General features: G+C 57.1%; 111 protein-coding genes, 3 tRNA genes and 1 pseudogene (2 of these 115 cut by a window edge). 45 read left to right on the forward strand and 70 right to left on the reverse strand.

The features are described from left to right. The 4 genes from KO498_RS12575 to KO498_RS12590 all read left to right on the forward strand — a co-directional run. On the forward strand, positions 1–69 hold the end of the coding sequence (locus tag KO498_RS12575; RefSeq protein ID WP_215960230.1) for a carbohydrate ABC transporter permease. Its footprint begins 765 nt before the window's first position; only the last 69 of its 834 coding nucleotides appear in the window; its start codon lies beyond the left edge, outside the window; it ends in the stop codon at positions 67–69. 9 nt (positions 70–78) lie between these two features. Then, positions 79–1,083 carry an ABC transporter ATP-binding protein gene (locus KO498_RS12580; RefSeq protein WP_215960231.1) on the forward strand — a complete coding sequence of 335 codons (1,005 nt, stop codon included), beginning with the start codon at positions 79–81 and terminating at the stop codon, positions 1,081–1,083. Between the two features lie 78 nt (positions 1,084–1,161). Further along, positions 1,162–2,628 carry a mannitol dehydrogenase family protein gene (locus KO498_RS12585; RefSeq protein WP_252731400.1) on the forward strand — a complete coding sequence of 489 codons (1,467 nt, stop codon included), beginning with the start codon at positions 1,162–1,164 and terminating at the stop codon, positions 2,626–2,628. A 70-nt stretch (positions 2,629–2,698) separates the two neighbouring features. Further along, positions 2,699–3,625 (forward strand): carbohydrate kinase family protein, encoded by a 927-nt coding sequence (locus KO498_RS12590; RefSeq protein ID WP_215960233.1) that lies wholly within the window; start codon positions 2,699–2,701, stop codon positions 3,623–3,625. A 171-nt stretch (positions 3,626–3,796) separates the two neighbouring features. On the opposite strand, the gene KO498_RS12595 is transcribed toward KO498_RS12590, so the two are convergent. Together KO498_RS12595 and rpiB are read right to left on the reverse strand one after the other, a co-directional pair. Beyond that, positions 3,797–4,639 (reverse strand): HalD/BesD family halogenase, encoded by an 843-nt coding sequence (locus KO498_RS12595; protein WP_215960234.1) that lies wholly within the window; start codon positions 4,637–4,639, stop codon positions 3,797–3,799. Between the two features lie 91 nt (positions 4,640–4,730). After that, positions 4,731–5,180 (reverse strand): ribose 5-phosphate isomerase B, encoded by a 450-nt coding sequence (gene rpiB / locus KO498_RS12600; protein ID WP_215960235.1) that lies wholly within the window; start codon positions 5,178–5,180, stop codon positions 4,731–4,733. A gap of 112 nt (positions 5,181–5,292) precedes the next feature. Between rpiB and KO498_RS12605 the strand changes: the two genes are divergently transcribed. Together KO498_RS12605 and KO498_RS12610 are read left to right on the forward strand one after the other, a co-directional pair. Next, a complete protein-coding gene (locus tag KO498_RS12605) occupies positions 5,293–6,147 on the forward strand; it encodes a TPM domain-containing protein (RefSeq protein ID WP_215960236.1) in 855 nt (284 codons plus the stop codon). A gap of 217 nt (positions 6,148–6,364) precedes the next feature. Continuing rightward, entirely contained in the window at positions 6,365–7,912 is a 1,548-nt protein-coding gene (locus KO498_RS12610; RefSeq protein WP_215960237.1) for a trimethylamine methyltransferase family protein, read from the forward strand. 251 nt (positions 7,913–8,163) lie between these two features. Here KO498_RS12610 and KO498_RS12615 read toward each other — a convergent pair whose 3' ends face one another. The 3 genes from KO498_RS12615 to KO498_RS12625 form a co-directional block, all read right to left on the reverse strand. Continuing rightward, positions 8,164–9,126, reverse strand: coding sequence for a DUF3179 domain-containing protein (locus KO498_RS12615; RefSeq protein ID WP_215960238.1), 963 nt, complete (start codon positions 9,124–9,126; stop codon positions 8,164–8,166). A 75-nt stretch (positions 9,127–9,201) separates the two neighbouring features. After that, the gene (locus tag KO498_RS12620; protein WP_215960239.1) at positions 9,202–9,750 is read right to left on the reverse strand and encodes a peptidylprolyl isomerase; all 549 of its coding nucleotides are present in this window, start codon (positions 9,748–9,750) and stop codon (positions 9,202–9,204) included. Then, positions 9,743–10,249 carry a peptidylprolyl isomerase gene (locus KO498_RS12625; protein ID WP_215960240.1) on the reverse strand — a complete coding sequence of 169 codons (507 nt, stop codon included), beginning with the start codon at positions 10,247–10,249 and terminating at the stop codon, positions 9,743–9,745. The genes KO498_RS12620 and KO498_RS12625 overlap by 8 nt, the downstream gene beginning before the upstream one ends. Positions 10,250–10,405: 156 nt before the next feature. Here KO498_RS12625 and KO498_RS12630 point away from each other — a divergent pair, with 156 nt between their 5' ends. After that, complete coding sequence (locus tag KO498_RS12630; RefSeq protein ID WP_215960241.1) at positions 10,406–11,596, forward strand: phosphoglycerate kinase; 1,191 nt, start codon at positions 10,406–10,408, stop codon at positions 11,594–11,596. A 12-nt stretch (positions 11,597–11,608) separates the two neighbouring features. On the opposite strand, the gene KO498_RS12635 is transcribed toward KO498_RS12630, so the two are convergent. Both KO498_RS12635 and KO498_RS12640 read right to left on the reverse strand, forming a co-directional pair. Continuing rightward, positions 11,609–12,046, reverse strand: coding sequence for a PaaI family thioesterase (locus tag KO498_RS12635; protein ID WP_215960242.1), 438 nt, complete (start codon positions 12,044–12,046; stop codon positions 11,609–11,611). Then, positions 12,043–13,650 carry an acyl-CoA dehydrogenase family protein gene (locus KO498_RS12640; protein WP_215960243.1) on the reverse strand — a complete coding sequence of 536 codons (1,608 nt, stop codon included), beginning with the start codon at positions 13,648–13,650 and terminating at the stop codon, positions 12,043–12,045. Before KO498_RS12640 ends, KO498_RS12635 begins: the two co-directional genes overlap by 4 nt. A 157-nt stretch (positions 13,651–13,807) precedes the next feature. On the opposite strand from KO498_RS12640, the gene KO498_RS12645 reads away from it, so the two are divergent. The 5 genes from KO498_RS12645 to KO498_RS12665 all read left to right on the forward strand — a co-directional run bounded on the left by KO498_RS12645 (position 13,808) and on the right by KO498_RS12665 (position 19,091). Next, positions 13,808–14,119 (forward strand): FtsB family cell division protein, encoded by a 312-nt coding sequence (locus KO498_RS12645; RefSeq protein ID WP_215960508.1) that lies wholly within the window; start codon positions 13,808–13,810, stop codon positions 14,117–14,119. Positions 14,120–14,311: 192 nt separating this feature from the next. Then, positions 14,312–14,944 (forward strand): DUF4339 domain-containing protein, encoded by a 633-nt coding sequence (locus KO498_RS12650; RefSeq protein WP_215960244.1) that lies wholly within the window; start codon positions 14,312–14,314, stop codon positions 14,942–14,944. A 464-nt stretch (positions 14,945–15,408) separates the two neighbouring features. Continuing rightward, positions 15,409–16,404 (forward strand): pyruvate dehydrogenase (acetyl-transferring) E1 component subunit alpha, encoded by a 996-nt coding sequence (gene pdhA, locus KO498_RS12655; RefSeq protein ID WP_215960245.1) that lies wholly within the window; start codon positions 15,409–15,411, stop codon positions 16,402–16,404. Positions 16,405–16,418: 14 nt separating this feature from the next. Then, complete coding sequence (locus tag KO498_RS12660; protein ID WP_215960246.1) at positions 16,419–17,786, forward strand: pyruvate dehydrogenase complex E1 component subunit beta; 1,368 nt, start codon at positions 16,419–16,421, stop codon at positions 17,784–17,786. Positions 17,787–17,798: 12 nt separating this feature from the next. Further along, positions 17,799–19,091: a pyruvate dehydrogenase complex dihydrolipoamide acetyltransferase gene (locus KO498_RS12665; protein WP_215960247.1), complete on the forward strand. Its 1,293-nt coding sequence runs from the start codon at positions 17,799–17,801 to the stop codon at positions 19,089–19,091. A gap of 150 nt (positions 19,092–19,241) precedes the next feature. Here KO498_RS12665 and KO498_RS12670 read toward each other — a convergent pair whose 3' ends face one another. The 3 genes from KO498_RS12670 to KO498_RS12680 form a co-directional block, all read right to left on the reverse strand. Continuing rightward, positions 19,242–20,129 carry a glycosyltransferase family 2 protein gene (locus tag KO498_RS12670; RefSeq protein WP_215960248.1) on the reverse strand — a complete coding sequence of 296 codons (888 nt, stop codon included), beginning with the start codon at positions 20,127–20,129 and terminating at the stop codon, positions 19,242–19,244. 108 nt (positions 20,130–20,237) lie between these two features. Next, positions 20,238–20,314 (reverse strand) — tRNA-Asp (locus KO498_RS12675). A 30-nt stretch (positions 20,315–20,344) separates the two neighbouring features. Next, a tRNA-Asp gene (locus KO498_RS12680) sits at positions 20,345–20,421 on the reverse strand. Between the two features lie 367 nt (positions 20,422–20,788). Between KO498_RS12680 and KO498_RS12685 the strand changes: the two genes are divergently transcribed. Continuing rightward, positions 20,789–21,133, forward strand: coding sequence for a TfoX/Sxy family DNA transformation protein (locus KO498_RS12685; protein ID WP_215960249.1), 345 nt, complete (start codon positions 20,789–20,791; stop codon positions 21,131–21,133). Positions 21,134–21,135: 2 nt separating this feature from the next. Here the strand turns inward: KO498_RS12685 and ndk are convergent, their stop codons facing one another. Both ndk and KO498_RS12695 read right to left on the reverse strand, forming a co-directional pair. Continuing rightward, entirely contained in the window at positions 21,136–21,558 is a 423-nt protein-coding gene (ndk, locus tag KO498_RS12690) for a nucleoside-diphosphate kinase (RefSeq protein ID WP_215960250.1), read from the reverse strand. Between the two features lie 73 nt (positions 21,559–21,631). Continuing rightward, entirely contained in the window at positions 21,632–22,789 is a 1,158-nt protein-coding gene (locus KO498_RS12695) for an MFS transporter (RefSeq protein ID WP_252731401.1), read from the reverse strand. A gap of 157 nt (positions 22,790–22,946) precedes the next feature. On the opposite strand from KO498_RS12695, the gene KO498_RS12700 reads away from it, so the two are divergent. From KO498_RS12700 to KO498_RS12740, 9 genes are all read left to right on the forward strand, one after another. Next, positions 22,947–24,806: an ABC-F family ATP-binding cassette domain-containing protein gene (locus KO498_RS12700; protein WP_215960252.1), complete on the forward strand. Its 1,860-nt coding sequence runs from the start codon at positions 22,947–22,949 to the stop codon at positions 24,804–24,806. Next, on the forward strand, positions 24,803–25,432 hold the full coding sequence (locus tag KO498_RS12705; protein ID WP_215960253.1) for a MarC family protein: 630 nt from the start codon (positions 24,803–24,805) through the stop codon (positions 25,430–25,432). Before KO498_RS12700 ends, KO498_RS12705 begins: the two co-directional genes overlap by 4 nt. Before the next feature lie 35 nt (positions 25,433–25,467). Further along, on the forward strand, positions 25,468–26,043 hold the full coding sequence (locus KO498_RS12710) for a retropepsin-like aspartic protease family protein (protein WP_215960254.1): 576 nt from the start codon (positions 25,468–25,470) through the stop codon (positions 26,041–26,043). Positions 26,044–26,059: 16 nt separating this feature from the next. Beyond that, positions 26,060–26,851 carry a tRNA (guanosine(37)-N1)-methyltransferase TrmD gene (trmD, locus tag KO498_RS12715; protein WP_215960255.1) on the forward strand — a complete coding sequence of 264 codons (792 nt, stop codon included), beginning with the start codon at positions 26,060–26,062 and terminating at the stop codon, positions 26,849–26,851. Positions 26,852–27,074: 223 nt separating this feature from the next. Then, positions 27,075–27,452, forward strand: coding sequence for a 50S ribosomal protein L19 (gene rplS, locus KO498_RS12720; protein WP_215960256.1), 378 nt, complete (start codon positions 27,075–27,077; stop codon positions 27,450–27,452). Between the two features lie 14 nt (positions 27,453–27,466). Beyond that, the gene (rpmE, locus tag KO498_RS12725; protein WP_215960257.1) at positions 27,467–27,688 is read left to right on the forward strand and encodes a 50S ribosomal protein L31; all 222 of its coding nucleotides are present in this window, start codon (positions 27,467–27,469) and stop codon (positions 27,686–27,688) included. 93 nt (positions 27,689–27,781) lie between these two features. After that, positions 27,782–28,216: a hypothetical protein gene (locus KO498_RS12730; protein ID WP_215960258.1), complete on the forward strand. Its 435-nt coding sequence runs from the start codon at positions 27,782–27,784 to the stop codon at positions 28,214–28,216. 622 nt (positions 28,217–28,838) lie between these two features. Further along, positions 28,839–29,537, forward strand: coding sequence for a sugar transferase (locus tag KO498_RS12735; protein WP_215960259.1), 699 nt, complete (start codon positions 28,839–28,841; stop codon positions 29,535–29,537). Between the two features lie 72 nt (positions 29,538–29,609). Further along, entirely contained in the window at positions 29,610–30,875 is a 1,266-nt protein-coding gene (locus KO498_RS12740; RefSeq protein WP_215960260.1) for a hypothetical protein, read from the forward strand. A gap of 14 nt (positions 30,876–30,889) precedes the next feature. Here KO498_RS12740 and KO498_RS12745 read toward each other — a convergent pair whose 3' ends face one another. Together KO498_RS12745 and KO498_RS12750 are read right to left on the reverse strand one after the other, a co-directional pair. Next, the gene (locus KO498_RS12745) at positions 30,890–31,681 is read right to left on the reverse strand and encodes a CpsD/CapB family tyrosine-protein kinase (protein WP_215960261.1); all 792 of its coding nucleotides are present in this window, start codon (positions 31,679–31,681) and stop codon (positions 30,890–30,892) included. Between the two features lie 190 nt (positions 31,682–31,871). After that, positions 31,872–31,956, reverse strand: a tRNA-Leu gene (locus KO498_RS12750). A gap of 140 nt (positions 31,957–32,096) precedes the next feature. On the opposite strand from KO498_RS12750, the gene KO498_RS12755 reads away from it, so the two are divergent. Continuing rightward, positions 32,097–32,582 carry a Hint domain-containing protein gene (locus KO498_RS12755; protein ID WP_252731402.1) on the forward strand — a complete coding sequence of 162 codons (486 nt, stop codon included), beginning with the start codon at positions 32,097–32,099 and terminating at the stop codon, positions 32,580–32,582. Here KO498_RS12755 and KO498_RS12760 read toward each other — a convergent pair. Then, a complete protein-coding gene (locus KO498_RS12760; protein ID WP_215960262.1) occupies positions 32,579–34,156 on the reverse strand; it encodes an NAD(P)H-hydrate dehydratase in 1,578 nt (525 codons plus the stop codon). The two genes, KO498_RS12755 and KO498_RS12760, sit on opposite strands and share 4 nt — an antisense overlap. Before the next feature lie 169 nt (positions 34,157–34,325). Between KO498_RS12760 and KO498_RS12765 the strand changes: the two genes are divergently transcribed. The 6 genes from KO498_RS12765 (at position 34,326) to KO498_RS12790 (ending at position 41,055) form a co-directional block, all read left to right on the forward strand. Continuing rightward, positions 34,326–34,664: a P-II family nitrogen regulator gene (locus KO498_RS12765; RefSeq protein ID WP_215960263.1), complete on the forward strand. Its 339-nt coding sequence runs from the start codon at positions 34,326–34,328 to the stop codon at positions 34,662–34,664. Between the two features lie 35 nt (positions 34,665–34,699). Further along, positions 34,700–36,106, forward strand: a complete 1,407-nt coding sequence (glnA, locus tag KO498_RS12770; protein ID WP_215960264.1) for a type I glutamate--ammonia ligase — start codon at positions 34,700–34,702, stop codon at positions 36,104–36,106. 126 nt (positions 36,107–36,232) lie between these two features. Then, positions 36,233–37,459: an Hsp70 family protein gene (locus KO498_RS12775; RefSeq protein ID WP_215960265.1), complete on the forward strand. Its 1,227-nt coding sequence runs from the start codon at positions 36,233–36,235 to the stop codon at positions 37,457–37,459. Between the two features lie 65 nt (positions 37,460–37,524). Next, on the forward strand, positions 37,525–38,319 hold the full coding sequence (locus KO498_RS12780) for a lytic murein transglycosylase (protein WP_215960266.1): 795 nt from the start codon (positions 37,525–37,527) through the stop codon (positions 38,317–38,319). A gap of 76 nt (positions 38,320–38,395) precedes the next feature. After that, on the forward strand, positions 38,396–39,739 hold the full coding sequence (gene dddP / locus KO498_RS12785; RefSeq protein WP_215960267.1) for a dimethylsulfonioproprionate lyase DddP: 1,344 nt from the start codon (positions 38,396–38,398) through the stop codon (positions 39,737–39,739). Positions 39,740–39,825: 86 nt separating this feature from the next. Then, positions 39,826–41,055 (forward strand): bifunctional alpha/beta hydrolase/OsmC family protein, encoded by a 1,230-nt coding sequence (locus KO498_RS12790; RefSeq protein WP_215960268.1) that lies wholly within the window; start codon positions 39,826–39,828, stop codon positions 41,053–41,055. Here the strand turns inward: KO498_RS12790 and KO498_RS12795 are convergent. The 10 genes from KO498_RS12795 to yajC all read right to left on the reverse strand — a co-directional run bounded on the left by KO498_RS12795 (position 41,052) and on the right by yajC (position 47,939). Then, the gene (locus tag KO498_RS12795) at positions 41,052–41,591 is read right to left on the reverse strand and encodes a DsbE family thiol:disulfide interchange protein (protein WP_215960269.1); all 540 of its coding nucleotides are present in this window, start codon (positions 41,589–41,591) and stop codon (positions 41,052–41,054) included. The two genes, KO498_RS12790 and KO498_RS12795, sit on opposite strands and share 4 nt — an antisense overlap. Beyond that, a complete protein-coding gene (ccmD, locus tag KO498_RS12800; protein ID WP_252731403.1) occupies positions 41,591–41,782 on the reverse strand; it encodes a heme exporter protein CcmD in 192 nt (63 codons plus the stop codon). The genes KO498_RS12795 and ccmD overlap by 1 nt, the downstream gene beginning before the upstream one ends. Then, positions 41,782–42,513, reverse strand: a complete 732-nt coding sequence (locus KO498_RS12805) for a heme ABC transporter permease (RefSeq protein ID WP_215960270.1) — start codon at positions 42,511–42,513, stop codon at positions 41,782–41,784. Before KO498_RS12805 ends, ccmD begins: the two co-directional genes overlap by 1 nt. Positions 42,514–42,582: 69 nt before the next feature. Then, on the reverse strand, positions 42,583–43,239 hold the full coding sequence (ccmB, locus tag KO498_RS12810; RefSeq protein WP_215960271.1) for a heme exporter protein CcmB: 657 nt from the start codon (positions 43,237–43,239) through the stop codon (positions 42,583–42,585). Next, positions 43,236–43,853 carry a heme ABC exporter ATP-binding protein CcmA gene (gene ccmA / locus KO498_RS12815; RefSeq protein WP_215960272.1) on the reverse strand — a complete coding sequence of 206 codons (618 nt, stop codon included), beginning with the start codon at positions 43,851–43,853 and terminating at the stop codon, positions 43,236–43,238. Before ccmA ends, ccmB begins: the two co-directional genes overlap by 4 nt. Before the next feature lie 5 nt (positions 43,854–43,858). Beyond that, complete coding sequence (locus KO498_RS12820) at positions 43,859–44,212, reverse strand: Mth938-like domain-containing protein (RefSeq protein ID WP_215960273.1); 354 nt, start codon at positions 44,210–44,212, stop codon at positions 43,859–43,861. 1 nt (position 44,213) lies between these two features. Continuing rightward, positions 44,214–44,981, reverse strand: coding sequence for a sulfite exporter TauE/SafE family protein (locus KO498_RS12825; RefSeq protein WP_252731404.1), 768 nt, complete (start codon positions 44,979–44,981; stop codon positions 44,214–44,216). Further along, positions 44,962–45,930 (reverse strand): protein translocase subunit SecF, encoded by a 969-nt coding sequence (secF, locus tag KO498_RS12830; protein WP_215960274.1) that lies wholly within the window; start codon positions 45,928–45,930, stop codon positions 44,962–44,964. The genes KO498_RS12825 and secF overlap by 20 nt, the downstream gene beginning before the upstream one ends. Before the next feature lie 2 nt (positions 45,931–45,932). Further along, on the reverse strand, positions 45,933–47,594 hold the full coding sequence (secD, locus tag KO498_RS12835) for a protein translocase subunit SecD (protein ID WP_215960275.1): 1,662 nt from the start codon (positions 47,592–47,594) through the stop codon (positions 45,933–45,935). A 66-nt stretch (positions 47,595–47,660) separates the two neighbouring features. Next, entirely contained in the window at positions 47,661–47,939 is a 279-nt protein-coding gene (gene yajC / locus KO498_RS12840; protein ID WP_215960276.1) for a preprotein translocase subunit YajC, read from the reverse strand. 199 nt (positions 47,940–48,138) lie between these two features. Between yajC and serS the strand changes: the two genes are divergently transcribed. Continuing rightward, a complete protein-coding gene (serS, locus tag KO498_RS12845) occupies positions 48,139–49,431 on the forward strand; it encodes a serine--tRNA ligase (RefSeq protein ID WP_215960277.1) in 1,293 nt (430 codons plus the stop codon). A gap of 9 nt (positions 49,432–49,440) precedes the next feature. On the opposite strand, the gene KO498_RS12850 is transcribed toward serS, so the two are convergent. The 4 genes from KO498_RS12850 to KO498_RS12865 form a co-directional block, all read right to left on the reverse strand. Beyond that, the gene (locus KO498_RS12850; protein WP_215960278.1) at positions 49,441–50,298 is read right to left on the reverse strand and encodes a DUF4238 domain-containing protein; all 858 of its coding nucleotides are present in this window, start codon (positions 50,296–50,298) and stop codon (positions 49,441–49,443) included. Positions 50,299–50,390: 92 nt separating this feature from the next. Continuing rightward, positions 50,391–51,845 (reverse strand): ribosome biogenesis GTPase Der, encoded by a 1,455-nt coding sequence (gene der, locus KO498_RS12855; protein ID WP_215960279.1) that lies wholly within the window; start codon positions 51,843–51,845, stop codon positions 50,391–50,393. A gap of 56 nt (positions 51,846–51,901) precedes the next feature. Next, the gene (locus KO498_RS12860) at positions 51,902–53,254 is read right to left on the reverse strand and encodes a PQQ-like beta-propeller repeat protein (protein ID WP_215960280.1); all 1,353 of its coding nucleotides are present in this window, start codon (positions 53,252–53,254) and stop codon (positions 51,902–51,904) included. Between the two features lie 73 nt (positions 53,255–53,327). After that, the gene (locus KO498_RS12865) at positions 53,328–54,014 is read right to left on the reverse strand and encodes a tetratricopeptide repeat protein (protein ID WP_215960281.1); all 687 of its coding nucleotides are present in this window, start codon (positions 54,012–54,014) and stop codon (positions 53,328–53,330) included. 185 nt (positions 54,015–54,199) lie between these two features. On the opposite strand from KO498_RS12865, the gene KO498_RS12870 reads away from it, so the two are divergent. After that, positions 54,200–55,480, forward strand: coding sequence for an efflux RND transporter periplasmic adaptor subunit (locus tag KO498_RS12870; RefSeq protein ID WP_215960282.1), 1,281 nt, complete (start codon positions 54,200–54,202; stop codon positions 55,478–55,480). After that, complete coding sequence (locus KO498_RS12875; protein WP_215960283.1) at positions 55,477–59,190, forward strand: efflux RND transporter permease subunit; 3,714 nt, start codon at positions 55,477–55,479, stop codon at positions 59,188–59,190. Before KO498_RS12870 ends, KO498_RS12875 begins: the two co-directional genes overlap by 4 nt. A gap of 43 nt (positions 59,191–59,233) precedes the next feature. Here KO498_RS12875 and KO498_RS12880 read toward each other — a convergent pair whose 3' ends face one another. Both KO498_RS12880 and KO498_RS12885 read right to left on the reverse strand, forming a co-directional pair. Then, the gene (locus tag KO498_RS12880; RefSeq protein WP_215960284.1) at positions 59,234–61,033 is read right to left on the reverse strand and encodes an ABCB family ABC transporter ATP-binding protein/permease; all 1,800 of its coding nucleotides are present in this window, start codon (positions 61,031–61,033) and stop codon (positions 59,234–59,236) included. Positions 61,034–61,104: 71 nt separating this feature from the next. Continuing rightward, positions 61,105–62,199 (reverse strand): LysM peptidoglycan-binding domain-containing protein, encoded by a 1,095-nt coding sequence (locus KO498_RS12885; RefSeq protein WP_252731406.1) that lies wholly within the window; start codon positions 62,197–62,199, stop codon positions 61,105–61,107. Positions 62,200–62,300: 101 nt separating this feature from the next. Here KO498_RS12885 and KO498_RS12890 point away from each other — a divergent pair, with 101 nt between their 5' ends. After that, the gene (locus KO498_RS12890) at positions 62,301–62,852 is read left to right on the forward strand and encodes a TIGR00730 family Rossman fold protein (protein WP_215960285.1); all 552 of its coding nucleotides are present in this window, start codon (positions 62,301–62,303) and stop codon (positions 62,850–62,852) included. Here the strand turns inward: KO498_RS12890 and rarD are convergent. After that, on the reverse strand, positions 62,828–63,712 hold the full coding sequence (gene rarD, locus KO498_RS12895; RefSeq protein ID WP_354667661.1) for an EamA family transporter RarD: 885 nt from the start codon (positions 63,710–63,712) through the stop codon (positions 62,828–62,830). The two genes, KO498_RS12890 and rarD, sit on opposite strands and share 25 nt — an antisense overlap. Positions 63,713–63,828: 116 nt before the next feature. On the opposite strand from rarD, the gene KO498_RS12900 reads away from it, so the two are divergent. Then, positions 63,829–64,653: an arginyltransferase gene (locus KO498_RS12900; protein WP_215960514.1), complete on the forward strand. Its 825-nt coding sequence runs from the start codon at positions 63,829–63,831 to the stop codon at positions 64,651–64,653. Positions 64,654–64,697: 44 nt separating this feature from the next. Here the strand turns inward: KO498_RS12900 and KO498_RS12905 are convergent, their stop codons facing one another. Together KO498_RS12905 and KO498_RS12910 are read right to left on the reverse strand one after the other, a co-directional pair. Further along, positions 64,698–65,144 carry a glyoxalase superfamily protein gene (locus tag KO498_RS12905; protein WP_215960286.1) on the reverse strand — a complete coding sequence of 149 codons (447 nt, stop codon included), beginning with the start codon at positions 65,142–65,144 and terminating at the stop codon, positions 64,698–64,700. Then, entirely contained in the window at positions 65,141–66,532 is a 1,392-nt protein-coding gene (locus KO498_RS12910; protein WP_215960287.1) for an MATE family efflux transporter, read from the reverse strand. Before KO498_RS12910 ends, KO498_RS12905 begins: the two co-directional genes overlap by 4 nt. A 686-nt stretch (positions 66,533–67,218) precedes the next feature. Between KO498_RS12910 and KO498_RS12915 the strand changes: the two genes are divergently transcribed. Together KO498_RS12915 and ilvN are read left to right on the forward strand one after the other, a co-directional pair. Beyond that, positions 67,219–68,973, forward strand: a complete 1,755-nt coding sequence (locus KO498_RS12915) for an acetolactate synthase 3 large subunit (protein WP_215960288.1) — start codon at positions 67,219–67,221, stop codon at positions 68,971–68,973. A 48-nt stretch (positions 68,974–69,021) separates the two neighbouring features. After that, positions 69,022–69,585, forward strand: coding sequence for an acetolactate synthase small subunit (gene ilvN / locus KO498_RS12920; RefSeq protein WP_215960289.1), 564 nt, complete (start codon positions 69,022–69,024; stop codon positions 69,583–69,585). A gap of 64 nt (positions 69,586–69,649) precedes the next feature. Here ilvN and KO498_RS12925 read toward each other — a convergent pair whose 3' ends face one another. Then, a complete protein-coding gene (locus tag KO498_RS12925; RefSeq protein ID WP_215960290.1) occupies positions 69,650–69,988 on the reverse strand; it encodes a hypothetical protein in 339 nt (112 codons plus the stop codon). A 293-nt stretch (positions 69,989–70,281) separates the two neighbouring features. On the opposite strand from KO498_RS12925, the pseudogene KO498_RS18415 reads away from it, so the two are divergent. Next, positions 70,282–70,482, forward strand: a pseudogene (locus KO498_RS18415) (XRE family transcriptional regulator); the annotation flags it as partial. Positions 70,483–70,500: 18 nt separating this feature from the next. Then, positions 70,501–71,091 carry an XRE family transcriptional regulator gene (locus KO498_RS12930; protein WP_354667667.1) on the forward strand — a complete coding sequence of 197 codons (591 nt, stop codon included), beginning with the start codon at positions 70,501–70,503 and terminating at the stop codon, positions 71,089–71,091. A 1-nt stretch (position 71,092) separates the two neighbouring features. Here KO498_RS12930 and KO498_RS12935 read toward each other — a convergent pair whose 3' ends face one another. From KO498_RS12935 to KO498_RS12960, 6 genes are all read right to left on the reverse strand, one after another. Continuing rightward, positions 71,093–71,872, reverse strand: a complete 780-nt coding sequence (locus KO498_RS12935) for a DUF2189 domain-containing protein (protein ID WP_215960292.1) — start codon at positions 71,870–71,872, stop codon at positions 71,093–71,095. 136 nt (positions 71,873–72,008) lie between these two features. After that, entirely contained in the window at positions 72,009–73,418 is a 1,410-nt protein-coding gene (locus tag KO498_RS12940; RefSeq protein WP_215960293.1) for an amidase, read from the reverse strand. Positions 73,419–73,488: 70 nt separating this feature from the next. After that, positions 73,489–74,616: a peptide chain release factor 2 gene (gene prfB, locus KO498_RS12945; RefSeq protein WP_215960294.1), complete on the reverse strand. Its 1,128-nt coding sequence runs from the start codon at positions 74,614–74,616 to the stop codon at positions 73,489–73,491. Between the two features lie 60 nt (positions 74,617–74,676). Next, on the reverse strand, positions 74,677–77,193 hold the full coding sequence (locus KO498_RS12950) for a penicillin-binding protein 1A (protein WP_354667662.1): 2,517 nt from the start codon (positions 77,191–77,193) through the stop codon (positions 74,677–74,679). 115 nt (positions 77,194–77,308) lie between these two features. Continuing rightward, positions 77,309–78,514 carry an N-acetylmuramoyl-L-alanine amidase gene (locus KO498_RS12955; protein ID WP_215960295.1) on the reverse strand — a complete coding sequence of 402 codons (1,206 nt, stop codon included), beginning with the start codon at positions 78,512–78,514 and terminating at the stop codon, positions 77,309–77,311. Between the two features lie 102 nt (positions 78,515–78,616). After that, positions 78,617–79,759 (reverse strand): pyridoxal phosphate-dependent aminotransferase, encoded by a 1,143-nt coding sequence (locus KO498_RS12960; RefSeq protein ID WP_215960296.1) that lies wholly within the window; start codon positions 79,757–79,759, stop codon positions 78,617–78,619. Positions 79,760–79,811: 52 nt separating this feature from the next. Here KO498_RS12960 and KO498_RS12965 point away from each other — a divergent pair, with 52 nt between their 5' ends. Together KO498_RS12965 and KO498_RS12970 are read left to right on the forward strand one after the other, a co-directional pair. Then, complete coding sequence (locus KO498_RS12965; protein ID WP_215960297.1) at positions 79,812–81,143, forward strand: M48 family metalloprotease; 1,332 nt, start codon at positions 79,812–79,814, stop codon at positions 81,141–81,143. Next, the gene (locus tag KO498_RS12970) at positions 81,140–81,904 is read left to right on the forward strand and encodes a DsbA family protein (protein ID WP_215960298.1); all 765 of its coding nucleotides are present in this window, start codon (positions 81,140–81,142) and stop codon (positions 81,902–81,904) included. The genes KO498_RS12965 and KO498_RS12970 overlap by 4 nt, the downstream gene beginning before the upstream one ends. Positions 81,905–81,910: 6 nt before the next feature. Here KO498_RS12970 and ispG read toward each other — a convergent pair whose 3' ends face one another. The 3 genes from ispG to hemA form a co-directional block, all read right to left on the reverse strand. Next, positions 81,911–83,050, reverse strand: coding sequence for a flavodoxin-dependent (E)-4-hydroxy-3-methylbut-2-enyl-diphosphate synthase (gene ispG / locus KO498_RS12975; protein ID WP_215960299.1), 1,140 nt, complete (start codon positions 83,048–83,050; stop codon positions 81,911–81,913). A 67-nt stretch (positions 83,051–83,117) separates the two neighbouring features. Next, on the reverse strand, positions 83,118–84,698 hold the full coding sequence (locus tag KO498_RS12980) for a helix-turn-helix domain-containing protein (RefSeq protein WP_252731407.1): 1,581 nt from the start codon (positions 84,696–84,698) through the stop codon (positions 83,118–83,120). A gap of 111 nt (positions 84,699–84,809) precedes the next feature. Continuing rightward, positions 84,810–86,033 (reverse strand): 5-aminolevulinate synthase, encoded by a 1,224-nt coding sequence (gene hemA, locus KO498_RS12985; RefSeq protein WP_215960300.1) that lies wholly within the window; start codon positions 86,031–86,033, stop codon positions 84,810–84,812. A 238-nt stretch (positions 86,034–86,271) separates the two neighbouring features. Here hemA and KO498_RS12990 point away from each other — a divergent pair, with 238 nt between their 5' ends. Then, positions 86,272–87,660, forward strand: coding sequence for a dipeptidase (locus KO498_RS12990; RefSeq protein ID WP_215960301.1), 1,389 nt, complete (start codon positions 86,272–86,274; stop codon positions 87,658–87,660). 115 nt (positions 87,661–87,775) lie between these two features. Here the strand turns inward: KO498_RS12990 and cysE are convergent, their stop codons facing one another. From cysE to KO498_RS13110, 24 genes are all read right to left on the reverse strand, one after another. Next, positions 87,776–88,579, reverse strand: a complete 804-nt coding sequence (gene cysE / locus KO498_RS12995; RefSeq protein WP_215960302.1) for a serine O-acetyltransferase — start codon at positions 88,577–88,579, stop codon at positions 87,776–87,778. 179 nt (positions 88,580–88,758) lie between these two features. Next, on the reverse strand, positions 88,759–92,664 hold the full coding sequence (locus KO498_RS13000; protein WP_215960303.1) for a baseplate multidomain protein megatron: 3,906 nt from the start codon (positions 92,662–92,664) through the stop codon (positions 88,759–88,761). Then, positions 92,664–93,116, reverse strand: a complete 453-nt coding sequence (locus KO498_RS13005; RefSeq protein WP_215960304.1) for an NlpC/P60 family protein — start codon at positions 93,114–93,116, stop codon at positions 92,664–92,666. The genes KO498_RS13000 and KO498_RS13005 overlap by 1 nt, the downstream gene beginning before the upstream one ends. Then, complete coding sequence (locus KO498_RS13010; protein WP_215960305.1) at positions 93,116–94,003, reverse strand: DUF2163 domain-containing protein; 888 nt, start codon at positions 94,001–94,003, stop codon at positions 93,116–93,118. Before KO498_RS13010 ends, KO498_RS13005 begins: the two co-directional genes overlap by 1 nt. Further along, the gene (locus KO498_RS13015; RefSeq protein WP_215960306.1) at positions 94,003–94,635 is read right to left on the reverse strand and encodes a DUF2460 domain-containing protein; all 633 of its coding nucleotides are present in this window, start codon (positions 94,633–94,635) and stop codon (positions 94,003–94,005) included. The genes KO498_RS13010 and KO498_RS13015 overlap by 1 nt, the downstream gene beginning before the upstream one ends. A gap of 12 nt (positions 94,636–94,647) precedes the next feature. Continuing rightward, positions 94,648–95,304, reverse strand: coding sequence for a phage tail tape measure protein (locus KO498_RS13020; protein WP_215960307.1), 657 nt, complete (start codon positions 95,302–95,304; stop codon positions 94,648–94,650). Then, positions 95,294–95,503: a rcc01693 family protein gene (locus KO498_RS13025; protein WP_215960308.1), complete on the reverse strand. Its 210-nt coding sequence runs from the start codon at positions 95,501–95,503 to the stop codon at positions 95,294–95,296. Before KO498_RS13025 ends, KO498_RS13020 begins: the two co-directional genes overlap by 11 nt. Next, positions 95,490–95,825 (reverse strand): gene transfer agent family protein, encoded by a 336-nt coding sequence (locus KO498_RS13030; protein ID WP_215960309.1) that lies wholly within the window; start codon positions 95,823–95,825, stop codon positions 95,490–95,492. Before KO498_RS13030 ends, KO498_RS13025 begins: the two co-directional genes overlap by 14 nt. Beyond that, positions 95,825–96,247 carry a phage major tail protein, TP901-1 family gene (locus KO498_RS13035; RefSeq protein ID WP_215960310.1) on the reverse strand — a complete coding sequence of 141 codons (423 nt, stop codon included), beginning with the start codon at positions 96,245–96,247 and terminating at the stop codon, positions 95,825–95,827. Before KO498_RS13035 ends, KO498_RS13030 begins: the two co-directional genes overlap by 1 nt. A gap of 27 nt (positions 96,248–96,274) precedes the next feature. Continuing rightward, positions 96,275–96,685 (reverse strand): DUF3168 domain-containing protein, encoded by a 411-nt coding sequence (locus KO498_RS13040; protein ID WP_215960311.1) that lies wholly within the window; start codon positions 96,683–96,685, stop codon positions 96,275–96,277. Further along, positions 96,682–97,029: a head-tail adaptor protein gene (locus KO498_RS13045; protein ID WP_215960312.1), complete on the reverse strand. Its 348-nt coding sequence runs from the start codon at positions 97,027–97,029 to the stop codon at positions 96,682–96,684. Before KO498_RS13045 ends, KO498_RS13040 begins: the two co-directional genes overlap by 4 nt. Beyond that, positions 97,026–97,625 (reverse strand): head-tail connector protein, encoded by a 600-nt coding sequence (locus KO498_RS13050; RefSeq protein ID WP_215960313.1) that lies wholly within the window; start codon positions 97,623–97,625, stop codon positions 97,026–97,028. The genes KO498_RS13045 and KO498_RS13050 overlap by 4 nt, the downstream gene beginning before the upstream one ends. 138 nt (positions 97,626–97,763) lie before the next feature. Then, positions 97,764–98,954 (reverse strand): phage major capsid protein, encoded by a 1,191-nt coding sequence (locus KO498_RS13055; RefSeq protein ID WP_215960314.1) that lies wholly within the window; start codon positions 98,952–98,954, stop codon positions 97,764–97,766. Between the two features lie 45 nt (positions 98,955–98,999). Beyond that, positions 99,000–99,554 (reverse strand): HK97 family phage prohead protease, encoded by a 555-nt coding sequence (locus KO498_RS13060; RefSeq protein ID WP_215960315.1) that lies wholly within the window; start codon positions 99,552–99,554, stop codon positions 99,000–99,002. Positions 99,555–99,575: 21 nt separating this feature from the next. After that, positions 99,576–99,878 (reverse strand): hypothetical protein, encoded by a 303-nt coding sequence (locus tag KO498_RS13065; protein ID WP_215960316.1) that lies wholly within the window; start codon positions 99,876–99,878, stop codon positions 99,576–99,578. Beyond that, a complete protein-coding gene (locus KO498_RS13070; protein WP_215960317.1) occupies positions 99,871–101,058 on the reverse strand; it encodes a phage portal protein in 1,188 nt (395 codons plus the stop codon). Before KO498_RS13070 ends, KO498_RS13065 begins: the two co-directional genes overlap by 8 nt. Positions 101,059–101,171: 113 nt before the next feature. Next, the gene (locus tag KO498_RS13075; protein WP_215960318.1) at positions 101,172–102,545 is read right to left on the reverse strand and encodes a DNA-packaging protein; all 1,374 of its coding nucleotides are present in this window, start codon (positions 102,543–102,545) and stop codon (positions 101,172–101,174) included. Next, positions 102,454–102,789, reverse strand: a complete 336-nt coding sequence (locus tag KO498_RS13080) for a hypothetical protein (protein ID WP_215960319.1) — start codon at positions 102,787–102,789, stop codon at positions 102,454–102,456. The genes KO498_RS13075 and KO498_RS13080 overlap by 92 nt, the downstream gene beginning before the upstream one ends. Positions 102,790–103,017: 228 nt before the next feature. Continuing rightward, positions 103,018–103,683 (reverse strand): alpha/beta hydrolase, encoded by a 666-nt coding sequence (locus tag KO498_RS13085; protein ID WP_215960320.1) that lies wholly within the window; start codon positions 103,681–103,683, stop codon positions 103,018–103,020. Further along, positions 103,680–104,309, reverse strand: a complete 630-nt coding sequence (locus KO498_RS13090; RefSeq protein WP_215960321.1) for a DNA-3-methyladenine glycosylase family protein — start codon at positions 104,307–104,309, stop codon at positions 103,680–103,682. Before KO498_RS13090 ends, KO498_RS13085 begins: the two co-directional genes overlap by 4 nt. Further along, positions 104,306–104,947, reverse strand: coding sequence for a precorrin-6A/cobalt-precorrin-6A reductase (locus tag KO498_RS13095; protein WP_215960322.1), 642 nt, complete (start codon positions 104,945–104,947; stop codon positions 104,306–104,308). Before KO498_RS13095 ends, KO498_RS13090 begins: the two co-directional genes overlap by 4 nt. After that, entirely contained in the window at positions 104,944–106,026 is a 1,083-nt protein-coding gene (locus KO498_RS13100; RefSeq protein WP_436835935.1) for an ABC transporter ATP-binding protein, read from the reverse strand. The genes KO498_RS13095 and KO498_RS13100 overlap by 4 nt, the downstream gene beginning before the upstream one ends. A gap of 279 nt (positions 106,027–106,305) precedes the next feature. Continuing rightward, positions 106,306–106,566, reverse strand: a complete 261-nt coding sequence (locus KO498_RS13105) for a DUF2842 domain-containing protein (RefSeq protein ID WP_215960324.1) — start codon at positions 106,564–106,566, stop codon at positions 106,306–106,308. A gap of 6 nt (positions 106,567–106,572) precedes the next feature. Further along, a complete protein-coding gene (locus tag KO498_RS13110; protein ID WP_215960325.1) occupies positions 106,573–107,868 on the reverse strand; it encodes an adenylosuccinate synthase in 1,296 nt (431 codons plus the stop codon). 151 nt (positions 107,869–108,019) lie between these two features. Here KO498_RS13110 and KO498_RS13115 point away from each other — a divergent pair, with 151 nt between their 5' ends. Continuing rightward, on the forward strand, positions 108,020–108,238 hold the full coding sequence (locus KO498_RS13115; RefSeq protein ID WP_215960326.1) for a DUF6500 family protein: 219 nt from the start codon (positions 108,020–108,022) through the stop codon (positions 108,236–108,238). Here the strand turns inward: KO498_RS13115 and KO498_RS13120 are convergent. Next, complete coding sequence (locus KO498_RS13120) at positions 108,235–108,525, reverse strand: hypothetical protein (RefSeq protein ID WP_215960327.1); 291 nt, start codon at positions 108,523–108,525, stop codon at positions 108,235–108,237. The genes KO498_RS13115 and KO498_RS13120 overlap by 4 nt on opposite strands. A 191-nt stretch (positions 108,526–108,716) precedes the next feature. Here KO498_RS13120 and KO498_RS13125 point away from each other — a divergent pair, with 191 nt between their 5' ends. The 3 genes from KO498_RS13125 to KO498_RS13135 all read left to right on the forward strand — a co-directional run bounded on the left by KO498_RS13125 (position 108,717) and on the right by KO498_RS13135 (position 111,517). Then, entirely contained in the window at positions 108,717–109,112 is a 396-nt protein-coding gene (locus KO498_RS13125) for a DUF6524 family protein (RefSeq protein ID WP_215960328.1), read from the forward strand. Positions 109,113–109,340: 228 nt separating this feature from the next. Next, on the forward strand, positions 109,341–109,694 hold the full coding sequence (secG, locus tag KO498_RS13130; RefSeq protein ID WP_215960329.1) for a preprotein translocase subunit SecG: 354 nt from the start codon (positions 109,341–109,343) through the stop codon (positions 109,692–109,694). 179 nt (positions 109,695–109,873) lie between these two features. Beyond that, positions 109,874–111,517, forward strand: a complete 1,644-nt coding sequence (locus KO498_RS13135; RefSeq protein ID WP_215960330.1) for a CTP synthase — start codon at positions 109,874–109,876, stop codon at positions 111,515–111,517. On the opposite strand, the gene KO498_RS13140 is transcribed toward KO498_RS13135, so the two are convergent. Beyond that, positions 111,503–111,800: the 3' portion of a hypothetical protein gene (locus tag KO498_RS13140; protein ID WP_215960331.1), read on the reverse strand. Its footprint extends 293 nt past the window's final position; 298 of the gene's 591 nt are visible here — the last part of the coding sequence; its start codon lies off the right edge, out of view; its stop codon occupies positions 111,503–111,505. The genes KO498_RS13135 and KO498_RS13140 overlap by 15 nt on opposite strands.

A 111,800-nucleotide genomic window follows, 5' to 3' on the forward strand; every position in this document is an offset into this window, starting at 1 on the left:
ATCGTGGTGCTTGGCTGGTTTTGTCAGAAACAACTTGTCCAAGGCTTGACCTTTGGCGCCGTAAAATAGGGAAATATCATGGGACGTATTGTGCTTGATCAAGTCTCCAAAAGTTTTGGCGATGTTGAGGTTATTCCGCCGCTTAATCTGACCATCGAAGACGGTGAGTTTGCAGTCTTCGTCGGCCCCTCGGGCTGCGGCAAGTCAACGCTGTTGCGGATGATTGCAGGTCTGGAAGAGCTGACCTCTGGCAGCATCGCGATTGACGACCAAGACGTCACAGCCGTGCCCCCTTCCAAGCGGGGGTTGGCGATGGTGTTTCAGTCATATGCGCTCTACCCGCATATGACGGTGCGCAAAAACATCGGCTTCCCTTTGCGGATGGAAAAGATGCCTCAGGCCGAGATCGACAAGCGTGTCGAGGCCGCCGCCTTGTCGTTGAACCTAACCGACTATCTTGACCGCAAACCAGGTCAGCTTTCGGGCGGTCAACGTCAACGTGTTGCCATTGGCCGTGCCATTGTCCGTGATCCTTCCGCCTTCCTGTTTGACGAGCCGCTCTCAAACCTTGATGCCGCCCTGCGTGTTGGAATGCGGCTTGAGATCAGTGAAATGCACGAGCGCATGAAAACCACGATGATCTATGTGACCCATGACCAGGTTGAAGCCATGACCATGGCCAACAAAATCGTGGTGCTGCAAGCCGGCGTGATCGAGCAGATCGGCTCGCCGCTTGACCTCTATCACAAGCCGCAAAACGTGTTTGTCGCAGGCTTCATCGGCTCGCCCAAGATGAACATTTTCTCCGGTCCCGAAGCCGAAAAATTCGGTGCGCATACCATCGGCATTCGCCCCGAGCACACCGATGTCAGCATGACAAGCGGCACCTGGATAGGGCGCGTTGGCGTCGCTGAACATCTGGGGTCTGACACGTTTATCCACGTTCACGACACGGGTCTTGCCGGCATGATCACAGTGCGCATCACCGGCGATGTCTCGGTCAAACATGGCGATACGATCTATCTAACCCCGCAAGCGGAACAAATTCACAAGTTTGACGCCGCCGGAATGCGGATCGAGTGAAGACACCAAAGCGGGCGACACAGTCGAGGCAAGACACCGGATAAGACCATGAGAGACCTGCGGCAGGGACCTAAACTTATGAAACTGAACAATGCGACACTGAGCGATTTGCCAGAGGCCATCTTGCGCCCGCGCTATGACAGAGCGGGTCTGAAAGCAGGCATTGTTCACATCGGTCTTGGCAATTTTCACCGGGCGCATCAAGCTTGGTATTTGCACCGTCTGATGCAACAAGGCGAAGCGCTTGATTGGGCGATCATTGGCGCTGGTGTAAGGCCCTATGACGCCGACATGCGAGAAAAGCTTCTCTCGCAGGATTGCCTGACAACTCTAATTGCACTCGACCCCTCGTCATCCTCCGTCGAGGTGACCGGCTCGATGATCGACTATTTGCCAATAGAAGAAAACAACAACACCTTGATCCAAAGGATGGCGCAACCAGACATTCGCATTGTGGCACTGACCGTGACGGAGGGCGGGTATTTCATTGACCCCGCCACCAAGGAACTTCACGCGGCCCACCCCGACATTGTGCATGACAGCCAACATCCGACAGTGCCCCGAACGGCCTTCGGTGCGATCATCGCGGCCCTACGTCTGCGCCGCGACACCGATGCGGGCCCCTTCACCTGCCAATGCTGTGACAACTTGCTTGGCAATGGCAATGTGCTGCGCAAAACGGTGGTGTCTTTGGCCCGTCTGTCTGATCCGGATCTGGCAAGCTGGATTGATGCCAACTGCAGCTTTCCCAACGCGATGGTTGACAGCATCGTTCCGGCGACTGGCCCGAATGAGTTGGCTCTGGTGCAACAGTTGGGCATTGATGATCAGGCCCCTGTGACCCACGAGAAGTTCCGCCAATGGGTGATCGAAGACGACTTCTGCGCCGGGCGACCTGACTGGGACAAGGTCGGCGCGACATTCACCGACAAAGTCCACGACTATGAAGCGATGAAAATTCGCATCCTGAATGGTGGGCATCAGGTGATCGCCACACCAGCCGAGGTTCTCTCGGTCAAGACCATCGCGGAAGGTGTAGAGCACGATCTCATCGGTCGGCTGTTCCTCAAAGTTGCCTCCGAAGAGATAGCGCCACTCGTGAACCCTGTCTTGGGCATGACACCGGCGGAGTATGTCACTTTGATCCATGGCCGGTTCTCGAACCCGCAGATTGTCGACACCACGCGCCGTGTTGCCTTTGACGGATCCTCGCGCCATCCCGGCTTTGTGATACCTTCCATTCTCGATGGCTTGGCAAAAGGCACACCGCTCCAAGGCCTCGCCCTTGTCGAGGCCGCCTGGGCAAGAATGTGTTACGGCAGCCGTGAAGATGGCAGCACCATCGAACCCAATGACCCCAATTGGGCGCAGTTGAATGCGACAGCCATTGCGGCGCGAGAGGACTCAAAAGTCTGGCTTGAGATGCGCCAGATATATGGCAATCTGGCAGAAGAGCCGAAGTTCGCGGCCCCTTTCAAAGCATGGCTCGACCTGATCTGGGCCGAAGGCCTTGAACAGGCGATTGCCACCTACCTGAGCGCCTAGGCCCGTTTGAGGTGACAGAACCATTTGTGCGAAACGGGCTTTGCCCAAACTTGGAAGTTGAGAGATTCGAATGATCTTATGCTGTGGTGAGGCGTTGATAGATATGATTCCGGAGCCGACGCTTTCCGGTGTAGATGGATTTGTACCCAGAGCTGGCGGGGCGATATTCAATACCGCCATCGGACTGGGGCGGCTGACGTGTCGCGTGGGTTTGCTAAGCGGCATCTCGACGGACATGTTTGGCCAACAACTGATCGCAGAGCTCGCGGCGAGTCATGTGGATACCAGCGCTGTTGTTCGTTCAGACCGCCCGACCACATTGGCATTTTTGACGTTGAACGAAGGTCAGGCGTCATACGCGTTCTTTGATGAAAACTCTGCTGGCCGAATGATCACCGAACAGGAATTCCCCGATGATATCGACGGTGTTGATGCGCTGTTTTTTGGCGGTATCAGCCTGGCTTGCGAACCGGCTGCGGAAGCCTACCGAAAATTTGCGCAAACCCATGAACGCGATTGTGTCGTGATGGTTGACCCAAACATCCGACCCGGCTTCATCTCGGACGAAAACGTGTTTCGCAACCGGTTGGCACAGATGTTTATGCTGGCAGATATTGTCAAAGTTTCCGAGGAAGACTTGGATTGGATCTTCCCGAATGTGGAGCCGCGCGAAGACAAGATCGCAAAGCTGCAAGCCTTGGGGCCCTCTGTCGTTATCCTGACTTTGGGCAGTCAGGGAGCCGAAGCATGGATAGATGGCGGGACATCCGTGTCTGTCTCAAGCCGCAAGGTTCCGGTCGTTGATACGGTGGGCGCGGGAGACACATTCAATGCCGGCGTGCTTGCGTATTTGTCAGAAGCGAGCTTGCTAACCAAAGCAACAATCGGCTCGATTGCAAAAGCTGATATCGCGGCGGCTATGGAATTCGGCGCCCGCGTCGCAGCCGTCAATGTCAGCCGTGCAGGTGCGGCCCCCCCGTGGCGCCACGAAATCTGACAAGGGGTTTCACCGGCATAGCGGCACGGCGGCATAGCGGCACGGCGGCACAGCGGTACGGCGGCATACAATCTTACGCTGTTGGGCCTAAACCCGCCATTCGCCGCTCAGCGCAGCCAGTGTCCGTGCGTCTCACTTCAAACACTGCGCGTAAGCAAGCCCCTTCACAACTCAGTCAATAAAGCTATCGCCGCGTTGCCCTGCGCGCGCGTGGTGGATCGGCAGCGTGCGCCCATAAAGCTGCTCGGTGCGCTCGACGCTGCCGACCATGTTGGCCTCTTCCACATAAGAGAAGATCGCCACATAGCGGCGGCGCGCGCCCTTAAGCGGCGCAACTCGGTGCAACGAATATCGCCCCCGAAACAGCTGCAGGTCACCGGGTTCCAGCTCAAGCACCGTCACCTTGTCGGATGTCCCCGCCAGCACCTTTGAAACTTCTTCAAAGTTCTCGTCATCCTCGCGAATGCCCGGCGCATACTCAAACGCGCCGCCCTCTTCGGCGTTCTGAATGGCGAGCGTCACGGTGAAGTTGTTGGTGTCAAAATGCCAGGGAAAGCCGTTGCCCTCGTCGGCCATGTTGACAATCACATCAGCCAGCGGATCAGCGTAGCGAAAGAACTTCTCTTCCTGCAAACAGTCCTGAATGAAGCTGTCGAAGCCGTCAAAGTCATGCACCTTGCGCAACGCGCCATCACTGGCAAAGTTATCCGCCGGAATGAAGGCATTGGAACGCTCGTAAAACTGCCGCCGCGGGTCACTTTCGGGCAAGTCGGGGTTGTCCTGTGTAAAGTATGCATTGGTGCGACTAAACGAGCGGTGCCCCTGCTCGGCTACCCCGTCGGCCTCTGCCGTCAGCGCAGCAATACCCTTGGCAGTCAAAAAACCCTTGAGCACAGCGCAGCCGTCGCGCGCCAGTTTCTCTCGCACATCTGCCAGAACACGCGCCCGTGCCTCGCCATCCTGATGAAAAGGGTAGCTCTCAAGGTTGATAAGATCTGAACCGGAAATAGTCATAATCGCCTCCTCAGTTACAGGAAGCTTCGGGCAATTCTGGCGCTCAATCTGTGCTGTTCACGACATGGGTTCAGTCAAAAACCGCCACAAGCTAGCTCTCAATCGCGGTAATCATATCAACCCGCGTGGCGTGGCGCCCGCCTTCAAACTCGGCTGTCAGAAACGCCGTAACAACCTCAAGCGCGATCTCGACACCGACAACGCGCGCCCCGATTGACAGCATGTTGGCGTTGTTGTGCTCGCGGATCATCCGTGCCGAGAAGGTGTCACTGCACACACCGCAACGAATGCCCTCAACCTTGTTGGCCGCCATCATGATGCCCTGCCCCGTGCCACAAAGAATGACCCCCAAAGCGCAGTCACCTGAAGCTACAAGCCGCGCTGCTGCTTCGCCGTGTTTGGGGTAATGCGTGCTCTCGGGCGTGGTCGGGCCGATATCAACCGCCTCAAACCCGAGCTTGCCGATATGCGCGGCGATAAGACCGCGCAGCTCGATCGCGGCGTGATCACTTGAAAGGGCAATGCGTTTGTTGGCAGTCATGGCTGGCTCCGGCTGAAAGGGTTTGATGTCTGCCTGTCTGTCAAGTTCATACGCTCTTCGCAAGCACTCAAAGCTGGGCTATACAACCTCAGTACCAACGAGTGAGGCCAAAATGCGTATTTTCCTTCAAACCCTGTTCTTTTTGTGCCTCAGCCTTCCTGCCCTTGCACAAGAACTCCCCGAGCGCCTCACGCCCTTCGTCAGCGACTACGCAGGCCTGCTCACGCCGGAGCAAAACGCCGAAATCACCGCACAGTTGCAAACTCTGCGCCGCAAGGACAACATCGCCATGAATGTGGTGATCATGAACAACCGCGCCGCCTATGGCAGTGATGCCAGCCTAGAGGCCTTCGCCACGCGGCTGTTTGACACCTGGGGCATCGGCGACGCCTCGCGCAACGAAGGCATCCTGTTTCTGGTTCTGCTGGAGGATCGCGAAACCCGCATCGAACTTGGGAAGTCATATGCCCACAGCTGGGACGGAACCGCCGCCCGTGTGCTTGACCGCGACGTGCTTCCGCATTTTAAGAACGGCGAATACGCCCGCGGGATCAGCGCCGGAACGGCCGAGATCATCGCGACAATCGCCCTGCCCCATAAGGCCGGAAGTGAAGCGCCCACGTCAAAACATGACTGGGTTGGTTTCCTCATCATGACGCTCATGTTCTCGGTCTTTGGCTTTATTTTCGTGCCGCTCTTGTTTGGCAAGCGCCTGCGCGACGGCTACACCCGCCTGTCTCGTTGCCCAAACTGCCGCAAACGCGGGTTGCACACGCAGCGTAAGACCAAGCGCAAACCAACCCGCCATAAGCGCGGTGAAAAGAGGCGCACTGTCTCCTGCGGGTATTGCGACTTTTCAGAAACTCAAAGCTGGTCAACTTCCTTTAGCTCCAGCAGTTCCTCCTCCAGCGGTTCCAGCTCCGGCGGCGGCTCCTCGGGTGGCGGCGGCGCATCAGGAAGCTGGTGATACTCTGAAAACGACAGAATGTCGCAGGTAGGCCAGAACAGCCCACCTTTGCACGGCTTAATCAAGTCAGGCAAATCGTAGGTAGGCCAATGCAAGTGCCATTCTGCAAGATCAACTTGGTGATCATCACTATCGGAGCCGAGCGTGGCCGTGCCGCGCGTGGGGGGCCTAAGCGCGTTCTTCGCCCTTAACTCAACTCCCACGAAAGCTTCGCGATATGACAGATCTCTCGCCAAACCGCCCCGCCCGTACAGGTGGCCGTAGCGCCCGCCGCGCCGCCCGTGCCGCTCCGCTTGCTGCCGAAACACGGCCCATCCGTGCAGGGCTTTCCGGCGGTCAATACAAGCCCCTCTCTGACGCCGATGTGCTCAAAATTCACAACGCGGCCCTTGAAGCGCTCGAAACCATCGGCCTTGCCGACGCGCCGGAAAGCGGCATCAAACTGCTCACCGAAGCCGGCGCAATCTTGGGCGATGATGGCCGCATCCGCTTTCCCCGCGCTCTGGTTGAAGACATGCTCGCCAAGTCCTGCAAGGCCGTCACCTTACATGGCCGCACGCCAGAACATGATCTCGAGCTGTCCGGCACCCGCGTGCACTACGGCACCGCAGGCGCAGCCGTGAACCTCGTTGAACCCGATGGCCGCGAATACCGCCACAGCACCGTGCAAGACCTGCATGATGCCGCACGCATCGCACAACAGCTTGACAACATTCACTTTATTCAAAGACCAATGGTCTGCCGCGATATCCTTGATAACCTCGAGATGGATTACAACACCATCTATGCCTGCTGCTCTGGCAGCACCAAGCACATCGGCACGTCCTTCACCGAGCCTGACTTTGTCGGCCCTGCCCTTGAAATGCTGCATATGATCGCCGGTGGCGAAGACGCTTGGCGCGCCCGCCCTTTCGTGAGCAATTCAAACTGTTTCGTCGTGCCGCCAATGAAGTTCGCAACCGAAGCCTGCGAAGTCATGGAAGCCTGCATTCGCGGCGGTATGCCGGTGTTGCTCCTCTCGGCTGGCATGGCCGGTGCAACCGCCCCTAGCACCATCGCCGGTGCTATCGTGCAAGCCTGCGCCGAGTGCCTCGCCGGCATCGTCTACGTCAACGCCCTCTCGCCCGGTCACCCTGCTATCTTCGGCACATGGCCCTTCGGCCTCGATCTGCGCACAGGCGCGATGACAGTTGGCTCGGGCGAGCAAGCTCTGCTCTCGGCGGGCTGCTCACAAATGCACAAGTTCTACGGCATCCCCGGTGGCGCAGCGGCGGGCGCTTCCGACAGCAAACTGCCCGACATGCAAGCCGGGTGGGAGCAAATGTGCTCAAGCGTCATGGCGGGGCTCTCGGGCCTCAACATGGTCTATGAAGCGGCTGGCATGCACGCGTCCCTCTTGGGATTCTGCCACGAAAGCCTGATCCTTGGCGACGACATCATCGGTCAATCCCTGCGCTGCGTGCGCGGCATTGAAGTCGACGACGAAACACTGGCGCTCGACCAAATGCGCCAGGTCTGCCTCGGTGGCCCCGGCCACTACCTCGGCACCGACGCGACACTGGCGCGCATGCAAACCGATCACGTCTACCCAAACCTTGGCGACAGAACCTCACCCAAAGAATGGGTCGAACTCGGCAAACCCGACCTGATCGCAAACGCCACGGCGCGCAAACTCGAAATCCTGTCCGAACGCTCCTCCGCCCGCTTCTCCCCCGACCTCGACCGCGCCATAAGAGAGAGCTTCAACATTCACCTTCCGGCCTAAAGCGTCGCGCCCTTAACCTGAGACAGGGAAAAGGCGGGGTGCTCCCGTGTCTCTCAATGTTGTGGGCGTTTCGTCAAAAAACCGCTGATCAGGTTCTTGGCGAAACGCTTTAAAGCCTTTTTCTTGTTGGAAATATCCCGGGGAGTTTGAGGGGCGGCGCCCCTCATCAAAGTTGCGAGTTTGAGGGGCAGCGCCCCTCATCAGGCCGGCCTTATGGCCGGCAAATCCTGCATGCGCCTTTCAAGGTGCATTCAATCCCTTAGCATCCACTGCCCTTCCGGCCAGAATGCGTGAAATGCAAAAGCAAACATAACATCATGTGCCACATCGCGGCCTGAAGCGTCGCGCACCCGCACATTGCCCACGTCCACACCTTTGTCGATCTCGGAGGTGTCCAAAGCCGAAGCTTGCCCCTCCTTCCAGCTCAACACCAACCCGGCCTCGCGCAGTTCGCGCTCCTTGCTCAACCGCTCCAAAGGCCAGGCCCGCTCACCAACCCGCACCACCCTTATCAGCGGATGCACCCCGTGCGGCGGCATCTCTCCGCTGTATAAAAACGGCTTGGCCGAGCTGTCATAGCCCGCATATGGGTTGCGCCCGTAATCACGCCCGAAGGGCGGCTCAACCATCACCAGCCCCTCAGGATTGCGCTTCACAAAACTCTCCCAGCTTTCCATCCAGCTGGGCAAAGTGGCAAGCTCAACCCCGTTCATTTCCCCAACAATGCCGCGCCCGATCGCCTGTTGCCACCAACTCTCGGTCTGGCGGTCATACATCACCATGTCCGACTTGCGCAGCATCCCCGAGACACCAAACTCAAGCACCTGCCCCTGCACGCGCCTGTCAAAGGTAATGCCAGAGTTGCACAGCGGGCAGAACGTCACCGCGACAGGCACACCGCCGACAACATCATTCACGATTTCATGCCATGTCAGGTATCTGATCGGGTAGGCCCGCGTCCTCGCGCCCGCAAGCTCAAGCACAATCACCGGCTCGCGCTTGCCGATCATGGGCGCTTTGCCAACCTCGACAAACTGTGGGTCTGTCAGCGCCGGAATGCCGTCTTTGCCCGGGCCGCCCGACATGATCTCGCGCCAATTGCTCACCGAGCTGTTGCTAAAGTCGGTCTTGCGCCAGACATGCTTCCAGACGCTCGGATCAGCTGCCGCAGCTGTCCCGATCACCAAACAAAACAAAAATGTCAGAAATCTCAATGGCACGCTCCCTTGGCTCTCCCAAGAGTGTGCAGCAACGGGCGGGCCATTCCTAGCCCGCCCACACTTAAGTGATCACTCAGTGACCGTCACGGTTTTCATCACGTCAGGCTGGCCAATAACCGAGCCGTTCGGCCCCTTGCCAAGCTTGATTTTGTCAAGCACATCAAGTCCTTCGGTCACGCGGCCGACAACAGTATATTGCCCGTTCAGGAAATGCCCGGGGGCAAACATGATGAAAAACTGGCTGTTGGCAGAGTCAGGGCTTTGGCTGCGGGCCATGCCGACAACACCGCGCTCGAAGCTCTCGTCGGAGAACTCGGCTTTGATGTCACCCAACTTCGAACCACCACGGCCAGCCATGGCCATATTGCCGCCTTCAACGCGACCGAACTCGACATCACCGGTCTGCGCCATAAAGCCCTCGATCACGCGGTGAAAGACGACGCCGTCATAAGCGCCTTCGCTCGCCAGTGTCGAAATCTGCGCAACATGCAGCGGGGCCACATCTTCGAGCAGATCAATCACGATCTTACCGTTGGCCTCGCCCTCAACCGTGATCTCGAGACCACTCGCCAAAGCCGAGCTGGCCATCAGCGAGAATACAGCTGCAAACTTAAACATCAGCAGCAACTTTCACGCTGATCATGCGGTCCGGGTTCATCGGCGGCTCGCCACGCGCGATCGCGTCAACATGTTCCATACCTGAGGCGACCTGGCCGTAAACGGTGTACTGGCCGTTGAGGAAGTCATTGTCTTTGAAGTTGATGAAGAACTGGCTGTTTGCCGAGTTCGGGTTTTGCGAACGCGCCGCGCCGATGCTGCCGCGCGCATGCGGAATACGTCCAAACTCGGCTGGCAGATCAGGCAAGTCAGAGCCGCCCGTGCCGGCACGGCCAGGGTTGTAGTCAACTTCCATATTGGCGTGCTGCACATCGCCTGTCTGGGCCATAAAGCCGTCGATCACACGGTGAAAGGCAACATTGTCATACTTGCCGGCACGGGCCAGTTCTTTCATGCGCTCACAGTGTGCTGGTGCTGCGTCAGGCATAAGCTCGACAACAACGGTGCCGCCTTTGAGTTCAATCAAGATAGTGTTTTCGGGGTCTTTATAGTCAGCCATTTGGCGCTCCTGTTCTCTACATTTGCCCAGATACCTAAGACGCATTGCCGCAAGGAACAAGCCAGAGGTTGACGATTGTGCAATATCGCGCCAAACCCCACCCGAGTTGCAGCCTATTTGCAGCCCAATTGCAGCGAAATAACAAGGAAATGCACCGTGGCATGGAAGAAACTTGATGATCTCGACATGGCCGGAAAACGTGTGCTCACCCGCGTCGACATCAATGTTCCCGTGCACAACGGTGTGGTGACAGACGACACACGCATCCAGCGCATCACGCCAACCATCAACGCCATCCTCGCCAAAGGTGGCAAGCCGATCCTGCTGGCGCATTTTGGCCGCCCAAAAGGCAAAACCGTGCTCGACATGAGCCTGCGCGTCACCCTGCATGCGCTTGAAGCTGCACTTGGCCGCACAGTCGCTTTCGTTGAAACGCTGGAAGGCGCGGAGCCTTTTACGCAGGAAGCCCTGAACGCCGACGTAATCCTGATCGAGAACATCCGCTACCACCCCGGCGAAGAGGCCAACGATGCCGCGTTTGTAAAACGCCTCGCGGGCCTTGGTGACATTTACTGCAACGACGCCTTCTCTGTCGCGCACCGCGCCCATGCCTCAACCGCCGGAATCGCCGCGCTTCTGCCTTCCTGCGCTGGCCGCCTCATGCAAGCTGAGCTGCAGGCACTTGAGAGCGCGCTCTCCTCGCCGAAACGCCCTGTCGGCGCGGTGGTTGGCGGCGCCAAGGTCAGTTCCAAACTCGATTTGCTGTCAAACCTTGTTGAAAAACTCGACACCCTGATCATCGGCGGCGGCATGGCAAACACCTTCCTGATGGCTATGGGCGCAAAGCTCGGGGCCTCACTGGTTGAAGCCGAGATGCTCGACACCGCCCGCGAAATCCTGATCAAAGCCGAAACCAAAGGTTGCCGCGTCATTCTTCCCACTGATGGTCTGGTCTCACGCGCCTTCAAGGCAGGAGCAGACTTCGAGGTGATCAAACTCAACGAGAACACCACGCTCGACGCCGACCAAATGGTGCTCGACGCTGGCCCCGAGGCGATAAAAACCATCACCGCCGAAATCAGTAAGCTCAACACTCTGATCTGGAACGGCCCGCTCGGTGCCTTTGAAATCGCGCCGTTTGACACCGCCACAATGGCCGCCGCAAAGATCGCCGCCGCGCAAACCCTGGCGGGTGATCTGATCACCGTTGCAGGCGGGGGAGACACTGTCGCCGCCCTCAACCAAGCCGGGGCCGCCGACGACTTCAGCTATATCTCAACCGCTGGCGGCGCGTTTCTGGAGTGGATGGAAGGCAAAACCCTCCCCGGCGTCGCGGCTCTAGGCTAACAAGCTAGCCGCCTAGCCTTCGATGCCTTCCCGCCCCTCGACAACCATCATCGACGCCGTCAAATGGGCAATCTCTTTGTTACTGGCATAGGCCTTCGCTTCAGCAAACATGACATTGCGTCCGGCTTTCAGCACCCGCCCCTCAAAGCGGAACAACGCACCCTCAGCCACCCGCATCAACGAAGTCTTGAGTTCGATCGTTAACACACCGGTGCCCGCTGGCATCAAGCTATAAGCAGCATAACCCGCGGCACTGTCTAACACCGTGGTCACAACGCCTGCGTGCAAAAATCCGTGCTGCTGCGTAAATCGCCTGTCAAAGGGCATCTCGATATTCACTTCACCCGGCTCAACCGTGGTGATCTGCGCACCAAATGTCTGCATCACGCCCTGCTTGGCAAAGCTCTCGTGCACCCGTTTCTCATAGCCCTCGACAGTCGCAAAACTCATGCGCGCACCCTTTCCAAAATAGCGCTCACATCGCCAAAACCTGCCGTTCCATAGCTGCGCCCGCCGCCGGAGCCAAGCCGCGTTGCCGCATAAGCCTGTGCAACTGCATCAGGCGCATGCCTGAGCAAAACCGACGCAGTCAGCAAACTGGCCAAACTTTCAGCAAACTGCCGCGCTTCTCTTTCTTCACAGAGCTTGGGAAAGCGCGCCTCATGCGCCGCCAAAGCGCTGTCGTAGGCCGCAGAGCCGCCCTTGGCTGCCTCAAGTTCGGTGCGCAACGCGGCCCCGGCCTCTGCGTCACGCGCCAAAGTCCGCAGGATATCAAGACAGATCACATTACCCGATCCTTCCCAAATCGAGTTGAGCGGCGCCTCGCGGTAGTAAAGCGGCATAGGCGTTTCTTCTGTATAGCCCGCACCACCAAGGCACTCCATCGCCTCATAAACAAACCCCGGGCAAAGCTTGTTACCAAGGTATTTGGCCAGCGCCACACCGATCCGTCCAAACCCCTTGTCATTTGCATCAAACGCCCGCGCCATATGCATCGCCAGCGCCGTGGTGCCTTCCTGATCAAGCACCATGTCGGCGAGCACCTGCTGCATCAATGGTTGATCAATCAGGCGTCGCTGAAAAGCACTGCGATGTGTGCACCACCAAACCGCTTCATCCAGTGCGCCGCGCATGAGGCCCGCAGGCGCAACCGCTGTCGACAACCGCGTGTGATGTACCATCTCGATGATGGTTTTCACGCCCTGCCCCTCCTCGCCCAGCCGTTCGGCGTAGGCGTCATGATATTCAATCTCGGAGGAAGCATTGGCGCGGTTTCCGAGCTTGTCTTTCAGCCGCATGATCTGAATGCTGTTGCGTTCGCCCTCAAGCCAGCGCGGAACCAGAAAACACGTCAGCCCGCCTTTTGCCTGCGCCAGCGTGAGAAAGCCGTCGCTCATTGGCGCCGAGCAAAACCACTTGTGGCCGCGCAGCCGGTAACCCTCGCCGTCACGCACCGCCCTTGTCGTGTTGGCCCGCACATCCGAGCCGCCCTGCTTTTCCGTCATCGCCATGCCCAGCGTCGCCGCACTCTTGGCCGTTATGGGGGCGACGCGGTTATCATAGCCCCGCGCCGTCAGCTTCGGGGCCCAAGCCGCAGCTATTCTCTCATTGGCAGCAAGCGCGGGCACCGAGGCATAAGTCATCACCATCGGGCAGGTCACACCCGGCTCAACCTGGCTCATCATATAGGTCATCGCCGCGTGCTGAACATGGCCTGCCTCTGCTCCGTCCCATGCGGCGGCGGCAATACCGCGCGACAGGCCCGCTTGCATAAGCTGGTGATAGGCCGGATGAAACCTGACCTCGTCAAGCCGCCGCCCACTGCGATCAAAGCTCACAAGTTCCGGGTTGTGCTTGTTGGCAAGCCGCCCCGCCTGGCGCATTTCTGCCGTGCCAAGCTCTGCACCGAAAGCGGCCATATCCGCTTCAGGCGCGGATTTTGCATGCAGCCTCAAAATCGCATCACTCTGCCAGAGGTCATGTCCCTCTCGCGGGGTGGGTTGGTTGCTCACCTCATGGGTTTGCAACACCGAGCGTGGCGCAGAATGTGACATGAATGACTCTCCCCTGTTGCAAAAGCTCCGCATTTTCGGGCTTTCTGCAAAAGAGCCTTTCACGCGCGCCCCTGTTTGTGCCAATGTTTCGTTGCGTCAGTATGGCGCGCATAAAAACATAAGCGCAACAATGCGCAGCACCACGAGGCCGACCAGTATGATACCCCGCAGAATACCAGCGCTCGGAATGCCGATCGGCACGCTGATCTTCTTTGCACTGGCCTTTTGCCTGTCACTCTACTTTGTCTTCGCTGCAATTCAGGGCGACTATGGCCTGTTCCGCCGCGCCGAGATCGAAGCCGAGCACCTCGCGCTCACCCGCGAGCTCAACACCTTACAGGCTCGCGTAGACCGGATGCAAAATCTTACACACCGCCTGTCTGACGACTACCTTGACGTTGACCTGCTTGATGAACGTGCCCGCGACATCCTCGGCTATGTGCGCGCCGACGAGATCGTCATTCACTAGGTTCAACTTGTCAGTATTGCTGCATGCAGCTTGTCAAAACATTTGCAGCTTAGAGCCTGTTCAAATAGCCACTGACGCCACGGTCCATTACTAGAAAGTTTCAATACTGTTAGTTGAGAAAAATCTTTTACAAACGAATTATTCGTGTTGTTATATCTCCACATTTTGAAATTAGAGAGAGATTATCACTGCATGTCCGACAATGATTTCCTTCCCGAGAAAAGAAACAATTCACTTCCAACTGCATCAAGTGCTCCAAGCATTCCACATCCTTTAGATACCGAATGGCATGTTAGTATTGACGATGAGGTCTACGGCCCCTTCACTGGGCACGACTTGAAAGCAATGGCTGCAGAAGGTCGTTTGGAATACGACACTCTCGTCCAGAAGGTTCGTGGGCCAGACGTTTGGTCACAGGCATCTGAAGACAAGGCCTTATCAAAGTTTTTCACCCCTTCTCCCAAGCCCCCCTCCCAGTCAGCCTCCTCAATCGCTACCGGTGACAAGGCTCAAATTGTGACTGTGAACAACACAATCTCGGCCCAACCTGCTTACTTTGGAGAACGGCCTGTCGACAAAGCTCCATTTGTGGCAGCTCTGTTGTCGTTGCTAATCGTTGGTGTCGGACAAATGTATAACGGAGAAGTCGGTAAAGGCGTGCTTATGTTGTTTGGATGTATTTTACTGTGGGCCGCCATGCTGGGCTGGATCATCAACATCTGGTCGATAATTGATGCCTATAGTGTCGCAAACAGAAAGCATGAAGCATACCAGCATTGGATGGAAGCAAACGCCTCGGCCGCCCGCGCTCAAGCAAATGCCTGACTTAGGTAGGCAACTTTCAAGTGAGGTGGCGCGATTTGCTGAGCAGATGTTTGCAAAGGTGTCCCGTCGTCCAGCAAGGGACGTGGCGCTCTGGCTCGCGTGCATACCCTTAATCCTGCCTGCCCCCATCCTTGCTGGTAGTATGGCGCTACTTACATGGATAAAAGGGAATACCGATCCAAGGTGGCCGCTTATTTTGGCGGTCTCAATTTTGAATTTCCTACTTTCCGTTGCCGCACTGATTTGGATTTCCGCACAGATGGGCGATTGGATGACTGATCAACTTAGAGATATCTTAGGCCCCATGTTCACCTGGCCAGAGAAAATTGATTCTCGATCAATATCCGTATAGGTGCAACTCGGGTGCAATATCCCTCCTCAAGAAAAAACCTCGCAATGCGCTCTTCTTTGGTGTTACGATTAGTTTAACGCTAAACTAATTAACTTCCGAGGGGACATGCCTGATGGCCGCTAAGAAAACCAGTGCGAAATCAAACACTTCCGCCGAAGAGCTTAAAGGCTATTACCGCGACATGCTGCTCATCCGGCGATTCGAGGAAAAGGCTGGCCAGCTCTACGGCATGGGCCTGATCGGCGGGTTTTGTCACCTCTACATTGGCCAGGAGGCCGTTGTTGTCGGGCTCGAAGCCGCTACCAAGGAAGGTGACAAGCGCATCACCTCCTACCGCGATCACGGGCATATGCTCGCTTGCGGCATGGATCCGAAAGGCGTCATGGCCGAGTTGACAGGCCGTGAAGGCGGTTACTCCAAAGGCAAAGGCGGCTCGATGCACATGTTCAGCAAAGAGAAGCATTTCTACGGCGGTCACGGCATCGTTGCCGCGCAAGTGCCGCTCGGTGCGGGGCTGGCATTCTCGGACAAATACAAAGGCAATGACAACGTCACTTTCACCTACTTCGGTGACGGCGCGGCCAACCAGGGACAGGTCTACGAAGCCTTCAACATGGCCGCCCTCTGGGACTTGCCCGTGGTGTTTGTAATTGAAAACAACCAATACGCGATGGGGACATCCCAACAGCGTTCGACGTCGTCAGCTGATATCTACACCCGCGGTCAAGCCTTTGGCATCAAAGGTCAATTGGTTGATGGTATGGATATTCTGGCCGTGAAAGAAGCCAGTGAAGCCGCTGTCGCCCACTGTCGCGCAGGCAAAGGCCCCTACATACTCGAGGTCAAAACCTACCGCTATCGTGGCCACTCGATGTCAGACCCCGCCAAGTATCGCACCCGCGAAGAAGTGCAAAAAGTGCGTGAAAAGTCAGACGCCATCGAGCATGTGCGCGACCTCTTGATCACTGGCAAACACGCGACCGAAGACGAGCTGAAAGCGATCGACAAAGAGATCAAGGCCATCGTCAACGACAGCGCCGAATTCGCCAAAACATCACCCGAACCAGCGCTTGAAGAGCTCTGGACCGATATTTACGCTGACGCCTGAGGGAGACACACATTATGGCTATCGAAATTCTCATGCCCGCCCTCTCGCCAACAATGGAAGAAGGCACTCTGGCCAAATGGCTGGTTAAAGAAGGTGACACAGTTCAATCCGGCGATATCCTCTGCGAGATCGAAACCGACAAAGCCACGATGGAATTTGAAGCCGTCGATGAAGGCGTCATCGGTAAAATTCTGGTCGCTGACGGCACCGAAGGCGTTAAGGTGAACACCCCCATCGCCATGATCGGCGAGGAAGGCGAAGACATGAGCGCCGCGGCCCCTGCTGCAGCTGCTGAAGCCGCACCAGCCGCCGAAGCCCCGGCCCCGGCATCGGTTCCCGCCCAAGCCGCCGCACCAGTCGCCGTCAAAGACACCTCGCCCGACTGGCCCGAAGGCACCGAGATGAAGCAACAAACCGTCCGCGAAGCTCTGCGCGACGGCATGTCAGAAGAGATGCGCCGCGACGACAGCGTGTTCCTTATGGGGGAAGAAGTCGCCGAATATGAAGGCGCCTACAAAATCTCCCAAGGCATGCTCGCCGAGTTCGGCTCCAAACGTGTCATCGACACCCCGATCACCGAGCATGGTTTTGCCGGTATTGGCGTCGGCGCGGCCTTTGGTGGTCTCAAGCCGATCGTTGAGTTCATGACCTTTAACTTCGCCATGCAAGCCATTGATCAGATTATCAACTCTGCCGCCAAGACGCTCTATATGTCCGGCGGGCAGATGGGTGCTCCGATGGTCTTCCGGGGCCCCAACGGTGCCGCAGCCCGCGTGGGTGCGCAGCACTCACAAGACTACGCCGCATGGTATGCGATGATCCCCGGTCTCAAGGTCGTCATGCCCTACTCCGCAAGCGACTATAAAGGCCTGATGAAAACCGCGATCCGCGACCCGAACCCGGTGATCTTCCTCGAAAACGAGATCCTCTATGGCCGCTCTTTCGACGTGCCCGTGCTTGACGACTACACAGTTCCCTTTGGCAAAGCCCGCGTCTGGCGCGAGGGTGATGATGTCACCATCGTCAGCTTTGGCATCGGCATGCAGTATGCGCTTGAAGCCGCTGACAAGCTTGCAGAAGACGGCATTTCTGCCGAGGTGATCGACCTGCGCACTCTGCGCCCGATCGACTACGACACAGTTCTCGCGAGCGTCCAAAAAACCAACCGCTGCGTCACCGTCGAGGAAGGCTGGCCCGTTGGCTCAATCGGCAATCACCTTTCGGCGACAATCATGGAACGCGCGTTTGATTACCTCGACGCGCCCGTGATCAACTGCACCGGTAAAGACGTGCCGATGCCCTACGCCGCCAACCTCGAAAAACACGCTTTGCTGACCACCGATGAGGTCGTCGCAGCCGTCAAACAAGTCACTTACCGCTAAGGGAGCGCGCTCATGCCTATCGAAATTCTCATGCCCGCCCTTTCGCCCACAATGGAAGAGGGCACACTGGCCAAATGGATCGTCAAAGAGGGCGACACCGTTCAATCCGGCGATATCCTCTGTGAGATCGAAACCGATAAAGCCACGATGGAATTTGAAGCCGTAGATGAAGGCACCATTGGGAAAATTCTAATCGCTGACGGAACCGAAGGCGTGGCCGTCAACACCGCCATCGCCGTGCTGCTCGAAGATGGAGAAAGCGCCGATGACATCGGGGCAGCAAGTGCTGCTCCCGCCCCTTCGGCACCAGCCGAGGCTGCACCCGCGGCCCCAACTGCCCCGGCCGCCTCGGCTCCGGCAGCCGCTGCGCCGGTCAAAGACGGCGAACGCATCTTTGCCTCGCCCCTCGCCCGCCGTATCGCTGCCGACAAAGGCCTTGATCTAACAGCAATCGCCGGATCAGGCCCCAAAGGCCGCATCGTCAAAGCCGACGTGCTCGACGCCAAGCCAGCCGCAGCAACAGCAGCGCCAGCCGCCAAAGCAGACGCGCCAGCCGCCGCAGCCATGCCAAGCAGCCCGTCAGCCGACATGGTCGCGCGCTCCTACGAGGGCCGCGAATATGAGGAAGTCAAACTCGACGGCATGCGTAAAACCATCGCCGCGCGCCTCACCGAGGCCAAGCAAACCGTGCCGCACTTCTACCTGCGCCGCGACATTCAGCTTGATGCCTTGATGGCTTTGCGCAGCCAACTCAACAAGCAGATCGAAGCCCGAGGCGACAAGCTTTCAGTCAATGACTTCATCATCAAAGCCTGCGCCCTAGCCCTGCAGGCCGTGCCAACAGCCAACGCCGTTTGGGCCGGGGATCGTGTGCTGCAAATGAAGGCATCTGACGTGGCCGTGGCCGTGGCAATCGAGGGTGGCCTCTTCACGCCTGTGTTGCAAAACGCCGATCAAAAATCGCTCAGCTCACTCTCGAACGAGATGAAAGACCTCGCCGCGCGCGCCCGTGATCGCAAGCTCGCGCCGCACGAATACCAAGGCGGCAGCTTCGCGGTGTCCAACCTCGGGATGATGGGCATCGACAACTTTGACGCCATCGTCAACCCACCACATGCTGGCATTCTCGCCGTTGGCGCTGGTAAGAAAAAGCCGGTCGTCAATGCCGAGGGCGAAGTTGTGGTTGCCACGGTGATGTCCGTAACAATGTCTGTTGACCACCGCGTCATAGACGGCGCAATGGGGGCCGAGTTGCTCAAGCACATCGTTGACAACTTGGAAAACCCGATGGCCATGCTGGCTTAAGCGTTAACCAGTTTGGCGCTCCAAAGGGGCGCCAAAACTGTGCATACGCATTATGCACTGTGGTATGCACTGAAATATGCACCCGTTGTGCAGGCAGTTTCTCAGCCAAAACCACGTTAACCTATGTTAATTTCGGTTAGCTTTTTGTTATTAAAACGCACCAACGAACCGTGACGGCAATTTGAACTGCAACTCATAGTCTGGCCGTTCGAAGTGATAGAACCCCGTCTCTTCACGCGGCTCGAAACTGTCGATCATCGCCTGCCGGAACGGGCCCAAATCAAAGCCCTCTTGCATTGCGTATTTGCCCAGCCGCTCAAACACCGCACGGTCGTCACCACGCGCATCGGCAAACCAGTGCCCGCCAATTGAAGCCTCACGTTTTGTAGCGCCGATTTGCGCAGTCACAGCGTTGCGCCGGTCCATGCCTTTGCAATATTCTCCGAAGTCGCAAAACTTGAGGTGAAACAGGTAAAGCCCCTCAGGTGCGTTGATCTTTTCATACTGGGTAAAGTGCCCGCCGCGGGCGATTTTGACGCCAGCCGAAATGATGCAGGGCTTGGAGTAATGCGGCGCGAGGCGAACATGAAGACGTGGGCCCAACACCTTGTCTTCAATAGGTTCTTCCTCAATATCAATCCTGTGGACAACCTCGAGTCCCAGCGGTGTGATCACCTGCCGTTGCTTTTGCTGTCCAAGGAACTCGGGCAGGCTCAGGCCGAGCTCGGGGTCGATCACAACCAGCTCGTCAACATCGCCAACAATCACATGATCATGATAGGCATTCAGCCCCTGCACGAGGTTGTTGAGAAGCCGCCAGCGCTTCATGTCGAAGTTTTTGTGATGATGGCCCGGAATGCCAATGACGTTGCAGCCCTTGGCCATTTCAGCAACTTCCGGCGTGTGCCCGTGGTTGATGATATAGCAGTTTTCGCGCCCCAGCATTTCGCCGTAATGGGCAAGCCAGATTTTGAGGTAAAACAAATCGTCACGCAGCATTGTCACTGCGGCCACGCGGGCGGTTTTTTTGGTAGCCATAAGCCTCTGCTCGCTCTCTCGTTCGGGCGGTTCACATAGGTTTAACCCGTTAACGCCAAAATGAGAATCAAATATTCCCGTACCGGAGCAATCAATTTGAAAGGAAAGTGGCGCGGTTGACGGGGCTCGAACCCGCGACCTCCGGCGTGACAGGCCGGCACTCTAACCAGCTGAGCTACAACCGCGCATACGCGTCAGGCATCTTTGGGCAGTGATGGCGCGGTTGACGGGGCTCGAACCCGCGACCTCCGGCGTGACAGGCCGGCACTCTAACCAACTGAGCTACAACCGCTCACTGCCGCTTCAGATGCTCCAAAGCGTGAGGGAGGTCATATGCGCCCCCCAAGCGCACGTCAAGCGCCGAAAGCGGGTAGATTTGCAAAAAGTCTGCCAGAGGAATGTGGCCAGATAGTCACGCCCAAGTTTTGCCACATTTCAACCAGCTTTAAGGCACATTTCGCGACAAGTCTTAACAGATGTTTAACGCGCCGTAGTTTGGCGCAGGTTTCAAAAGGAGCGCTAACAATGCCCTACTCAAAGCCACAGCCGACAACGGCCAAGCAAACACAGACACGTAAGCCCCAAAAGCCTAAGCCGCTCATCACCGACTACGCCTCACTTTGAGGTGACAATCGCTGATTGACGCACTAGATTGGCCTATGCCTACGCCAGTCTCATCTATCCGCAATCTTGGCCCAGCCTATGAGGCCTCGTGCACACGCGCTGGCATCAACTCGGCCGAAGAACTACGCGCGCTCGGCCCTGACGAGACCTACAGCCGCCTGCTTGCGACCGGCAGCACCCCTCACTTTATTGGTTACTACGTTCTGGTCATGGGCTTGCAAGGCCGACCATGGAACGACTGTAAAGGTAAGGAAAAACAAGAGCTTCGCAAGCGGTTTGACGCGATCAAAGCGGCCAACGCCGAAGCTCTTACAAAAACCAAGGGCCGCTCTCAGCTTGAGGCGGCCCTTGATGCGATTGGTGTGATCGAGAAGATGTAGGCTTAGCCGACCAGTTCAAGACCCGAGAAGAAAAATGCGATTTCTTCAGCGGCTGTTTCCGGTGCGTCCGAGCCGTGAACCGAGTTCTCGCCGATTGAAAGAGCGAACTCTTTGCGGATCGTGCCTGCGTCGGCGTCGGCAGGGTTGGTTGCGCCCATAACTTCGCGGTTTTTCGCGATGGCATCTTCGCCTTCCAGAACCTGAACAACGATTGGCTCGGAGATCATGAACTCGCAAAGTTCCCCGAAAAACGGACGCTCTGAGTGAACACCGTAAAACTGCTGTGCTTGGGCAAGCGTCAGCTGAATGCGCTTTGACGCAACAATGCGCAGGCCAGCTTCTTCAAACTTGGCAGCAATTTTGCCTGTGAGGTTGCGCTTGGTTGCGTCTGGTTTGATGATCGAGAATGTGCGTTGAATGGCCATGATAAGGCTCCTGTTCGGGTTTGTGTATTGAATTTGCGCCCTGCTAACATGGGCGCAGGCGTTTGAAAAGCCGCTATTGCGCTGCTTCAAGCTGACGTACCCAAAGCGCCGCAATCAGCCCGACAAAAGATGTCAGCGACATGAAACCCAGGAGCACATAGGCCCCGCTCGGCCCACCAGCCAAAGCCCCCGTCAGTGCCGTAGCAACGGCCCCGCCAAGCACCGTCAAAGCCCCCGATAGCCCCGAGGCGCTGCCCGCAAGGCGCGGGTTGACAGACATCACCCCCGCATTGGCGCTTGGCAGGGTTAAGCCATTGCCAAGACCAACAAAAATAGCTCCGCCGAACAGCACATAGGGGTTGAACCAGCCCAGTGCCAGAACCGCGATTGCGAGGAGCGGCCCGAAGCTTGCGAACAAGCGGCCTGCGATCATTAGCGAGACGGGTCGGTAGCGGCCAGACATCCGCCCAGTGACGATGTTGCCCAGCATAAAACCGCCCGAGATCGACCCCATACCGATACCAAGTTGCGCCGGTGTAAGGCCAAACAACCCCTCCCCGACCAGCGCAGCACCGCCGAGAAAGGCGAAAAAACCGCCAACCGAGAACACGAGGCATACACTATAGGCCCAGAACAGTTTGCTCTTGGCGAGATCAGGATAGGTTCTGAACTGGGCGGTAAAGCTGGCGGACGGTTCAAGGTTGGTTTCCTGCAAGTCATACCAGCAGATCACCAGCAACAGTGCGCCCATGATCGCGAAGGCTGCAAAGTTGGCGCGCCAGCCGAACAACTCGTCAAGCAAACCGCCAAGCATCGGGCCAAGCAGCGGCGCAAGGGCCATAGCGGTTCCCATAACGCCCAAGAGCCGCGCGGCTTCGCTTGCTGGCGCGACATCGCGCACCACAGCCCGTGACAGCGCCATGCCAGCTGCGATACCGGCTTGCAGCATGCGAAACACCATGAAAACCCGGAAATCGGTTGCAAAATAGCAGCCGACAGATGCCAACGTGAACAGCCCCAAGCCGATCAGAACGACCGGCCTGCGCCCGTAGCGGTCAGACAATGGCCCCATGATGATCTGCAAGACCGCCGAAACAGCAAGATAGCCGCCAACGGCCAACGAGATCAGCGCATAGTTAACGCCAAAGCCGGTGGCCATTTGCGCCAGTGAAGGCAAGAACATGTTGAGCGACAGAACCGACAGGCCTGTGAGCAATACCAACGTGAGCATGGAGGGCTTTTGCATCGAAGACATTAGTTAACCTGTGCATTAAAGCCCAAGGGTTACGCCCGTTTCTGACAAGCTACAAGCCCCCGTTCCTCTTCGTCTCAAATGCCCATAAGAATGCACACTGGCGCGCGCGCTTGGCCTCTGCTAAGTCGCGCTCATGCTCAAGATACAAAACATATCCTACTCGGTCGCAGGCCGCACGTTGATCGAAGACGCTTCGGTCACCATTCCCACGGGCCACAAGGTTGGCATCGTGGGTCGCAACGGCACCGGCAAGACCACGCTGTTCAAGATCATTCGTGGCGAACTCAACCTCGACATGGGTGACTTTTCGCTGCCTTCGCGCGCCCGCATCGGCGGTGTTGCGCAGGAGGTTCCCGGCAACGAAGTCTCGCTGATCGACACTGTTCTGGCGGCCGATACCGAGCGTGCATCCTTGCTGGCCGAGGCCGAGATCGCAACCGATCCGACACGGATTGCCGACATCCAAACCCGCCTTGCTGACATCGACGCCTGGTCAGCCGAAGGGCGCGCAAGTTCGATCCTGCGCGGCCTTGGCTTTACCGCCGATGAACAAAAGCAGCCCTGCTCTGCCTTCTCCGGTGGCTGGCGCATGCGCGTGGCTTTGGCTGGCGTGCTGTTCTCACAGCCCGACTTGTTGTTGCTCGACGAGCCGACAAACTACCTTGATCTTGAAGGCGCGCTCTGGCTTGAGGCTTACCTCGTCAAATATCCGCACACAGTCCTTATCGTCAGCCACGACCGTGGGCTCTTGAACCGTGCTGTCGGTGCAATCTTGCACTTGGAAGACAAGAAGCTCACGCTCTATCAAGGCAACTATGACCGCTTTGCCGAAACACGCGCAGCGCGTCTGGCTGTGGCCGATTCTGAAAATCGCAAAATCGAAGCACGCAAGGCACACCTGCAAAAGTTCGTTGATCGCTTTCGCGCCAAGGCCTCGAAGGCTGTTCAGGCGCAGTCACGTATCAAGGCCATCGCCAAGCTCAAGCCGATCACCACGCCACAAGAAGCCGCTCTCAAGCGCTTCACCTTCCCGTCACCGGAAGAGCTGTCTCCGCCGATCATTCATGTTGAAAACGGCTCGGTTGGCTATGATGGGAAAGCGATCCTGAGCAAACTTGATCTGCGCATTGACCAAGACGACCGCATCGCACTTTTGGGCCGCAATGGTGAGGGTAAGTCTACGCTCTCCAAGCTGCTGTCAGGGCGGCTTGAGCTGATGGGCGGAACGATGACCACCTCGTCAAAACTGCGGGTCGGCTTCTTTGCCCAACATCAGGTTGACGAGTTGTTTGTTGACGAAACGCCCGTCGATCATATCCGCCGCGTGCGCCCAGGCGAAACACCCGCGCGGCACAGGGCTCGCCTTGGCGGTTTTGGCATCGGTTCCGAACAGGCCGACACGCTTGTTGGTGCTTTGTCAGGCGGGCAGAAGGCACGTCTTTCACTGATGCTGGCAACCATAGATGCGCCGCATCTTTTGATCCTCGATGAACCGACCAACCACCTCGATATCGAAAGCCGTGAAGGCCTTGTTGAAGCTCTCACAGCCTACACAGGCGCGGTTATTCTGGTCAGCCACGACATGCACTTGCTTTCATTGGTTGCTGACAGGCTTTGGCTGGTCAAAGACGGCGGCGTTAGCAACTATGACGATGACTTGGAAAGCTATCGCAAGGTCCTTCTCGCCCCAACCGAAAAGCCTGCCAGCAAACCCAAAAAGGAAAAACCCAAGCCCAAACGCGCCAGCCGCGATCAACTCCTCGCGCTCAAAGCTGAAGTGCGCAAATGCGAAGAGCGCATTGCCAAGCTTGACGAGTTTCGCATGAAGCTCGACAAACTCCTCGCCGACCCTGCCCTCTATGACGAGCGCCGTGCCGAGCTCCCCAGTCTGCAAAAGAAAGACGCCGAGATCAAACAGGCCTATACCCGCGCCGAAGAGATGTGGGAAAAGGCTCTAAGCAAACTCGAGAAGGCAGAAGGCAAAGCGGCATGATCGAACTGAGCTTCATCATCACGGCCTTCACCACGCTGTTTGTGGTAATTGACCCGATCGCCCTCACCCCGATTTTTGCGACCATGACTCAAGGCATTGAAACCAAACACCGTGGCAAAATGGCTCTGCGTGCCTGTCTGGTGTCGTTTGGCATTCTCGCGGTCTTTGCGGTGGCTGGCGAAGCCGTCATGCATTTCATCGGAATCTCGATGCCGGCCTTTCGCGTTGCGGGCGGCATTTTGCTGTTTCTCACGGCCCTCGACATGCTGTTTGAGCGCCGCACCAAACGCCGCGAAGATCAAGCCGACGACGAAACCTTCGCCGACGATCACGACCCCTCGGTGTTCCCCCTCGCCGTGCCGCTTTTGGCCGGCCCCGGCGCGATTGCAACCGTGATCTTGCTTGCCGGGCAAGCCCCTGGCGTGACAGGAACTGCGATGGTCATCGGGATGGTCGCCATTGTGTTGCTCACGGTGTATCTGTCGCTGCTGGCCTCTAGCCTGTTTGAGCGCGCGCTCGGCAAGACAGGCATCAATGTCGCCACACGCCTGCTGGGCATGTTGCTCGCAGCTCTCGCCGTGCAATTCGTGCTCGACGGATTGCGTGCCTTTGGCTTTGCCAGCTAAGACCCTATATAGAGGCTTGAGAAGGAGTTCCTCACATGGGTGATCCCGCCAGCCTCGTCTATATCCTGCTGCTCTTGGGGGTGATCGGCTCATGGGTGTTTGTGCAAAACCGCCAATCGCTCGGGCAAGTCGCGCAGCAGGCGCTGATCTGGGCACTGATCTTTGTCGCCGCCATCGCCGTTGTTGGCCTTTGGGATGACATAAAACAAACGGTCGTGCCGCAACAGTCGGTCATGGCAGGCGAAGGGCGCATCGAGATACCTCAAGACAGCGACGGGCATTACTATTTGAAGGCGATGGTGAACGGCGCGGAAGTGACGTTCCTCGTTGATACCGGCGCAAGCTCGATTGCGCTTAACCAGTCAGACGCGAGAAAAGCCGGTATTGATATGAGCAGCCTCGCCTACCTTGGCACCGCCCAAACCGCCAATGGCGAAACCCGTATCGCCTTTGTGCGACTGAAATCACTTAGCATTGGCGACATTCAAGACAGCAACGTGCGCGCTTGGGTCAATGAAGGCGCGCTTGATCAATCCTTGCTCGGGATGAGCTATCTACAGCGCTTCTCCAAAGTGTCGTTTGAAAACGGCACCTTAATCTTGAGCCGCTAACCCTTCTGAGGACGTTATGTCAGACACACCCCGCTCCCACGGCCGCAAGGCGATCACCACATCTTTCAAACCTCGCGAGCTGATGAGCGACGAGCGCCTCGCTGGTGTTTGGACAGCGCAGGTGATCACGCTTTTCCCCGACGCTTTTCCCGGTGTGCTCGGGCAATCCCTGACTGGAAAAGCACTTAAGGACGGCCTCTGGCAGCTTGAAACCATCGACCTACGCCCCTTTGGCATCGGCAAACACCGCAATGTAGACGACACACCAGCCGGCGGCGGTGCAGGCATGGTGCTGCGCGCTGATGTCGTTGCACCCGCCATCGAGCAGGCACGCAAAACCGCGCAGGCCAAACTGCCGCTGATCTACCTCAGCCCACGCGGCAAACCGTTTACGCAGGCTATGGCCAAAAGCCTCGCCGCCGGGCCGGGCGTGACCCTGCTCTGCGGTCGCTTTGAAGGCGTCGACCAGCGGGTGCTGGATCACTATGAGATTGTTGAAGTTTCTATGGGTGACTATGTACTCACAGGTGGCGAGATCCCTGCACAAGCGATGCTTGATGCCTCGGTGCGGCTGCTTCCCGGTGTGCTAGGCAACGCCGATAGCGCGGTTGAGGAAAGCCACTCAAACGGCCTGTTAGAGCATCCGCAGTACACCAAACCCGCTGAGTGGGAAGGCCACGAGACGCCGGAAGTGCTTATGTCAGGCCACCACGGTAACATTGCCAAATGGCGACGTGCCGAGAGCGAAAAGCTCACCCAAGAGCGGCGGCCGGATATGTGGGCTGCTTTTGATCCCAAAAAGGCTTGATCTAACACCCCAACCCCCCTAAACAACGCAAGTTCGGAATCACTTTTGTGGCTCGGGGCCTTTGTGCTATGCGCTTTCTTCGTCGCCTCGGCAGCACAGATCATACGACAAGCAATGTCGGCCTACCCTCCTGCGGGCGCCTCGCCGCCCGAAAGAAGACAAGGAGCTATGGGACGCGTCAAAACTTCGTGGGATAAACCGCGAGCATTATTAGGAGCGCATCATGAACCTGATCGCAGAACTTGAAGCCGAGCAAATCGCTCAGCTGGGGCATAATCTCCCCGATTTCAAAGCCGGAGACACCATTCGTGTTGGCTTTAAAGTAACCGAAGGCACACGCACACGTGTTCAGAACTACGAAGGCGTTTGCATCGCGCGCAAAAACGGTAAGGGCATCGACGGCTCGTTCACCGTGCGCAAAATCAGCTTCGGTGAAGGTGTTGAGCGCGTATTCCCGCTCCACTCGACAAACATCGACGCCATCACAGTGGTTCGCCGCGGCCGCGTTCGTCGCGCCAAGCTTTACTACCTGCGCGCACGTCGCGGCAAATCTGCACGTATCGCAGAAGTCACCAACTACAAGCCACGCGCAGAAGCGTAAGCGGGAGAAACACCATGAAAAAAGATATTCACCCCGACTATCACTTCATCGAAGTCAAAATGACCGATGGCACAGTTTTGAACATGCGCTCGACATGGGGCAAAGAAGGCGACCAGATGGCGCTGGACATTGACCCGACAGCTCACCCTGCATGGACAGGCGGCAACTCGCGCCTGCTCGACGCTGGCGGCCGTGTTTCGAAGTTCAAAAAGAAATACGAAGGCCTTGGCTTCTAATCAGCTTAGCTTTCTTGCACCTAAGAACGCCGTTCCACTCTCGGGGCGGCGTTTTTCGTTGCGGCAACTCAAACGGCATCGCAGACTAACAACATGAGATCACTGCTTACACTCGCGGTCTTTATGACACTCGCCCTCCCTGCTGCTGCGCAGTCTGTAAGATTTGGCGACAACCAAAGCGAATGGGCCCGCGACGGCGAATGCGATGATCGCCGCTTTACTGGCTACAATATGGCAACAGAGCTTGACCAAGACGACACGCTCCATGACGCCGCCGATTGCCGCAAGGCTTTTCAGCAAGGGCAAATCACTCTGATTGACCCAGCAGCCGCCAAAGCCGCCACGGTATGCACGAAGATTGACTTCGGCCGCAATCGTGGGGAATGGGCGAATGACAGCGAGTGCGACGACTACCGTTTTGATGGCGAGGGCATGGCAACAGTTATCCGCGTCGAAGAGATCAAAACCGACGCAAATGACTGCCGCGCGCTATGTGGCGCAGGGATGATCTACCTTCGGCAGCCATGAACCGGTTTTGTCAGGGCCTAGAACGCGGGCGGTCTTCGGCCAATTAGAATCACTTTTGTGAGCCATTCAACGTTGGCTTGAAGAGATATCAGCGTCTTTATCCCGAAATTTTTCACCAAATAGTAAATTTTTTTAGCATTTGTTTAGCCCACGGTAATCGAGCCTATGCCTCTTCGCCGTTTTGCACTGCTGACAATAAGGCGCTATCCCGCAAAATCTTTCTGAAACAATCGACTACCCATAAATGGCGAGTGCTGTGCCAGTTGTGAAATTCGCAAGATTTGCGTTGGATTGCGGTACACAACCAATGCGGGCAAGTGATCAAACAACATGTCAAACAATCAGGGGTTGTTTGATATCTACAAGGAACCTTGCTACCCACTTAACCGTAGTAAATTTATGTAATTAGTATTCGGGCCATATTTTGAGCGCCCGTTGTTTTTACCATTTCATTTTTCAGGGGCATTTCTGCCCACACAGCACAGCAGCGGAAGACTGCGAATTTTGTGCCACTTCGCGGTGACAACAGTCGCAGCACATCGAGTTAAGGAGCAGTAACACGCGTCGGCGGTGGGAAGCGTTGGCGTTTAGAAAATGAACAAATCTATTTCTGGGGAAAAACATGATTTATTCTGACAAATTTGGAAAAGACTACGAAATCACTGACTCGCTCTTTGTGAAGTGTCAGCCATCAGTGTGGAAAAGCTTTAGTTCTGATGCTTATTCCAAATACTTGAAACGGATATTTGATGTCGTTTTGACATTGCTTATGATCTTGCCTGCTTTGATCATCATCGTGCCGTTTGCCTTGCTCATCTCACTGGATGGGCATTCGCCCTTCTATGTCCAACGGCGGTTAGGCAAAGGTGGACGTGTCTTCGCAATGATTAAGCTGCGTAGCATGTGTGCCAATGCCGAGAACCGGCTTCAAAACTACCTGAACTCCGATCCGGAGCGGCAGAGCGAATGGGAGAAATCGCAAAAACTACGCGATGATCCTCGTATTACCCTGATCGGGAACTTCATTCGGCGCACGTCTATCGACGAGTTGCCGCAATTGTTCAATGTGCTCGCCGGGCATATGTCACTCGTTGGGCCACGTCCAATGATGGAGGAGCAGCGCTCACTGTATGGCGCCGGAGAATATTTCCTGATGCGTCCGGGAATTACCGGCTCATGGCAGGTTTCCGAGCGCAACGACGTTGACTTCGCCGAGCGTGCTCGCTTTGACACGTCATACTATCAGCGTATCTCGTTCTGGCATGACGTGGTTCTTTTGCTCAAAACAGCAAAAGTCGTCGTTGCTGCACGCGGAAGATAGTCACTTCGACTTAACCCAAATGGATCAAAGCCCAACCAGGTTCTGATCTCCCTCTCGGTATGGAGGTAACATATGAATAGCTTTGTTGATTTCGGCTTGGCCCTTCGTGAACGTGCTCTGCAAGTTCTTGCGATCCTCGCGTTCGGAACTCTGATAACTGTAACCTATGTTTCGCAGCTGCCAAAAGAGTATACGGCTTTTGTGCAAATATCGGTCGAAGCCAATTTGTCGCCCGCAGGCAGCGCATCCGAGACCAGCCAGCAAAGGGCTTTGCGGCACCAAAAATCCGTTGAAAGCAAAGTTTTTTCACGTGCGTTTCTGGAGCAGGTCATAGCCGAACTGTCAGATGAGAAAAAACTGGCGACCGCGGAAACGCGCAGCGCGCTTAGCGTCAAAACCCTGCGCGAGCAACTCACCATACTGCCGCTTGGTGGTGCTCGTGAAGCGTGGCAACCGCAAGCAGTTCCAGTTGGCCTCGTCGTTTCCGTGACACTGCCAGATCCCGATCTTGCCGTGTATGTCGCAAACCGTATCGCCACAGCGTTCTTGTCATTTGACAAGAAAATCCGGCTTGATCGCGCGGAAGCACAGTTGCGGTTTTTCAATCAGGGGGCTGACAAGGTCGGCGAGCAATTGGCGGCGATCGAATCTGAGATTGGCAAGTTCAAAGTCGAGCACGCAATGGAACTACCCTCGGCGATCTCGGCGCTAAGAGACCGGATTGTTGAACTGGATGCCGACGTTACCTTGCTTGATCGTAGGAAAGCTTCGCTCGAAGCCAATAGCGAAAGCGCGAGCCGCGTGCGTGAACTCCAACAAGCAAATCAACTGCGAGATATTCTCGCTGAACGCAATTTGCTGATCAGCCGCAGAACCGAAATCTATGAACAACTGCGCAGTATTCCGAGCAACGAAAAACATCTCAACGCCCTGAGCCGCAAACGTGACCAGCTTGCATCCCAAGTCGCTGCCGCGTTCCAACGCACGGCAGAGGCCAATTTGAATGTAGACATGGCCCAGTCAGAATGGCTTGCGTCAATGTCGATCAGTGAACTGTCGCAACAGCCACGCGTAAACCATGTTGAGGGCCGTAACAAAAAATATGGGCTGGGCTTTGTCCTAACATTCGGTCTGGCTGCGCTCTATGTTTTCTTGTTGGAGATCCGGCGACCAACCGTGCGCACGTCTTCGCAACTTGAACGCGCGATGGGTATTACCCCTCTTGTTGCGATAAGCCATGTGCCCTCGTCCTCGGAGGCCATAGCAACAAAGCTGACATGGATTTCGTTCTTTGCGCTGGTTGCCCTCGTCGGTTACGGCTCATTCATGTTCCTGTAACCGTTTGAAGTTTCCTAATACTGATACTTCTTGATCGAGCGTTCATGAGACTTGTTCAGAACAACTCCGAGCAAGTTTGAGTGTTCTTCGATCAACTTTTTTGCTGTCTCCGTCTCTTCTTGCGTGGTGACACCGCCACCAAGCAACAAAATCACCGCATCAGTTTGCGCAAATAACGCCAGCATGTCGTCAAGGTAGTTGACGGGCGGTGTGTCAAACAAGACGAGGTCAGGTTCATAGCTCACTTCAATATTGCGAATTACATCTCCCGTGGCACGACTGCTGAGGATAGCGCCAGAGTTGGCTACAGAGTTAACGCCCAAGCCGACAGCAAGCCGTGGGCCAATCCGGCTGAGGGGTTCATGAAACTTGACCTTACCTGTCAGTGCCTCAGAGATCGAAGCCCTCGTTTCGATACCGAAGTAGTTGTTCAGTGACGGCTGCCGCAAATCCATATCAAGCAAAACTGTGCGCATATCCGGATGTTGTGACAGGCTGACTGCAAGGTTTGAGGACACAAATGATTTGCCGCAGCCGCGCGTGGGCGAAGTGATCGCAATGCGCCTCCAACCGTGTTTATGGGCCTCAAGCAGAACCTTGGTGCGCAACACCGAAAAAATCTCATGCTCCAGTCGCTGCGGGTCGTGGGCGACGATGCGCCTCTTGGCGAGCACCTTTGGGTCAATCGCCATAACTGGCAAATCATCCCAAAGCTCAAGCGGCTCTTCTGAGGGTAGGACCGGCGGTAAAACAACGCGCTCATTGATTTCTGTTGGTTCTTCAGTATCCGAACGGGATGCGCGCATAAAAGCTATATCTGTCTTGGAGTTCAAAATACATACCTCTAATGAAGATTAAAAAGGCAAACACAAGTAACACCAACGCCCCAAGCGTAGACGATTAGCGGCAAAAATCAAAACATCTATGAGAATTTGTGAAATCCGCTCAAAGCGTGTGACTACAGTGCAAACATCTCAGACAATCACTGTGTCACAATGGTGCGGGTGAAGGGACTCGAACCCCCACGCCTCGCGGCGCCAGAACCTAAATCTGGTGCGTCTACCAATTCCGCCACACCCGCATCGACAGGCTATCTAGCAGCCCCCTCAATGGGATGCGAGAGGAAACACTCAAATTGAGAATAAAAAAAGTCACGACATTTACCTCTTTTTGCCGTATTCTGTCGCAAAACTGAGGCAGTATAAAAAAGCAGGTCCGAAAATGATGACCATTCAAACGGTAAATGCCGTCGAGACTCAGACTCTGGCTAATGCAGACGGGTTTATTGTCGGTAGCACAGTTCTCACGCTCGAAGGCGAAATGCCGGTCGAGTTTCTTACACCAGGTGATCGCGTTATCACACGCGACAGTGGCATGGCTGTTCTTTTGGCTATCGAGGCGGTTGAATTAGAAACCGACATGGTCTGGATCATGGGCGGCTCACTTGGGCACAACAAGCCTGATGCCGACACGCTTATGCCTGCCAACCAACATATTTTGCTACGCGATTGGCGCGCCGAGGCCCTTGCAGGCGCTCCACAGGCTTTCGCCCCCGCCGCAGCTCTGGTTGATGGTGAGTTTATCCGCGACGCCGGCCGCAAAGAAGTGACGCTCTACAAGCTCACGTTCGAGGCACCGCATATTCTTTATGTTGACGGGTTAGAGCTGTCTTGCGAGCCAAAAGAAACGCAAAAACACGCGGCCTAACCCCCCAACGCTTTGAACACCTTAGGCAATTCTTCAGGCAGATCTTCAGCAATCAGCCCCGCGCCAAAGCTGCGCGCGCATTCGACATGCAGCCAGGCACCTGTTTCCGCCGCTTGCATAGGGTCAAACCCACGCGCCAACAGTCCTGTGATAAACCCTGCCAGCACATCCCCCGCCCCCGCCGTCGCCAGCCAAGGTGCCGCGCGCTCATATAGCGCCGAGTTTATGCTGCATCGCCCGTCCGGCGCCGCGATCACCGTGTCAGCGCCCTTAAAGAGCACAACACAGCCCGCCTTCGTCGCCGCTTCGCGCGTGGCATCAACTTTTGAATAGGCCGGCCCTGACGTGGCTGGCGCGTTTAGCCGCTTCGCAATGTCAGGAAAGAGCTTAGCAAATTCGCCGCCATGTGGTGTCAGTACGCAGTCTTCATGTAGCATTGCAAACAGTTCCGCCGGATCATTCAGGTAGGCGCTCAGCGCATCCGCATCCAGCACCGTCGCCCGGTTAACCTCAAGCGCCACAGGCACCAACTCCCGCGCCCGCTCAAGCCCCAACGCAGGCCCAAGGCACAGCGCGTTGATCCGCGTGTCCTCTAAGGCTTTGCGCAACTCCTCTGCCGTCCCTGCCCTTACAAGCATGATCGCTGTCAGCTGCGCAGCAACCTCCATCTGGGCCGAGCCTGGAACGCCCAGCGTCACCAGCCCCGCCCCGATCCGTAGTGCCCCCCGCGCCGCCAGCCGCGCCGCCCCAGTGCGGCCTGCACCACCTGAGAGAACGAGTGCGTGGCCATGGGAGTATTTGTGCAACCCATGCAGACTAAGTAAATCGGAAACGTTTTTAGATGCAGCCCTCGAACGCGAATGACCACTAAGGTAAGTGATTGACGTCTTAAGCCGGAAGTTCGGAACACGTTTAGCCAGACCGATGCTCTTAACTGTGCAAGTTTCTGGCAGTTCAGCGAGAGGCAGCATTAAATGCCCTTGTCGCTTCCGCTCGAACGTCACAATGAGAGCAACACCCTGTGGTCCGTCATAGTAATCGCTAGCTTCATCGAGAAAGCGCCCGCTATCAGCGCAAAAACCGCTTGGGACATCGATTGCAACATCGATACCTGCTTTGAACATTTCAAGGCAAAATTCTTTTGCATCTCCGGACAGCGGCCGAGACAAACCCGTCCCGAATACTGCATCAATAACCAAGTCAAAGTTGGCTGTAAGATAACTTCTCTTGAGTCTTTCAGTCGGCGTAATTTCCCCAACCTCCAACCACCGCTCACAGTTCACCCGCGCATCGGGCGGCAGCTTGTCAGCACTCCCGTAAAGGAACACCTCAACTTCCCAGCCCCACTCCTTCAGCAAGCGCGCCACGACAAAGCCGTCACCGCCGTTGTTGCCAGGGCCGCATAAAACCACGGCTCTATGCGCGGTTTTGGCTAGCTCGGGCCACTCCTCAAACACCGCCTCCACAACGCCGCGTCCGGCACGTTCCATGAGCTCAAGGCCCGTCACTTCGCCCGACTCAATCGCCGTTTGTTCGATGGCGCGCATTTGGGCAGCTGTCAGAAGTTCGCTCATAGTTAACGCACCCGATTCACTGGAGGTCAAATTTTAGGCTAGCCGCCTAATTTTTGAGCAGTTACTTGGTCGAACTCGCCCATCATGCTCCCAATCACCCTATTCAATTGCGCCCAAGAATGGGAAGTGGTTTTTCGCATGGGAAGCACTTCAAAAAAGGGGTCAGACAATGAAAAAGATCGAAGCAATCATCAAGCCGTTCAAGCTTGATGAAGTCAAAGAAGCGCTGCAAGACGTTGGCATTCAGGGCCTGTCAGTGGTTGAAGTTAAGGGCTTTGGGCGCCAAAAAGGCCATACCGAGCTCTACCGCGGCGCTGAATATGTTGTCGACTTCCTGCCAAAAGTGAAGCTCGAAATCGTCGTGGATGACGACATGGTTGACCAAGCCGTCGAAGCCATCGTCGATGCTGCCAAAACCGACAAAATCGGTGATGGAAAAATCTTTGTCTCGCCCGTTGAGCAAGCCATTCGCATTCGCACCGGTGAAACCGGCCCTGAAGCGATATAAACCTAACTTTCCGTAACTAAATAAGGACCAAGAGCATGAGCATAGCAAAAGTTCTCAAAACGCTCAAAGACGAAGACGTCGCCTATGTCGACATTCGTTTTACTGACGTTCGTGGCAAACTTCAGCATGTAACTGTTGATGTTGATCTCGTCGACGAAGACTTCCTCGAAGAGGGCTTCATGTTTGACGGCTCTTCAATCGCGGGTTGGAAATCAATCGAAAACAGCGATATGAAGCTGATCGCAGACACTGAGTCAGCTTACATCGACCCGTTCTATGCCGAGAAAACGCTCTGCATTCACTGTTCTATCGTTGAGCCCGACACTGGCGAAGCCTACAGCCGCGACCCACGCGGAACCGCCCAAAAAGCTGAAGCCTACCTCAAGTCTTCAGGTATTGGTGACGTTGCTTACATGGGCCCAGAAGCTGAGTTCTTCATCTTTGACGATGTTCGGTTTGAGAACAAAATCAACAAAGTATCCTACGAAGTTGATGCAATCGACGGCTCATGGAACACAGATACAGAATACGAAATGGGCAACACGGGCCACCGCCCCGGCATGAAAGGTGGCTATTTCCCGGTTAACCCGATCGACGACGCACACGACCTGCGCGGCGAAATGCTCTCAACCATGAAGAGCCTCGGTATGAAGACTGACAAGCACCACCACGAGGTTGCCTCGTGCCAGCACGAGCTTGGCTTGATCTTTGACAGCCTGACAAAGCAAGCTGACGAGCTGCAGAAGTATAAGTATATCATCCACAACGTGGCGCATGCTTACGGCAAATCAGCAACCTTCATGCCAAAGCCGATCTACGGCGACAACGGCACAGGGATGCACGTAAACATGTCGATCTGGAAAGACGGTAAGCCGTTGTTCGCAGGTGACAAATACGCAGACCTTAGCCAAGAAGCGCTTTACTTCATTGGCGGAATTCTCAAGCACGCCAAGACGCTCAACGCCTTCACCAACCCTGCGACAAACAGCTACAAACGCCTTATTCCCGGCTTTGAAGCCCCTGTTCTGCGCGCCTACTCGGCTCGCAACCGCTCGGGTTGTGTCCGCATCCCTTGGACAGAGTCGCCAAAGGCAAAGCGCGTCGAAGCTCGTTTTCCTGATCCAGCAGCGAACCCATACCTCTGCTTCGCGGCACTGCTTATGGCTGGCCTCGACGGCATCAAAAACAAGATCGACCCGGGCGAAGCCATGGACAAAAACCTTTATGATCTGCCTGCCGAAGAGCTTGAAGGCATCCCAACAGTTGCTGGCTCGCTGCGTGAAGCACTGGACTGCCTCGCTGCCGATCATGACTTCCTTCTGGCTGGTGACGTGTTCACCAAAGACCAGATCGAAGGCTATATCGAGCTGAAGATGGAAGAGGTTCACCACTACGAGCACACGCCTCACCCTGTTGAGTTCGGCATGTATTACAGCTGCTAAGCTCCTCAAATATATAAGCAAAAGGCGTTTCTTCGGGAGCGCCTTTTTGTTTGGCTTGACGCGCTATTTTGCACAGCTATGTTGACCGACTTTCTGACTGCAAACCAAACTGCGAAAGCCAAACGCATGCACACACTCGCGATCGACTTTGGAACTTCCAACTCTGCCGCAGGTTTAAGCGTCAATGGCGCGCCGTGGTTGATCGAGATGGAGCCAGGAGAAAGCACCCTGCCAACTGCGGTGTTCTTTGATCCGCACAGCAAAGACATGCTCATCGGACATCGCGCCGTGCGGGCTTTGATAAACGGCGAAGAAGGCCGTTTTTTGCGCGCCCTCAAAAGCCTACTTGGCACGCCGTTGTTACATGAAGAGCGGCGGTTGGGCGGTGAAAAACTCACATTCGTCACCGTCATCGCTCGGTTCTTGGCCGAGCTGAAGCAGCGCGCCGAAGCCGCAACCCGCCTCACGTTCACACAAGCATTGTCAGGCCGCCCAGTCTACTTTCACTCAGCCGATATGGCCCGCAACGCCAAGGCCGAAGAAGACTTGCGCGCTTGTTACCTTGAGGCCGGTTTTGAGAGCGTCACTTTTATGTATGAACCCATCGCCGCCCTGCGTGCCACAGCACCGGTTGAAGGCTTTGGACTTATCGCCGATATCGGCGGCGGCACCTCTGATTTCACCGTTTTCAAACAGGACGCAGCAGGCAAATCCGAGGTTCTCGCCTCGCACGGATTGCGCCTTGGCGGCACAGATTTTGACCGTCAAATCAGTATCGAAACGGTGATGCCGCACTTTGGAGCGGGCAGCAATATCCGCGACAGCTTTGGCAAAGGCACCCAGCCCGCGCCGAAGCGCCTGTTCAACGAACTCGCCACTTGGCAACTGATCCCCTTCGTCGATGCGCCCGAAACCCGTCGGCTCGCACGCGATCTCGCGCAGTTTGGCGAAGAGCCAGACAAGCTGGCTCGCTTGGTGAATGTGCTTGAGTATGAACTGGGCCATGACGTTGCCTTTGCAGTCGAGAGCGGCAAGATCAACGCAAACAAGGCTGCGGAAGCCGAGATCAATCTAACGATGGTCGAACCACGCCTCAAAGCGCCCCTGCCCGCTCAAACGCTGGCACAAGCCATGCGCCCGCTTGCTCAACAAATCAAAGCAGAAGCGTCTAACGCCTTAGCCCTAGCTGACGTGCCGGCTGCGCAAGTCAACCGTGTTATTCTGGTTGGGGGGAGTGCGCTGATGGGACTCGTTCAGACGGAACTAGCCGCGCTTTGTCCAAACGCCAGCCTAGATGCTGAAAACGCGCTGACAGCTGTTGCGGCGGGCTTGGCGCTTTCCACAGCAGACTAAAACTCTGGCAAACAGGAAGAAATGCGTTAACCTATTGAGAGTATTTCAACCGATCGGATAGACCCATGCGCCTTTTTCTCACCAGCCTCATTCTTTCTGCGGCCCTCGCCGCACCAGTTGCCGCTGCATCCTGCAGCAACACCTCTTCCGGATTCGACAACTGGAAAGCCGACTTTTCAAGAGCCGCGAAGAAAGCCGGTGTCAAAAAGCGCGGTTTGCAAGCCCTCGCAGCAACAACATATTCCAGAGGCACAATCGCGGCCGACCGCAATCAAAAAAGCTTCAAATACAGCCTCGACAAGTTTATGAAAATTCGCGGCGTGCCGACGATTATTTCACAGGGTCGCAAGCGTAAAGCTTCAAACGCCAACTTCTATGCGAGCCTCGAGAAACGCTACGGCGTGCCAGCGGGGGTGATCATCGCCATTCACGGCATGGAAACCGGCTTCGGGCGGTTCATGGGTGACACACAGGTTGTCTCGGCCATTGTCACCCTGACGTTTGATTGCCGCCGCTCTGCATTTTTTCAACCCCATGCCATCGGCGCACTCAAACTTGTTGATCAGGGCTCTGTGACAATGGGAACAAAGGGTGCCAAGCACGGCGAGCTCGGCCATACGCAGTTCCTCCCTGGTAACGCGATGAACTACGGCGTTGATGGCAACGGCGACGGGCGGGTCGATTTTTACAACCAAGCCGACGCGCTGGCATCAACCGCTAATTTCCTGCGTGCCAAGGGTTGGAAGCCCGGCAAAGGCTATCAGGAAGGCCAGCCGAACTACCGCGTTCTCAAAGAATGGAACGCGGCGACCGTCTATCAGCAATCACTGGCGATCATGGGTCGCAAGATCGACGGCTAATAACGACCTCCCCGCGTCGCATCAAGACATGACGGGGGGGGCTTCGCTTGCCACCCTTCTCAAAAAGGAGGCGCATATGAGCGAGCACTACAGTGACAGACGCAAAATCGACCCAAGCAAGGGCGCAACGCTTGGCGACGGCACCCCCAACGACAATGACCGCATTGAGATTGGCCCGACGCAACTTGCCTTTGCTGAGTGGGAAACCGCTGGCCTGACCCTGCCCAACATTGCCAACATGCGCACGTATCGCTGGAAACGCCTGACGCAGATGATTGTGGATCGTGGTTATGGCGGCTTGCTGATGTTTGACCCGCTCAACATCCGCTATGCGACTGACAGCACCAACATGCAGCTATGGAATACCCACAACCCGTTCCGTGCCGTGTTGCTCTGCGCCGACGGTTACATGGTAATCTGGGACTATAAGAACTCGCCTTTCCTCAGCACTTTCAACCCCTTGGTGCGCGAGCAACGTGGCGGGGCCGGTTTGTTTTACTTTGATCGCGGCGACAAAACCGACATCGCCGCCGACGTATTTTCCAATGAAGTGCGCGAGCTGATGAGCGCTCATGCAGGCACCAATAAGCGGCTAGCGATCGATAAGATCATGATCCCCGGATTGCGCGCGCTAGAGGCGCAGGGTTTTGAGGTGATGGAAGGCGAGGAAGTCACCGAGAAGTGCCGCTCCATCAAAGGCCCTGATGAAATTCTGGCCATGCGCTGCGCCAGTGAGGCTTGTGAGAATTCCGTTAAGGCGATGGAGGATTTCGCCCGCCTCAACGTGCCTCTCGGCAACACCTCCGAGGATGACATCTGGGCTGTTCTGCACGCCGAAAACATCAAACGCGGCGGTGAATGGATCGAAACCCGCCTGCTCGCCTCTGGCCAACGCACCAACCCTTGGTTTCAGGAGTGCGGCCCGCGCATCGTGCAAAACAACGAGATCATCTCGTTTGACACCGATCTCATCGGCTCCTATGGCATCTGCGTCGACATTTCTCGCTCTTGGTGGGTCGGCGATGAAAAGCCCCCTGCCGAGATGATCTATGCCATGCAGCACGCTCACGAGCACATCATGACCAATATGGAGATGCTCAAACCCGGCGTGATGATCCCCGAACTCACAGCCAATTCGCACAGGCTTGACGACAAGTATCAGGCGCAGAAATACGGCTGCATCATGCACGGTGTTGGCCTATGCGACGAGTGGCCGCTGGTTGTTTACCCCGACGGTGAAGTCCCCGGCGCATTCGACTATCCCATCGAAGAAGGCATGGTGATCTGCGTTGAAGCCGCCGTCGGAGAAGTCGGTGGCGCGTTTTCAATCAAGCTCGAAGACCAGGTCCTGATCACCGCTGACGGCTATGAAAACCTGACAAAATACCCGTTCGATCCGGCGTTGATGGGGGAGGCTTAGCCGCTTTCACCTTCGCGTGACGTTTGTTGCGGCTCCCTTGCGCAGAGCGTGCTGAGGGCGCAAGTTGGTGCTCAAAGGAGCCTGCCATGCCAGCTGAAAAACTCACCTTTTCGGGCCACGACAACCATCAACTCGCCGCGCGGCTTGATATGCCCGAGGGCCCCCATCTTGCCACTGCGCTGTTTGCGCATTGCTTCACCTGCTCAAAAGACATTCCTGCCGCGCGCCGGATCGCACAACGGCTGGCCGCGCAAGGCATCGCTGTGCTCAGGTTTGACTTCACCGGCCTCGGACATTCGGAAGGTGAGTTTGCCAACACCAGTTTCAGCTCCAACCTGAGCGACCTCAAAGCCGCCGCCGAAGCGCTGGCCGCTAAAGGTATGGCCCCTGACATGCTCATCGGTCACTCGCTTGGCGGTGCTGCAGTAATTGCCGCCGCAGCAGATATCCCTTCCGCAAAAGCTGTTGTCACACTCGGCGCGCCCTTTGATCCCGCCCATGTCGCCGAGAACTTCAAAGCCGCGCATGAAGCAATCTGCCGTGAGGGCGAAGCGCAAGTGTCCCTTGGCGGTCGTGCCTTCATAATCAAGCGCGACTTTCTCGAAGATATCTCGAAACAAAACCTCACCGATGCACTCAAAGGCCTGCACAAGGCCCTGTTGGTGCTGCACGCGCCGCTTGACGAAACAGTCAGCATCGACAACGCTGCCGAGATCTTCATCACCGCCAAGCACCCCAAAAGCTTCGTGACACTAGATAAGGCAGATCACCTGATCAGCCGTGCCGAAGACGCCGAGTATGCCGCCGAAGTGATCGCTGCTTGGGCCGCGCGCTACCTCGACTTACGCCCACCTGCCCCGCCCATCGGCGCGCCCGAAGGCATCACGCGGGTTTCGGAAGCCGACCCGAACGGCTTCTTGCAAGACATCATGGCAGGGCCACTGCACCACGCCCTCGCCGACGAGCCAGAGGCCTATGGCGGCACCAACCGCGGCATGTCGCCTTATGGCCTGGTGTCGGCAGGCCTTGGCGCTTGCACCTCAATGACGATCCGCATGTATGCCCGCCGCAAAGGCTGGCCGCTTGAGCATGTGAGCGTTGACGTGAACCACAACAAGGTTCACGCGCAAGATGCTGGCTCAACGGGGAACCAAGGTCAGACCAAAATTGACAGCTTTCATCGCAAGATTACTCTGACAGGAGAGCTCAGCGCAGATCAACGTACGAGACTTCTGGAAATAGCCGACAAATGCCCCGTTCACCGCACGCTCGAGCGCGCCAGCCACATCGAGACTGTACTAGCAGAAGTGCTTTAGTTTCCGCGCGCTTGCTCGATAGCGGGACGGATCGTACTCTCGATCACCCGCTGTGTTATCGGGCCGGCGTGGCGTAAAATGACAATGCCGTTGCCATCAATAACGTAGGTTTCAGGCACTCCATAAACGCCCCAGTTGAGCGAAATGCGGCCATCCACATCAGCACCGAGCGCTGTATAGGGGTCGCCCAGCTCCCGCAGAAATTTCAGTGCATTCTCAGGCTTGTCCTTATGGTTGATGCCATAAATTGGGATGCCTTCTGCCGCCAGCGCTTCCAAATTTGGATGTTCGACCCGGCAAGGCGCACACCAACTGGCCCAGAAGTTCACCAGTTTCACGCCGTCCTTGCGCAGAGTTGCGTCGTCAAACAGCGGTTTTTCACCCAGCTTTGTAACTGCAACAGCTGGTGCCGGCTTCCCCTTTAACGCAGAGGGCAGCGCATCCGGATCATCGCGCATGAGGCCGATAAGCAACATCGCGGCCAATGCGCCAAAGATCAGAGGCGGTGCCAGCATCAGCGGCGATATCTTGGCCATTACTTACGCTCCTTGACGCGGTCTTCAACCTCACGAAGCGCGGCTTTCATGCGCCTTGAGCGGCTGAAACTCATCAGCACAAGCACCAAAATCAGCGTCAGCGAAACCGCATAGGCCGACAGGACTTCAATTGCGTATTTGCCAAGAAACCCTATCAAAATATCATCTAGGTTTGTCCATAAATCAGCCATCACGCCACCTGTTCTCGCGCCAACAAGGCCCGCATACGCCGCGCTCTAATTTCGGTGTTGGTGCGGATGATCACCAGCGTCACAAACAACAAGACAAACCCCGCGATGCACAGCAGCGCCGGATACCAGAACACATCGGCCACGTTTTCTGCTTTGTCGAGCGACAGTGACGCGCCTTGATGCAAACCTTGGTTCCAGAAGTTGACGGCATAGCGACTGAGCACCGCAAAAACCGACCCCACAAGGCACAGCACAGAAGTAAGATCAGCAGCGGTGTCGTCATCGTCAATCGCCGCCCAAAGCGCCATATAACCGAGGTAAAACAAAAACAGGATCAGAAAGGACGTCAGCCGCGGGTCCCACACCCACCAAGTGCCCCACATTGGTTGCCCCCAGATCGCGCCGGTAACAAGTGCGATCAACGTCATCACCGCGCCGACAGGTGCCGCAGCACGGGCCGCTAAAGCGCTCACATGATGCCGCCGCACCAACCAGACAAGCGAGGTGATTAGCATCATCACCCAGATGTTGATCGCCATCATCGCGCTCGGCACATGCAGGTAGAAGATTTTGATAGTCGCACCTTGGCGGTAATCATCCGGCGTAAAAAAGAAGCCCCAGACAAGTCCGCCAACAAGGCACAGCAGCGCCGCACCTGCCACATATGGCAGCACACGCTCGCTGGTGCGCATAAACTTCAGCGGGTTCGCATATTCCCAAAGCGACGCCATGTTGCCTCTCCTATTCTTCATCGTGTCTTGCCCGAAAACCCAAGCAAGTGCCAGTGACAGATAGTCACCTTATCGCAAGTTTACCCGCAACACCGCGGCGCTGGCGAAGGGCAGCAACGCCAGTGCTCCTGCGCTAATGCCCGCCAACATAAACATCGGCGCTGAATAATCCAAACCCTCGGCGCCGCGCCGCGCCATTTCAGCTCCAAAGATCAAAGTTGGCACATACATCGGCAACACCAACAAGCTCATCAGCAGCCCACCGCGCTTAAGCCCGACAGTCAGCGCCGCCCCGAAAGCTCCGATCACCGAAAGCGCAGGTGTGCCCAGCATGAGCGAGATCATGAGTGCCGTGTAGCCCGCCAGCGGCAGGTTCATCAGCAAGCCAAGCACCGGTGCAGCAAGCACCAGAGGAAGGCCAGTTGTGACCCAATGCGCCAACGCTTTTACCGCGGCAACGCCTTCAAGCGGCAACGGAGACGTGGCCAGCAGGTCAAGCGAGCCATCCTCAAAATCGAGTGCAAAAATGCGATCAAGTGACAACAGGCAAGCCAGAAGTGCCGCAATCCACAGCACCCCGGGCGCGATCCGGCTGAGCAGAGCGGTATCAGGCCCGACACCGAAAGGCACCAGCACGACGACGATCAAAAAGAACGCCAAGCCAAGGCCAAAGCCCCCCCCTGCCCGCACCGCAAGGCGCAAATCACGCACCAGCAGCGCAATCACAAAAAGGCCTCGTCTGCGCTGTCATTTGCCCCGCCTTTGGCTTCAAACGGGTTCAACTCAAGCACTTGCGCATCTTCGAGTCCAAGCTCGATATGCGTGGTCAGCAACGCTATGCCACCGCGTGCAAGATGCGCGCGCACTACGTCAGCAAACAGTGCAACCGAGGCTGCATCAAGCGAAACGGTCGGCTCATCGAGTATCCAAATCATGCGCCCTGTCACGAGCAAACGCGCTAGCCCAAGCCGGCGTTTTTGACCGGACGAGAGCGTGCCAGCATGGCGTGTTCGCAGCTCGTTGAGGTTCAGTCTCTCCAAGGCCGTTTCAACGTCATCGGTGCCGAAGACGTCCGCCCAAAAACGCAGGTTTTCTTCAACACTCAGCGTTGTTTTAAGCCCGTCAAGGTGAGCCGCGTAGCACACTTCATCAAGGTCAACGCTGACATCCCCGCTCACAGCGGGTTGCAGGCCGGCAACGGTGCGAAGCAGCGTGGTTTTCCCAATGCCGTTTGGCCCCCGCAAGATCAACGCTTGGCCGGATGCAACACAAAAGCGCACGCCTTGTAAAAGCGGCAAACCACCACGCGACACTGTCAGGTTTTCAACGCGTAGCTCCATACAGGTCATACAGGCAAAGCGGCGAGCGCAACGCGCCGGCCTTCGGCGGCAAGCACATTGTAGGTGCGGCAGGCCGCAGGCGAGTTCATCACTTCAACTCCCATGCCAGCAGCCTCGATATCGTGCCTCAGCCCTGCTGGCAGATGCGCAATGTCAGCTCCCGTTCCGACAAAAATCACATCGACGCTCTCAGCCAAAGACAGGAGCGCAGCACTGTCGTCATAGCCGCCCCAGGAGCTGACGCCCTCGGCCGTTAAAAGCATCCCGCCTTCAACTTTTTCGCCCATCACCCTAAAGAAACCTTTGCCGTATCCGTCAACCGGTTGCGCTTCGGAAAACTGCATGTCGGTCAGTTGCATATCATCCCTCCCAAATGGGCAAACTGCTGATCGCCGCGCTAAACACTACGAGATAAGCCACATAGCGATACATCTTCTCGCGCGCAGGATCAAACAATGCGCCACCCGCCATATTGCCCAGCATCGCAGGCATAATGAAGATCAAACCAAGCCAAACAGGCACAGCCGCCAGATACCCCTGCAGAGCGATCCAACCGAGCAGCATAAAATCAAAGGCGAAGAGAAACACCAGCGTGTTGGCGCGCATGATGCTCGCGGGCTTGGTGCTGGCGGCATAAAGCAAGATCACCGGTGGGCCGGGCAAACCAACAGCCCCACCAGTAACACCAGACGCGACCCCCGCACCATACATCACCTTTGGAGTCAGCGCACCACGATAGCGAAACCCAGTGATCAGTAAAAGCGGCACAGCGATCGCTAATGTAGAAACTGCGTAGCGAAACACCTCGGCAGGCACCGCAAACAACAGCGCGAGACCAAGCGGCAGCGTCAGAAGTGTGGCAATGCCAAGTCTGGCAATGTCTCGTGGTTCGCCTGCATTCCATGCCTTGCGAAGCAAGGGGATTGGCCCGAAAATGTCCATAACAGTCAGGCAGATCAGCGCCCAGACCGGCTCCATGAACTTACTGGCAACCGGCACAAAGATCAGCGCCGATCCGAAACCGGAAAAGCCACGCACAAGCCCGGCTGCAAACACCGCAACAATCAGCCAGACAAGCCCATCAAAGGCCAGTGCCTCGCCGAGTGCCTCAGGCATCCACGTTAGCATATTGGTTGCCTGACGTCGCGTCCGGTTTAGACCAGTCGCGCTTGACACCAAGCCAGAGCAGAATCGTTGACGCTACAAAAATCGACGAATACGTGCCGACAATCACGCCCCATATCATCGCGAAGACAAACCCGCGAATGCTGTCTCCGCCGAGCACATAAAGCGCTATCAAAGCGAGCAAAGTCGTCACCGACGTCATCACTGTGCGGCTCAGCGTTTCGTTGATCGATTGGTTGAGCACTTCTTTCAGCGGTTTCTTTTTGTAGCGGCGCAAGTTTTCGCGCACACGGTCAAAGACCACCACTGTATCGTTCAGCGAATAGCCGACAATCGTCAACAGAGCCGCAATAATCGCCAGATCAAACCTGATCTGCAACTCGCTGAACACACCGATCGTCAGCAATACATCATGCACCAACGCGGCCACAGCTCCGACAGCAAACTGCCACTCAAAACGCAGCCAGATGTAGATAAGCACCGCGCCAATAGCGAGCAGAACCGCAATCACAGCAGTCTTGATCAACTCGCCCGAGACTGTCGGGCCGACAGAGTCGATCGCACTAAATGTAATGTCCGGCGCAACAGTCGAAAGTGCATTCAACACGCTCTTCTCGACCTCTCCGGTCACAGCTTCAGCGCCCTCTTGTGACTGAATACGGATCATCGCAACGTTTTTGTCCTCGCCAAAAGTCGGATCAAACACTTCGGTGATCGTCACATCACCAAGATCAAGCGGTTCGAGCGCCTCTCGGTAGGCCTTCACATCAACCGACATGGCGCTATCGGTGCGAATGGTCGTCCCGCCGCGAAAGTCGATGCCGTAGTTCAGGCCCTGCAACATGAAGCTGGCAAATGCCAGAACCATCAGCACTACCGAAATGCCAAGCCAAAGCTGGGGCCACGAGAAGAAGTTCCAGTTGGTGTCTTGGGGAACCAGTCGCAAGCGCATGATCACACCTCCAGCGTTTTGGGTTTGCGGCGTTCAAACCACATTACAACGATCAACCGCGTCACGAAAATTGCCGTGAACACTGATGTCATGATGCCAAGGCCAAGCGTGATCGCAAAGCCGCGCACGGGGCCGGAGCCGACAGCATATAGAATGACCGCAGTGATAAACGTGGTGATATTGGCATCAATGATCGCCGAAAGGGCTTTTTCATAGCCAAGGTCAATCGAGCGCGCTGGCCCTTTGCCGGACTTTGCCTCTTCTCGGATGCGCTCGAAGATTAGCACATTAGCGTCAACAGCCATACCGATGGTCAGCACGATGCCGGCAATCCCCGGCAAAGTGAGCGTTGCCCCCAATAGCGAGAGCAAGCCGAAAATGAGCCCGACGTTGATGATCAACGCGATATTAGCGAAAACTCCGAACATTCCGTAGCTGAGGAACATGAAAATCAGCACGCCTGCAAAGGCAACGATACAGGCGATCTTACCCGCTTCGATATTGTCTGCGCCAAGCTGTGGGCCGATGGTGCGTTGTTCAAGGAACTCAAGGCCAGCAGGCAAGGCACCCGCACGCAAAAGCACAGCGAGGTTTGTGCTTTCTTCGAGGTTGAAGTTACCGGTGATGATCCCCGAACCACCCGCAATGTGGCTCTGAATAACAGGTGCCGATATCACCTCGTTGTCGAGCACAATAGCAAAAGGCGATCCGATGTTCTCGGCGGTGTAGTTGCCGAATTTGCGCGCCCCTGACGTGTTAAACCGGAAGGACACCGCAGGCTGGCCGTTCTGGTCAAAATCAGGCTGTGCATCAACAAGATCCTCACCAGTGACAACGGGCGCGGTTTCCAGAATGTAAAACACACCCTCCTCGTCAAGCGACGGGGCGACAAAATTGCCGGCCCCCGCTGGCGCGTTCTCGTCGCTCGCACGGCTGACAACAGGGTGAAAGGCCAGTTGCGCCGTCTTGCCAATAATCTCGATCAGCTCGGCAGCACTGCCAACCCCCGGAACCTGAATAAGAATACGATCCGACCCCTGGCGCTGAATGCTCGGCTCGCGTGTGCCGACTTCGTCAATACGGCGACGAATAATCTCGAGGCTCTGGCTAACGGTGCGCTCGTCAGTGGCAAGCTTTTCAGCCTCCGACAGCGTGACAACAATGAGCCCGTCATCAACGCGCACTTCAATGTCATTGGCGCCTGCGCCCGACAGGCTCGCAACAGGCCGTGCAAGCCCGCGAATAAGACTGGCTGCGCGGTCAATCGCCTCAGGCTTGGAAATCCGCACCCGCAACTCGTCGTCAGCGCCTTTCTGGAGGCGCACAGTTCCGACAGTTGCCCGCTCTTCGCCCAACATATCGCGGATCTCGGGCCACATGCCCGCCACGCGCGTTTTGTAAACATCCGAAACCTGCACCTCGGCCAGCAAATGCGCCCCGCCGCGTAGATCAAGCCCGAGGTTCACAAGGCTTGACGGCAAGTAGCTTGGCCATTGACCCGCCTGATCTTGCAGGCTGGGCGACGTGCCACCAAGCTCGATCGCCTTCAGAGCGTCGTTGTGGGTTTCAACCCGCGTGTAAAAGCCGTTTGGCAAAGCCAGAATGAGGCCAACAACAACCGTGAGCCAAATTAGCACACGTTTCCAGGTATCAATTTGAAGCATGCAAACCTCTTGCGCAGATGTTCAGCGAGGCTTTCCCGCTTGTCGTTTGTCTAGGGCGAAAAGCGCTTAGCTCTTGGCTGGCTCGGTCTTATTGAGAACCTGCGCGATTGTTGACTTGATCATCCGCACTTTTACACCATCAGCGATCTCGACTTCAACTTCACCATCGTCACGCACTTTGACGATCTTACCGATAATGCCGCCCTGTGTGAGCACTTGGTCGCCACGGCGCACCGCGTCGATCATCGTCTGATGCTCTTTCATCTTCTTTTGTTGCGGCCGGATCAGCAGGAAATACATAATCGCGAAAATCGCGGCCAGCATAAGTAAATCTTGTGGTCTCATTGATCGTCCCCATCTCGTTGTCACCTATAGGGCATTGCCCCAAAATCCCGACCTACCTAAGCCCGATGCGGCTCGTATGCAATGGCCTCAATGGTCAAAACTGGGCGCAATTCAATGCGGTGCCCATTCCCCCGTTTACCTGCCCCTGTCAAATAGGCCATAACGCGTCCACACGACTCAATCATGAAGGACAGTAGAGATGCACGATATTCGCGTGATCCGTGACAACCCCGCCGCTTTTGACGCTGCTATGGCGCGCCGTGGGCTTGAAGCTGTCTCTCCTGAGTTGCTCAAGCTTGATGAGGCTCGCCGTGGCAAGATCCTTGCCGCGGAAACGGCCCAAGCCGAACAGAACAAATCCGCCAAAGAAATCGGCGCGGCCAAGGCGTCAGGCGATGACGCGTTGTTCAACAAGCTGCGTGAAGACGTCGCCGCCAAGAAGACCGAAGTCGCCACGATGCAGACCGAAGCCAAAGAGCTTGACGCACAACTGTATGACGCCCTCTCCCGCCTGCCCAACTTCCTGCATGACGATGTGCCCGATGGAGCCACAGAAGATGACAATGTCGAAGTGCGCCGCTGGGGCACGCCCGTTAAGCTGACATTCGAGGCCAAAGAGCACTACGAAATCGCTGGCGTCAAAGCCGGAATGGACTTTGAAACGGCCGCCAAACTCTCCGGTGCGCGCTTTGTGGTGCTTTCAGGTGCCGTGGCCCGCATTCACCGCGCCCTCGCCCAGTTCATGCTTGATCTGCACGTCGACACACACGGCCTCACCGAAGCGTGGACGCCGGTTCTCGTGCGCGAAGAAATGATGTTCGGCACAGGGCAGTTGCCCAAGTTCGGTGAGGACAGCTACAAAACAACTGACGGCTGGTGGCTCGTGCCGACCGCCGAAGTCACGCTCACCAACATCGTCAATGGCGCAACCGTGGACGAGAGCTACCTGCCCAAGCGCTTTGTCGCCCACACCCAGTGCTTCCGCTCCGAAGCAGGCTCTGCTGGCCGTGACACATCCGGCATGCTGCGCCAACACCAGTTTGAAAAAGTCGAGATGGTGACAATCGCCCACCCTGACACCTCAATGGACGAGCACGCCGCCATGACGGGCCGCGCCGAAGCGGTGCTCGAAGCGCTCGGCCTCGCCTACCGCACGGTTGTTCTGTGCGCCGGTGATATGGGCGCAGGCATGCTCAAAACACATGACATCGAAGTGTGGTTGCCCGGCCAGAACACCTACCGCGAGATCAGCTCTGTTTCCGTGGCGGGCGACTTCCAAGCACGCCGCATGAACGCCCGCTTCAAGCCCGCCGACGGCGGCAAGCCCGAGTTTGTCCACACGCTCAACGGCTCCGGCCTCGCAGTCGGCCGTGCGCTTATTGCTGTGCTGGAAAACGGTCAGCAAGAAGACGGCTCTGTGCGCCTACCCGAAGTGCTGCACAGGTATTTGGGCGACAAGTCTACGCTAACGGCTGAGGGCGTGTTGGTGTAAAACAGAGCACTATCGTTCGCTGATTTCCAAACCAGTCAAAGATTGAAGTAGTTCTTTGGAGTGCGAAGCCAATGCCTGCGCTTGCCGCGAAGCATAGAGATTAATTTCGCGTACCTTCTCGCGGTCAATTTCACTAGTTAGCGGAATTCGCCCTACTTCATCGCGCAACAAAATAAGCACTCGTTTTGGCGAAATGGGAACCCATATCTCGAAGCTTGGGTTATCAAGTCCATTTGAACCGCCATTTCCAATCCGATAAACATACAAACTAGATAAAACGAGAGAGTGTTTGCTGGAAACAACTGCCCATCGTACAGAAAACCCTTCAAGGGCAGCGCTCACACGATCTGAAGACGCAAGGGCGCTTTTGACACGAATAGACCGGCCTAGTGCTTTGACTTTGTGTGGGGCACTGTACTTCGCTTCATAGCCATCTATTTCGTTAGATTGAACTCCTTCTGTTCGCATAGCATCCACAACGATGTTAATTAGCTCCCGTCCAATTGACAGATCATCAGCAAAATCGCTAACAAACTCTGGCGTTCGTTTTATAAAGTGAAAAACTGCATCTCGAAGCACCGCTAAAGGTTCTCCAACAACCTCTGCAACACGACCAGAGCTAAAAATACCCTCAATCTCGCTTAGGAATTTCCCCCAATAGTCATCGAGTGAGCCGTAGAACTCTTTTTCAACTTTGTCAGAAAGCGCGTCACTTTCAACTACCGTATAGAAATCTCTGATTTGAAACGTTGAGGCTATGTTTCGCCGCTCAATTGCGCCAAACTTGCCCTCTGCATCTTTTTCACAATACCAAACGTTTTGACGACTATCACCAAATCCAAACCGCCGTTGGACCGTTTGCGGCACCTAGTGGTGCTTCTTGGTTCGATGTTGAGCCATGGCTGCATTCTAAACTCGAAATACTTGCATATCAATTCGATAGACAGCAGGCATCCCCCCTAGTCCCGCCGCCCCTGCGTGTGTTTGCGCAGCTTGGAGGGGCCTGCCTTCTTGCGACCTTTGAACGGGTTCGCATCTGACTGTCCACGCATGAACATCCTGATCGGCGTGCCCGGCATGTCGAAGTCTTCACGCAGCCCGTTGACCAGATAGCGCGAGTAAGCTGTCGGGATTTTGTCGACATGCGAGCACATCACAACAAAGCCCGGCGGGCGGGTTTTGGCCTGTGTCATGTAGCGCAGCTTAATGCGTTTGCCCTGTGGTGCGGGCGGCGGGTGCGCTTGCACCATACCGTCAAGCCAGCGGTTGAGCGCCGCTGTCGGAATGCGGCGGTTCCACGTATCGTGGGCGCGCAGTACGGCGTCACGCAGGCGCTCGAGCCCGCGGCCCGTCTTGGCCGACACTGTGATCAGCGGCGCACCGCGCAACTGCGGCAACAGGCGTGCGAATTCCTCGATAAGCTCCTTGAGTTTGTCTTGCTTGTCTTCCTCGATGTCCCATTTGTTGACAGCAATAACGACAGCCCGCCCCTCGCGCTCGGCAAGGTCGGCAATGCGCAAATCCTGCTGTTCAAACGGGATCGCAGCATCAAGCAACACGACAACGACCTCGGCAAACTTCACTGCACGCAATCCGTCGGACACCGAGAGCTTCTCGAGCTTGTCTTGCACCTTGGCTTTCTTACGCATGCCCGCCGTGTCAAAAATCCGTGTTGGCGTGCCCGACCAGTCGATGGTCAGTGAAATCGCGTCACGGGTAATGCCTGCCTCGGGGCCGGTTAACAGCCTGTCCTCGCCTAGAATTTTGTTGATCAAGGTCGACTTACCCGCATTCGGGCGGCCAACCACAGCAATCTGCAATGGGCGGTTCACTGTTGGCGTGTGGTCGGGCAGCTCTTCACCGTCTTCGCCAACCGCTACATCAACCTCAGGCGCATCGGCCTCGGCGCTCTTTGCATGGGCGTCAACCGAAGGCATGATTGCCGTATACAGCTCCATCATCCCCTCGCCATGCTCTGCCGACATGCGGATCGGATCGCCCAGCCCAAGGCCATAAGCCTCCATCACACCAGCGTCAGCTGCGTTGCCCTCGGCCTTGTTGGCGGCAACAAACACAGGGCTGCCCTTGCGGCGCAGGATATCGGCAAACATCTGGTCCGCAGGTGTCACGCCGACGCGTGCGTCGATGATAAACAAACAGGCATCGGCCATATCAACGGCGCGTTCAGTCAAGCGGCGCATGCGGCCTTGCAATGACTCGTCGGTGGCGTCTTCAAGCCCCGCCGTGTCGATCACAGTAAATCGTAGATCAGCCAGCTTGGCCTCGCCTTCACGCAGGTCGCGCGTCACGCCGGGTTGGTCATCGACAAGCGCCAACCGCTTGCCAACCAAGCGGTTGAACAGCGTCGACTTACCCACATTCGGGCGTCCGACAATGGCGAGGGTGAAACTCATGGCACTTGCTCCAGCACAAATGGGTGCGAAAAAACGCTGCCTATAGGGCTTTGACCCTAGCGGAAAGCGAAAAGTTGGCCTTTGGCTCCGACAACATACATCGTGCCGTTGACAAACACAGGGCTCGTTGTTGCGCCACCGGCGATCTCGGCACTGCCGATCAAGCTGCCATCACGAGGGTCAAACGCGCGGATCAGCCCATCGTTAGAAGCCACATAGAGCCGCCCGCCAGCCAGAACCGGGCCGTAGTGCGCAAATACAGCTTTCTGTTTACGCGGCTTGTCTTTGGTAAAGAACGGCAGTTTAACGCCCCAAATGCGGCTGCCGTCAGACGCGTCCAGACGCACGAGTTCGTTGGCATCAGAGACCAGGAACACTGACCCGCCCGCAACCCAGACAGGGCTCATCGCGCCTTCTTCAGCAGTCCAGATACGGCTGCCGTTGCCTGCATCAATTGCCACGGTGCGCCCGGAGTGTGTGCCTGCATAAAGCGTCGTGCCTATAATAACCGGATCACCGGTGATGTCCGAAATACGTGTGCGTGACAACCCGCGCCGCTGGCCCGAAATCACCGCATCCCAAAGGCGCAACCCGCCCTTGCGGAACGCAGCCTGAAGTTCACCCGACCCGAAGGAGAACACAACGAGTTGATCGTTCACCGCCGGTGCAGGGCCACCCATAATATTGTTCTTGTCAGAGTTCGCACCGAGTTGCCACAGGATGCGTCCGCTACTGGCGTCAAGCGCCCATGCTGTCGCGTCTCCAGCCACAAGGTAGACAATCCCGTCAATGACTGTCGGATGACCCGATCCGGAAGCATCGAGCTTTTGCTGCCAGAGTTGTTGGCCGTTGTTGGCGTCAAGCGCTGTCAGCAAACCAAAACCTGACGACACAAATATTGTGCCGTTCTCGTAGGCGAGCCCACCGCCGGTCGCGTCACGTCCGGCGTCGCGTTCTGGCACGAGGTTCACACTCCAGACAGGGGCACCGCTGGTTGCGGTGGCACTGACACGCGCCTCGCTGTCAAGCGTGAAGACTTTACCACCGGCGACAACCGGATCGGCAGTGATACGGCCGTGCTTCGTGTCACCGACCCCGATACTGGCGCTCCATTGCAACTGCATCGCACCGCCATACGCCGGATGTGACACACGAGTAGCAGGGCTACCGTGGCGTTGTAACCAGCTGCTGTTGTTTCGAACACTGGCCAAGGAAACCGGCGCCGAGCGGTTTTCACCGACGGTTGCCAGCGCCTCTGTTGTTTCAGCGCGCAGGGGTTCGCGTTTGCCTGCCAGAATAACCTCAGGTTCAGCGCAAGCGTTGAGTAGGCCAAGACATGCGAATCCAATCGCCAAGCGGCCAAACAGTTTACTGTGCGCACTGCCTACCAGAAATTGTGATTTGCTCATCTCACCAGCCCTCAATATTTTTGCACTGCTTACCAGCACTTGGCCTCAAACACAAAAGCCCATGTAGCGGCCCTTATTCCGAGGCTGCCTCTTCGGCGTTTTCCTCCGGCGCACTCAACTCACCGCCCAAAGCGACAATCAACTGACTTGCCCGCCGACGCAAGCCTACAGTGCTTTCCTCGTCAGAGACAATGGCCTGTAGCGCTTCAATGGCTGTCTCGGCTTTGCCTTCTTCGACATCAATCAAGGCCAGCTGTTCTTGAGCCAGCAGGCGCAATTGCGGGTTCGTGCCTACAAGCGTCTGATAGCCCGCGCGTCGTGTTGCGGCGTCTACTGTCTTTGCCTGAAGGCCAAGCAGCTTGAACGTGGCGATCTGGCGGTAAACCAATGGCGTGTCGGCGCTGTTAGAAATCGCTTGCAAGGCAGCAATCGCAGCTTCTCTGTCGTCGGCGGCCGTTGCTTCCTGCGCCTTGAGCAGCGCAACAATAGCTGCCGTGCCCGGGTTTTCTGGCGTTATCGCTTCGAGGGCGGCGCGTCGTTCAGCAGTATCATCGTTTTCAAGCGCGGAAATGATGCTGTCTCCCATCGCCTGCTCCTGCGCCATACGTGTCGCCTTGCGGTATTCGTTATAGGCCGCACCGCCAACGATCAGCAAAACCAGCGCAACAGCGATCCAGCCGTAGCGTTTCATCAGCGCAAACAGCCTATCTCGGCGCACTTCTTCGCTGACTTCTTCAATGAAACTATCTGTATCGCTCACGCGTGGCCCCCTAAGTTTTTCCCCTCTTAGCCTGAAGCCTTGCTGCTGCCAAGGGCTGCCAGCACCGATCAGCCTATTGGCTCGTATAAAAATGCCTGTTTTCGGGCATGACATGAGCCGCATTCTGAACTAGACAGTTTAGCAACCTTCGTTTCCCGACCCAAAGTTGCAGCCAAAGGCATATTATGCGGATTATTCCTCTCCTGACAGCCCTCCTCGTGACGGCATTCTTGTTTTTGTTGGTGATCAAACGTGAAAGTTTACTCGGCTTTGCCGGTGCTGAGGCTGCCGAAACCGAGCAGACAGGCGATTCTTCCAACGCGTTGGCCACAAAAGATACCCCTGAAAAGCCAGCAGTCGGGGTGATTGCCGTGCATTCAAGTGCCCGCGAGATCGACAGCGCTGTGCTTTTGCGTGGCCAGACTGAAGCTGCACGCGAGGTTGTCGTGCGGGCTGAAACCACCGGGCAGATGATTTCCGAACCGCTGCGTAAAGGGGCATTTGTCGAACAAGGCGAGACGCTCTGCGTGCTTGATCCAGGAAGCCGTGCCTCGAACCTCGCCGAGGCCAAAGCACGTCTCGCCGAAGCACAGGCCCGCGTGCCAGAAACCGAAGCACAGATTCCGCGCGCCCAAGCTCAACTTGAACAGGCCAAGGCCCAACTTGTCGAAGCTCGCATCAATGATAACGCAGCGCGCAAACTCTCCAAAGGCGGTTTTGCCTCCGACACCCGTGTTGCTCAGACAGAAGCCAACTTGCGCGCCTCCGAGGCCGGTATCAAGGTTGCCGAAGCCGGTGTGAAAACCGCCCAATCGGGCCTGTTGGGAACACAAGCCGCGATCCAGTCGGCCGAGGCCGGTGTTGCCGCCGCGGCGAAAGAGATCAGCCGCCTCACCCTGCGTGCGCCGTTTGGTGGCATCCTTGAGAGCGACACTGCCGAGCTCGGCGCTCTGCTTCAGCCCGGTGCAGCCTGTGCAACGGTTATTCAGCTTGATCCGGTAAAGCTCGTCGGCTTTGTGCCGGAAACCCAAGTCAGCCGCGTTGCGCTTGGGGCCCGTGCTGGTGCCAAGCTGACAACAGGCCAAACCCTGACCGGCAATGTCACCTTCCTCGGGCGTTCGGCTGATCCGCTGACCCGCACCTTTCGTGTCGAAGTCGAAGTTCCCAACCCCGATCTCGCCGTGCGTGACGGCCAGACCACAGAAATCATCATTGCCGCAGAAGGCTCCAAAGCCCATCTCGTGCCGCAATCCGCGCTGACACTTAATGACAACGGAGACCTCGGCGTACGCCTTGTTGACGCTGACAGCCGCGCCCTGTTTGCCCCCGTAACCCTGCTGCGTGACAGCAAGGAAGGCGTCTGGCTCGCCGGCCTGCCCGAAGTGGCCGATGTGATCATTATCGGCCAGGAATATGTGATCGACGGCGTGCCTGTCGCGCCGACCTTCGAGGAGCCAGCCCAATGACAGGGCTTATCGACTGGGCCGCCGACCGCGCCCGAATGATCCTTGCGTTTATTGCGCTGTCCCTGCTTGTCGGTGGCTTCGCCTATGCCAACCTGCCCAAAGAAGGCGAGCCCGACATCCAGATCCCGGGTCTGTTCATCTCCGTCCCCTTCCCCGGCATTTCAGCCTCCGACAGCGAAACCCTGCTGGTCAAAGTGATGGAAACCGAGCTGGCCGATCTTGATGGCCTCAAAAAGCTGTCTGCCACTGCTGCCGAAAACTATGCAGGTGTGTTTATCGAATTCGAGTTCGGCTGGGACAAACCCGCCGTCATGGCCGATGTGCGCGATGCGATGAACGCCGCCGAAGCCAACTTTCCCGAAGGCGCCGAGAAGTATACCATCAACGAGATCAACTTTTCCGAATTTCCGGTCTTGATCATCAACCTCACTGGTGATGTGCCCGAGCGCACGATGAGTCAGATCGCCGAGGCGCTGCAAGACAAGATCGAAAGCCTAGATGCGGTGCTTGAAGCCGGCATCGCTGGCAAGCGCGACGAGATGCTCGAAGTGCTGATCGATCCGCTCAAGCTTGAGGCTTACAATGTCACCGCCGGTGAGTTGATCAACGTGGTGCGCAACAACAACCAGCTCATCGCAGCGGGCGAAGTCGAAACCGCGACAGGCACCTTTGCCGTCAAAATCCCGTCGAGCTTTGATGAGCCGCGCGACGTTTACAGCCTGCCGGTCAAAGTCAACGGTGACCGCGTTGTAACGCTTGGTGACTTGGCCGAAATTCGCCTGACATTCGAAGACAGAATAGGTACGGCAAGGTTTAATGGCGAAACGACAGTGGCGCTGCAGGTGGTCAAGCGCAAGGGCTTCAACCTGCTGGACATGGACAGAGACGTAAAAGCCGTTGTCGCCGAAGCCTCTGCCGCGTGGCCGCCCGAGCTGCAAGCCGCTGTCTCGGTTGGCACGTCAAATGATCAATCGCGCATTGTCGGCTCGATGATCTCGCAGCTCGAAGGCTCGGTTCTCACAGCGATTGCCTTGGTGATGATCGTCGTGCTCGCCGCGCTAGGTGTGCGCCCTGCTCTGCTGGTTGGCTTCGCAATCCCGACGTCATTCCTGCTCTGCTTTGCCCTGCTGGCGCTCATGGGCATCACCATCTCAAACATCGTCATGTTCGGCCTTATTCTTGCGGTTGGCATGCTTGTGGATGGCGCCATCGTGGTGGTCGAATACGCCGATAAGCGCATCTCCGAGGGCACAGGCCCTATGCATGCCTATGTCGAAGCTGCCAAGCGCATGTTCTGGCCTGTGGTCAGTTCGACGGCAACGACGCTTTGTGCGTTTTTGCCGATGCTGTTCTGGCCCGGTGTTCCGGGGCAATTCATGGGCATGCTGCCTGTCACGCTCATTTTCGTGCTCTCGGCTTCGCTGGTTGTGGCGCTGGTTTATCTTCCGGTTCTGGGCGGCGTCACTGGCCGGATGAGCCGTGTATTCGGCAACGCCTCCGATGCGCTGCGTGCGGCTGCACCCTTCTGGTTGCGCGCCCTCTTGGTGTTGCCTGCGCTCTACCTCGTGTTCTTGGGGGCCATGCAAACGCTTAACCCTGACTACCTTCTAACCTCTGATCCGAACTCTTCGGCCTTTGGCAAGCTGCTGCCGGGAATTGTGATTTTTCTAATCGGTGCGGTTGCTTCATCTATCACTCTCGGCGCGGCGCAGATCGAGCGCACACGCAAGCCTGTCAGCTCAGGCCGCAAGCGCACACTGTTCGGGCATTTCATCAAGTTCATCGCCGGCAATCCGATCATGCCGATCGTCTCTGCGGTTTTGGTGATCTTCTTTGTGAGCAGCGTGTTTGGCTACTACGGCAAAAACAACAACGGCACCGAGTTTTTTGTAGAGAGCGAGCCTGAAATGGCGATCGTCTATGTGCGGGCACGGGGCAACCTGTCGATGGCACAAAAAGATGCGCTGGTGATGCGCGCCGAGAAGATCGTGCTGGCTCACCCGGGCGTTGACAATGCCTTCTCCTTTGCTGGCGAGGGCGGGCTCAACAGCAACACTGGCGGCGCTCAGGCTCCGAAGGATACGATCGGTCAGGTTCAGTTTGAGACGATCCCGTGGGAAGACCGCAGCGACCGCCCCGAGCTTGACGGCGACTTGGTGCTTGATGAACTCACCGCCCAGCTAGAGCAAATCCCTGGCATCCAGATTGAAATTCTTGCGGCGTCGCGCGGGCCAGCCTCGGCCAAGCCTGTTCATCTGCGCCTGAAGGGCGATGACTGGGAAACCCTGCTCGCCTCCACTGAAACAGCCCGCGCGCGCTTTGACGCGACGGCTGGCCTCGAGTTGGTAGAAGACACCCGCCCCCTACCCGGCATTGACTGGCAGCTTGATGTCGACGTTGAAGAAGCCGGCCGCTACGGCGCCGACGTGGCGACAGTCGGTGGTATGATCCAGCTGGTAACCCGCGGTATCCTGCTCGACACCATGCGCGTTGACAGCTCTGATGAAGAGATCGAAATTCGGGTGCGCCTCCCCGAAGAGCACCGCGTATTGTCAACGCTTGACAGCCTCAAGTTACGCACCACCGAGGGCCTCGTGCCACTAAGCAACTTCCTGTCGCGCAAGCCTGTAGCCAAACTTGCCGAGATCAACCGCGAGGGCCAGAAGCGCTACTTTGATATCAAAGCAGGCGTGACCTCGGGCTTAACATTGCTCAGCAACACCGAGACCGGCGCTGAAGACGTGGTGAAGACCGCTCTCTGGGATGCTGATGAAGCCCTGCGCGATGACTACACCGAGCGCGGCTTTGAAGCCTTGCCGCTGACACCCGCTGACAGGATCGCGGCGCTCACCAAGTGGATCGAAACCGAGACACCGCTGCCCGAAGGCGTGAGCTGGGAATGGACGGGCGATCAAGAAGACGAAGCCGAAAGTGCTGCCTTCCTACAAAGCGCATTCTCGGGTGCTTTGGGCCTCATGTTCATCATCCTCTTGGCGCAATTCAACAGCTTCTATAACTCCGCCCTGGTGCTTCTGGCAGTGGTCTTGTCAACAGCGGGCGTGCTCATCGGCATGTTGGTGATGGATCAGACCTTCTCGATCATCATGACAGGCACAGGCATCGTCGCGCTGGCGGGAATTGTGGTGAACAACAACATTGTCCTGATCGACACCTATCAGGAATACTCGGCCTATATGCCACGCGTCGAGGCCATCGTGCGTACAGCAGAAGACCGTATCAGGCCGGTTTTGCTGACAACAATCACAACAATGGCAGGCCTCGCGCCGATGATGTTTGGCTTGTCGCTGGATTTTATCGGCGGCGGCTATACAATCGACAGCCCGACTGCGCTCTGGTGGAAGCAACTGGCAACTGCCGTCGTCTTCGGCCTCGGCATCGCGACAGTCCTGACGCTGGTGTTCACCCCGTCCATGCTGGCTCTGCGGATCTGGGTTTCAACCTACCTTGGCTGGAGCGCGCGTGCCCTGGCGGCCCTCTCTCTCGGCTCCGCCAGCCGCGTCGCAAAGGATATGGCGCTGCAAAGCGCTGCCCGCCGTGTGAAAGCCCCGGAGCTTATCTGGGGCGACGACATGGATGACTTCGAAAACCAGGATGACGTCACGGATACGCCCGAAGCAGATGAAGTGAAAACCGTGCTGACCCGCGCAGGCAAGCTTCCCGATGACGACGGTGTTAAAGCCGCAGAATAACTCAAGCAGAGTAACTCAAGCAGAATAGTTTAAGCTCTGTAGCTTAGGCCGCGTCTTGCTCGCTGGCTTGACGCGCCCAAAGGCTCGCGTAACGGCCTTTACGCTTCAGCAACGCTGCGTGTTTGCCTTGTTCAACAATCTCACCATCTTCCAGAACAATGATCCTGTCGGCATCCGCAATCGTTGACAGGCGGTGGGCAATGGTGATCACTGTGCGCCCCTCACCTGCTGCCTTGAGCGCAGCCTGAATGTCTTGTTCTGTCTCGGTGTCTAAAGCCGAAGTGGCCTCGTCCAGCAGCAAAATGGGTGGGTCTTTCAACAGGGTGCGCGCGATGCCAACCCGTTGCTTCTCGCCGCCCGAAAGTTTGAGGCCCCGCTCCCCAACATGCGTGTCATAGCCATCAGGCAAGCTCTCGATGAACTCGTGTATCTGCGCCGCCTGAGCGGCAGCAACGATCTCGTCCTCACGCGCACCATCACGCCCATAAGCGATGTTGTAGCGTATGGTATCATTGAACAGCACAGTGTCTTGCGGCACAACGCCGATGACGTCGTGAAGGCTTTCCTGCGTGACGTCGCGGATGTCTTGCCCGTCAATGACCAAAGCTCCGTCTTGCACATCATAAAACCGAAACAACAAGCGCCCGATGGTTGACTTGCCCGAGCCGGAAGACCCAACGATAGCCACTGTCTCTCCCGCACCAACCTCAAGGCTCACCCCCTTAAGAATGGCCCGCTTGGGCTCATAGCCAAACTGCACATCCTGCAACGACACAGCACCACCATTGATGCTGATGTCCGGTGCATTCGGCGCATCCTTGATTTCGGAAGGCTGGCCCAACAACCCGAACATTTCACCCATATCAACAAGGCTCTGGCGTATCTCGCGGTAAACCGAGCCGAGGAAATTGAGAGGCATGGTGATCTGGATCATATAGGCATTGACCATCACAAAATCACCAACCGTCAGTGTGCCGTTCTGCACGCCCATCGCGGCCATGACCATCACGACAACCAAGCCCGTGGTAATCAAAACCGCCTGCCCGAAGTTGAGGAAAGACAGCGAATAGGCGGTCTTGAGAGCCGCGCGTTGATAGCCCGCCATCGCGGCATCATAACGGCTGGCCTCACGCCCTTCTGCGCCAAAATACTTTACCGTCTCAAAGTTGAGCAGGCTGTCTATCGCCTTTTGGTTGGCATCGGTATCCTGATCATTCATCTCGCGGCGCAGCTTCACGCGCCATTCGGTAACTTTGAAGGTAAACCAAACGTAGATGCCAATAGTGACAGCCACCACAACCAGATACCAAACATCAAACAAGTAAAACAGAATGCCCGCGATCAGCAAAAGCTCGAGAATCAACGGGCCAATCGAGAACAACAAGAACCGCAACAAAAATTCAACGCCCTTAACACCCCTCTCGATGATCCGGCTGAGCCCGCCTGTCTTGCGGGTGATATGATAGCGCATCGACAATTTGTGAATGTGCTGGAACGTTTCAAGCGCGAGCGCACGCAAAGCCCGCTGCGCCACGGCCGCGAACAACGCATCACGCAACTGCTGAAAGCCGTTGGCCAACAACCGCGCCATACCGTAGGCGACGGTAAGACCAATCGCCCCAAGTGCGAGTTCACTAACGCCGGCCCCAGTGAGGGCATCGACCGCCTGTTTGTACAACATCGGTGTGAACACTGCGATCAATTTGGACAACAACAGCGCCAGCATCGCGAGCGTGACGCGGCGCTTCACCCAAGGCTCGTTGTCAGGCCACAGGTATGGGGTGACGCGGCGAATAACACGCCAGCCGGAAGAACCCTCGCTCTGAATGTCGCTGTTGCTCATGCCCTGCCCCCAAATGTCCGGTCATAAGCAGATAGGCCTCTTTATGGGCAAGTGCCAGTGCGGCAGGAAAATTACTCTGTTGGCAAATCAAAAACCTGACCGGGGTAGATCAAATCCGGGTCGCGGATACGGTCCTTGTTGGCTTCGTATAGCTGCACGTATTGCGTGCCATTGCCAAAGCGCTCGGCAGCTATTGCCCAAAGCGTTGCACCGGGCTGCACAGTGACTGCCGTCACTTGCGCGGCTTGCAGCTTGGCGGGTTCTTCGCGCTTGAAAGGGGTCTCGACGCGTGACGTGACCGCACCACTGGCATCAACCTGATCGACCCGAAGAGTATAAACCCCCGTGTCGACATCAGGCAACTCGGTGCGCCAAACGCCTGTGTTTTGCACCGGTTGCGTCTTGACGGGCCTGTTGTTGAGATAAACCCGCACATGGCCCTCACGCGGCGCTCGGCCAGAGAGCTGCACATCACCCTGCTCTGAATAGGTTATCGCATCAATCGCGACTTCACTCAGCAACTCGGGTGCAGCGGCCGGTTGCACGACTTCGGCACCGTCTTTGCTTATCTGGACAACAGCTTGCGCCGTTTGCGCAGTCGTTTGCACAGTTGTTTGGCTGCTCGCAGGTTCGCCTTGCTCTGCTGTCAATGCGAGCAAGGGAGCCACCACAAACTCGCTCGCACCCAAAATGCCGCTTTCAACTTCGCGCAGGCTCAAAATCCGCGCAGTGTTGCTTGCCGGCAGCTTGCCCAAATGAGCAAAACTGCCGTCAGCACCCGGTGTAAGCGTTGCCAGCACCTCGCCATCAAGCAAGACATCAAGTGCAAAACCGGCACGGCCTTCGCCGGCAAGTGTCAGCCCACCGTCAGTGTCGACGCGGACGATGTCAAACTGTGGCGCTTCAGGCGGGGTTTGCGAAGCTTCATCAATTGTCTCTGCTGTTGGTTCTGTCGTTGGTTCTGCAACTCGTGCCGCCTGGTCTTGCATGGCGGGTTCAGTTGCAACCGGCGTGCTTGTGGTTGTCAAACCCGGCGCTGCAACCGCTGGTTCGCTACCCTGTCTGTCCTTGAAAAGGACAACACCGCCGACAACTACAGCGACAACGGCCCCGACACTCAGTATCATTCCGGCGTTGCCGCCAAACATGCTGGCAAATTTGCTCATTGCACTCCCCAATCCGGCATTCATATAGGCTGCACGGTTGAGAGAGCATACCAAACTGGCTATGACAAATCAAAACATGATCATTTGCGGAGCATCAAGCCATGCCAACACATTCAATCTGCGTTTATTGTGGCTCTCGTGAGGGCGCAAAACCCGATTACATGCAATCGGCAGAGAGCTTTGGCAAAATCATCGCAGATGAGGGCTGGCGGCTTGTTTATGGTGCGGGCGACGTTGGCCTGATGGGCGCGGTGGCGCGTTCGGCGCAGGCCGCAGGGGCCGAAACCTTCGGCGTGATCCCGACACATTTGCTAGATCTTGAAGTCGGCAAACGTGATCTTACGCGGTTTATCGTCACCGAGAACATGCATGAGCGCAAGAAAGTCATGTATATGAACGCCGATGCGATCGTGGTTTTGCCTGGTGGGGCCGGTTCGCTTGACGAGTTTTTTGAGGTGCTGACTTGGGCGCAACTCGGGTTGCATACCAAACCGATCGTGGTGTTAAACATCGCCGGCTATTGGGCGCCGCTGATGGCGCTGGTAGATCATGCGATCAGTGAGGGCTTTGCCGATGCCTCGCTCAAGGCGTTGTTCACGGTGCTCGACACAGCCGACGAGGCCGCCGTCTACCTACGGGCAGCCCTGTCCTGAAGCAGCGCCGCCAGAGAATACAACAGCAACCCGGCCCAGATCATCGCGAAAGCCAGCTGATGCCAACCGCTGAAAGGCTCACCAAACACCACCACCGCGCAGAAAAACTGCGCGCTCGGGTTGATGTATTGCAGCAAGCCCACTGTCGAAAGCTGCAAGCGTTTGGTTGCGTATGAAAACAACATGAGCGGCAAAGCTGTAAGCAGGCCCGCAAACACCAGCATACCGCTCTCCCAAGCCGCACTGCCAAAGTGCCCCTGCCCGCGCATATGCACCACAGCCAGCACCACAAGTGCAACCGGCACCAACATGCCAACCTCAGCCGTAACCGAGACCACCGGCCCGATATCCAGCTGCTTCTTGACCACGCCGTAAAGGCCGAAAGTGAAGGCCACGATAAGCGATATCCAAGGCGCAACGCCAAGCCCGTATGTCAGCAGGCTCACCGCTCCTGTCGCCAAAGCAACCGCAAGCCACTGCACCACGCCCAGCCGCTCACCGAAAACAATGCGTCCCAAGAGCACGGCGACCAATGGGAAAATATAGTAACCCAAAGCGGCTTCCGTGGCCCTTCCGACTTGTATAGAAAAGATGAAGCTGAACCAGTTTACCGAGATCATCAGCGCAGCCAGCCCGATGATAAAAGCCGCCCTTGGCGTGTTAACAGCGCCCTTTAGCGCCGCTAAACGCCCCTGCACCGCAAGCAGCCCCGCAAAGATAACAAACGACCACAGCGTGCGGTGCGCAAGTATCTCAAGCGGCGGGATATGCGCCAACGCCTTGTAATACAGCGCAGAAAAGCCCCAGACCAAACAGGCAACCGCCATCGCTATAATGCCTTTAAGGCTTTCGTTTTGCACAGCAAACAGCTCCCAATGACGGCATATACGACAGTTAACACTAAATTGAATCAATTCTTGGCGAAGTTGCAATGCATTGTTATCGTGATGCGTGAATAATGAAAGAATACCCCACAATGCGCCACACGTTGCCACTGGCACCGCAGTTCTATGTTACAGCACCCCAGCCCTGCCCCTACCTTGAAGAGCGGCTGGAGCGAAAGCTGTTCACAGCCCTGCAAGGACAGGACGCACAAGAGCTCAACGACGAGCTCTCCCGTCAAGGTTTCCGACGCTCGCAAAATGTGCTCTACCGCCCGTCCTGCACCGACTGCGCAGCTTGCATGTCGGCCCGCATCAAGACGCAAGAGTTCACACCCTCCAAAAGCCAGAAACGCGTGCTCAAACGCAATGCCAGCTTTGAGCGCCGCGTTACAACAACTTGGGCGACCGAAGAGCAATACGAGCTGTTTCGCACCTACCTCGACAGCCGCCACGCAGACGGCGGTATGGCCGACATGGATGTCTTCGAGTTCGCCGCGATGATCGAAGAAACGCCGATCCGCAGCCGTGTGATCGAATACCATGACCCCGACACAGGCAAGCTCGTCGCCGTCTGCCTCACCGACGTGCTGCAAGACGGGCTTTCCATGGTCTATTCCTTCTTTGATCCAGCCTATGAAAAACAGTCACTCGGCACGTTCATAATCCTTGATCACGTGAAGATCGCCCGCGAGCGAGAGTTGCCCTTTGTCTATCTTGGCTACTGGGTGCCCGGCTCGCCTAAAATGGGCTACAAAGCCAACTTCTCGGCACTCGAAATCTACAAGAACGGCGACTGGCAAGCTCTGGGCGATGCCTCCGAGCACGCCACTGGGGCGCACCCGCTCTCAACCGCACCGATCGCCGAGCAAGTCGCCAATATCTCGCTCCCCGACTTGCCCGCACATCGTCGGATATAGCGAGCGGAAATAGCGAGGCAAGGCTCGCGCACGTCAGGATGCCTCTAATCAGGCCTGCTCTTCAAAATATCGACTTGCAGGTGTGGATGCCCGTCACTTGTGCGTTCTGCGGTGTGCCCTTTGGGGCCGACAACTCCGAAAATACGCTGCCGTATGTTAGAAAAGCTGTCATGCGACACAACGTCAACAGCCTCGTCCAAATGCAGGTTAAGGCGAAACCACTCCGGCTTGGTTTCCGCAACCGCAATCACCGTCGCCACAAAAGGCTGCGACAAATAGATGCCGCTGACACGGTCCCCCACGGCCCAGCTAACAGCACCGTGACCGACAATTGCAGCGAGCATCGTGTTCCAGTCTGAATACCCGTGCTTGTGAGCCACCATTTCAAGCGATTTAGCATGGCCAACCGGCGCGCCCTCCTCTCTTAGTTTGGCGCGCAAACGCTTGGCTTGCTCTTTGGCTTGTGGCGCGGTTGGAAGATTAACACTCATGGCGCTGTTCCTTTCGCCGTATGGAAGAGACCCCAGCGTAAAGATTGGCTCACGGCAACCTGCCGCAACACCACAATCGTAAGGCAAAGCAGCATTACCTCGGCCAGTGGCCCAGCATACCAAACGCCGACTTCGCCTAGCCAAACAGGCAAGAACAACGTCAGCGGGAGCGCAAAAACATAGGGTTTCGACAGGCCCAAAAGCGCCGCCTTGGTGGCCGAACCGATGGCTTGGAAGTAGCTCGCCATCATCATCAATGGCCCCATCATAAAAAACACACAGGTCATTATCGGCAAGATACGCGCAACCTCGGCGATCACTGCGGCGTCATCTACAAAGGCCCCTGCTATCTGGCTTGGGATGCTTGTCACCACGATCTGCACCGTCGAACAATAGACAAAGGCTGCCCAAAGCCCGATACGCAGGCTGGCGTCAGATCTCTGATAGAGCGTCGCGCCAAAATTGTTGCCGGTGATTGTCTGCATCGCAAATGACAGCCCCAGCAAAGGCACGAAAGCAAAGGTGATGACCCGCGTGATGATGCCATAGGCCGTGATGGTATCGGGGTAGTTCGGGCTGCCGACCGACTGCAACGACGTAATGATAGCCGCCGAACCAATGGCTACACCCATGAAGTTCAGGCTTTGTGGAGCACCAAGGGCAAGGATACGCCCCCAATGCCGTCGAACCGAATACCGCAGGATCGTCGATGGCCGCAGGGATGTCTCGCCATAAACTCGGAACAGCAAAATGATCGTGAACGCCAACGCTTGTGCCGCGGCTGTGCCAAAGGCCGATCCAGCGACGCCCATCTGAAACGGCACGATCAAGACATAGTTAAAGCCAATGTTTGCGAGGGAAACCAGCAAGCTCATCGCCGCCATAAATCCAACGCGGCCCTCGTTGCGCAAGGCATCCGAGTTGACGGAAAGCACGAACAACAAGGGCGAAAAGAACACTGTGATGCCGAGATAGACCAGCCCCATCTGTGCCAGCTCTTCTGATCCACCTGCCGCCAGCAAAGTCACGCCTTGTCCCAAGAAAACAAACAGCACGATCAGCACCACGCCAAGCATCACAGCCAAGCCATGCGCCCCGACAAAAACGCTACTGGCCTGCTCCATGTTTCCGGCCCCGAGGTTGCGGGCAAGAAGACTCGACATGCCATTCGATACCAGCGTCGAAACTGCGACAATCAACATATAGATCGGAAACATCAGCGTGACCGCCGCCAAGGCCTCAGGGCCAACATAGATGCCCAAGAAAAGCGCATCGGCCACCGACAGGAGACCATTCATCGCCATCACAAAGATGATCGGCAACGCGGTTTTTAGATAGGTGGTGCCAAGCGGCCCATCCGTGAAGGAATTTGTATGGGTGTCAGACATAACCCGTATCTCTCAAGCCAATCGCGTTACTTATGACAGGACCCGCATTACCATCCGCGCGATATGCGGAAAGAGTAGAATAGAGATGTTACGTCGCAAGACTTAACGCAGAACTTAACCAAGACAGAATCGTCAGCGGGAGGCAGGCGTCTACAGCCTTCGCCTGAGCTATCCGCCGTGTGAAACTTCGTCAAGGCAATTTGAAAACCGTTAACATGCACCTACCCTTACGCCGGCTCCGGTAGCACTTTTGTGCGCCGCGATGCAGCGTCAAATCTGTGCATACGCGTTATGCACTCAAATATGCACTGTGGTATGCACCCGAGTCACCTGCGAGCGGCTCGCATATTGCCGCATTAACACTCTTGCTTGCCAGCTGTCTTTACCGCCTGCAAATTTTCACTTATGCCGCAAAACTGGCAGAAAACGAAACAATAGTTCAAAAATTGCGCTAGAAACATTCATTTTCGCATTTTCAAAGGCCATTTCACGGTTGACGCCCCTTAGCGAGCCGCCTAATGTCTCGCAAACGCAGCATAAAGGGCCAGTTGGATGACCAACCTTGTCGTGATTGTTAATGTAAGGCGCATGGGCTGGTAACAGCACCCTAGAGGTTAACCATGCGCCCCCAAGATCGGGGGCTTTTTTATGTGCGAATACAACGTGTTGAAACGGAGTTTGAAAATATGTCACGTCAGATGACCGGTGCAAAAATGATAGTTGAATGCCTGAAAGATCAGGGCGTCGACACGATCTTTGGCTATCCTGGCGGGGCCGTCCTGCCGATTTATGACGAGGTCTTCCAGCAAAACGCCATCCAGCACATTCTCGTTCGCCACGAACAAGCCGCCGTCCACGCCGCCGAAGGCTACGCCCGCTCGACAGGCAAGCCTGGCGTGGTGCTCGTAACCTCTGGCCCTGGTGCAACAAATGCTGTCACTGGCCTTACGGATGCGCTGCTTGATAGTATTCCGATTGTTGTCCTCACGGGGCAAGTTCCGACATTTATGATCGGCAACGACGCCTTTCAGGAGGCCGACACAGTTGGCATCACGCGACCCTGCACCAAGCACAACTGGTTGGTTAAAGAAACAGCGGCGCTTTCGGAGACCATTCACGAGGCGTTTCATGTCGCCACGACGGGCCGCCCGGGGCCTGTTCTGATCGACATTCCGAAAGATGTTCAGTTTGCCTCGGCCGCATATACGCCGATCAAAAAGGCCCGCGTAAGCCACTATCAGCCTCCTGTTAAAGGCGATATGGCCTCGATTGAAGAGCTTGTTGCCGCAATCGAAACAGCTAAGCGCCCTGTTTTTTACACCGGCGGCGGGGTTATCAACTCGGGCCCGGCTGCAAGCCAGCTTCTTCGCGAACTGGTTGAAGCAACCGATTTCCCGATCACCTCGACGCTGATGGGCCTTGGTGCCTACCCCGGGTCTGGCAAAAACTGGCTTGGTATGCTCGGCATGCACGGGCTTTACGAGGCCAACCTCGCAATGCACGGCTGTGATCTTATGATCAACATCGGCGCACGTTTTGACGACCGGATCACCGGTGTTGTCGACGCCTTCAGCCCGGGCTCGAAAAAAGCGCATATTGATATCGACCCATCCTCGATCAACAAAGTTATTCACGCCGACATTCCGATAGTTGGCGACGTGGCCCATGTTCTCGAAGATGTGTTAAAGGTTTGGAAATCACGCGGTCGCAAAACCGATAAATCCGGCTTGCAAGAGTGGTGGGCAAAGATCGACGACTGGCGCAGTGTAGACTGCCTGAAGTTTGAACAGGTCAGTCAGGTGATCAGACCGCAGCACGCGCTGTCACGGCTTGAATATCTAACCAAGGATCACGACCGATACATCACGACCGAAGTTGGCCAGCATCAGATGTGGGCTGCGCAATACCTTAACTTCGATGATCCTAACCGCTGGATGACGTCTGGCGGCCTTGGCACAATGGGCTATGGTTTTCCGGCTTCTGTTGGCGTGCAAGTCGCTCATCGGGACAGCCTTGTTATCAACGTCGCCGGAGAGGCGAGCTGGCTTATGAACATGCAGGAAATGGGCACTGCGGTGCAGTTCAAACTGCCTGTAAAACAGTTCATCCTCAACAATGAGCGCCTTGGCATGGTGCGCCAGTGGCAGGAACTGCTGCACGGCGAGCGATACTCTCATTCGTGGTCGGAAGCCCTGCCTGATTTTGTCAAACTGGCCGAGGCCTTCGGCGCCAAAGGCATTCGTGTTGACCACGCCGATGACCTCGATGAAGCGATTAAAGAAATGATCGCTTACGACGGGCCGGTGATCATGGATTGCCTTGTTGAAAAGCACGAAAACTGCTTGCCGATGATCCCGTCAGGCGCGCCCCACAACGAGATGTTGTTGAGTGAATCAAGCACCAAAGATGCCATTGGGAGCAAGGGGGCCGTGTTCGTATGAGCGCTGCCTGCCCTCCCTCAGTTTGACCTGTGAAAAAGGATATTTGATATGTCTGCATTGAAGATCAAAAAAGGTGCGAACAAGCACTCGGCTTACAACTTGCGACCAACGTTTAGCGACCAGCAAGAGACACATACGTTGGCTGTGTTGGTCGACAACGAGGCCGGTGTTCTGGCACGCGTGATCGGGCTGTTCGCGGGTCGAGGTTACAACATCGACAGCCTCACGGTTGCGGAAGTTGATCACGAAGGCAAACTCTCGCGGATCACCATTGTCACGACCGGCACGCCGCAGATCATTGAGCAGATCAAAGCACAACTCGGGCGCATTGTGCCTGTGCATGAAGTTCATGACCTCACGGTTGAGGGCCCCGCAGTTGAGCGCGAGTTGGCTCTGTTCAAGGTTGAAGGCTCCGGTGAGAAACGGGTTGAGGCGATGCGCTTGGCAGATATCTTTCGCGCCAATGTCGTTGACAGCACGCTGAGCAGCTTTGTGTTCGAGATCACAGGGGCGCCAGAGAAAATTGATGCTTTTGCTGAATTGATGCGCCCTCTGGGTCTCAATGAGGTTGCACGCACGGGTGTTGCTGCTCTGTCGCGCGGAAACGCGTGACACGCCTGAAGCGCTAACGTCGGATTGACGCTAGGTTTACAAAAAGTAATGCAAGTTTGTTTTGTTACGCTGTGCAGCTGAGCCGGAACGGAACCACGTTTTGCGCTCTGTCGACAGGCGCGCGCACCGGTGCGGCCTGCTGACTGCTTGCGTCATCCATGACCGCGCGTAGGTTCTTAGCCAGCGCGGGAGCATGGCACTCCGACACAAGCTCAGGGTTTTGCGCAAGACGCATTTGTTCACCATCCGAGACCTGGAAATGGACAAGATCCCCAGCGTCTAGCTGCGGCCCATCAAAAATAGAAGTTTCACTGCCAACATAATACGCTAGATCACCGTGATCTTCGCACCAGATTACAGCTTTCTTGTCGATTGTGTCACTCCAGAGCACTACACCGTACATTTACTTCCCCAAACCGTTCACGTCCCAAAGTACCTGTCCCCAAGGTCCTGTTGTGGGTCTAATGTAGACTAAATTTTAGCAATTCTGTCTTAAAGTGAAACCGCTCAATGAGTGTCGCACTGTCAGAATATGTGTCTCGAAATCAACAAGGTGACGCCATTTAGCATCAAATATGACGCGAAAAAGCATCAAAACGATGCGAATTGGCATTACTTTTCTGCTCTCGCTGCGTAATACTGGCTTAACATCTCAAATAAACCTTAAGTTGAATGAATCGAAAGTTGCGGAGCACAATGGCGTCTGAAGAATCCAAAAAAAATGATCCGGTTCAGCTGAGATCAGTCTTTGGGGCAAATTTGCGGCAACTGTCCGCGCGGTATCCTTCTGTCGCGGGTCTTTGCCGTGAGTTGGGGATCAACCGAACACAATTTAACAGATATCTTTCTGCCGAGAGCTTCCCCCGTCCTGACGTTTTGCACCGGATATGTAAATTTTTTGATGTCGATGCGCGCGTGCTCTTGGAACCCGTCGACAGCATTGCCCCTAAAACAGTTGATGTCTTTCATCACCCGATCGTCGAAGATTTTCTTGGAAAGAGCGGCAGCAGCATTTCGGAATCCGAGTTTCCCAGCGGCGTGTTTCGTTTTAGCCGTCCGAGTTTTGTTAGTGAGGAGCAGTTCGTGATCGGCCTGCTTTATGTCTTCAGGCGTGACGGGCAAACTTTCGTCCGAGGCTTTGAAGCCAAGCAAGCAATGCTACAACAGGGTATCGAACCGACAGTCAGAAACCGTGAGATCAGGGGCATCTTGATCAAGCAGGAACAAGGTGTTGCGATCCTGGCGGCACGTCGCGGCAGCACAACTTGTTCCTTTAGTTTCCTGTCACGCGTGGCCTCGTTTCAAAACAATTACTGGGAAGGTTACGCAGCCCGAACGATCGCGGAAAGTATCACCGGACAACGGGTTGCACGTATGGTTTTCGAGCATGTTTCCGGCAATACGGAGGCCATGCTTTCGACCGCAAGGCTCGGGGGGCTTTGCAGCACAGATGACCTTCCGGCCTACCACGCAAGGCTTTTGCGACTGGGGCAGGTCTTTCAGTAATTCAGGGCTCAAACCCCGCGCGATAAAGATGCCAACTCGCATGGCCAATAAGCGGTAACACCAGAAACAAACCGAGAAAAACCGGCATCATGGCGATGAACGTGCTGACCGCAATAAACACGCCCCAGAGCAGCATCAACGGCAGGTTTTGTTGAACCGCGTTGAAGCTGGTTATCATGGCGGTGACAAAGTCGATTTCGCGATCAAGAAGCATTGGCATTGAAAACACCGTAATCATAAACAAAATCACCGCAAACACGGCCCCGACAGCCGTTCCGACGGCCAGCATCGTGAGGCCGTTGCTGGTGAAATAGATATCAAGCGATGACGACACATTTGTCATTGTCGAAAGCCCCATGAACAGCGCGAAAATCATGTGTGCGATGAAGAACCAGAACAGGAATACCATCAGGATTATCACGCAAAGCGAGGGCAGCTGCCGGCGCGTTTGATGAAAGACGATGGTAAATATTTCTTTCATTTTCAAGGGTGTACCTTGCTCGAGGCGGTGGCTGACTTCATAGAGAGCGACTGCGGCGAAAGGGCCGAACAGCGGGAAGCCGACCGCCGCAAAGACCAGCCAGTATGTCTGCCCTGTGAGGCGGGTAACTGCCGCCATGCAGAGACCGAACACCACGCATATTCCGGCGACAATAAGCCCGTAAACCGGCGCGGCAAGCATGTCTTTCCACCCCTTCAGAAGGGCGGTTTTGATGTCGGCAAAACCGATCAGATTATGCTCGGGCGCGCCATGCGCTTTGTTGAGAGAATGTGAGCTCATACGCCTGTCCTTTCAGGGCCAAGTTAACACTTTGAGGCTTGGCAAAATGCCCTGCACAATGCGTGCATACCACAGTGCATACAGCAGTGCATAATGCGTGCAGACAGTTTGTCATCCGCCTGAAAACTCCGGATTGTTAACATGGCGGACGCTGCTCTGAGTGTTTGTAAGCGTTGTGCCAGGCCTGCCCGATTTGCAAAAGCTTCGCATCCGCGTTGCGTGGCCCAAAGACTTGCAGACCCGCTGGCAGGCCCGAGGCACTCATATCAATCGGCAGGTTTATGCAAGGCAGACCAAGCAAGCCAACGGGCGTCACGATCTGCATCCAGCGGTGATAGGTGTCCATGCCCTGCCCTGCAATCTCGGTCGGGTAAGTCCACTCTTTGGGGAACGGATAGAGCTGTGTCGTCGGCAGGATCAACGCGTCATACTGCGAAAACAGTTGCGCACAGGTTTTGAACCAATCCGAGCGGATGACGCTGGCATTGTGAACATCCATCGCTGAGAGCGCGAGGCCGCGCTCGATCTCCCATATGGCTTCGGTTTTGAGCTGATCACGCTTTGCGGCGTCATCGTAAAACACCTTAAGTCCGGCCCCGACTTGCCATGAACGCAAGGTTATCCAACTCTCCCAGATTGCCTCGGCCGCGAACGGCGCGGCAAGGCGCTCCACGCTCAGACCAAGCGCCTCAAGCTGCGGTATAGCCGTCTCGGAATGCTCCAGCAGCCCTGCTTCCATAGGGAAAGCACCGCCCCAATCTCCGAGCCAACCTATGCGGCGGCCCTTAACGGGCGTGTTGATGCTATCAAGCGTCGCGTCAACGTTAGCTTCGTGCGGTTGGCGTAAATCAAGCCCTGATTGTGTATCAAGCAGCGCAGCCAAGTCGGCGGGTGTGCGTGCCATCGGCCCCGATGTCGCTAGCTGGTGTAGGTAGCTGTCGCCTGCTGGCTCGGACGGGACGCGGCCGTAGGTTGGCCGAAAGCCATAAACATTGTTCCAAGCGGCAGGGTTGCGCAGGCTGCCCATCATGTCAGAGCCGTCAGCGACCGAGAGCATACGTGCTGCGAGGGCTGCCGCCGCACCGCCCGATGAGCCACCTGCCGACAGCGCTGTGTCAAAGGGGTTACTGGTTGCGCCAAACACGGGGTTGAATGTATGCGAGCCAAGCCCCCACTCGGGCGTGTTGGTCTTGCCGATTATGATAGCCCCCGCAGCGCGCATACGGGCGACCACGAGGTCATCTTCTTCGGCAATCGTGTTCTTGAACATCGGGTTGCCCATTGTCGTTGGCAGCCCCTTGGCATTGGCGAGGTCTTTCACTGCAATGGGCATGCCGTGCAACCAGCCATTTGAGGGGCTTGCATCGGCTTCGGCGGCCTCGGTGAGCAAAGCCTCGGCATCCCGCAGCGAGACGATAGCGTTGATGCGCGGGTTTACGGCATTGATCTGGTCGAGCGTGGCTTGCATCAGATCGCGCGCGCTGAGTGTTTTGTCAGCGATCGCCGCTGATTGCTCAAGCGCTGTCATATTGGTGATGTCGTGCATTGTCCCTCCCCGACGATGGTAGGGCTATGCTGGCCTGCGACGGGCGCGAGCGCAAGGGCCGACGGGGTGTTCAGCCCTCGCCTTGAGCTTCGGCGCGGGATTTGCCGGCAACATCAAGTGCCAGCGTGGCGGCCATAAACCCATCAAGATCACCGTCGAGCACGCCTTTGGTGTCAGATGTTTCGTAAGCAGTGCGCAGGTCTTTGACCATTTGGTAGGGTTGCAAAACATAGGAGCGGATCTGGTTGCCCCAACCTGCGTCACCTTTGTTTTCATGCATCTCGTTGACGGCCTCGTTGCGACGGTCAAGTTCCATCTGGTAGAGCCGCGATTTCAGCGCTTTCATGGCGATGTCGCGGTTCTGGTGCTGTGATTTCTCCGAGCTGGTCACCACGATGCCTGTCGGCGCGTGGGTGATACGCACGGCTGAGTCGGTGGTGTTAACGTGCTGGCCACCTGCCCCCGAGGAGCGGTAGGTGTCGATGCGGATGTCGGCGGGGTTCACTTCGATCTCGATGTTATCGTCCACAACGGGGTAGACGCCGACCGAGGTGAAGGAGGTGTGACGCTTGGCGGCGCTGTCAAACGGCGAAATGCGCACCAGGCGGTGCACGCCGGACTCGGATTTGAGCCAGCCATAGGCGTTATGGCCCGATATCTTGTAAGTCGCTGATTTAATGCCCGCTTCCTCGCCTTGGGACTCGGACTGAAGCTCGACTTTGTAGCCCTTCTTCTCGGCCCAGCGGACATACATACGCGCCAGCATCGACGCCCAATCACAGCTTTCGGTGCCGCCAGCACCGGAGTTGATCTCCAAAAACGTGTCGTTGCTGTCGGCTTCGCCATCCAGCAGCGCTTCGAGCTCTTTCTTGGCGGCGACTTTGGCGAGTTTGGCGATTGCGTTCTCGGCGTCGGTTACGACTTCGGCGTCGTCTTCCATCTCGCCGAGTTCGATCATCTCGAGGTTGTCAGCGAGGTCTTGTTTGATGGTGTCATGCGTGGCCAGCGCGTCGACGAGCATTTGCCGGTCACGCATCAGCTTTTGGGCTTTCTCGGCGTCGTCCCAGAGATTCGGGTCTTCGACCCTGGCGTTAAACTCTTCAAGCCGGTGCTGGGCTGTCTCCCAGTCCATACGTTGGCGGAGCAAGTCGAGCGATTTTTCGATCTCGGTTGCGAAGTTCTGGGTTTCGGCGCGCATGGGTGTTCCTAGCTGTCTGACTGAGACAGGTGATATCGCAGCAGCCCCTCAGCGGCAAGCTTAGTAAAGCCCACCTGACGAGAGCGTGCCGAAGCCGGCTTTTGGGCCAACAACGGCTTTTTTGCCGGTTGATGTGGTCACTTGCTTGGCGGCGTCGACTTCCTTGTAGAGCGGCAGGTTTTCACCCATCGCAAAGCCACCATCAAAGGTGATGCCAAAGTCGATCTCTTCGCCCGCGCGGAAACACTCGGTGACCACATGGTCACCGGAAGCGTTAGGCGAAAGGCGCGCGCCGGTGTGGCGGTCGATTTTGATGAACAGGCAGTCTTCCGGAACGCGGAACTTTCCGGCGCCGTATTTCTTGATCGCCTTGGACATGAAGCGCTGGAACACCGGACCGCACATTCCGCCGCCATAGGCGCCTCTGCCGAGACTTCTGGGGTTGTCAAAACCAATGTAGCAACCCGCGACGATGTTGTTGGTGAAGCCGATAAACCAGACATCTTTGGCGTCGTTGGTTGTGCCGGTTTTGCCAGCAACAGGCACGCCGAGGTTTACAAACTTGCGGGCTGTGCCGCGATCAACCACGCCGCGCATCATCGAGGTGAGCTGATAGGCGGTAATGTCGTTCATCACCCGCTCGCGGTTCGAGGTGATACGCGGGCTACGCGAGCGCGGCACTGTCGGATCAAGACACTCGGGGCAGAGACGCACATCGTGGCGGTAAACGGTTTTTCCGTAGCGGTCTTGCACACGGTCAATCAGCGTCGGTTCGACCCGCTCACCACCGTTGGCGAACATCGCGTAGGCCGAAACCATTTTGTAAAGCGTGGTCTCTTCCGAGCCCAGCGAGTTGGCCAGAAAGCGGCCCATATTGTTGTAGACGCCAAAGCGTTCGGCGTAATCGGCGACAACATCCATGCCGACTTCCTGCGCCAAACGAATGGTCATCAGGTTGCGGGATTGCTCGATGCCGGTGCGCAGCGGTGTCGGGCCGTAAAAGCGGTTTGACGAATTGCGTGGCCGCCAAAGCCCCTGCGGGGTGTTGATCTCGATCGGCGCATCCACCACGATCGTGGCGGGCGTATAGCCGCTGTCGAGCGCCGAAGCGTAGACAAATGGCTTGAACGACGAGCCGGGTTGTCGGCGGGCCTGTGTGGCGCGGTTAAACACCGAAGCCTGATAGCTAAAGCCACCCTGCATCGCGATCACGCGACCGGTGTTCACATCCATCGCCATAAAGCCGCCTTGCACCTTTGGCACTTGGCGCAACGTCCAGCGGATAAAGTCACCCGCGCCGTTGTTGCCAGAAGTCATACGCCGCACCAGAACAACATCACCGCGTTTGAAATTGTCGGCAAAGCCACCTTTCATCCAAGAGATATCCTTGCGCGGCACGACATGCGGCTGTGCTTCAGTCTCTTGCACGCCCTCGATACCGAGGCGAAGGCGGTTCTCGCCGACCTCAAGCACAACTGCCGGATACCACTGGCTTTCGAGCTTGATATCGCGGGGCACATTGGTGTTTGCCAAGGCCTCACGCCATGCCTCTTCGCTGGCAAGGGCCTCTTCTTCAAGGGTCTTGCCAGTGCCGTGCCAACGGCCAATGCCGCGGTCATATTGCTCAAGCTGGCGCTGAAGCGAGCTCGCGGCAAGCTCTTGCATCTCGGGTTCGATAGTGGCGCGCACAGTCATGCCACCGGTAAAGAACTCCTCCTCGCCAAAGTCCTTTGACAGCTGGCGGCGGATTTCATCAGTAAAGTAGTCACGTGGCGGCAGTGATTTGCGGAAAGGCTCATAGTCGCCGTTCTGCACCGACAAGAGCGGAGTGGCGCGCTCGCGTTCATAAACTGACTGGCTGATATAGCCGTTCTCCATCATCTCTTTGAGAACAAAGTTGCGGCGCTGTGTCAGCCGTTCTTTGCGGCGGACGGGGTGATAGCTTGAAGGCGCTTTTGGCAAGGACGCAAGAAAAGCAGCTTCATTTGGCGCCAGCTCCCCGAGGGTTTTGTTAAAATAGCTTTGCGCTGCCGCGGTGACACCAAACGAGTTCTGCCCCAAGAAAATCTCATTGAGGTAGAGTTCAAGTATCTGCTCCTTATCGAGGCTTTCCTCAAGCCGCGTGGCGAGGATGATCTCTTTGATTTTTCGCTCGGCCTTGCGGTCGGCAGACAAAAGGAAGTTCTTGACGACCTGCTGGGTGATCGTCGAGGCGCCGCGCACGCTGCCGCCCTTGAGCGCATCAAGCGCCGCCGAGGCGATGCCGCGGGTGTCGTAGCCATCGTGGGTGTAGAAGTTTTTGTCTTCCGCACTGATGAAAGCGTATTTGATCAGCACCGGGATTTCGTCTGCCGGAGTGAACAACCGCCGCTCTTTTGCGAACTCGTCCAGCATCCGCCCCTCGCCGGAGTAGATCCGGCTAATGGATGGCGGCTGGTAACTGGCGAGGCTTTCGTGACTCGGAAGATCACGGCCATAGATGTAAAACACCGCCCCGATGGACAGCGCCACAGCCATCAGGCCAAGTGTGACAAGGCTGAAAAGACCGCCAAGTGCCGAGAAAAAGAATCTGATCACAAGGGCCCCCTGCTGCGCTGGCTTTGTTTATACGCCTTGGGCGTGGGAAGGTCAAAATCCTCAAGCGGGGAAGTTGGGCTATTTTTCGCCAGTTTTGGGCGCAGAATTTTCCACGTCATTGGCGCACAACACGGCTGAGGGCTTCGTCTTCGATCATCCAGGCAACGATACCATCGCGCAGCGCTTGTGCCATTTCGATCCGCCAAGCTTGATCTATGATGTTTGCAAAGTCGCGCTTGCTTGAAAGAAAGCCAATTTCTATCAGCACCGAGGGGATATCAGCCGCTTTGAGCACCGAGAATGCCGCCGAGCGGTGCGGCCTGCGGTTGAGCGGCGCACCTTTGTCGGAGATCCCTTTGACCAAAGCAGCAGCAAGGCGTTCGGTGCGTGGTTGGGTTTCTGCGCGGGCCATATCGAGCAGGATATCAGCAACGGCGTCGTCCTGACCGCTCAGGTCAACACCCGCAAGCATATCATCGCGGTTGTGACGCTCGGCCAGAAGTGCGCTGGCTTCGTCCGTCGCTTCGTCAGACAATGTATGCACCGTGGCACCGTGTGCGTGGCCCTGTCCGAGCGCGTCTGCGTGCAACGAGATAAACAGATCGGCCCCCGCCTGATGCGCCAAGGCCACGCGCCGCTCAAGTGACACGAAGCTGTCGTCTTCCCGTGTCAGCAGCACGTCAACCTGCGGAACGCGCGACAGCTCGTCTGCCAGTTCGCGGGCAAAAGTGAGCATCAGCACCTTTTCCTCATGGCCATCGTGCGAGGCCCCCGGATCGATCCCGCCGTGACCCGGATCAAGCATGATCGTGATGCGGCCTTCATTTTTGACTTTAGGTGTGTGTTTTGGCACGGGCCAATCGCCCGAAGCGGGCGCTCCTGCGGTGGCGACAAAACTGTCGGCATCCGTGCGCTGCAACACCACCGAAAGCTGTGCTTGTCCGGTGTCGGCCTGCCGCGCCATCACAACACTTTTCAGCGCCATAGGGGCTTCGAGCTCGGCCACCAACCGCGACCAACCAGGCCGGAAACCGCCGGTGCGCACCTCGGAAATACGGTCTGACTGATCCAGTTTCGCGGCGCCGGCACCGCCCCAGTCAACCTCTCGAAAGTCGATCACCAGCCGCCTCGGGGCATCAAGCGTAAACACTCGGTATGGCACAGTCTGGCTCAGGTTAAGCAGCAGTTGCACATCGCGGCCACGGTCTTTCATCGCGCTGCCCTCAGGCAAGAATCGCGCCAAGCCGCTCAGCTCTTGCGCGTTCATATGAGGTGCGCTTAGCAGCAGCGCCGAAAGAATATAGACCAAAAACCTGTTCATAACCGCTCGTTCTTTTTTGTCACTATACCGCAGCCCACATGCATTGAACAACGTCGAACAACAGCCATGCTTTTTCTTTGCACAAATACTTGTCTTTCAGCGCTATGAGCCTTTGAAATAGGCTTTCAGGCGCGATAGCCCTTCTGTAATATCTTCGCTTGAACGCGCATAGGACAGCCGCAAGGTCTGGTGCCCACGAACAGGGTCAAAGTCCATCCCCGGTGTCACCGCAACACCCGCTTTATGCAGAATATCAGAGGCCAGTTTGCGGCTGTCGTCGGTCATGTGGCTGACATCAATGTAAATGTAGAATGCCCCGTCCGGCGGGGCGAAGTTACTGAGGCCGGCTTTGGGCAGCTCCTCGATCATCATCGCGCGGTTGCGTTTGTAAACCTCAAGGTTGCCCTCAAGCTCGTCAGCACTGTCCATCGCAGCCAGTGCCGCGACCTGGCTGGCATGTGGTGCGCAGATAAACATGTTCTGCGCCAAGCGTTCGATAAGGCGGATATGATCGTCAGGCACGACCATCCAGCCAACGCGCCAGCCCGTCATCGAGAAGTATTTGGAAAAGGAGTTGATCACATAGACATCATCGCTAAGTTCCAATGCGCTCACCGCACGGCCCTCGTATTCGACACCTTGGTAGATCTCGTCAGAGATGAAGCTGACGCCTTCAGCCTTGCAGGCATCAATCAGTGCTTGCATGGCCTCAGCCGTCAGCATCGTGCCGGAGGGGTTGGCGGGTGAGGCCACGAGCAAGCCGTCTAACCCCTGCCCTACAAAATCGGTTGGCACGGGTTGAAAGCGGTTTTCCAGCGTGGTTTGCAGGCCGACAGGCGTGACGTTCAGCGCCTTGAGGATCTGCCGATACGACGGATATCCCGGCTCACCGATGCCCACTTTGGCGCCTGCGTCAAACAGCGCTGTGAAGGCAAGGATGAACGCGCCTGAGGAACCCGGAGTGATGATGATGCGCTCAGGGCTGACGGTGACGCCGTGCTTGTCGGCATAGTGCTGTGCAATGCGGGCGCGCAGTGCGGGCAAGCCGAGCGCCACAGAGTAACCGAGCGGGTCGTGCTCCATAGTCGCGCCGAGCTTGGCGCGGGCCTGTGCGGGGGCCGCGGTGCTTGGCTGGCCCACTTCCATATGAATAATGTGCCGCCCTTCAGCCTCAGCCACGCGCGCCTCTTCCATCACGTCCATCACAATAAAGGGATCAACGACACCACGGCTTGAGTTCTTCATCACTTTCTCCCTACACTTGCTTTGAGTGATACCCGAAAGGCTGATACCGTCAATGCAAGCACGACGACTGTTTCAACATTTTGCTGTTTTTCTGGCGCTTGCACTGGTTCTGGCGAGCCCTGCAAGGGCTGTGTCTTTGCTGCGTGATCCGGACATCGAGCACGCCTTGCGGCAAGTTGCCAAACCGGTGCTTGATGCCGCTGGCCTGCCCTCGTCGCGGATACGCATTCTGGTGGTCAATGAAAGCTCGCTCAACGCTTTTGTCATCGATCGCGACCACATATTTATCCATCAAGGCCTGATCTTACGGCTGAAAACCGCCGAAGAGCTACAAGCCGTGATCGCCCATGAGGCAGCGCATATCGCCAACGGCCATCTTGCGCGACGTCCGGTAAATGCGCGTCACGCCAAGACGCTGGCAGGCTTCGGGCTGGCTTTGGCGGCGGCGGCAGCAGCGTCAGGCAACCCCGAGGCTGGTGCGGCAATCGGCCTTGGCACGACAAACGCGGCGATGCGCGGGTTTTTCGCCCATACCCGTGCCGAGGAAGCCTCTGCGGATCAGTCAGCGTTGCGTTACATGGCCCGCGGCGGTGTTGATCCGCAGGGCGCAGTTCGGGTGATGGAGCTTTTCTCAGGCCAAGAGCTGCTGTCGGCCAACCGCCAAGACCCCTATGCCCGCTCGCACCCCCTGTCTCGCGACCGTCTGCGCGCCATGAAAGCCGGCGCGGCGACACTCAAACCGCGCGCGGGTAACAAGGCCACATCAGCCTATTGGTTTGCGCGCGCGCAGGGCAAGCTTTCGGCGTTTACCCGCGCACCTAAATGGACATTGCGCCGCGCGGGTGACAGCGGGCACAAAGACATAGCCCAGATGCGCAGGGCCATTGCCTGGAGCCGGAGCGGCAAAGCCAACCAAGCCTTCGGTGCGATGAACAAACTGATCGCATCTTCTCCCAAAGATCCATATTTGTATGAACTTAAGGGGCAGCTTTTGCTGGAGAAGCGACAGTATAAGGCAGCGGTTGCAGCCTATAAGAACGCCGTGTCGCTTGCCCCGCGTGATGCGCTTGTTCTGGGGGCTTACGGGCATGCTTTGCTGGTGTCAGGCAATCCTAAAGCCGCCTTGCCACAGCTGGAACGCTCGATCGCACGAGACCGCCGCGATGCCCGCACAATGCGTGACTTGGGCGGCGCTTATGCGCGCCTTGGCAACGCGGGTATGGCCAGCCTGCTCACCGCCGAACGCTATGCGTTGCTCGGACGGATGAAAGATGCCGGCATTCATGCAAAACGCGCCACGAGCTTGCTAAAACGCGGCTCACCCGGTTGGCAACGGGCGCAAGATGTGCTTGTTGCTGCTCAAACCTCACGGAGAAAGAAATGATCAGAACAACCGCCGCTCTCGTGCTTGCAGCCGGCCTCGCCTTTACGGCAGCCAGCCCCGCTCAAGCTTTTGATGTCACGCAGATGAGCGAGGCCGAGCGCGCTGCGTTTCAGGCTGAAATCAGAAGCTATCTGCTTGAAAACCCTCAGGTTGTTATGGAAGCCGCCGCAGCCTTTGAGCAACAGCAAGTCGCTGCACAAGCCGCCAATGATGTTGATCTTGTAAAGGCCAACGCGGCTGACTTGTTTGAAGACGCCTCTTCCTGGGTTGGCGGCAACCCCGAGGGTGACATCACCATTGTCGAGTTTATCGATTACCGCTGTGGCTATTGCCGCAAGGCGCATGATGAAGTGGCGCAGTTGCTCAAGAGTGACGGCGATATCAAGCTGATCATGAAGGAGTTTCCAATCTTGGGTGAAGCTTCGACCCTGTCGTCACGCTTTGCGATTGCCACACGCCTCACGGCAGGCGATGAGGCTTACAAAGCGGTTGGCGACACGCTGATCAAGCTCAAGAGCGACGTGAACGAAACAGTGCTGCGCGCTGTTGCCGAGAGCCTTCAGCTTGACGCTGACGCGATCTTGCTTGCGATGAACAGCGCGGAGGTGAATACGATCATAGCCGCCAACCACCAACTCGGCCAGCGCCTGAGCATTTCGGGCACGCCGACGTTTATCATGCAAGATCAGGTAATGCGTGGATACATGCCGCTTGACGCGATGCAAGGCATTGTCGCGGCGCTGCGAGACGAACGCGGTTAAATGACTTTAAGCGGGATCGGAGCTTTCGGCTTCGATCTCGGCTTCAATTTCTGCGGCACGCTTTTCAACCAGCTCGACGATATGCTCGACCATGTCCTGGTTGCCGAGCTTGTGGTCTTGTTTGCCAGCCATATAGACCATGCCCGTGCCTGCCCCGGCACCGCCGCCGGTGAAGCCGACATCGGTCATCATCGCTTCGCCCGGGCCGTTGACCACGCAGCCGATGATCGACAGGCTCATGGGCGTGTGGATATGTGCGAGGCGGTGCTCTAGAGCTTCAACCGTTTTGATCACATCAAAGCCCTGCCTCGCGCAGGAGGGGCATGAGATGATGTTCACGCCACGGTGACGCAGGCCGAGGGATTTGAGGATTTCAAAGCCGACTTTGATTTCTTCTACAGGATCCGCCGAAAGCGACACGCGGATGGTGTCGCCGATGCCCATCCACAAGAGGTTGCCAAGGCCGATAGCTGACTTGATTGTGCCGGACACCAGCCCGCCCGCCTCGGTGATACCAAGGTGAATGGGCGCGTCGGTTTGCTCGGCGAGTTGCTGGTAGGCGGCGGCAGCCATGAACACGTCAGAGGCCTTGACCGAGATTTTGAACTCGTGAAAGTCGTGATCTTGCAAGAGCTTGATGTGATCCATACCGCTTTCGACCATCGCGTCGGGGCATGGCTCACCGTATTTGTCGAGCAGGTGTTTCTCGAGCGAGCCAGCATTGACGCCTATACGGATAGAGCAGTTGTGGTCACGCGCGGCTTGGATGACTTCCTTGACGCGGGCCTCGTTGCCGATGTTGCCGGGGTTGATGCGCAGGCATGCAGCCCCTGCTTCAGCGGCTTCAATGCCGCGTTTGTAGTGGAAGTGGATGTCGGCGACGATTGGAACCGAAACTTCGCGCACGATCTCTTTGAGGGCTTTGGAGCTGTCTTCATCCGGCACCGAGATGCGCACGATGTCGGCCCCCGCTTCGGCGGCGGCTTGCACTTGGGCGATGGTGCCTTTGATGTCGGTTGTCAGCGTGTTGGTCATCGTCTGCACGGCGATCGGTGCGCCGCCGCCGATGGGCACATTGCCAACGTGGATCTGGCGGCTTTCGCGACGGTAGATGTTGCGCCAAGGGCGGACGGGATTGAGCGACATAGCTGCCTCGCTTATGCGGTTTGGAGTGTTGGTTCCGACATAAGCCTGCCGTGGTTCAGTTGCAACTTTAGTCTTGCAAGACCTCAAAAGCGCCGGCTGCGTCGATCTGTGCAACCGCGCGGGCGAGCGGTTCGCTGGCTTCCCAGTCGGCTTGCTCAAGCTTGCTTGCAACATTGGCTGCAGAAAGCTGGAGGTTGTCTGCGACAGCGCCGCGCGCGCCGTAGGGGCCGTATGTCTGGCCGTTGGCGGCGAAGTAGATCGCGCCTGCGTCGCCTGCGCGGATGGTCGCGGGTTCGTTGGTTTGCGGCACGGTGTAAATGTCACCCGGTTGCATGACGGCTTCATGCAGGATCGAGCCTGAAGCCGAACGCACCCGCATCCAGACTTCGCGCGTGGCGATGACGGTGACGACATCCTGCCCCTGCTCAAACACTTGCGGCACGGCAGCAACTTGACTTGGAACAGCTGCGCCAAGCTCGGCGAGCACAGCCGCAAGCTCGGTGTCACGCGACAGGTTCGCGCTTGGTAGTGCGCTTGTGAGATCAGCGGCGGCAAGCGAGAAGTTCTCTGTTACAGAGCCGCGCGGGCCGGTCGGGCCAAAGGTTTGGCCGTTGACGGCGTAATAAATCGAGCCGCTTTCGCCAACGTGTATCGTTGCGGCGGCATCGGCGCTGTCTGATTGCGGCACACTGTAAGTGTCGCCTGCCGACATAATGCCAGAGAAGATCACCTCGCCCTGCCCGTCTTTGATCCGCACCCAAGCGGGGCGTGCGGCAACGACAGTTACACCCTCGCCCAACGTGGCGCTGGCAAGCTGTAGGTTGCTATCCCCAAATGCGCCGGTTTCAGCAGAAGGGCTTTGATCGGCAAATGTGCCAAGCTCGGCGGGGTTGAGTGTCGAGATTGGGGCATCACGGGCGACGAGCACAGGCACTTCAAGCGCTTGTGGGCGGTAAAGCCTGTCAAACCCATCGCTTGACGCGGTCTGCACGGGGCTGCCGCTTTCGTCGGGTGCCTCGAGCGCTGGAGCGGCCGGTGCAACACTGTCGAGCGGATCAAGATCAGCGAGCACGTCAGGCGTGTTTTCAACCGGAGCCAGCTGCACGCGCTGCACCTCGTTGAGGACTGTCCAGCCACCAAAGCCCAGCGCGCCGACAAGCGCCACAAGCACCAGAAGCGAGCCAACCGCGCCCGGTTCGATCCTTGTGAGGAAGCTTTCAGCCGCCGGAGAGAACGGAGTGTTCACATCAAAAATGGGGTCGCTGGGTTTGCGATTTTCGCGCTTCGGCTTGACGTTGTCATCCTTGCGCGATGAAGCGGCATCTGACATGCCATGCGCCGTGGTAAAGCCGCTCTCTGCGCAAAAGGCAGCAAAAGCCTTGTCACTGTCCATGTTGAGGTAACGGGCATAGGAGCGCACATATCCTGCGATGAAGCCAGGGGTGTCAAAGGCGTCGGGGTCACAGTTTTCGATGGCGGCAATATAGCTGGCTTTGATGCGGAGTTCGCGCTGCACATCAAGCAAGGATTTGCCCATTGTCGCACGTTCGCCACGCATCATGTCACCGAGACGCAGATCAAAATCGTCGAACCACTTGGGATCGTCGCTCTCTTGCTCTGCTATGCGCTTGTTTTTGCGCCAATTCATTGCGTGCTGCCCTTACACATCCTGCGAATCGCGACGCTTGCTGCGACGCTTATCCCCTCTTTGATTACAAAGTGTTACCACACCTCAAGGGGTTTTGCACGTATTGGTGAATTATCCGGCTAATTCAGCGCGATTCAGCGCACAATGACTCCAGAGGGCGTCCATTGCGCTCACCAGCGCATCCATCTCGCGCGGGCCGTGCACTGGCGACGGCGTAAAGCGCAACCGCTCAGTGCCGCGAGGCACGGTCGGGAAGTTGATCGGTTGCACATAAATGCCGTAACTTTCGAGCATCATATCCGAGAGCTTTTTGGTGTGCACAGGATCGCCGACGATCACCGGAACAATGTGACTGCCGTGGTCGATGATCGGCATCCCTAGGCCCTTGAGGCGCAACTTGAGGATCGCGGCTTGCTCCTGGTGCTTTTCACGCAGCTCTGGGTTTGTCTTGAGGAAGGCAACCGACGCCGCCGCACCCGCAGCAATCGCCGGTGGCAATGATGTGGTAAAGATGAAACCCGGGGCGTAAGAGCGGATAGCATCGCACATTTTGGCAGAGGCGGCGATGTAACCGCCCATCACGCCGTAAGCCTTGGCCATAGTGCCATTGATGATGTCGATACGGTGCATCAGCCCGTCACGCTCGGCAACGCCGGCACCGCGGGGGCCATACATGCCAACAGCATGCACTTCGTCGATATATGTCAGAGCGCCAAACTCGTCAGCGAGGTCACAAAGTTCTTTGATCGGCCCAAAGTCACCATCCATCGAGTAGATGCTTTCAAAGGCGATCAGCTTGGGGGCGTCAGGGTCGTCAGCCTCAAGTTTGGCGCGCAAATCGGCCACGTCATTGTGCTTGAATATCCGCTTGGCACCACCGTTGCGGCGCACGCCTTCGATCATGCTGGCGTGGTTTAACTCGTCAGAATAGATTATCAGGCCGGGAAACAGCTTTGGCAGGGTCGAGAGCGTCGCATCATTGGCAATATAGGCCGAAGTGAAGACCAAAGCCTCTTCTTTTTGGTGCAGGTCAGCCAGCTCGGCTTCAAGACGCTTGTGATAGACCGTTGTGCCCGAGATATTACGCGTTCCGCCCGAGCCTGCGCCGGTTGCTTCGATGGCCTCATGCATGGCAGCCAGAACAACAGGGTTTTGACCCATGCCGAGATAGTCGTTGCCGCACCAAACGGTGATCGGCTGCTCGGAACCATCCGGCTTACACCACGTGGCATGCGGAAACTGGCCATTTTTGCGTTCGATGTCGATGAAGGTTCTGTAGCGGCCTTCTTCGTGTAGATCGTTCAGCGCTTTGTCGAGCTTGGCGGTATAGTCCACGCGCAGTCCCCTTTGGTCTTTGGTTTGGCAAACTTCGCGGGCAGCGCAGAATCCCAATATTCACATTAGTGAATTTCAGTAAGCCACGCCAGCCCTCTTGCACAGGCTACATTTTGCCGCGCCGCCTGTTTTTGACGCAGATCAAGAAAAAATGACTTTCCCAGGCATGTTTTCTCGGCTGGACAATCGGTTTTGCACAGTTAGGCTTGCCCAAAATTCCAAACTAGGAGCGCCTCTGATGAGCCTGAACGATGTTCTAAGCACGATTGATTCTAACCTTCCCGCCGCCACAGACCGCCTACTTGAGCTGCTGCGCATCCCTTCAGTGTCGACTGACCCGGCTTACGCCGAGCACTGCCAGACTGCCGCCGACTGGCTTGTCGCTGACTTGAAGAGCATCGGCGTTGAGGCCAGTAAGCGCCAGACGCCGGGGCACCCTATGGTCGTTGGTCATGCCGAGGGTGCGGCAGGCAAAGACGGGCCGCATGTTTTGTTTTACGGGCACTACGACGTGCAGCCGGTTGACCCGATCGAGCTTTGGGACCGCGACCCCTTTGACCCCGCGGTTGAAGACACTGCCGCCGGTCAGGTTATTCGCGGACGCGGCTCATCTGACGACAAGGGCCAGCTGATGACTTTCGTGGAGGCCTGCCGCGCGTGGATCGCGGTGCATGGCGCCCTACCCTGCAACATCACTTTCTTCTTTGAGGGTGAAGAAGAAAGCGGCTCGCCTTCGCTTATTCCGTTTATGGAAGAGAACGCCGCTGAGCTCACATCTGACATCGCTTTGATCTGCGACACAGGGCTGTTTGAAAGCAAGGTTCCTGCGATCATCACTATGTTGCGCGGCCTGGCCGGCATTGAAGTCGAGATCGAAGGGCCGTCCCGCGATTTGCACTCTGGCATGTATGGCGGCTTGGTGCGCAACCCCTTGCATGTGATGGGCGGGTTGATTGCTGGTCTGCATGACGAAAACGGGCGCATTACCCTTGAGGGGTTTTATGACGATGTGCCAGAGCTGTCCGATGACATCCGCGCGCAGTGGCAGGGTCTTGGGTTTGATCACGGCAAGTTTCTTGGGGATATCGGCCTCACTGAGCAAGGCGGCGAAGTCGAGCGCACCCCGCTTGAAAAGCTCTGGTCTCGACCGACTTGTGAAGTCAACGGCATGTGGGGCGGCTACACTGGCGACGGTTCAAAGACTGTGCTGCCGAGTAAGGCCAATGCCAAGATCACCTGCCGCCTTGTGGGCCAGCAAGACCCAGACAAGGTGTTGCAATCCATCAAGGACTACTTCGAGGCCAATGTGCCGTCTGACTACAAAGTTAGCTACAAAGGCGGCAAAGGCGCTCCGGCAGCGCAGATGTCTGTTGCCCACCCTGCGTTCGAGCAATCGCGTAAGGCGCTCTCTGACGAGTGGCCAAATGCCGCCGCTTACGTGGGCTGCGGCGGGTCTATCCCGATTGCGGGATTTTTCAAAGACATTCTCGGCATGGACGCCATGCTGATCGGGTTTGGAAAGGACGATGACCAGATCCACTCGCCCAACGAGAAATACGATATGGAAAGCTTCCACAAAGGCACACGCTCCTGGGCGCGTATTCTGGATGAGATCAGCAAGGGCTGAACACGAAAGGGCCTGCGCAAAACCAACTGCGCAGGCCTCCGTATCACTTGCCTATTGGCCCTTTTTGACGCGGCTACTCAAACTTCGACGCTGCGATACAAGCAGACCTTTGCGTTTAGCCACCGATGACTTGATTCATCGAGATTGACGGCTGTGAACAGCCCGCTTCGCCAACGATACGCGCCGGAACGCCAGCAACGGTTTTCTTCGGCGGCACATCGTCAAGCACAACCGAACCTGCAGCAATGCGTGTGCAATGTCCGATCTTGATATTGCCAAGCACTTTCGCCCCAGCGCCGATCAAAACACCATCGCCGATCTTCGGGTGACGGTCTTCTTCTTCCTTGCCGGTGCCGCCCAGCGTGACCGAATGCAACATTGAGACATTGTCGCCGACAACAGCCGTTTCACCGATAACAATAGAATGTGCGTGGTCGATCATGATGCCTTTGCCGATGGTCGCCCCCGGGTGCGCATCAAATCCGAACATCTCGGACGAGCGCATCTGGAAGAAATACGCGAGGTCTGTCTGGCCATTGCGCCACAGCCAGTTGGCGACGCGGTACGCCTGCACGGCTTGAAAACCTTTGAAAAACAACAAAGGTTGCAGAAAGCGATGGCAGGCTGGATCACGGTCGAACACAGCGACGATATCAGCGCGCGCCGACACCGCCAAAGCGGGTTCGGCGGCATAGGCCTCGTCACAAATCTCGCGCAGAATCTGCTCGGACATTTCCGGCGAAGACAGCTTCACAGAAATACGGTAGGCCAGCGCTTTTTCGATGCTGCCATGGTGCAGAACCGACGAATGGATAAGCCCGCCAAGCAGCGGTTCGTCAACGATCGCCTGCTCGGCTTCGTCGCGAATGCGCGCCCAAACAGGGTCAAGCTCGGCTAGGTGTGACTGTGTTTTGGCCATGGTGTTTCTCCAAAGGTCTGTGCGATGTGTTAAGGCACTATATAGACAGTTGGGCGCAGTTTCCAAACGCAAAGCTGTGATCACGACTATCACGGGGTGTGACGATTGGTTTTGAGGCCACATAAGCAAAAACGGCCAGAGAGCTCTCCGGCCGCTTTGTTTTTGTCTTAGGCGCTTGCCTACAAACTGACAGTTAAGTTCGCGGCGGCCCCAAGCCCGTAAGTTGCCGAGACTTGTGAAACATGCACTTCAAAGCCTGTCCCTGCTCCGTCGGCTGATATGTTGGTTGCCGTGTAAGTCCATTCTGGCGTGCTGAGCGGCTCCTCGCGCAACACCGACCCGCCCTGAACAATGCGCAGCACGTAGCTCTCGCTTTCTTCGCCAAGAGGTACATCAAGCCCTTCCCAACTATCGCCATCAATACGCGTGCGCCGGATCCAACTGAAGTGCAAATCGCCTCCATCAAGCTTGTAGGTAACATGCGCAGGGCTAAGAGGCTTGAGCCCGACTCCGCTGAAAGCCGCGGTAGTGTGGGTATATGACGGATCGTCGTAGCTGCGGCTCGCAGGGCCAACACGGTAATGGCGCTCCAGCCCACGTTCGCTGGCAGGCAGGCCGAGTTGCTCGGGCGTGCCGTCAAGTAAGACAAAATAGCTGCCCGCAGGCCAAGCCGACGGCTGCCAAGCGTTTGTGCCCAATTGCCCACGGAGCAAGCGCGACAGCTCATATGTTTTGTCGCCCACAAGAACCGCCTCCTGAAACTGGAGGATCTCCCAGTTTTCAGGGCTGCCATCTCCCACGGCGGCAACATTGCCACCATTGAGCAGCGCCATCTCGGTCACTGATGAAAACGTCCCCGATGTCAGTTTGACCGTAAGCTTACCACCGCGATCAAAGAGTGCCGGACAGGCCTTTGGCAAAGGGGCTTCAAGCACACCAAGCGTCGAGCGGCGCGTGATGAGCCGCTGAAAGACGTAGCCTTGATCATCCCCCGAACCATAGAGCGCAGCACTTCCCGGCCAGGGCTCGGCCGTGATCGCAAGGTGCGGCGCATGCGGAACTTCCGCGCCGGTCATAAGCGGCAGATCGAGAAACAGCGGGAACACCGGCACTGGTGGCGTGAAACCTGGCAAAGCACTTACGTCTTCCTCAACCTCAATGGGGTTGTAGCTCTCCGGCTCTATGCGCAACGCTTCGACGATTTGCTCGGCACCAAGCTCGACTTTGTCGATGCGCAGCTTAACCGGCCCTTCTGGCAGGTTCAGCGTCAGCACGTCACCCGCCGCCACATCAAGCCGTGAGGGCGGTAATGCAAAGCGCAGGGTGTCGCGTGCAACCCGCGCCTCTGACAACCAGCGCTCGACGATCTGTCGCCCGCGCCCGCGGCGCATCACTAACGGGAGTTCCGAAACAGCGACTGCGTGGGTTTCATGGTCGGGCAGCACGGCTTCTTCTGCGATCACATCAAAGTCGGCGTCGCTCTGGATAAAGCGCAGACGCACACGCCCCATCAACTCGGCCTCCGAGGCCCGCGTGCGCTCGATCTCGGCCTCGACTTCCTCAGACAAAACCACATGATCGGCCTCAAGCGTGGCGTCTTCCAACCCGTCTCGCATTATGAAGTGCATCACGCCATCGCGCTCGACAGCATCAAAGCCATAGGCCAGCATCAAAGGCTGTAACGTCGCGCGCCCCTCTTCAACTTCGCTGACATAGTAGCCTTCAACCACGCCCTTAAGATCAGACACATCAAAACTCACGCAGCCCGCGCGGCGGCAGACCTCGTCGACCACAGAGGCTAATGTGCGGTTTGAGGCGCGCCCCGTGATCCAATGCCCACGCGCATAGTTGCTGGCGTCTGACCAAACTTGTGGCAAAGCGGGAAAATGCGGATAAGGCCGCGCATCCCACGCCCAAACAAAGGCACGGCTCATGTCCAGCATCGGAGCGTTGTATTCTGTCGAAACAGGGTTGTTCTCCGGACGCTGCCAGAACCGCATCATCGCCCTTATGTATTGCGCTTGCAGGTAGTCATCTTGCCTGCCGTTCGAGTAATGGGGAAGCGCGCTTTCCGATGATTTTGGGTCGACAAACTTGTTGGGTTGGTTGGTGCCCTTGTCGACTGCGGCGCAGCCAAGCTCTGTAAACCAGATCGGCTTTGACTCAGGCACCCAGTCAGTCGGCGTTTCGGAGCGGACACCGTTTACCCGCTCGTGGTGATCAGAGCTCCAAAAATTGACGATATCCTTGTAGCGCCACACCCAAGGCTCGGAATGTGCTCCGTCGGTAATCGGCGTTCTGATCTGTGCTTCACGGGCTTCATCGGAGTGGTAGAACCAGTCATACCCTTCGCCGCCGAGGATGTTTTCTTCCAGATACTCAAGGTTGTAAATGCTGCCATAGTTTGCATCTGCGTGGTCTTGCCCGTCGCGCCAGTCAGACATCGGCATGTAATTGTCGATACCGATAAAGTCGATGTTACTATCCGACCAAAGCGGATCGAGGTTGAACAGGCGGTCACCGTTTTCTGCAAGCCCGAAATATTCTGACCAATCCGCACAATAACCGATCTTGGTCTCGGCCCCGAACAAGCTGCGCACTTCGGCGGCAAGCGCTTTGAACTGGGTGACCGTTGTAAAGCCCGCAGCACCGCGCACTGCACTCAAAGCTCGCATTTCCGAGCCGATCGAGAAAGCGTCAACGCCGCCCGCAGCCGCACAGAGCGCCGCGTTGTGCAGGATGAACCGGCGGTAACTCCACTCTTCGGGGCCGCTATAGCTGACAGCACCTTCGCTTACTGTAAAATCGCTGGCTGTAGCTGTGCCAAAGAAGGCCGCAACTTCAACGTCGGCATCGGGTGTGCCGTCAGGGCTGGTTGTCGAGCCGGGTGCGGCGGACAGTGTGATACGTCCGCGCCACGGGAAAGCAGGCTGGCCCGCAGCGCCTGTATAGGGGTCGGGTAGCGTGTTGTCGCCGAGCTGATCCATCAAGATGAACGGGTAGTAAAGCACATCAATGCCCTGCTCGTTCATGTGGGCGATCGCCTCGATCACCGCAGCATCGGCTGGCGTGCCGCCGTAAACCGGCCTGTCTGTCACGTCACGTGCCACGGCTTCAGCAAACTCGCGGCTCACACCGGACACGCTCCAAGCCATGTCTGCATCGTGCTCGACTTGCTCAACCTTTGGTTTGATCTCACAATCACTGCAGCGCAGATCATTGCCAAACCAGCTGACAATCAGCGAACTGGCTTTGAGGTTTGGCAGCTCTGTTTGCAGCCGCTCCGTCGCGACAGTGAAATCAGGCTTACCCGCAGGCGTGTTCACATTCGCCAGCGCCGCATTGCCAGCGCCGTAATCAAACCGCACCGGGCTGGTGGCGAGGGCATACTCACCACTGCCCGGCATCATCGCCACGGCCTGCGTGGCGTGAGCGATGTCTTCGCCGCCGTCAATGCCCTCGGCCTGCGCCGCGCGCATCACCTCAAACTCGAACTGCGGCACGCGGTTGCCGAATTGCTCAAGGCTCAGGTCTTCCATCACCAGATAGGCGGTGCCGCGATAGGCAGGCACTTGGCCAGCGCCTTCAACAGCCTCCATCTTCGGATCAGGCATCTGGTCGTCGGCGCCTGTGTAAACCCGCATGTTGAGGCTATCGGGGTTGATCTGCACACCGTCGGCCCAGACACGGCCTACGCCGCTGATAACCCCCTCACACAGACCGACAGCAAGGCTGACAGTATAGCTGTATTCGCGGGTCTTGGGGCCGGTAGCCACGCCCTTGCCTCCGCCCGATGTGCTAACGCTTTCCGCAAACTGCGTCGCCCAGATCACATGCCCTGCGACGCGCATGCGCCCGAAAACCTGCGCCACAGGGTCGCCTTCGCCCGAGCTTGTCAGCCGAAAACGCTCCACTTTGCCGTGCTCGACAGCGGATGAGCCTGCGCCCATTATGCTCTGATCAATCGCACGGCCAAGGCTGGCCCCTGCAAAACGGCCCAAAGCTGTCATCGACAGGCCCAAAACCGAACCGCCAAGAGAGCCGCCTATCGCGGCCCCCGCTGCTGAAAGTAGAATGGTCGCCATTACTGCCCCTCCTCGGGTAATCTGTCCGGAAATCTGAAAGCCGCAACGATACGGCGTTGCCACGGCGGGGTAAGCGGGCTTTCCAGCACGCAATGCCCCGAGTAGGCATGAATGAATGTCGGCTGCTGTCCGAGTTGCGCACGCAAGCCAAGGTGCTTTGCGACAGCCCCCCCGCGCATGCGAAAGAGAAGAACATCGCCTGCCATAGCCTCATCTCGTGGCACTTCCTGCATGTGGCGCCTGGCGGCGCCCCAAAGGCGCTCGTCGCCCTGTGGCTCGGCCCAGTCATAGGTGTAAGCAGGGACAGCTTCCGGCTCGGCACCGTAAAGCCCGCGCCAAACCCCGCGCAACAGGCCAAGGCAGTCCGTTCCCACGCCCTTCACCGAAGCCTGGTGATGATAAGGCGTGCCAATCCACACGCGCGCCTCCTTTACAGCTTTTGCTCCCTGCATCAGCGACGGCTCCCGCCGCTTGTCTGCCCTGCTTGCACGGGTTGCACAGCAAGCCAGCTGTCGCCGGGCACATCAGGGAAGCCCTGAAAGTTCAGCAGATTATGGAACTTGATCCGGCAGGTGCTCATGCGCTTGTCACAGCCGGCAGTGAGGCGGATCTGATCGCCCGCAACAATGCTTGCGCGCATCGGGTGCCACAGCTCGATCACCCGCTGATCTTCTTCAAAGTAGTCGCGTTTGATCACCCCTTTGAGGCCCGCGCAAGCGCCACTTAAGGCCTCAAGCGTGCCAAAGGTAAACCAGCCGTCGTCAAAGCCAGTCATGTCGTCAAAACGAAACACACGGCCCTCCTCAACCACCTCAAGCGCGCGCTCTTCAAAGTAACCCGCTTCCGAAGTGTCAAATTTGCAGCCGCCGTCGCCGAGCACCGCTGTGCATGGCTTCTGGTAGACCCGCCCCAAAGGACGGTTCAGCGCTTCGGTCAGCCCACGCAGCTCGGCGTGAAAGGCCCCGTCGCCACGCCGCAACTCGCCCAGCGAACCGCGAAACACCATGTGCCGCGCATTCACATCAGCCCAGTTGAGCATCCATGTGCGCACTTCAGCCCCGTCATAGCGGCCCGCTTCAATGTCGGCTTCCGTTATCGCGGCATCCGACAAAGCACCCATCGTCTCGGTGTTATCAACCGACAGTCCTGTGCTTTGTTGCAGGGTCGCCGTGGTCATGCCGCTGTCTGGCTTGAAGTCGATGCCCTCAAAGCTCAGCGTCTTGTCATGATCGGTAAAGCCAAGCACAGTTCCGTCGCGGCGCGTGAGCGCCCAAGCGCGGCATACTGTCGTCAGGCCGGTCTGCAAATGGGCGAGCAGTTCGCCTTGCACGCCGCCCATCAGACCCGTAGCTCCACGACTGGCACTGCAGGCACTTCTCCGGCCTGAAATGTCGAGGCAGATATCACGATCTGATCCGTGTCAAAGCGCACTGGCACGTCAAACTCGAAACCCGCCGTCACGTCCATACCTTCGTTGGGCGCGTGCTCAAACGTGATGATGCCTGTTTCGGTATCAACCTCGTAATGCACTCCCTCGAGCTGCTCGACACCTGCGATACCAACCCGCACAGTGCCCTCAACAGGCTTGGTCACGGGCCGTGCATATGTCTGCTCGCCCGAGCGGTAGATCTTCATCAGCTGATAGCTCGTGGTCTCCTCGTCGCCCTGCGCGATCACCTCATCCTCAAAGCTCACTTCGCGACTCGGAACACCTGTTTTGAAATCAGACCAGTCCTTCCAGCGGAAACCGTGCATGCGGCCTCGGCGCGCTTCAAAGAAGGCCAGCACCTTGTCGATGTCATCCATCGAGCGCAATGAGAGCCCCGCGTCATAGCGGCGGCGCGAGTGCTCCCAAGGGGTGTTGCGCTCTTCAAAGCCGTTGGCGAGCGTGACAACATCAGTGCGGCGCTCGGGGCCGCCAGACGAGCCAAAGCTCAAGCTGGCGGGAAATCTTACTTCGTGAAATTGCATGTTATCTGCTCCCTATCGGTTGCGGTTGCCACGGGCGAGCACACGGCCCATCTGCGCGGCGATCTGGCTTTGTGAACGGCGGAAGCCCTCGGCATCGGGCGTTGTGATATTCATCACCACGTTGACACTGCTGCCGCCGCCGCCTCGCACACCGAGCTTGCCATCAGAGCCGCGCGAGAGTGGCATGATCGCCTCTGGCCCTGCCTCGCCCATAAGGCCGGTGCCGCCGCGCATCGGAAAGGTCGTCGGCCCGCTGACAACGCCGCCATTGGCAAAAGGCATGACGCGGCCCTGGGCAAAACTCCCACCCTTCTCGAACCCGAAAAGACTGCCCATCAAGCCGCCGATCCCCTGCGACAACAGCCCACCAAAGTGATCCGTGACAGGCTTTACCGCCGCCGCATATGTGGCGTTGATCATCGACTGGGCGATGGTGCCGAACACATCCGAAAGCTTCATGCCGTCAAGAACCACACCGTCAACCGCGCGCCTTAAGCCGCCGCTGAGGCCCTTCTCAAGGCTGGCAACATCATGGCCGGTTTCCGAAATACTGGTGCGCATGCGTTTGAGTTCGGCGTCAAAGCTGGCCGCCATGCCCGCTGCGGCTCCGAGGCTTTGCTCTAGCGCTTCGGCTTTCAAGTCAAGGTCATCTAAACTGTCAAAATCCATCAGGTGTTCCCTCGTTTTTTGTGTCGGGGTAGGCCTCAAGCAATGCTTCAAGCCCCGTGCGGTCCATTGGCCGCATCGTCGCTTGCGGCCCAAGCATGATCATCAGCTCAACAGGTGTCAGCGCCCAGAAGTCGGCAGGTTTCAGCCGCAACTGGGTGAGGCCAACTCTGAGCAATTGTGACCAGTCAAACTGCTGCATCTGCGCCCTCATCCGGCAGCACAAAAGCGCGCGCAAGCAAGAGCGCCGCCGCTTTGGCAGCCTGCATCGGCCCACCTTCGATATCAGCGTTCAGAAGGTCGCTCGCGCGCCCCTCCCAACCGCCACCGCGCAGGCCAGCGACAATGAGCTTCATCACGTCACGTGTTGAAAACCCGCCCGCTTCAAAGCGTTGCACCAGTTCAACAAGCGTGTCGGTTTGCAGGCCGGCTTCCAGCTCGGCCAGTGCCCCAAGCGTGAGCTTGAGAACACGGCGTTGCCCGTCGATTACCAGCGCAACTTCCGAGGCGAACGGATTTCCCATTATGGTGCTACCGCCGCTGTGAAGGTGAGCGCACCAGCAGAGTTCAGCGCAAGCTCATAAGTCGCCTCGCCGTTGTAGCTGCCCGAATACTCGATCGAGCCAACTTGAAACGGCCCCTCGATGGTGCCGAAATCAGGGATGATCACCTGAAAATCAGGGGTCTCACCGTCAAAGAAAATCTGCCGCGCGCGCTCATCGCTGGCCCCGTCCTTGAACACGCCCGAACCAGACACCGAGGCCGACCTAACCCCGGCTGTTCCAAGGATCTCGCGCCATCCACCTGCGCTCTCAAGGCTGGTCACATCAACGCTCTCGGCATTGAAGTTGAGCCGTGTTGCGCGCAGGCCGGCGACAGTTTCAAACAAGCCGCCGCCTGTCAGGTCAATCTTGATCAGCAGGTCTTTACCGTTTTGAGCAGTCATAGTATTTCTCCAAATTATCCAATGATATCAGTCGTCTTGCACCCGCGCGCGAAAGCGCAAGTCAATGCGCCTTGTGGCGCCTGTGCCTTCACGCGTGGCGCTGGCACGGTCAAAGTTGAGGTAAATCAGCTTGCCGCGAGTCAGTGTCAGATCAGCATCAACAAGCGCATCCGACACGGCCCCTGCGACATCTTTTGCCGCCTGAAAACCGGCGCTGTCAGTGACCACCGAGATGGTGAAAACATGCTCGGCTCCCGCTCCGGTTTTGTCAGACTTGTCATAGGCCGCCTCAGGCCCAAGCGCGATATAGGTTGCTGGCAGGCTGCCGGAGGGAAGCGCATCATAGATCGCCGTGCCGACAAGTGTGCTCAAAGCCGCATCACCGGCCAACTGCTGATATACTGCCGCCTGAAGCGGTGAGGAAACTGCATAGCTCATGCCACCAACTCCTCATCTGCAAAGCACGTCAGATAGCGCAAATCCGTGCCGCGCTCGGTGACGGCCTCAATGCGAAACACGCGAATGCCTTCCCGAAAGCGCTGCTCGGGCAAGGGCCGCATCGAAGAGCCAACAGGTGCTGCGCGCAAAGTGATCACGTAGCTCACCTGCGCCAGCGGCACAGCCTCGCCCTCGGCCTCACGGCCAGAGCGCGAGCGCACCTCGGCAAAGACCTCGCCAAGCACGTTCCAACTGGTGGTGAAGCCGCCTGCGCCGTCAGGCACACGCACTGGCGTTTCCAGCAAGAGCTTGCGGTTGAGCCTCGGCAGGCTTGCAGCGCTCATTGGCCCGCCCCCGCAAACAACCGCACGGTGCGGTAGCGTTCTATCAGGCTGCTGACGCCGAATGGCATGTAGCCTTCGCCAACGCTGGTTTCGTTGCGATACTCGTAGTAATACGCCGCCAACAACAACACAGCCTGAGCGATATCGCCGGGCAAGTCGTCCCAGTTAGGGCCAAAGCCCGCCGTAAAACGCATCTTCACCGAACCGTTACTTGGCACGCAAGGCAACACGCTGGCCACAGGGCAGAGCCTTGGTCGCTGCATGTCTTGCACGAGCTTGTAGTAGTTCGCTGCCAAGACGTCGGCTTCGTCATTGCGGTTGTAATAGGTGACACTGCTCACCGCGCTCACAGGGGCCACAGGCAGTGCCTGCCCCGTCTCGTCACGCCATTTTGTCAGCGACCAGGAAAAATCCCTCTCGATCAGGATCTTGCCCGTGCGTGCCTCGATCGCTGACAGGGCGGCGCGCAAAAAGCTTTCAAGCACAGCGTCTTGCAGGCTGCCCTCGGCAAATCCGGTGCCAAGGCGCAAGTGGGCCTTGAAGGCCTCGACAGGCAATGCCGCTGTGGGCACGGCTGTTTCTTCAGTTAACATCATGGAAAATCTCCAAACTTACGCCCTCACGAGAGACGCGCGGTGCCAGTGTTGCTCGGACGGAGGGGAACAGCTGGGCAGCACCTTTGACAGCACCGCGCGCTCAGGAGGCAGGCGAACCCGCCCCCTGACCTCCGGCCTTTACGAAGTGCCGAACTTGAGCAGCTTGATCGCTGCAAAGTCGCTCACATCGCCGCCAACACGCTTGGTTGCGTAAAACAACACATGTGGCTTGGCGCTGAACGGATCACGCAGCACGCGCAGATCAGGGCGCTCGGCGACAGTGTAACCTGCGTTGAAGTCACCAAAGGCAATCGCAGTCGCGTCAGCCGCCACATCGGGCATGTCTTCGGCGATCAGCACAGGGTAGCCCAGCAAGCGCGCAGGCTCACCGGCAGCAAGGCCGTCTGACCACAGGAAGCGGCCGTCAGCGTCTTTGAGCTTGCGCACAGCGCCGGCAGTTTTCGAGTTCATTACAAAGCTCGCATTGGCGCGATACTGCGCACCGAGGGCATAAACGAGGTCAATGATCGCTTCGCCACCGTCAAAGTCACCGGCGACACCCGTTGGCACATAGCCAAGGTTGCCCCAGACCCAAACATCGTTGTCAACAGACGGGTGTGTCAGCATACCTGTTGGCTTGTCGATGCCGTCACCGTTGATGAAAGCAGCGGCTTCCGAGCGGGCGAACTTGTCGGCGATACGGCCCGCGAGCCAGCCTTCAATATCAAATGCTGAGTCATCAAGCAGACGCTGCGAGGCTTTCGGCAGCGCTGACAGTTCGTGCAGCGCAATGGTGATACGGTCGATCTGCGGCGTGCCTGTTTCGGTTGCCGAAGCTGTTTCAGTCGCCCAGCCAGCACCAACATCGGTGTGGTCAACCAGCACGTCATATGACGTGGCTTCAACTTGCACGACATTGGAAATCGCACGGATAGAGGCGGTTGATTCCAGCACCGAAATGATGCTCGCTGCGGTCTGTGGATCAACGAGGTAGCCGCCGTCAGCCGCCACAGATGTGCTCATGGCTTTGCCTTCAAGCTCAAGGCCGCGCAGGCCGTCGTCATCACCTGAACGCAGGTAGGCGTTAAAGGCCTTCTGGTGCGGTGCGTCAAGGTCTGCAGCACGGGCAAGTGGCGTGCGGGCGTGAGTGTTTGTTTTGCGGTCAAGCATGATAAGTCGCTCTTCTTGTTGTTTCAGTCGGTTGCTAACGTCGTTCTGGAAGCCTCTGAACTCATTCGTAAATTCGCTCATAGCTGATTTGGTCTGGAGCACAGGGGAAGCTGAAGACACAGCTTCCTTGGCCCCTGCTTTCGCTTGGGTCTCACTCATCCGAGTTGTCCTTTCTGGTTACGTCACGGTTTCGTTGTGGTGCGCCTAGTCTTGCGCCAACTCCTGGCGCGCACCCCTGATGGCGGCGGCCATATCGCGCAGGTTTTCAGCATCAAGGCTGTCGCCCTTCGCCCCCACCCGCGCACTGGGCAACATCGGGAAGGTCACAAGCGACACCTCCCAAAGCTCCAGCTCCGTCAAGAGCCGCTGGCCCTTGTCGTTCTTGCTCGCTTTTTGCGTGCGATATCCTATCGAGAGCCCGTCAATCGCGCCCGCCTCAATCAGCGCCGCGGCTTCACGGCCCTTCTGTGTGCTTTCAAGCAGGCGGCCCTTCACATAAAGCCCGCGCGCGTCCTCGCGCACCTCGTCCCAAATGCCAATCGGCTGGGTCGGGTCATGTTGCCATAGCATCTTGACGCTCCGCCCCTCCTTGAGCAGCGCCTTCAGGCTGGCCGCATATGCGCCCTTGGCAACAACGTCACCGCCCTGATCACAGGCGCCAAACAGGCTGGCATAGCCCTCAATCGTGGTGCCGTCTGTCACCGTCAATTCGGCGTCAAACTGGCAGAACTTTTGCTCCAATCCGCTCTCGATAATCATGTTTAGTCTCCTCAAGTAACTTCAGTGTGGCAGAACAGCGCCTTGCATCATGAACGACATCAACCCGCCCAGGATTGCTGCAATAATCAGCCAGACAAGCCGCCCGATATGGCCGTCAATCTTGTCAAGCCGCGTGTCGATCTGGTTGAACCTTGCGACCATGAACTTGCGTTTCTCTTCACTCACCGCGCGGTCTGTCTCAATCGCTGCAACAGTCAGCTCAAGTGAGGTCAGCCGCTTTTCGATATGCCTGAACATCACCCGATAGCCCTCAAAGGGCAGGATCGTTTCCGGCAGATCTGCTACGCGACTTTCATCACTCATCCGCAAGGCCTCCTGCCGCTGGCAAACCGAGCAAGCGGCGCTTCTCTTCCGTGGTCAGGAAACTTGCGCTCGCCACACGGCTCCACTGCGCATCACGTTCAGTCGCGAGAGCAGAAACCTGATCAAGATCGGGCTTCAAGGTTATGATTTCACTATCATAACTGCCAATCCAGCTCGCAATTTTTGCGCACACACGTTCCGCCAATGGCAACACTGTCAGCCGGTAGAACGCGCGGTTGGCTTCCTGGTAGTTCGCATAGGTGGCGTCCCCCGGAATACCGAGCAGCATCGGCGGCACCCCGTAAGCCAAAGCGATCTCGCGCGCAGCGGCTTCTTTGGTCTTCTGGAACTCCATATCGCTTGGCGAAAAGCCCATCGGCTTCCAGTCAAGCCCGCCCTCAAGCAACATCGGCCTGCCCGCGTTTTGTGCGCCCTGATAGTTGCTTTCCATCTCGCTCACCAGGCGGTCATACTGATCGGCACTCAGTCCGCTCTGCCCGTCCGCACCGCGATAGACAATCGCCCCCGAGGGCCGCGCCGCGTTATCAAGCAGCGCCTTGGTCCAACGCGAGGCCGAGTTGTGCACATCGACTGCCTGCGCCGCCGCTTGCATGGGCGAAAATCCGTAGTGGTCATCTTGCGGATGAAAACTCTTGATGTGGCAGACACTTGGGATGCCCTCACTCACGTCAAAGCGGTGTTTGCGCCCCCCAACCGTGTAGTCATAGGCCACAGGCCAGCCGTCCGATCCAGGGATCAGGCTCATCCGGTCCGAGCGCAGCACATGCAGCTCATACGGCAGCCCCGTGTCTCCACCGACAGCCTCAACGTAGGCATCGCCAGAGAGCAGAAGCTGACCATAAAGCGCTTCCAGCAACTCCGCACGCCCCTGTGCGGGGTTGGGCCGCGTGATCAGGCTTAAAAGCGGGTGCTCTTCAAAGCGCATCTCGCTGTTTTGCAGCACCAATGGCAGCGCCGCGGCGGCCTCCGAGATCATCTTGACCGCGCGAAATCCGATCGGGTTTCCTGCGAAGCCTGTGCGCGTAAGCGTTGCCGTATCACGCGGGCTCCACGCCACACGCCCCGAGCTTTGAAAAGCCACAACTGGCCCCGCCGCGCTGGCTTTCACTTCGCTGGGCTGGTTGACCGTCGCTTTGCGAAAAAAGTCAAATACCGGCATTATGCACTCCTAAATTTGCGAACTAAGATAATCACTTACCCGTCGTTCTTGATGTTTTACCGCAAGTTCGGTTGTTGAAAGCACTCTGAAACAAAAGGTTTAAAACTTCTTAACTACAGCGTTCGCACCTGCGGGCGGCGCCACTTCGCTGCCGGCGCAATCATCAACTCGTTAAGCGCCCAAACCAGCGCATCAACGCGGTCGGGGCTGCCTTTGCCTTCAAAGCCTTGCAGCGTCATCTGGCTCATCTCGTCTTCAAGTTCGCTTAAGCCCCGCGCGTGGCGAACGCGCCCCTGCTCATAGAGCGCCGCAACCGGCTCGGCCCGCGCCGTTTTGCCCTTGCTGGCGTGCACTTTCTTAAGCGGCACCAAGGCATCAACCTGCCGGATCACCTCTTCCACGAGATCACCGCCTTGGTTCACCTCGGCAACAAGCTTTTCTGCCCCCCAGCGTTCCATCGCCGCGACAGCCGCGCGCGCCCATGTGTCGGGGCTCACGCCCTGCACTGTGGCGTCTTCGAGCACGTAAGCGCACCAATCCTGCACCGGCCCCTCGGCGACCACACCCGCAACAATAATGCCGCAAGCATCCGAGCTCGCCTTGCCGCTCACCGGCGGGTCAACCGCGACGACGATGCGGCTGAAATCCGGCAGCTTTTCAGCCTGCACAGCGGTCAGGGTCTTCGGCGTCCAAAGCGCGCCCTCGGCCTCGTCAACCAGCACACCATCAAGCTCTTGTCGTCCAAGGCGTGTGCCGGCGTAGCGCGCCTGCACCTCTTCCAGGAACCCCTTGGCAAGATTGGCTTTATTGGCCTCGGTCGGGGCCTGTGTCACAGCCGTCGCGGGCCGCTCAAGCAGCTCTTTGAGCAGGCCAATGTTGCGCGGTGTCGTTGTCACACATACACGCGGATCATCGCCCAGACGCAGGCCAAATTGCAGCATGTCCCAAGTGTCACGGGCCTTCTTCCACTTGGCCAGCTCGTCAACCCAAGCGCCGTCAAACTGCGGGCCACGCAGGCTTTCAGGGTCATGCGCAGAAAACACCTGAGCAATCGCACCGTTGGGCCAAACAAGCTGCTTGCGCCCGGCTTGCCACTCGGGCCTCCTGTCGGGAGGCGAACACGCCAGAATGCCGCTCTCGCCAAAGATCATCACCTCGCGCACCTGATCAACCGTTTCGCCAACCAAAGCGATGCGCTGACACGCGCCCGCATCCTGCGGCCCCGCTCCTTCAACTTGCATGCGCACCCACTCGGCACCAGCGCGGGTTTTCCCCGCACCGCGCCCGCCCATGATCACCCATGTGCGCCAGTCTCCTTCAGGGGCGAGCTGGTGTGGCATCGCCCAGAACTCGAACAAAAATGGCAGTGCAAGCAGCTCGATTTGCTCCAGCCCGTCAAGAAACGCTCTCTGGACAGCCAGCGGCTCTGAGGCGATCCAACTTGCGCCCGATGTCAGCGCGGGCGGCGTCAAGGTCAAGCTCTGCATGTCGCGCATCTGCTCGGCTACTGTGTCTGCTATCTGTCTCAAAACGGTGCTCCATTTCCTGTGCAATGGTGATCCACTGCGTCACATCTTCGAGCTGCGCGGTTACGCCAGCCAGCTTGTCTCCGGCTTTGAGCCGCTCGCGCAGCGCACATAAGTCAATCGTCAAAGCGCCCATTTCCTGCTTCAATGCCGCGACAGATTGGGCGATCTGCATCGCCGCGACATCAGGGGTCAGTTCATTCATACTGTCAGTGCCTCATGTGGGTGTTACCTCCGCCCGACATGCAGAAATCTCGCGACATCTGTGCAGCTTCATAACGCTAGGCAGAGCTGCGTTTTCGCACAAGAGACTTGCCCGAGGAGCGAACGCTCGAGTTAAGAAAGGGTTAATTTATCAAGGGGATACACGAAAAAGCGCGCCCTGACCTTACTCAGAACGCGCTCACATTTTCAGGCCTCTTTCGGGCCGCTTTTACAGGCTCAGCTTGTCGCGCATAAACGCCAGAGCAACCGACAATCCATCAGGGGCAATTCCGTGGGCTGTGCCCTTCATGATGTGGGCAAAAACCTCTTTGAAACCAGCCTCTTGCAGCGCTTCGGCGGCCTCGGGCAGTGACTGCGGCGGCACCACATCGTCAGCATCCCCATGCACCAGCAAAACAGGCGGTTTTGACACGGCTTCGTCCTTGAGCAACTCAGGCGCCAATAGCCGCCCCGAAAAGGCGATAATACCCGCGACTTCATCCTCGCGGCGCGGGGCCACTTGCAGCGCCATCATCGTGCCTTGGCTAAATCCGAACAGCACCATCTGCTCTGGCAGCAAGTCTTCATCGACCAAAATGCCGTCAAGAAAGGCGTTCAAATCCTCGGCCGCCGCCCGCATTCCACGCTCTGATTCTTCCTCGGAAGAGTTGTCGATCCAGGCAATAGGAAACCACTGAAAGCCCATCGGCGCACCGGCGCAGGCCTCCGGCGCATCGGGCGCTATGAACAGCGTGTCAGGCAGGTGCTCACCGAGCGGATCAGCCAGCCCCAACAAGTCAGCCCCGTTGGCGCCGTAGCCGTGCAAAAACACAACAACTGATCGTGTGCTTCCCGATACCGGCTCGCGGCGTGTCGCTTGTAATGCGCGTGTCATCTGATCCCTTCCCTGTTTTTCATCTGCTTGTAATAGGCCCAAAGAATACGCGCCGCAACCGAGCGCCAAGGTGACCAAGCTTCAGCCATTTCGCGCATCTGCTTCTCCTTGGGTCGCTCCGCAAGGCCGTATAGCGCGCGCGCCGCTTCCTGCAAGGCCAAGTCGCCATGCGCAAACACATCGGCGCGCCCGAGGCTGAACATCGCGTAGATCTCTGCCGTCCATGTGCCAATGCCCTGCACGGCGGTGAGCATCTTGATCACCTCATCCGAGCTCAACCCGGCAAGCGCCTCATAATCTATCGCCGCCGCAGCCAAAGCCCGTGCATACTTCGCCTTCTGGCGGCTCAGCCCCTGCGCACGCAACTCTTCCTCGCTGAGCGCCAAGATAGGTGCTTCCGAGGTCAGGCCAGCCGCCACAAGCTTGCCCCAGATCGCATTGGCGCTGGCGACACTCACTTGCTGGCCGACAATCGCGTTGAGCAGCTGCGCAAACCCCGCAGGCTTAAGTCGCAAAGGCAATGGCCCCGTCGCCGCAAAGGCCTCTCGCAAGATCGGGTGCTTTGCCGCAAGCGCCTCTGCTCCCTCATGCACACAAGCATCTGAGGTGATAATGCGCTCGCTCATATCAAGCTCTTCGCCCAGTTCACCACAGCCTCGACACTGTCAAACACCAGCCCCCCGGGCGGCTCCGGGCGGCGGATCATCCCGACTTTCAGGCCAAGTTCACGCGCCGCATCAAGCTTCGCCTTAGCGCCCTCGCCACCCGCATTGCGCAGGATCAGCCAGTCAATGCCAAGTTCCTTGAACAGTGCCACCTCGCCCTCAACCGTAAAGGGCGGATGCCCAACCAAATAGCGCCCGCCATCAAACGGAAAATCACCGCTGGCCTCACCAATCTGGCGCGCGATCACCTCGCAGCCAGGCAGGTTCGCATAGGCTTCAAGCCCTTCGCGCCCCGTGGCGACAAACACCACAGAACCGCGTTCAACATGCTCTGCCGCCTCCGCCTCACTGCCCAGATCAACCCAGTTGTCCCCAGCCAGCCGAGGCCACTCGGGCCGCAAAAACCGCGCATATGCCACACCCAAAGCCGCAGATTCTTGCTGCACCTTGGCACTCACAACGTGGTCAAAGGGGTGTCCCGCATCAAGCACTGCCTCGGCCTGCGCAGGATCAACCACTAGCTTCACACCAGCGGCATCAAGCGCCTGCTCGATCGCCAGCGCCTCACCAACGCCAGCCAATATCAGAACCCGCGTCATGTCGTGACCGGAAACACAAAGCAGCGGTCGCGTCGGATGGTCAGCCAAAGCACAGTACCAAGATTTGGCAGAAATACATTCGGAACAGTCACAAGCAGCTTGGAGCCGTCGTGATCCATGCGAAACTCAACCAGACTCTCGCTGCCCATGAACCGCGCGCGCTCAACAACACCGCGTGCCGGGGTGCCGTCAGTCGCGGTCGGGTTCGGCCCGCGCCCGCCTCTGTCAAAGTCGACTTTAACGTGCTGCGGCCGAATGATAATCTCAACCTCCTGCCCGTCAGGCACCCCCGGCGCAAGGAACTGCCCAAAAGGCGTTTCTGTCAAAGCGCCGCGCACAATGCCCCGCAATACGTTGATATCACTAAAAAACTCAACCGCACCTCTGTCTTTCGGCGCGTTGTAAATATTATAAGGCGCGCCCTGCTGCACAATCCGCCCCTCACGCATCAGCGCAATCTCGTCGGCCATACGCATGGCTTCTTCCGGCTCATGAGTCACCAGCAAAACGGCGGTGTCTTCCTGCTTCAACACATCCAGCGTCTCGTCACGAATCTCATCGCGCAATCGGTTATCAAGGCCGGAGAAAGGCTCATCCATCAGCATAATGCGTGGCCTCGGGGCAAGCGCGCGCGCCAAAGCAACCCGCTGCTGTTCGCCGCCCGAAAGCTCGTGTGGATAGGCGCGCTCAAAGCGCGCAAGGCCAACCCGCTCTAGCAACTCGCGCACCCTAAGTGCCTTGTCCGCCCCGCTGCCTTTCAACCCGAAACCGACATTCTGCGCCACGCTCAAATGCGGGAACAGCGCGAAGTCTTGAAACATCAAACCAATCTGCCGCCGCTCCGGTGGAACCCGAAAAACAGTGTCGCAAATCAGCTGGCCATCAACGTAAATCTCGCCGCTGTCTTGCTCGTCAACACCGGCGATCATCCGCAAAGTCGTGGACTTGCCACAGCCAGAAGGCCCAAGCAAACACGTCACCTGCCCCGGCTGGATGCTCAACGAAACATCATCAACCACAATCCGCCCGTCAAACGCGCGTGTCACATTGCGAATTTCGAGCCTCGGAACCTGTTGCACCACGCTTGCCTCATGCAGTATCCGATGATTTTCATCGAGTTCACGCAGCCTTACCAGCCCCCCTCCGCCCCCGCAAGCAAACCGTTAAAGCTCACGCGTAAGGCTGGCCTTTTTCTTGGTTCAAATATCCAAATTCGCACACAAGAACCACGAACCAGCTGTTCAGGTTTTGCGCCGTGCTTCGCACGTCGCCCGAGGGCGGGGGCTGGCTTTCAGCCAGCCCCCGCCCCACCGCGATGCCGTAAGGCAGCGCAATCTTCTGCTTGCGAATAGACTGCTCTAGCGCTCGTCGTCCCAGACAATCGGCTCCGCGTTGGGATCGGGTTTGCCAATCCCCTTGAACAGCCCCTTGAACGGAAACACCCAGACAACCCCGAGCACCACATAAAGCGCAAATTCGATCAAGATCGGCGGGCGGCCAATGTAAGTGACCATCAAGCCAACGAGCCCCACACAGAGAATGATGTAAAGCGGCATACCGACCACAAGAAGCAGCACCACAAGCCAACGCCGCGCACCATATGAAAGCTTGTCAAACATCAATGATCAATCCGCAAACGGGTCAGTGACAAGGATGGTATCTTCACGCTCGGGGCTGGTAGAAACCAGCGCCACAGGGCATTCGATAAGCTCTTCTACGCGACGTACATACTTAATCGCCTGAGCCGGAAGCTGCGCCCATGAGCGCGCGCCTTCTGTGCTTTCTGACCAGCCGTCCATCTCTTCATAGATCGGCGTGCAACGCGCCTGCGCATCCGCCGCTGTCGGCAAGTAATCAAGCCGCTTCCCGTCCAAGTCGTAGCCCACGCAGATTTTTAGTGTCTCAAACCCGTCCAAAACATCAAGCTTGGTGAGGCAAATGCCGGTGATGCCCGAAGTTGCGCAGGTCTGGCGCAAAAGGGCTGCATCAAACCAGCCGCAACGGCGTTTGCGGCCCGTGGTGGTGCCAAACTCGTGCCCGCGCTCGCCAAGCATTTGCCCGTCAGCATCATCAAGTTCGGTCGGGAAAGGCCCCTCGCCCACGCGTGTCGTATAAGCCTTCACAATGCCCAGCACATAATCAATCGCCGTTGGCCCAAGGCCGACACCCGTCGCCGCTTGGCCTGCGATCACGTTTGAGCTTGTCACAAACGGATATGTGCCAAAGTCGATATCCAGCAGCGCGCCCTGTGCACCTTCAAACAAAATGCGCTTGCCCGCCTTACGCTTCTCGGCCAGCACTTTCCAAACCGGTGCGGCAAATGGCAAAATCTTCGGCGCGATTTCTTTAAGCTGCGCAATCAGCGCATCACGGTCAATCTCGTCAAAGCCGAGGCCGCGGCGCAGCGGGTTATGGTGCTGCAATGCACGATCAACACGCGCTTCAAGCGTGGCCTCATCGGCCAAGTCGGCAACACGTATCGAGCGCCGCCCGACCTTGTCTTCATAAGCCGGCCCAATGCCGCGGCCCGTGGTGCCGATCTTGGTGCCTTTGCTCGCGGCTTCCTCGCGCACGCGGTCAAGCTCGCCGTGGATCGGCAAGATAAGCGGCGTGTTTTCCGCGATCATCAGGTTCTCGGGGTTGATAGCAACGCCTTGCGCCTCGATGGTTTCGATTTCGCCCAGCAAATGCCAAGGATCAAGCACAACACCGTTGCCGATCACCGACAGCTTGCCGCCGCGCACAACGCCGCTCGGCAGCGCATGTAGCTTGTAAACCTTGCCATCAATAACAAGCGTGTGGCCCGCATTATGCCCGCCCTGAAAGCGCGCGATCACATCAGCACGCTCAGACAGCCAGTCAACAATCTTGCCTTTGCCTTCGTCGCCCCATTGTGCGCCGACAACCACTACGTTCGCCATATTAGCCTCTCAAGTTTCAGGGTTTTACGAGTCAAACCCGTGCTCGTATATCGCGCTGCGCCCACGGGCGAAACCGCTAAACTGCCGCAGGGCGCATCAGAGGGCGCATTATTCAGGTGCGGCGCGCCCATAAAGAAGCTAACACCCCCGGATGCGACAAAGCCTCAGAGACCACGCCATCAGCGTTTGCAACGCCAAGATCGCCCAGAAAGGTGAAGCCGTCGGCCTGTCGTTCTATGCCTTCTTCGCCAACAAGAACACCGATCCCGAGGCGCTCATGGACGTGGCCGAATGGTGGATCAAGACCCATAAGCTCGATCACTTCGAGAAAGCCGTGAAGATCCGCGAGATGATGCGCGCAGGTCTTTAGCTTTCGTCCTTCAGCAGCTTGCCAAACGCCTGCAATGCGCCTTGAACACGCGCGTTAAGCTCGGTTTCGGTCAGCTCGGGCATTACCTCAATCACCCGTTTGATTTGCATATCACCGACCCGCAAGCCGAGAAACCACCCTGTCAGCTGCGCTGCATTCTGCCCGTGCTCTTGCGCCAATGGCTGCATGATTTCTGCAAACAGCGGCTGCACCGTTTCACGCCCCCCTTCCGAGAGCACTTGCCCAAGTTCGCCCGAAGGCTCTGCCGCTGCCGCTCTGTTAAGCAAGATTGCGCGCTCGCCGCAGCACAAGCAATCTGGGGTGACTACTCGCCAACCTGGCAGGTCTGGAACATCACCCGCACCGTCGCCTCGGGGCTAGACTTTGCCCTGGCGCTGTCAGGGGCGCTTGCGCTCATCACCCGCCCCTAGACAAAGCCGCCAGCGACGGGCAAAACCGTGTGAACAAGGAGTGCATCATGGGGTTCATTTTACGCTGGCTGGCCGCGCTTGGTCTTCTCACCGCAACTTTCAATCCGACTGAGTGGAACTACGCCAAATGGGTGCAAGCAAACTGGAGCGAGCAAATGGCGCTCTCTGTTCTGTTTGGCCTCTTGCTGCTGATCGGCTACATCATCTACCTGCGCGCCACCCTGCGCTCGATCGGCTTGTTCGGCATGTTGCTTGTCCTCGCCCTCGTCGCTGCGTTGCTCTGGGTGCTACTTGATTATGGCTGGTTGTCGCTTGACAACGCGCAGACAAACACTTGGCTCGGCATCATCGCCCTCTCTTTGGTGCTCGGCGTTGGCCTCAGTTGGTCGCATGTGCGCCGAAGCCTCTCAGGGCAGGCTGATATGGACGATATTGACGACTAAACACAGATCCACCCGTCAATCGTTAACGCGGCTTTTGCGCCCAAACCTGTCTGCACGCATTATGCATATGTTTATGCACTGCGGTATGCACGCGAGTCACAGCGGGATTTTTGCTCAAAAGGTTAACGTCAACGCAGCGCACGCCAGCTTAATCTTAACAACACGGGTTGCAGGGGCAAAGCCTTTCGCCTACATACCAGCCAACCAGATTGAAGGCTTGAATACCGCATGGAAAACGTCGTTCTCATCGTCCACCTACTTCTCGCTCTCGCGCTTATTGGCGTGGTGCTTATGCAGCGTTCCGAAGGCGGTGGGCTGGGCATGGGCGGCGGTGGCGGCGCAGCAACGGGCCGTGCCGCAGCAACCGCACTTGGCAAGGTCACATGGATCCTCGCGATCGCCTTTATCTGCACCTCGATTTCACTGACAATTCTGGCGGCTCAGAAATCAGCTGGCGGCTCGGTGATCGACCGCCTGAGCGACGTTTCAGTTCCCGAACCTGCGTTAGCTGACACTCCTGCTGATGCGCTCCTTCCCCCAAGCCAGGGCGAAGATGCACCGCTGGTTCCGACAGCCGACTAGGCCCTATTTGACCACTACAGCTTGGCACTGAGAACGAATTCACAACATTATGTTGCGTTTCCATTGCCAAACCAAGACGAATCTACTATTGCTCAAATCCCGTGATGATGCGCAGTTTTTCGCTCCGCTCATGGCATTTTTGAGCGTTTCTGCGCGCGTAAATCACGGGGGTTCACACCATGGCACGTTACATCTTTATCACCGGTGGTGTTGTCTCATCTCTTGGCAAAGGCCTCGCGTCGGCGGCTCTCGGAGCGCTTCTGCAAGCCCGTGGTTTTTCCGTGCGTTTGCGCAAACTTGACCCCTATCTGAACGTCGATCCGGGCACCATGTCACCGTTCGAGCACGGCGAGGTTTTTGTCACCGATGACGGCGCCGAAACCGACCTTGATCTGGGCCACTACGAGCGCTTCACCGGCGTCGCCGCGCGCAACACCGACAGCGTTTCCTCGGGCCGTGTCTACTCAACCGTGCTCGAAAAGGAGCGTCGCGGCGACTACTTGGGCAAAACCATTCAGGTCATTCCGCACGTTACCAATGAAATCAAGGAGTTCCTTGATGTTGGCGATGATGAAGTCGACTTCATGCTCTGCGAAATTGGCGGCACCGTGGGCGATATCGAAGGCCTGCCGTTTTTTGAAGCGATTCGTCAATTTTCCCAAGATCGACCCCGCGGACAGTGCATTTTCATGCACTTAACACTTTTGCCTTACCTTGCTGCTTCGGGCGAATTGAAAACAAAACCAACCCAACACTCGGTAAAGGAACTTCGCTCGATCGGTTTGCAGCCAGATGTTTTGGTCTGTCGCTCGGAGCAGATTATCCCGGAAAAAGAGCGCGCCAAGATTGCCCTTTTCTGCAACGTGCGCCCCGAGGCTGTCATTCCGGCTTATGATCTCAAGTCGATCTATGAAGCGCCCCTCGCCTATCACTATGTCGGTCTTGATCAGGCGGTTTTGGATGCCTTTCAAATCAGCCCCGCGCCCAAACCCGAACTGAAAGTTTGGGAAGACGTTAAAGACCGGATCACCAACACCGACGGGGAAGTGAACGTGGCGATTGTTGGCAAGTATACGCAGCTTGAAGACGCCTATAAGTCGATCAAGGAAGCACTGATGCATGGCGGCATGGCCAACCGCGTTAAAGTAAATGTTGAGTGGGTTGACGCTGAAGTATTCGACAAAGGCGATGCCGCACCACACCTCGAAGGGTATCACGCGATCCTGGTTCCCGGTGGCTTTGGCGAGCGCGGAACCGAAGGCAAGATCAAAGCTGCGCAATTCGCTCGCGAGCGCAAAGTGCCCTACCTTGGCATCTGCTTGGGCATGCAAATGGCAGTGATCGAGGCCGCCCGAAATGTGGCCAACATCAAAGATGCCGGATCAGAAGAGTTTGACCACGAAGCTGGAAAAAAACGTTTTGAACCAGTGGTTTACCACCTGAAAGAATGGGTGCAAGGCAACTACAAAGTCACCCGAAAAGCCAATGACGACAAGGGCGGAACAATGCGTCTCGGGGCCTATGACGCAACGCTTTCAGAGGGCTCGAAAGTGGCCGAAATTTACGGCGGCACTGCGATTGAGGAGCGTCACCGTCATCGCTACGAAGTCGATGTGAAGTATCGCGATCAGCTTGAAAAACACGGTCTGCACTTCTCCGGAATGTCCCCAGATGGCAGCCTGCCCGAGATCGTTGAGTGGAAAGATCACCCTTGGTTTATCGGTGTGCAATTTCATCCCGAGCTCAAATCAAAGCCCTTCGCGCCGCACCCGTTGTTCGCTGACTTTGTGCGCGCCGCGGTTGAGACTTCACGCTTGGTTTAAGTCCCCGCCAGCTAGGGTCTGAAACCGCTGTTTTGCCACTTTGCGAAGCTCCTGACGCCAATCTGCGCAGATCTTCATCCGGTTCGGCACGGGGCTTGTCAGCTCTGCAAAGGGAAGCACAGGAGGTCGTGACGCCGGCACAGTCAAAACGCGTTCCCGGATCACCCAACGCCCCACTTTCCCCGCTGCTTTGTCAAGCTGTTGACAGGACAACCAGTTGTCAAACCCGACTGGTCTATCAGCCAGTTTGAGGGGGTGTTCGCTGTCAAAAAAGCCCGAGTTG

This window comes from Lentibacter algarum (assembly GCF_018860975.1).
Lineage (GTDB): Bacteria > Pseudomonadota > Alphaproteobacteria > Rhodobacterales > Rhodobacteraceae > Lentibacter > Lentibacter algarum_A.

Bases quoted from the DNA above. Each gene is read 5' to 3' on its own strand.
- KO498_RS13075 (WP_215960318.1), bottom strand. From the start codon at position 102,545: ATGCAGAGCTTGACCTTGACGCCGCCCGCGCTGACATCGGGCGCAAGT.
- KO498_RS12805 (WP_215960270.1), bottom strand. From the start codon at position 42,513: ATGGCGTCGCTTTGGGAATATGCGAACCCGCTGAAGTTTATGCGCACC.
- KO498_RS12980 (WP_252731407.1), bottom strand. From the start codon at position 84,698: ATGAATTGGCGCAAAAACAAGCGCATAGCAGAGCAAGAGAGCGACGAT.
- KO498_RS13090 (WP_215960321.1), bottom strand. From the start codon at position 104,309: ATGAGCGAGCGCATTATCACCTCAGATGCTTGTGTGCATGAGGGAGCA.
- KO498_RS12875 (WP_215960283.1), top strand. From the start codon at position 55,477: ATGACAGGGCTTATCGACTGGGCCGCCGACCGCGCCCGAATGATCCTT.
- KO498_RS12925 (WP_215960290.1), bottom strand. From the start codon at position 69,988: ATGTACGGTGTAGTGCTCTGGAGTGACACAATCGACAAGAAAGCTGTA.
- KO498_RS13070 (WP_215960317.1), bottom strand. From the start codon at position 101,058: ATGCCGGTATTTGACTTTTTTCGCAAAGCGACGGTCAACCAGCCCAGC.
- KO498_RS13035 (WP_215960310.1), bottom strand. From the start codon at position 96,247: ATGACTGCTCAAAACGGTAAAGACCTGCTGATCAAGATTGACCTGACA.
- KO498_RS12970 (WP_215960298.1), top strand. From the start codon at position 81,140: ATGATCAGAACAACCGCCGCTCTCGTGCTTGCAGCCGGCCTCGCCTTT.
- KO498_RS12670 (WP_215960248.1), bottom strand. From the start codon at position 20,129: ATGGCTACCAAAAAAACCGCCCGCGTGGCCGCAGTGACAATGCTGCGT.
- KO498_RS12735 (WP_215960259.1), top strand. From the start codon at position 28,839: ATGATTTATTCTGACAAATTTGGAAAAGACTACGAAATCACTGACTCG.
- KO498_RS12685 (WP_215960249.1), top strand. From the start codon at position 20,789: ATGCCTACGCCAGTCTCATCTATCCGCAATCTTGGCCCAGCCTATGAG.
- prfB (WP_215960294.1), bottom strand. From the start codon at position 74,616: ATGCGCGCCGAAACCCAGAACTTCGCAACCGAGATCGAAAAATCGCTC.
- KO498_RS13000 (WP_215960303.1), bottom strand. From the start codon at position 92,664: ATGGCGACCATTCTACTTTCAGCAGCGGGGGCCGCGATAGGCGGCTCT.
- KO498_RS12935 (WP_215960292.1), bottom strand. From the start codon at position 71,872: ATGAGCTCACATTCTCTCAACAAAGCGCATGGCGCGCCCGAGCATAAT.
- pdhA (WP_215960245.1), top strand. From the start codon at position 15,409: ATGGCCGCTAAGAAAACCAGTGCGAAATCAAACACTTCCGCCGAAGAG.
- KO498_RS12665 (WP_215960247.1), top strand. From the start codon at position 17,799: ATGCCTATCGAAATTCTCATGCCCGCCCTTTCGCCCACAATGGAAGAG.
- KO498_RS13080 (WP_215960319.1), bottom strand. From the start codon at position 102,789: ATGAATGAACTGACCCCTGATGTCGCGGCGATGCAGATCGCCCAATCT.
- ispG (WP_215960299.1), bottom strand. From the start codon at position 83,050: ATGTCGCTCAATCCCGTCCGCCCTTGGCGCAACATCTACCGTCGCGAA.
- serS (WP_215960277.1), top strand. From the start codon at position 48,139: ATGCACGATATTCGCGTGATCCGTGACAACCCCGCCGCTTTTGACGCT.
- KO498_RS12960 (WP_215960296.1), bottom strand. From the start codon at position 79,759: ATGAAGAACTCAAGCCGTGGTGTCGTTGATCCCTTTATTGTGATGGAC.
- KO498_RS13045 (WP_215960312.1), bottom strand. From the start codon at position 97,029: ATGAGCGCTGCAAGCCTGCCGAGGCTCAACCGCAAGCTCTTGCTGGAA.
- KO498_RS12765 (WP_215960263.1), top strand. From the start codon at position 34,326: ATGAAAAAGATCGAAGCAATCATCAAGCCGTTCAAGCTTGATGAAGTC.
- KO498_RS12700 (WP_215960252.1), top strand. From the start codon at position 22,947: ATGCTCAAGATACAAAACATATCCTACTCGGTCGCAGGCCGCACGTTG.
- rplS (WP_215960256.1), top strand. From the start codon at position 27,075: ATGAACCTGATCGCAGAACTTGAAGCCGAGCAAATCGCTCAGCTGGGG.
- KO498_RS13115 (WP_215960326.1), top strand. From the start codon at position 108,020: ATGCGACAAAGCCTCAGAGACCACGCCATCAGCGTTTGCAACGCCAAG.
- KO498_RS13030 (WP_215960309.1), bottom strand. From the start codon at position 95,825: ATGGGAAATCCGTTCGCCTCGGAAGTTGCGCTGGTAATCGACGGGCAA.
- KO498_RS12710 (WP_215960254.1), top strand. From the start codon at position 25,468: ATGGGTGATCCCGCCAGCCTCGTCTATATCCTGCTGCTCTTGGGGGTG.
- KO498_RS12650 (WP_215960244.1), top strand. From the start codon at position 14,312: ATGTCCGACAATGATTTCCTTCCCGAGAAAAGAAACAATTCACTTCCA.
- KO498_RS12825 (WP_252731404.1), bottom strand. From the start codon at position 44,981: ATGCTAACGTGGATGCCTGAGGCACTCGGCGAGGCACTGGCCTTTGAT.
- yajC (WP_215960276.1), bottom strand. From the start codon at position 47,939: ATGAGACCACAAGATTTACTTATGCTGGCCGCGATTTTCGCGATTATG.
- rpiB (WP_215960235.1), bottom strand. From the start codon at position 5,180: ATGACTGCCAACAAACGCATTGCCCTTTCAAGTGATCACGCCGCGATC.
- ilvN (WP_215960289.1), top strand. From the start codon at position 69,022: ATGTCTGCATTGAAGATCAAAAAAGGTGCGAACAAGCACTCGGCTTAC.
- KO498_RS12660 (WP_215960246.1), top strand. From the start codon at position 16,419: ATGGCTATCGAAATTCTCATGCCCGCCCTCTCGCCAACAATGGAAGAA.
- KO498_RS13125 (WP_215960328.1), top strand. From the start codon at position 108,717: ATGGGGTTCATTTTACGCTGGCTGGCCGCGCTTGGTCTTCTCACCGCA.
- KO498_RS12910 (WP_215960287.1), bottom strand. From the start codon at position 66,532: ATGTCTGACACCCATACAAATTCCTTCACGGATGGGCCGCTTGGCACC.
- secD (WP_215960275.1), bottom strand. From the start codon at position 47,594: ATGCTTCAAATTGATACCTGGAAACGTGTGCTAATTTGGCTCACGGTT.
- ccmA (WP_215960272.1), bottom strand. From the start codon at position 43,853: ATGGAGCTACGCGTTGAAAACCTGACAGTGTCGCGTGGTGGTTTGCCG.
- KO498_RS13010 (WP_215960305.1), bottom strand. From the start codon at position 94,003: ATGGGCGGCGTGCAAGGCGAACTGCTCGCCCATTTGCAGACCGGCCTG.
- KO498_RS12730 (WP_215960258.1), top strand. From the start codon at position 27,782: ATGAGATCACTGCTTACACTCGCGGTCTTTATGACACTCGCCCTCCCT.
- KO498_RS13040 (WP_215960311.1), bottom strand. From the start codon at position 96,685: ATGAGCTATGCAGTTTCCTCACCGCTTCAGGCGGCAGTATATCAGCAG.
- dddP (WP_215960267.1), top strand. From the start codon at position 38,396: ATGAGCGAGCACTACAGTGACAGACGCAAAATCGACCCAAGCAAGGGC.
- der (WP_215960279.1), bottom strand. From the start codon at position 51,845: ATGAGTTTCACCCTCGCCATTGTCGGACGCCCGAATGTGGGTAAGTCG.
- KO498_RS12795 (WP_215960269.1), bottom strand. From the start codon at position 41,591: ATGGCCAAGATATCGCCGCTGATGCTGGCACCGCCTCTGATCTTTGGC.
- KO498_RS12705 (WP_215960253.1), top strand. From the start codon at position 24,803: ATGATCGAACTGAGCTTCATCATCACGGCCTTCACCACGCTGTTTGTG.
- KO498_RS13095 (WP_215960322.1), bottom strand. From the start codon at position 104,947: ATGACGCGGGTTCTGATATTGGCTGGCGTTGGTGAGGCGCTGGCGATC.
- KO498_RS13105 (WP_215960324.1), bottom strand. From the start codon at position 106,566: ATGTTTGACAAGCTTTCATATGGTGCGCGGCGTTGGCTTGTGGTGCTG.
- KO498_RS12620 (WP_215960239.1), bottom strand. From the start codon at position 9,750: ATGTTTAAGTTTGCAGCTGTATTCTCGCTGATGGCCAGCTCGGCTTTG.
- KO498_RS13005 (WP_215960304.1), bottom strand. From the start codon at position 93,116: ATGCAGGGAGCAAAAGCTGTAAAGGAGGCGCGCGTGTGGATTGGCACG.
- ccmD (WP_252731403.1), bottom strand. From the start codon at position 41,782: ATGGCTGATTTATGGACAAACCTAGATGATATTTTGATAGGGTTTCTT.
- KO498_RS12890 (WP_215960285.1), top strand. From the start codon at position 62,301: ATGCCAACACATTCAATCTGCGTTTATTGTGGCTCTCGTGAGGGCGCA.
- KO498_RS13025 (WP_215960308.1), bottom strand. From the start codon at position 95,503: ATGCAGCAGTTTGACTGGTCACAATTGCTCAGAGTTGGCCTCACCCAG.
- KO498_RS12820 (WP_215960273.1), bottom strand. From the start codon at position 44,212: ATGCAACTGACCGACATGCAGTTTTCCGAAGCGCAACCGGTTGACGGA.
- KO498_RS12580 (WP_215960231.1), top strand. From the start codon at position 79: ATGGGACGTATTGTGCTTGATCAAGTCTCCAAAAGTTTTGGCGATGTT.
- KO498_RS12590 (WP_215960233.1), top strand. From the start codon at position 2,699: ATGATCTTATGCTGTGGTGAGGCGTTGATAGATATGATTCCGGAGCCG.
- KO498_RS13135 (WP_215960330.1), top strand. From the start codon at position 109,874: ATGGCACGTTACATCTTTATCACCGGTGGTGTTGTCTCATCTCTTGGC.
- KO498_RS12940 (WP_215960293.1), bottom strand. From the start codon at position 73,418: ATGCACGACATCACCAATATGACAGCGCTTGAGCAATCAGCGGCGATC.
- KO498_RS12775 (WP_215960265.1), top strand. From the start codon at position 36,233: ATGCACACACTCGCGATCGACTTTGGAACTTCCAACTCTGCCGCAGGT.
- KO498_RS12900 (WP_215960514.1), top strand. From the start codon at position 63,829: ATGCGCCACACGTTGCCACTGGCACCGCAGTTCTATGTTACAGCACCC.
- KO498_RS13020 (WP_215960307.1), bottom strand. From the start codon at position 95,304: ATGGATTTTGACAGTTTAGATGACCTTGACTTGAAAGCCGAAGCGCTA.
- glnA (WP_215960264.1), top strand. From the start codon at position 34,700: ATGAGCATAGCAAAAGTTCTCAAAACGCTCAAAGACGAAGACGTCGCC.
- KO498_RS12790 (WP_215960268.1), top strand. From the start codon at position 39,826: ATGCCAGCTGAAAAACTCACCTTTTCGGGCCACGACAACCATCAACTC.
- KO498_RS13015 (WP_215960306.1), bottom strand. From the start codon at position 94,635: ATGCAATTTCACGAAGTAAGATTTCCCGCCAGCTTGAGCTTTGGCTCG.
- KO498_RS12645 (WP_215960508.1), top strand. From the start codon at position 13,808: ATGATACCCCGCAGAATACCAGCGCTCGGAATGCCGATCGGCACGCTG.
- KO498_RS12625 (WP_215960240.1), bottom strand. From the start codon at position 10,249: ATGGCTGACTATAAAGACCCCGAAAACACTATCTTGATTGAACTCAAA.
- KO498_RS13065 (WP_215960316.1), bottom strand. From the start codon at position 99,878: ATGAGTGATGAAAGTCGCGTAGCAGATCTGCCGGAAACGATCCTGCCC.
- KO498_RS12595 (WP_215960234.1), bottom strand. From the start codon at position 4,639: ATGACTATTTCCGGTTCAGATCTTATCAACCTTGAGAGCTACCCTTTT.
- KO498_RS13060 (WP_215960315.1), bottom strand. From the start codon at position 99,554: ATGATTATCGAGAGCGGATTGGAGCAAAAGTTCTGCCAGTTTGACGCC.
- KO498_RS13050 (WP_215960313.1), bottom strand. From the start codon at position 97,625: ATGATGTTAACTGAAGAAACAGCCGTGCCCACAGCGGCATTGCCTGTC.
- KO498_RS12880 (WP_215960284.1), bottom strand. From the start codon at position 61,033: ATGAGCAACAGCGACATTCAGAGCGAGGGTTCTTCCGGCTGGCGTGTT.
- KO498_RS12760 (WP_215960262.1), bottom strand. From the start codon at position 34,156: ATGAGCGAACTTCTGACAGCTGCCCAAATGCGCGCCATCGAACAAACG.
- KO498_RS13055 (WP_215960314.1), bottom strand. From the start codon at position 98,954: ATGAGTGAGACCCAAGCGAAAGCAGGGGCCAAGGAAGCTGTGTCTTCA.
- KO498_RS12780 (WP_215960266.1), top strand. From the start codon at position 37,525: ATGCGCCTTTTTCTCACCAGCCTCATTCTTTCTGCGGCCCTCGCCGCA.
- rpmE (WP_215960257.1), top strand. From the start codon at position 27,467: ATGAAAAAAGATATTCACCCCGACTATCACTTCATCGAAGTCAAAATG.
- KO498_RS12610 (WP_215960237.1), top strand. From the start codon at position 6,365: ATGACAGATCTCTCGCCAAACCGCCCCGCCCGTACAGGTGGCCGTAGC.
- KO498_RS13085 (WP_215960320.1), bottom strand. From the start codon at position 103,683: ATGACACGCGCATTACAAGCGACACGCCGCGAGCCGGTATCGGGAAGC.
- KO498_RS12955 (WP_215960295.1), bottom strand. From the start codon at position 78,514: ATGAACAGGTTTTTGGTCTATATTCTTTCGGCGCTGCTGCTAAGCGCA.
- KO498_RS12885 (WP_252731406.1), bottom strand. From the start codon at position 62,199: ATGAGCAAATTTGCCAGCATGTTTGGCGGCAACGCCGGAATGATACTG.
- KO498_RS12965 (WP_215960297.1), top strand. From the start codon at position 79,812: ATGCAAGCACGACGACTGTTTCAACATTTTGCTGTTTTTCTGGCGCTT.
- KO498_RS12860 (WP_215960280.1), bottom strand. From the start codon at position 53,254: ATGAGCAAATCACAATTTCTGGTAGGCAGTGCGCACAGTAAACTGTTT.
- secF (WP_215960274.1), bottom strand. From the start codon at position 45,930: ATGCGCTTGCGACTGGTTCCCCAAGACACCAACTGGAACTTCTTCTCG.
- KO498_RS12635 (WP_215960242.1), bottom strand. From the start codon at position 12,046: ATGAGTTTTGCGACTGTCGAGGGCTATGAGAAACGGGTGCACGAGAGC.
- KO498_RS12905 (WP_215960286.1), bottom strand. From the start codon at position 65,144: ATGAGTGTTAATCTTCCAACCGCGCCACAAGCCAAAGAGCAAGCCAAG.
- KO498_RS12695 (WP_252731401.1), bottom strand. From the start codon at position 22,789: ATGCTCACGTTGGTATTGCTCACAGGCCTGTCGGTTCTGTCGCTCAAC.
- trmD (WP_215960255.1), top strand. From the start codon at position 26,060: ATGTCAGACACACCCCGCTCCCACGGCCGCAAGGCGATCACCACATCT.
- KO498_RS12640 (WP_215960243.1), bottom strand. From the start codon at position 13,650: ATGTCACATTCTGCGCCACGCTCGGTGTTGCAAACCCATGAGGTGAGC.
- KO498_RS12585 (WP_252731400.1), top strand. From the start codon at position 1,162: ATGAAACTGAACAATGCGACACTGAGCGATTTGCCAGAGGCCATCTTG.
- KO498_RS12755 (WP_252731402.1), top strand. From the start codon at position 32,097: ATGATGACCATTCAAACGGTAAATGCCGTCGAGACTCAGACTCTGGCT.
- KO498_RS12990 (WP_215960301.1), top strand. From the start codon at position 86,272: ATGAGCCTGAACGATGTTCTAAGCACGATTGATTCTAACCTTCCCGCC.
- KO498_RS12915 (WP_215960288.1), top strand. From the start codon at position 67,219: ATGTCACGTCAGATGACCGGTGCAAAAATGATAGTTGAATGCCTGAAA.
- KO498_RS12740 (WP_215960260.1), top strand. From the start codon at position 29,610: ATGAATAGCTTTGTTGATTTCGGCTTGGCCCTTCGTGAACGTGCTCTG.
- cysE (WP_215960302.1), bottom strand. From the start codon at position 88,579: ATGGCCAAAACACAGTCACACCTAGCCGAGCTTGACCCTGTTTGGGCG.
- secG (WP_215960329.1), top strand. From the start codon at position 109,341: ATGGAAAACGTCGTTCTCATCGTCCACCTACTTCTCGCTCTCGCGCTT.
- ndk (WP_215960250.1), bottom strand. From the start codon at position 21,558: ATGGCCATTCAACGCACATTCTCGATCATCAAACCAGACGCAACCAAG.
- KO498_RS12605 (WP_215960236.1), top strand. From the start codon at position 5,293: ATGCGTATTTTCCTTCAAACCCTGTTCTTTTTGTGCCTCAGCCTTCCT.
- KO498_RS13110 (WP_215960325.1), bottom strand. From the start codon at position 107,868: ATGGCGAACGTAGTGGTTGTCGGCGCACAATGGGGCGACGAAGGCAAA.
- KO498_RS12870 (WP_215960282.1), top strand. From the start codon at position 54,200: ATGCGGATTATTCCTCTCCTGACAGCCCTCCTCGTGACGGCATTCTTG.
- KO498_RS12745 (WP_215960261.1), bottom strand. From the start codon at position 31,681: ATGCGCGCATCCCGTTCGGATACTGAAGAACCAACAGAAATCAATGAG.